This window comes from Aquimarina besae, assembly GCF_042434905.1.
In the GTDB taxonomy this organism is placed as follows: domain Bacteria; phylum Bacteroidota; class Bacteroidia; order Flavobacteriales; family Flavobacteriaceae; genus Aquimarina.
In genome coordinates this window covers 3,747,400-3,862,742 of sequence record NZ_CP170199.1, presented here as the reverse complement: position 1 = coordinate 3,862,742, position 115,343 = coordinate 3,747,400, and the positions used below count along the sequence as shown (strand labels likewise).

The following is a 115,343-nucleotide window of genomic DNA, read 5'->3' as shown; positions in this document are numbered from 1 at the left end:
GCTTAGAATTTACGAGTTTTTTCTTTTTTAATGATTTCTTTTTTAGGGTCTTCTTTATTTTCTTCTTCCAAAGCATCTGCACCAAAAAGCAATTCTGTGCTGGAAAAAGTAGTTCCGAAAGTTTTTGCAGCAAGATACACCTGAGATATGGCACTTTCAACTTGTTCACGGCTTAGTTCCTTCAATGGGTGAACATATGCAGACCAAAGAATGCCATTAGAGATCGCATATTTCACATCAAGAGCAGAATGAAAGTTAGCGGTCATTGTATCTAATAACAAATCTTTATCAAGATTACCGGATTCTGTGATAGGGGATATAATACGCATTCTATTATTAGCAGAGTCCGTAATGCAAAGCATCATAGTTTCTTTATAAACAAACTGCCAGTTTCCTGATACTCCAGCTAATGTATCCGCATTTTTGGTAATAATCTCACTTAAGATGTCGTTGTTCATGCTCTGGGCGTAAGAAAATATTCCGAAAGACAGAAATAAGAAAGTGGTCCATTGCTTTATCATTAGGCTAATTTTTAACTAGGTCGAATAAACCTTGTAAACCTAACAAAAAAAAGACCGCCTTGTCGGGCGGCCTTTCGATTAATGTTATAATTTTTTGATTATATTTCTGTAAAAGTACCTGAAAAACTTACAGTTACCATTTCGTTATTATTCAATTGGATATCAGCAACAATCGTGTAATTATTATTCTCTCCACCAGAAATGGTAACAGTTCCACCAATTGCATCAAAAGTAATTCCATCTACTCTTAATGTTACAATGTTAAAGTGAAAAGCAGGATTATCTGGAGTGGTTGCCGAGAAATTGAAAGTTCCAGGAGTAAACACTGCGTTTTCTCCAGAAACAGGAGAAAAAAGTTCAGCATAAAATTCGTAAGGAACATTGTCATTAGTTCCACTTACAGTAAAATCAAGATTATAATAACCTTGTTCAGTTGTAGTTCCAAAGTCTTCAACTTCAGCTTCTGATACATTAACTACAGTACCTGCATAAGAAATTTGATTAGTAACTTCAACAATAGCTCCATCGTCATCACTTGAACAAGAAGTTAGCACTAAAGCAGAAATGAATGCGAATAAAAAAGTAATTTTTTTCATTTTGGGTTTTTTAAAATTAAGGCGCGAATTTAAGCAAATAAAAAAAAGAGTCAAATTTTAATTTAACTCTTTTTTAACTTTAACTTTTGTTTATTATTTCCCTTAATTTTAGGAAGATTCCTCCATAGTATGATAAACATTTTGCACGTCATCATCTTCTTCTATTTTTTCAAGAAGTTTTTCTACATCGGCAGCTTGTTCCGGAGTGAGTTTTTTAGTCACTTGCGGAATTCGTTCAAAACCAGAGGATAAAATTTCAATATCTCTCTTTTCTAATTCTTTCTGGATCGCACCAAAACTTTCAAAAGGAGCATATATTAATATTCCATCCTCATCCTGGAATACTTCTTCTGCACCAAAATCAATAAATTCTAATTCCAATTCTTCAGGATCAAGATCTTCTCCATTAATTCTAAAGTTGCAGGTATGGTCGAACATAAATTCTACAGAACCAGAAGTGCCTAGATTGCCATCACACTTATTAAAGTAGGATCGTATATTGGCAACCGTTCTATTATTGTTATCGGTAGCTGTTTCAACCAGAATAGCTATTCCGTGTGGAGCATATCCCTCAAACAGTACCTCTTTATAGTCACTTTGATCTTTATCAGAAGCTTTCTTGATGGCACGTTCTACATTGTCTTTTGGCATATTTACAGCTTTGGCGTTCTGTATCACTGCTCTAAGACGTGAGTTAGAAGCTGGATCAGGACCACCTTCTTTTACAGCCATTACAATATCTTTACCTATACGAGTAAACGCTTTGGACATCGCTGACCAACGTTTCATTTTACGTGCCTTTCTGAACTCAAAAGCTCTTCCCATAATCTAAATTTAAAATCAAAATACAAACATAAGTAGAAACCAAAAGTTTCACAAGTGGAAGTTTATTTCCGATTTAAATTTTTATTCTTCTTCAACAATGCCGTCGATTGCCTTAGCCAGTTGGAAATCTTTTTCGGTAATACCATCAGCATCATGCGTAGATAAACTAATAGTAACTACATTATATACATTGGACCAATCAGGATGATGATTTAACGCTTCAGCTTCAAAAGCAATGCGAGACATGGCTGAAAATGCATCTTTAAAATTTTCAAATTCGAATGAAGTGTGTAGTGCATTGTCTTCATATTCCCAACCATCCATTTTTTCTAATCGGGATGTTATTTCGGCTTCAGTTAGTTTTGTCATAGTATGTTTATTAATAAAATTAGTGTTAATTCCTAAAGCCCTAGTTCTTGTCTAAGTACTTCGTCATTATTGTTGTTTTTATTCCAATATGTTGACTTAATTTGCTTCAGCTTGGTAGCGGTAGTAGTTAGCTTTTTGGCGTTTGCACCAAAACCACTACTAAAGGTTTCTGTCCAACTTTCTATTTCGTACGGAAAAGTATTACCAAAGGTGATACTGATGCTTCTGTCTAAAGTTGTATAATCTAAAGTATAAATACGCACTTCGTTATTTTTTTGTAAACTGGCTTTTGCAGGGTATGCTTTTATTTCTTTATGTTTTAATCGACAATATTCTAGCGAAGGAATAATCTTAATATCTCCGGTCGGAAGATCATCGGGATTGATTCTGATTTTTGTCCATATTTCGTTTTCTAGAATATCTTTAGGCAACGAAAAATTCTGATCGGCTTCTCCTTGAAAATAGGAATGTGAAACTATATCAAATTGTTCTCTATTATTTAATTGTGCGTATACATGACCGCACCATTCTTGCATAGAGCTTGAAACTTTTATTGCGTGTTGGTTGTCTGCAACAGGATAAAAAGTACTTTGCATAATCGAATATGGATAAATTCCTGTATTAAATTTTTTAGTTGCATTTAGTTTTAGAACAGGAATATTTTTATCGTTTTGGTAATCTGCTTTCACCTGTACTTTTGGTAAAAAGTCTTCGGTAACGTAGATCAAAACTGCTTTTCCTTCTCTGATTTCGCCATATCTTGCTTGATCTAGTTTATACGAAGTGATTTCTGCATTACCGGCATACCAGTATTCCTTAAATTCAGAAGAAAGCTCTTTTGCCGGTTTTGATAAGAGTTTATTATTTTCGGTGGTCGTTTTTTCTGTAGTAGTTTTCCTTTCATCTGCTTTGATATTACTACAGGCAATACATATCAGAACACCTAATATCCCGATAAGGAGGAGTAACTTTTTCATAATATTATCCTTTCAGTTGTTGAATGATTTTTGAGTGCTTGCAGAACACTCTGCTGATTTCTATAAATCAATTTTATGATGTCTAAAGTACAATAAAGCTATGATCCGGCAAGTTCTATTAACGTTTCATAAACAAGTTGAACAGGTAACCCCATCACATTAAAATAACTACCTTCTATATGAGTGATACCAATGTACCCAATCCATTCTTGTATGCCATAAGCTCCTGCTTTATCCAAAGGAGAAAATGTTTCGACATAATAGTCAACTTCTGCTGATGATAGTGTTTTGAAAGTAACTTTGGTGGTTTGGTTAATGGTTTTGGTAGTTTTTGGAGTCTTAAAACATACCGAAGTGATAACCTCGTGAGTTTGTCCTGAAAGACTAGAGATCATTTTTTTGGCATCTTCGATATTCTTTGGTTTTCCTAGTGCTTTATTCTGGTGCCAAACAATGGTGTCGCTGGTAACTAAAATATCATTTGGTTGTAATTGTGTAAATTCTTTAGCTTTTAACTCTGCCAAATAATCAGAGATTTCAGAAGCATTAAGATGATCTGGATATACTTCTTCTACTTCTTTTAGTTGAATAGAAAAGTCCAGATCCAGATCCTTGAAAAATTGTTGTCTTCTCGGCGATCCGGAAGCCAAAATAATTTGGTGATTTTGTAATAATGTTTTAAGCATACTTTATAACAGAATATATTGATACAGCAAAAATGATAAAGAGGATAAAAACAAGACTATTTTAAGAATAAGACGTAATGACTTAAAATCTTTATTATTTTCTGCATTCCAACTTTTAAACATAAAAAATAGTAAAGGAGCGACCAAAAAGCCTAACACAATTAAGACCGCCGTAGAATTCATAAAAAGATAGGTGTATATGTAATAAACAATCAATCCGATGGGTAGTGCAGACAACCCGCTAATTAGTTTTGTTGTTCGATTTTTACCCAGAGCGATGGGTAAAGTTTGAATACCAAGATTATGATCTCTGTTCATCATCAGGCAGTCTTTTACAATTTCTCTAATAGTAATAATGATTAAAGCAAAAACCGCATAGTCTATGACGATCAAAAAAATCACTTTTTGCGATGCTCTATTCTGCTCTGTTATTGCAGGGAGTAAATCAAAAATGGCCACTCCAATCAAAGCAAGAGACATCATAAGACCCGGAATGATATTTTTGACTATAAGGATTTCACGTAAATACGTAGCATAAATATAGAATACACCTGAAACTACAATAAATAGTGCGGCTAGTTTTGGGTTGCCAGTAATATTGGATAAATAAAAACCTATCGCTACACCAATTACATTGAACATTATAAATAGTCGATTGGCAGTTTTATCCGTGATCGCCCCATTTTGTAGTCCTTTTCGATTCGAATTTTCTTTATTCTGTATTTCAAGCATCACATTAGCAGCTGCTGCAAGAGAGATTGTAGAAATTACCAAAAGAGCAATACCGAAACCATTTAAAGTAATATCAATTTGAAAGGGTTGAAAAAGTCCATATTTGATACATAATTGTGCTATTGCGATCAGGATGAGATTATCAAATTTAATGAGCTTTAGATAGGCTTGCATGAAAAGAAAAGTTGATTAGTTCGCAAATGTAATAATTAATCCTTTTGATACTCTATTAACTTATCTCCTTAAACGGGTTATTTTATTACTAGGTAAATATGTATTAACGTTAACGGTGGGTTAACGGTCCTAAATGCTTCGGATTCAACACAAGTTTGCCATACTTTTGATGACATCAACAATCAAAAAGCGAATTGTAATGTTAAGAATCATCATCATTTTGTGTATAGTTTCCGGTTCTTATGGACAAACAAAGTATCAGAAAGACTTTGATTACTATTGGAATGCAGTGAATCAGTATTTTGGGTATCTCGATGTTCAAAAAACAGATTGGAACGCAGTAAAAAGGATATATCAACCTTCTGTAGATACAATACAAAATGATGGTGATTTTATTCGTTTGTTAGAAATGACTAATAATGAGCTTTATAATGGTCATATTGGTCTTAATACAAACCTGGCTTCATCCAGCAGAGTAATCCCAACAGGAACCGATATATGGGTATCTTATAAAAATGATGGTTTTATGGTATCTGCAATTAGAGAAGGATTTCCGGCAGAAAAATCCGGCTTATTACTAGGGATGGAAGTAACTGGGTACAATGGTATTCCAATTTCTGAAGCGATAAAAAGATTTTTACCTAAAAGTGTTGAGACATATACTGACAAAATGTATGAATATGCAGGAAATCTGTTATTGGCCGGAACTCACAATTCGAAAAGGAGTATCAATGTTAATGGCTCATTAACATTCAATATTGAAAATGTAAAGAATAATAGATCAGCAAAGCTCGTAGACGCAAACGTAATTGAAAATAATATTGGATATATAAAAATCAATAATTCTTTGGGAAATAAAAATACGATTCAGGTTTTTGACAAGGCTTTGGATGATGTAAAAAACACAAATGAACTTATTTTGGATCTTAGAGATACTCCTAGTGGTGGAAACACAACGGTGGCACGAGCTATTATGGGAAGGTTTATAACAAAAGAAGCTCCTTATCAACGTCATAGCTTTATTTATGAAGAAAAGTTATTCGGAGTAAAGAGAAATACTGTTGAATTGGTTTCTCCAAGAGGGAAAACATATGAAAAGCCATTGGTTGTTCTTTGTGGCAGATGGACTGGAAGTATGGGAGAAGGAATTACGATTGGATTTGATGGTATGAAAAGAGCAGAGATCGTAGGAACAGATATGGCTGGTTTACTGGGGGCAGTTTATAACTATACACTACCGGAAACTAATATCGGATTTCAAATCCCTGTAGAAAAATTATTTCATATAAATGGTACTCCCAGAGAGAAGTTTAGTCCAAAACATCATATCTTGGGTACAAAAGAACAATTGAAAAAAGCCATCAAAATCATCAAGACCAGTTTATAATGAAAAAAAAGATAAAGATACTTGTTATAACATCTGTGACAGCATTGCTAGCACTATCCGCTATTCAGGCTTACCTGATACATAATACATATCAACTAAAGAAGGATGTATTTATAAAGGAAACAAAGAGAGCTATAAATAACATTGATAATACTAAAGAGATGGATTCCTTAGCAGAGCTCTGGTATACGTATTTAAGTAAAAGTCTTGCTGAGTATAAGCAAAATAATATCCAGAAAAAAGAGGCACTAAATAAATTTAAACCTAAAGCAGATTCTTTAAATGACCTATTTATAAAATATTACAAAAAAGAAATAGCAAGCCGCAATTTAGAATATGATATACAGTACAAAAAGGATATTAAAAGTATTGTGATTTTTGAAGATGAAAAGATGGATACCATTTTTTACGCTTCGAATGGGGAAAACATATATGCGTTTGGAGAAAAATTTCCTAAGAAAGATGAAGTAGTCATGAGTAAAGCTCGCTGGTTTACGGATTTGGATTATGAAAACGAAATTAATGGAGGATCGATCAAAATGTCTTTGGATATAGAGGTGAGAACTGTAGATTATATCAATATTATAGGTTGGAAACGAATAGTGTTTAAACAGATGGCTACTTTATTTATCTTTTCTATACTGTTACTTCTTTTTGTAGTGAGTCTGATGTTCTATTCAATCAGGAATTTGATCCGTCAGAAGAAATTAGCAGATATAAAAACTGATTTCATAAATAATATTACGCACGAGCTTAAAACTCCAATGGCGACTTTAGGAATTGCATCTAAGAGTTTAAGAAAACCCGAAATACAGAATTCTCCAGACGCATTTTCAAATACACTGGATATTCTTGATCGTCAGAACAGTAGGTTGCAGAAGTTGGTTGATCAGGTAGTTACTAATAGCTTGGGTTCTGAAGAAATAGTGCTTAAAAAAGAAGAAATACTAGATGACACCTATTTTCAGAACGTTTTGAAGGATTTTGAATTATCTGTTCAGAATAAAAATGTCAGTATCACATCCAAGATTGAATTTAGAGAAGTGCATTTAAGCATTGACAAATTTATGTTTACTACGGCCTTACTAAATGTTTTGGATAATGCTGTAAAATACGGCAAAGAAAAAGTAGAAATTGTTTTTAGAACATACCTTAAAGATGATCATTATGAGATATCTATTCACGATAATGGAATTGGAATCTCAGAAAAAGAACAACGTAAGATTTTTGAGAAGTTTTATCGTGTCAGCAAAGGAGATATTCATGATGTAAAAGGTTTAGGATTAGGATTGTTTTATACCAGTCAGATTGTTAAGGCACATCAAGGAACAATTTCTTTAGAGAGTAAACCTGATTTAGGAACTACATTTACAATAATAGTACCCGTAAACGCATAAGTATGAAGCATGTATTACTAGCAGAAGATGACTTTGATTTTGGAAGTATTTTAAAACAATATTTAGAGCTTCACGGATATAAAGTGGTTTGGGCACAAGATGGTAAAGAGGCTTTGAAACTCTTTTCTGAAGAGGAATTCGATATTTGCGTTTTTGATGTGATGATGCCTAAAATGGATGGGTTTACGTTGGCCGAAAAAGTAATCGAAATCAACCCGGAAACTCCATTTGTTTTTCTTACCGCAAAAAAAATGAAAGAGGATAAAATCCGGGGATTAAAACTAGGAGCCGATGATTACATCGTAAAACCTTTTGAAGCAGATATTTTGGTTCTAAGACTTCAGAACATCCTAAAAAGATCACAAAGAACTCAGGCAGTACAAGAAGAAATTATTACCATAGGCGATTATAAGTTTGATGCAACCAATTATTGCTTAAAAATAAATGGAGAACGACAAAAACTTACAGAAAAGGAAACGATTTTAATCCAGTATCTGTACGATCACAAGAATACAATGATAAAGAGAGAGAGCCTGCTAAAGGACGTTTGGGGAAATGACGATTTCTTTTCAGGAAGGAGTATGGATGTATTTATCAGTAGATTAAGAAAGTATTTTAAACAAGATAAAAAGATAAGAATTGAAAGCGTGAGAGGAGTTGGTCTCACATTTAACTTAGAATAAACAAATTTCATCAATCATCAATCATCAATCATAAAACGAAAAATTATGAGGACATTAAGTGTTATTCTGTGTATAGCAGTGTCATTTTGTATCAACGCACAAACGTCAGTAGATCAATTACAAAAAGAAATAGATTCTATATATAGAACTAGTAAAATTACTGGTTTTGGAGTTTCTATAATGACCAGCGATAAAATACTTTATCAAAACGGTTTTGGTTATGCAGATATTGAAACAAAGAAAAAATATACCCCTCGAACAATACAAAACATAGGTTCCGTTTCTAAAACTTTTGTAGGAATAGCTTTGATGAAAGCAATTGAAGACGGTAAAATAACGATAGATACACCTATCAATGATATTTTGCCCTTTAAGATCAATCATCCTAAATATCCACAAGTTCCGATTACCGTAAAGCATCTTGCTACGCATACGTCTTCTATTTTGGATACCGATGCATATGAAAAAAGTTATGTTTTGGAAGAAGGAGTAGAACTAAAGGAAGAGAGCTTTACTAAAAAAGAATATAAAGAATTGAAGATGATGAGGACTAATAAGAAATATAGCCTTGAAAACTTTCTTAAAAATCATCTAACTCCTCAAGGCGAATGGTATGATCAGCGTAATTTTTTAAAGCATCAACCCGGAGATAGATTTGAATATTCTAATGTTGGATCCGCTTTATTGGCATATATCATAGAAATCGCAACAAATACTTCTTTTCAGAAGTATACACAACAATACATACTAGATCCTTTAGGAATGAAAAATTCAGGTTGGTCCTATACATCTGTTGATAAAGATCAATATGCTTCTATATATACAGAATCAGGAAATAAAATTCCAAGATATAAATTAATTACCTATCCCGATGGCGGATTTAGAAGCAATATAGAAGATTTATCTAAATATCTCCAAGGTTTAATGAAAGGGTATTATGGAGAAAAAAGTATTCTTCAAACATCATCTTTTCAGAATATGATGTCACCGCAGGTAACCAAAGAACAATTTAATAGTAAAAAAGAATTAAAAGATAATTACGGATTGTTTTGGGAAGTATCCTCCTCCGGAAAAATAGGACATAATGGATCTGATCCGGGTATATTAACGCTTATGTATTTCAATAAAAAAGATAAAATAGGAGCGGTATTCTTTATGAATACAGGTTTAGAAGGAGACAAAGATATCCTTAGATCTGTACAGAGTATTTGGAAATCTATAAAAAAGTACAAAAAGAATTATGTAAATGCCCTATAAAATAGTTCAATCATTAATCTTTCTGCCTGTGGCAGATCAAAAAACGAATATTATGAGAACATTAATTTTAATTACAGTCAGTCTTATTTTAGGAATATGTACAACTATAGCTCAAACAACAGAAACTAGCTCATCAAAATCTTCTTCAGAATTTGCATTGACATATGACTCTGATGCTGAGCATAAAAAATTCTATAGGTCTTTTGTCACATTAGACATGGATAATGATTATAGAATAAAAATTCGATTTATGAAGCATATGAAATCTGATGTAAAATCATATTTGATAGATCAATTTGGGAAAGAAAATATAATGGTTAAGGACGATACCTATTTCTGGAATAAAGAAGTGGATGATGAAGAAATGTATGAAGTGAGATTAAAAGGAAATAAATTAAGGATTAATCTAAATAAGAATCTTGCATCAGATAAACTCATTAAGAGATTTGTAGAAATAGGTAAAGAACTAAAATCGATCACTTCAAACGCAGAAAAGAGTTAATAATCAATACATTTAAACATCAATCAATAACCTATCCATCTTAAGTGGATAATGAATCATTCATCAAAAAACGAATATTATGAAAACAATCATTTTAGTGTTATGTATGGCGTTTACAATGCCTATAATCAACGCGCAAACAAGTTCTAATTCTAAGGTAACAGTTAACTATTCTAGTGATGATACCAGTGATAATGGGTATAAAATAAATATTTCTATTTCTAATACAGATGATATTTATACGTTAAAGGCAAGCTTTCCGTCCCATAAAACAGATGAGGTAAAAAGCTTTTTAAAAGAACACCTAAATGCAAAAATGTCTACAAGTTATGGATCGCATATCTGGAACTATAATACTAGAGGAGAAGAAGGATATAAGGTTAAATTAAGAAAAGGTAAATTATCTATCTTTTTGGATAAAGAAGCTGTGTCTATTGATCTGGTAGAAGATCTAATAGATGTTTTTAGTGAATTAAGAGAGTTGATTAAAAAATAGAAGTAAAAAAGATTTTAAGTCTTGCAAGAACATCTTACGCTTTTAGCACGATAAAATTCATTAAACTAAGTTTTTAGTTAAATAAATTTATTTTTACATTCGCTTTAAATTATATCAAAATGAAAAGAATATTTTTTTTGTTATCTCTTTGCGCTTTTTTGTTTTCTTGCTCAAAATCCGTAAATAATAAAGTTACCTATAATATCTCACAAATAGTAAAAGACGGTATTCCTTATATCAAAATAAATATGGTATTCAAACCAAATTCCAAAAAATCCACAAAACTTTGGTTTCAAAATGATGCGTGGGGAGAAAAAGATATTTACAATACTATTCATAAAATGAATCTTTTAGATCAGAAAGGTTTGATAACTAAAAATAAAGATAGTGGTTGGATAGAGATTTCGCACCCTAGCGGCACAAAACAGATTCATTTTGAATATTTTCTTAAACAAGACTTTAAAACAGATATAAATGCCCAAAATAGTTATCGTCCAATCATTAAAAAGGAGTATTTCCATATTTTCTCACATAATATGTTTATGCTGCCAGAGAATCTAACGTCAGAAAATAATAAAAAGTTTGATGTAGTATTAAATTGGAATGATTTCCCCTCGGATTTTATTATTCATAATAGTTTTGGAAGTGAACAAAGAGTACAAGAGTTAAAGGACCTAACAGAGGAGGAATTTCATTCTGCAATTTTTGTCGGGGGAGATTTTAGAATTTACTCAAACGATATAAAAAATAATCAACTAGTGTTAGCCACGAGAGGAGATTGGATACCTTTCAAAGATGCTGAAGTATTCGACTTATTATATCAAACAGTAAAAGTACAGCGTAGTTTTTGGAAAGATCATTCACAAAAATATTTTACAGTCACCATGATGCCATTTCCTCAAAACGAGGGAAGCAGCTTTGGAGGCACAGGTTTGACGAATTCATTCGCCACTTCCATCTCTAATAATGATCAATCATCCATTGAACAATTACGATATTTATTTAATCACGAATTGATGCATAATTGGATTGGACACGCAATAAAAAATGAAAACGAAGAGGAGCAATACTGGTTTAGTGAAGGATTTACCGATTACTTCACACAAAAAAATATTGCAAAAAATAAGATGTTAGGATCTGATACAGGAGATTTTATCAATCAGATGAATATCACAATTAAAAATCTATATACTTCTCCAGTAGCAGTTGTACCTAATAGTGAAATCACTTATGATAATTTCTGGTCTAATCGTGATTATGAAAAGCTTCCATATTACAGAGGTTCTGTCTTTGCTTTTATTTTAGATTTAAAAATAAAAAGAGGATCTAATAATAAATTTAGTCTTGACGATGTGATGAGAGATCTTTTGCAACAATCAAAAAATGGTATAAAACTAAATTCAGAAGTATTTATCAAATCAGTAAACCAATTTATATCTGAAAATATTGATCCCTTTTTTGAAAAACATATTGTGAAAGGAGAACTGTATGATCTTAGTACTATTTTCATTAATCACGGAATAAAATTTAGCTCAAAAGCTAAAGTTTTCGATCAAGGTTTTTCCTATGATAAACAAACCAAAATTGTGACTGACGTAGTGCCTAATTCATCTGCTTACAATGCAGGACTTAGATCAGGTGATCTATTAAAGGGATGGAGTATTTATTATGGAAATATAGAAAAAGAAATAGAACTAAAAATTCTAAAGGATGCTGTAGAAAAAATAATCATTTATTTACCGGTCAAAGACATAGATCTCCCTCAATTATTGATTAATGAAGAAAATATCAAAAAGATGAACTTATAATTACCTATGATGATAAGGCTCGTTTCTTAGGATGGTAAAACCTCTATATAGTTGTTCAATAAAAAATAACCGAATCATTTGATGAGAGAATGTCATTTTTGATAATGAAAGTTTACCGTTAGCTCTATGATATACTTCCTGGCTAAAACCATATGGACCACCAATCACAAAAATCAATTGCTTGATACCGCTATTCATATGTTTTTGTAACAATTCAGAAAAACCAACAGAATCATATTGTTTACCCTTTTCATCCAGTAATATCAAAACATCTGAAGTATTGATCTTATTTAAAATTAATTTTCCTTCCCTATCTTTTTGCTGAGCTTCACTCAGATTTTTTGAATTCTTAATATCCGGAATGATTTCAAAAGTAAATTTCACGTAAAACCCTAATCTTTTGATATATGCTGCAATAAGATTATCCAGTTGTTTATGATCTGTTTTACCGATCGCTATTAATTGTATCGTCATGGATATAGTTTCTTTAGGGTCATTGTATGTACGACTTCGTACTTCTAATTTCTTTTCCTACTTTAGCAAAAATAACCATTCGATATGATTACAAAAGCTCAATTTGATAATGAAATTGAATTAATAATTGCGAATGCCATCAGAGAAGATGTGGGAGACGGTGACCATAGTTCTTTGGCGTGTATTCCCAAATCCGCAACCGGCAAAGCGAAATTGTTAGTAAAGGATGAAGGGATATTAGCAGGCGTCGAGTTTGCGAAAAAGGTATTTCAATATGTAGATTCAGAAATGGAAGTTGAGGTAATCATAGAGGACGGATCAACAATAAAGTACGGAGATGTTGCCTTTTATGTATCGGGTAGCTCTCAATCTATTTTGAAAGCTGAAAGGTTGGTGCTTAATGCTATGCAACGAATGAGTGCGATTGCAACAAAGACTAATCAATTCGTACAATTACTGGAAGGTACAGGTACTAAAATTCTGGATACGAGAAAAACAACACCGGGAATCAGAGCATTAGAGAAATGGGCAGTAAAAATTGGTGGCGGAGTAAATCATAGATTTGCTTTATATGATATGATTATGCTAAAAGATAATCATATCGATTTTGCCGGCGGCATTACAAAAGCTATAGAAAAAACAAAAAAATATTTAAAAGATAATGATAAAGATCTAAAGATAATCGTAGAAGCGAGAGATCTGGATGAAATCAAAGAAATATTAAAAACACCGGGTGTATACCGAATATTGATTGATAATTTCAATTACGAGGATACTAGAAAAGCTGTAGAACTTATCGGAGATACCTGTTTAACAGAATCAAGTGGTGGAATCAACGAAAAAACAGTACGCAAATATGCAGAATGCGGAGTAGATTTTATTAGTAGCGGGGCCCTTACACATTCTGTTTACAATTTGGATTTAAGTTTGAAAGCAGTGTAAATTATGTCAAAAGCGGTCGAAGATAAGCTTAACAAAATACCAATCATTAATATCCTGGTTAAGATTGGTAAGAAAATTATTCTTCCCGGTTTTGAAGGACTTTCATTGTATGACTTAGTAGAAATATATACTATTGGTATCTTAAAAGGGACTTTTTCGGCAAGGGCTAGTTCTATTTCGTGGAGTTTCTTTTTATCCTTGTTTCCTTTTCTTCTATTTTTACTAAATCTTATACCGATTATCCAAATAGATGGTTTTCAAGAGAACTTTTTCGAATTTATAACCTCTGCATTACCTAATCAGTCTAAATTGTTTTTCGAGGAAATCTATAATGATATTTCTGCCAATCCGAGAACAGGACTATTATCCACAGTTTTCATATTGTCCCTTTTTTTAATGACAAACGGAATCAATGCCGTGTTTTCTGGCTTTGAGTATTCTTATCACGTTACTCTAAATCGCAATTTTGTAAAACAATACATTGTTGCATTAGGAGTTTCTCTAATTGTGGCATCGTTATTGTTAATCACGGTAATAGTAACATTATATTTTAGTTACTTATTAGAAAATTTAAAAGAAATGGGAGTAATGGATAATACTGTTTTTTGGCTGCAATTTGGAAAATACGGATTATTTGTTTTAATGATATTTTTAGTAGTAGCTACATTATTTTACTTTGGAACAACCGAAGGTAAAATGAATAGATTCTTTTCCCCCGGAGCCTTTATGACTACTATTCTCATAATGATAACCACGTATTTTTTTGGAGTATATATAGATAACTTTTCGAACTACAATAAACTGTATGGATCTATCGGTGCTTTGTTAATTTTAATGGTATATATCTGGCTCAATGCAAATTTACTTTTATTAGGTTTCGAATTAAATGCATCCCTAATAAAATTGAAGAAGAATTTTTAATATTTTAGCAGCATACAAACATTTAATTTAATTAAAATGAAAAAATTAAGCTTATTATTTATTCTTTTAGTAACGGTAGGAACAGCTCAGGCTCAAGTGAAAGTTGGAGATGCAACATTACCAGGTACGGTAACTTTTAGCGGAGAAGAGTTGACGATTAATGGTGCAGGAATGAGAGAGAAGTTCTTTTTTGATATTTACGCAGGAGGATTATATCTTAAGAAAAAAAGTGCTAGCGCCAGTTCAATTGCTGCTGCAGATGAAACTATGGCGATCAAATTACATATAGTATCGGGTATGATGTCGAGAAGTAAAATGGAATCAGCGCTAAGAGACGGTTTCAAAAAATCTACAAAAGGAAATACAGCCTCTTTAGATAAACGAATCAATACATTTGTAGGGTTTATCAAAGATGAAATCGAAGAAGGGCAGATTTACGATATAGTTTACGAAAAAGGAAAAGGAAGCGTGATTTATAAGGATGGAGTAGAAAAAGGACACGTAGAAGGATTAGACTTTAAAAAAGCATTATTTAACATATGGATTGGAGATAATCCTGCTGATAAAGGTTTAAAAAATGAATTGTTAGGCGCTTTTTAGGATAAAAAGCATTATTTTAGCGGTGAAATACACAAATTTAACGTTTTTTTTCAATTGTTACTATGCGCGCATAACAGATTTTGTTATTTTTGCAGAAAAAAATAGAAAACTAAATATTAATACACCCCAGATAAAACTTTAACAAAAATGAAAAAAATTACTTTACTAATCGTAGCACTTATTTCTATAAATACTGCTACGGCACAAATCAGAGTAGGTAAAGCTGTGTTACCTTATGAAGAAAATTTTGGTGATACAGATCTTAAGTTAAATGGAGCGGGGATGCGTGAAATGTTATGGATTGATTTATATGCAGGAGGACTTTATCTACAAAATAAAAGCAAAGATCCACGAGCAATTCTTGATGCAAATGAAACGATGGCAATAAAATTGAACATAGTTTCAGGTTTTGTTACGCAGAAGAAAATGATCAAAGCGGTTCAAGATGGTTTTAATAAAGCTACTTTTGGAAACACAAAAGCGTTAGATGAGAGAATTAACAAATTCATCAGGTTTTTTAATGAACCTATCGTTAAAAATGACATCTTTGATATTGTGTATATAAAGGATAAAGGCGTAGTTGCCTTTAAGAATGATAAAGAACTAGGCATGATCGAAGGAAGAGACTTTAAATATGCATTATTCAAAATCTGGTTAGGGGATGAACCTGCTAGTGAAGGAATTAAAAACGGAATGCTGGGAATTCAGTAATTCACACCAAAGAAAAATTTAAAAAAGTAAAAGCTATCTACGGTGTAGGTAGCTTTTTTGTTTTCATCATATTTTCTATATTGAACTTTTAATTAAAAACTACGTATGACAATGAAATTTTCAAAAATCCTTATCATAGCTTGCGTTCTTGTCACCAGCTTTATGAATGCCCAAAGTGAAATAGTTGGAAAATGGAAAACGATCGATGATAATACAGGAGAAGCTAAATCTATTGTAGAGATTTACAAAAAAGACAATAAAATATATGGTAAAATTGCTAGAATTCTGAAAGAATCTGATCGTGATAAATTGTGTAAAGAGTGTGAAGGTGCTGATTATAATAAACCCATCGAGGGAATGGTTATTCTTAAAGGGCTACAAAAAGATGGTGATGAATATGAAGATGGGACCATTATGGATCCTGAGAATGGTAAAGTCTACAAATGTAAAATATGGGTCGATGAAGACGACCCTAATACCCTAAATGTAAGAGGATATATTGCATTTTTGTTTAGAACGCAACAATGGATTAAGGTGTAAGATTCCTCGGTACATTTTTATTTAAAGAAAATTTTAACATTCTTAGTTGTTAGTTTATTTAAAAATACAGAACTAAGCTTTTGTAATTTTTAAAAAAACTAAATCATGAAAAAAATATGTACCTTATCTATTTTACTGATCTTGACTACAATTGCAACGGCTCAAATAAGAGTGGGGGATGCTGTTGTGCCTTATAAAGTAACTTTTGAAGGAGAAGAACTTACCCTTAACGGTGCAGGTGTTAGAAAAGTCTTAGGTGTTGAAACATATTCAGGTGGACTGTATACAGTAAATAAATATTCTGACGATCGAAAAGTTTTGGATGCTGATGAGAGCATGGCGATCAGATTGGTGATCAATTCTAAAAAGGTGACTAACAAAAGAATGAAGAAAGTTTTTAGAAAAGGATTCGACGATGCAATGTTCGGTAATACCCAAAGTCTAGATAAGAGAATTGATGAGTTTTTAGAGTTATTTGGTAGTAGTACACAGATCAATGATTTTTATGATTTAGTTTATATAAAAGGAAAAGGTATACGAACTTTCAAAAACGGAGAAGAAGTTGGCTATATAGAAGGAAGAGATTTTAAATACGCTTTATTTAAAATTTGGTTAGGAAATGAGCCTGCTTGTCAATTAATTAAAGGCGGAATGCTTGGACATAATGGATAGACAATAAATTCTTAAAATAAACAAAAGCCTGATCAATTGATCAGGCTTTTGTTTTAGGTAATAAGCTTAAAGGTGTATTTTTGTTGAGAATCAATAGTATCGATGGCGTATTTTATAGATGTAATTCTTCCTATTCCTCTTGATAAAGAGTTTACCTATAGTATTAATAAAAATGAAGCTTCTTTCTTGAAACCGGGAATGCGAGTTGCTGTGCAGTTTGGTAAAAGTAAAGTATATGCCGCATTGGTAACAAAAACACATCAAACACCGCCTCAGGTATACGAGGCTAAGGAGATAGAACACATTTTGGATGAAACTCCGATTGTTACTACGAATCAATTAGAACTTTGGTCCTGGATTTCCAGATACTATATGTGTTCTGTAGGAGAAGTGATGAGGGCGGCTTTGCCAGGAGCATTCTTGTTAGAAAGCGAAACTATTATCCTAAAGAATGATAAAACATCTGTAGATGAAAGTTTGTTAAAGGACGATGAGTTTTTGCTTTATGAAGCATTACAGCATCAGAGTTTGCTTCGTATACAGGAGGTAATGGATATTGTCGGAAAAAAAAGCGTACTTCCATTAATTAAACGATTAATTGAAAAACAGGTTATTACAGTACAAGAAGAGATTTATGAACAGTATAAACCTAAGCTGGTAAGATATGTAAAATTACATTCACAATATGCTGGCGAAGCAGGTTTACAAACTTTATTGGATTCATTGACACGTGCACCTAAGCAGAGAGATGTATTGATGCATCTTTTTATGCTACAAGCCAAAACAAAAAAGGCAATCAAAGTTGGTGAGCTAATTAAAGAGGCAAATAGTAGTACTGCGGTTGTCAAAACTTTGATAGATAAGAATATATTAGAAGAGTATCATAAAAAAACAGATAGAGTTCAGTATGAGCGTGCGGCTGAAAGCGTAACTAAAGACTTAAATAAATATCAGGAAGAAGCACTTGCGAGTATTAAAAATTATCTTTTAGAAAAAGACGTTTGTTTATTTCACGGAGTTACTTCTTCAGGTAAAACAGAAGTTTATGTAAAACTAATCGAGGAACAAATAGAACAAGAAAAACAAGTTTTGTATTTGTTGCCTGAAATCGCCTTAACTACCCAATTGATTACGAGATTACAGGAGTATTTTGGAGAGAGACTTACAGTGTATCATTCTAAATATTCTGTAAACGAAAGAGTAGAAGCTTGGAATAATGTGAAGGATGCAAAGCCTAAAGCCCAAATTGTGATCGGAGCAAGATCTTCCATATTTCTCCCGTTTACTAATCTTGGACTGATTATAATAGACGAGGAGCACGAAAGCTCCTTCAAACAATATGATCCGGCACCCAGATATCACGCAAGAGATACCGCTGTAGTATTAGCTAATCTTTTTAAGGCAAAAGTAGTCTTGGGTTCAGCAACTCCTGCTTTAGAATCTTTTTATAATGCAGAACAAGGAAAATATGGATTAGTAGAACTAACTAGAAGATATGGAAATGTCTTGATGCCAGATATCAATTTGGTAGATCTTAAAACCAAATATAAAAAGAAGGAAATGACAGGACATTTTAGTGATACCCTGTTGATAGCAATACAAGAAGCATTAAAAGAGAATGAACAGGTTATTTTATTTCAAAATAGAAGAGGATACTCTCCTGTAGTCGAATGCAATACCTGTGGTCACTCACCACAATGCCCTAACTGTGATGTAAGTCTGACTTTCCATAATTACCGTAATCAGTTACGATGTCATTATTGTGGATATCATATTGCAATGCTGCAAAAGTGTATGGCCTGTGATAGTCACGACCTTACTACCAAAGGTTTCGGAACAGAACAGATAGAAAATGAGCTCATAGAGTTGTTTCCGGATCATCGTATCGGTAGAATGGATCAGGACACTACAAGAGGGAAACACGGTTATGAAAAAATTATCAATAAATTTGAAGAAGGAGAAATAGATATTCTTGTAGGGACACAAATGCTTACGAAAGGGTTAGATTTTAGAAATGTAACTTTGGTAGGGATAATGAATGCTGACAACCTTCTTAATTTTCCTGATTTTAGAGCACACGAGCGAAGCTTTCAATTAATGCTGCAGGTGGCAGGTAGAGCAGGAAGAACACGTAAAAGAGGGAAAGTGTTAATCCAAACCTATAATCCTTTTCATCAAATTCTACAACAGGTGTCCATAAATGATTATAAGGGTATGTATAAAGATCAGATTGAGGAAAGATATCAATACAAATACCCACCGTTTTATAGAATCATAAAGATCACAGGAAGACATAAGGATTATAATAAGGTGAACGAAGCAACCCTTTGGTTAGCAAAATCCTTAGCGATGACTTTTAAGGAAAATGTATTGGGACCAGAGTTTCCTCCAATTTCAAGAATTAGAAATCAATATAATAAGAATATCTTAATCAAGATACCTCACGGTCAATCACTTACTAAAACTAAAGAAGTGATCAAAAAAGTTGAGAGTTCTTTTAAAAGTATTAAAGAATTTGCTGGAGTCAGGATCATCATTAATGTTGATAATTATTAATGTTATGCCCTCTGGAAAATGAAAAAATCTCACTTTGAAAAAAGTGAGATTTTTTGTGTTATCGCATAAGATTCTTTTATCCGCTCAAGGCTTCTATCAAAGAATGTTTTTTATGTCTGCTTAACGGAATTTTTTCATCAGCAATCTCAATGTTACGACTGTTGTAGCGCTCCACTTTATCAAGATTAACAATATATGATTTGTGTATTCTAAGAAAACGATCGCTCGGCAGCTCTGCTTCAAAAGATTTCATCGTTGCTAGTACTACGATAGGATCACCGTCTTCCATAATTAATTTCACGTAATCACCTAAAGCCTCAACATATTTTAGTTGACTCAAAAATATTTTACGCTTTTTCAGATTACTTTTTACAAAAATATAATCATCATCTTCAACAGATGCCTGTTCTGAGTTTAAACGAGACATACTTAATGCTTTTTCGACAGCGGCATTAAATCGATCTTTTTTCAGAGGTTTTCTTAAATAGTCGATAGCATCATAGTCAAAAGCCTTAAAAGCATATTTAGTTTTCCCTGTAACAAATATGATATGAGGTTTGTTTTCTAAATCATCCAAAAGATCAAATCCTGTTAGAATCGGCATTTCGATATCTAAAAATAATAAATCTACCGGAGTATCTAATAAACCGTTTTTTGTCTCGATCGCATTATTCCACTCAGCGACTAATTCTAGTGATGAATGTTCATCTATTAATTTAACAATAGCCAGTCTTTGCAGACGAGAATCGTCTACTACTGCACATTTTAATTGAGATTGTTCCACTTGCATAGGTTAATATTCTATACAATATTAATGAATATATATTATTTCCACAAACATTTTACGCTTTTTATCGATAAAAGATGTGTTTCGTCGAAGTGGTTTTTTGTTTGAAAATCAAAAAAATAGTGTTACTTTTGCAGCCAATTTAATTAAAAATAGATTTTTTATGAATCATTATGAAACTGTTTTCATCTTGAATCCCGTTTTATCTGAAGAGCAGATAAAGGAAACAGTTAAGAAATACGAAGACATTCTTGTTTCTAACGGTGCCAAGATGATATCTAAAGAAGACTGGGGGCTTAAGAAGCTTGCTTACGCAATCCAGCACAAGAAAAGTGGTTTTTATCACTTATTTGAGTACACTGTACCAGGAGAAGTTATCAACACTGTTGAAGTTGAGTTCAGAAGAGACGAAAGAGTAATGCGTTACCTTACTGTTCGTTTGGACAAGCACGCAATTGCTTGGGCTGAGAAGAGAAGAAATAGAAACAAACAAAAAGCTTAATTATGTCATCTATAGAACAACAAGCTAAAGGAAAAAAAGATGGAGAAATTAGATATCTTACTCCATTAAATATAGATACTTCAAAAACTAAGAAGTATTGTCGTTTCAAAAAATCAGGAATTAAGTATATTGATTATAAAGACCCTGATTTCTTAATGGCATTCGTAAACGAACAAGGAAAATTATTACCGCGTCGTCTAACCGGAACTTCTTTAAAATATCAACGTAAAGTGAGTGTTGCCGTAAAAAGAGCTAGACACCTAGCTTTAATGCCATACGTTGGAGATTTATTAAAATAAAATTCGTCATAACATTATGGAACTTATATTAAAGAAAGACGTTGAGAATCTAGGATTTGCAGACGATGTAGTAGAAGTGAAGAACGGTTATGGACGTAACTTTTTAATTCCTGGAGGATATGCAGTACTTGCGACTCCATCTGCTAAAAAAGTATTACAGGAGACGTTAAAGCAACGTGCTTTTAAAGAAAAGAAAGAAATCGAAGATGCTGAGAAAATAGCTAAGAAAATAGCTGGATTCGAAATTAAGATAGCAGCAAAAGTTGGATCCGGTGATAAATTATTCGGTTCTATATCAAATACTGATGTTGCAGAAGCTTTGGCTAAAGAAGGTGTAGAGCTAGAAAAGAAGTTTATTACTGTACCTGGTGGAACTATCAAACGTTTAGGTCAGTATGAAGCCTCTGTTCGTCTACACAGAGCGGTGATTACACCACTTACTTTTGAAGTTATTGCACAAGCAAAATAATTCGAACATCTCATAACTAGTTGATAACTGGTTTATAAGAATACACCAAACCGCTCAAATGAGCGGTTTTTTTGTTTAATTTCATTGATAACTCACACAAAAATATCAATCAATGAAAAAAACTCTTCTCACCTTCGTTATTGTATTATTGACAATCACAATTCAAGCTCAGGTAACAACCTCTAATATTTCAGGTTTGGTGTATGACAACTCCAATCAATTATTACCTGGGGCAAACATAACAGCTGTACACGGTCCAACAGGAACAACTTATGGTGGAACTACTAATTTTGATGGACGTTTCGATCTCTTAAACCTTAGAGTCGGTGGTCCGTATCGTGTTACTATAAGTTATGTTGGTTTCAAGAAAAAAGTATATGATGATATCTATCTGCAATTAGGACAAACCTATAATCTGGATGTTGTTATGATTGAAGATGACAATCAGCTGGAAGAAGTTGTGATCACCACCAGTAAAAATGCCACATTTAGCAGTGAAAGAACCGGGGCAGAAACCAGTATAGGAAATAGAGAATTAAAATCATTACCAACGATTACTCGTTCTGCAGCAGATTTTTATCGTTTAGAGCCCACAGCATCTAGTAATGGATCTTTTGGAGGAAGAAATGATCAGTTTAACAACTTTAGTTTAGACGGTTCTATTTTTAATAATCCTTTTGGGTTGGATGCAGCAACTCCCGGTGGCCAGACCAATGCACAACCGATCTCTTTGGATGCTATTGACCAAATTCAGGTATCTACAGCACCATATGACGTAACTCAGGCAGGATTTACAGGGGCATCTGTTAATGCAGTGACCAAAAGCGGAACCAATGAGTGGAAAGGGACTGTATATGGTTTTTATCGTAATCAGGATTTAACAGGTGATAAATTGGGAGATGATGATATTATTGTTCCTGATCTTACACAAGCGCAATATGGTTTGAGTGTTGGCGGTCCAATTATAAAAAATAAACTCTTTGTTTTTGGAAATTTTGAAATCGACGATCGCGAAGATCTGGGGTCTAATTTTTTAGCATCTAGACCAGGATTAACCGGGGCGAATGTATCTCGGGTTTCTGCCGAAGATTTGGATTATGTTTCACAACAATTGAGTTTACTTGGTTACGAAACCGGACCTTATGAAGGATACACACACAATACAGAATCCACCAAAGGAATATTAAAACTGGATTGGAATATCAGTAATAATCATAGGCTAGCAGTAATTTATAACTTTCTAGATGCTTCCAGAGATTTACCTGCAAACCCCGAAGCCACCGGAAGAAGAGGTCCCGATCTAACTACCTTGCAATTTAGAAATGCCGGATATACGATCAAAAATAAAATCAATTCTTTCTTAGTAGAGCTGAATTCTAACTCTGGAGGTAATATCTCGAATAAATTTCAGGCAGGATACACCTTTTTTGATGATAGTAGAGATCCTTTTTCTGCACCCGCACCACCTATTAATATAGCACAAGATGGTGTTCGGTACATTGTGGCAGGACACGAGCCGTTTTCGATTAATAATCGATTAGAACAAAAGGTATATCAGGTAACGAATAATTTAAATATTGTAACCGGTAAGCATACAATTACTTTAGGAGGTAGTTTTGAGAGATTTGAGTTTGACAATTCTTTTAATTTGGGTGTATATACTTATTTTAACGCAAACGGCGGTGTTGGAACATTTGCACCGGATTTTGACAGTGTTCGCAATACACCCGGTTCTACCAATAGTTTTGAACAAGCAATTAATAATGGCCTTATAGCGGAGGCGATAGCTAATGCCAGAACAGTTTTTGATACAAATAATGCAACCGATAATTGGGCCTTGGCAGAAACCAATGTTGGACAATTGGCATTTTATGCACAAGATAAATGGAGAGTAAGTGATAAGTTTACTTTAACATATGGTATTAGAGTAGATCAACCCCTTTTCTTTGATACCAGAGATAAAATTGCTGAGAATATTGAAAGAGCTGCAGGAGGTGAATTCCCGGATGGTAATTATCAACCCGGAATAACGTATTTTGATGAAAACGGAAATCCAACGAATCTTAATAGTTTGGATTTACCATCTAAAAAACTATTGATTTCACCAAGATTGGGGTTTAATTATGATGTAAAAGGTGATAAAACACTACAGATTAGAGGGGGTACAGGTATTTTTACAGGCCGTCTTCCTTTTGTATGGATCGGCAATCAAGTGGCAAATCCAAATTTCTTTTTTTATACAACATCTGCTCCTGATTTTCAATTTCCACAAGTATTTAGAAATAGTTTAGGTATCGATTATAAGTTTAAAAATGGACTGATAGCGTCTACGGATATTATTTATACTGAAGACATCAATGCTCAAATGGTAAGAAACTATGGATTAGCAACTCCTTCAGGAACACTTAACGGAGTAGATGATAGACCAATCTATCTGGCGTCAGATAGAGCGGTAAATGAATTTGGAGGAGTTACAAACGCTTATGTTTTTACGAATACAGATGTTGGTTATTCATTCAATTGGTCGTTTAAGCTTCAGAAAAACTTTAAAAATGGACTATTTGCCAGCGTAGCTTATAATTTTTTAGAAGCAGAGGATGCTAGTTCTTTGGATGCAGAAATTTCTAGTGATGCATATGATAGAAATCCTGCGCTTGGTAATGTAAATCAGGCGGTGAGTACCGCATCTAGATATGGAGATAGACATAGGATCGTGGGGCAAATCAATAAATCCTTCAGCTATGGAAAAAACAAACAGTGGAGAACCTCACTGGGCGCTTTTTATGAATATGCTCAAGGCGGAAGATTCTCTTATACATATTCTGGTGATATTAATAATGATGGTTCTGTACTGAATGATTTGATTTATATACCAACTGAAACTGAATTAGCAAGTTATAACTTTAGTGGTACCCCAGTAGAACAAGCTGATCAAAGAGCTGCTCTAGAAGCATACATACAACAGGATGAATATCTTAGAGAGCGACGAGGTAATTATGCCGAAAAGTATGCTATTCTTAGTCCTTGGAGAGGGCGATGGGATGTAAAGTTGCTCCAGGATTATGATTTCCAGATAGGAGATAGGACCAATACAATTCAGTTGAGTGTGGATATCCTGAATTTTGGGAATTTGTTGAACTCTGATTGGGGTGTAATCAAAATACCGGTTAATGATCAACCTATTGGTGTCTCCGTGGACGCTACCAATACCCCGGTATATTCCTTCGATACTTCGCAGACCAGCACGTTTGCAAATGATTTTAGTCTGGATTCCAGATGGCAGGCACAAGTGGGGCTTCGGTATATTTTTAACTAAAACAATAGGTAACATCCGGGATTTAAAAATCCGTTGTTAATTTATTGGGAACGGATTTTATTTTATAGAGAGTTCTGTTTCTAATAATTTCCTATAAGAAAAGGCGGTGTAATTTTAAAAACATACTTAATAGACTTGTTTTTTGGTTATTGATTTATGCTTATTTTTGCAGCCAATTTTACTAAAAGTGATGGAACAAACTTTAAGAACTTTAAAAATTACTTCATCGTATGAAACATTTAAAATTCTTAATGAGAGAACGAAGTGGTAATACACGTTCTCAATTTTATAATTAATTTACTTTTAAGTAATTATCAAAATTTAAACGTGTGAAATATCAAAGGCTTACTAAAGAACAGTTAGAAGAATTACATCAGGAATTTATTAATTTTTTAGCCACGCAATCTATTACAGCAGATGAGTGGAGTGAGATAAAAACAAATAAACCTGAAGTGGCAGAAGAGGAATTGGATGTCTTTAGTGATTTAGTTTGGGAAGGAGTGCTAAGCAACGCAAAGTTTTTAGAGCATTTTTCTAAAGATCAAATCCATCTTTTTTATCTGGGAGAAACCGAAATGCATCTAATAGCGATAAAAGTAAATGTTCCTGATATTGATGTCACTACTCAAGAAGGATATGATTGGTTGCGCAATAACCTATTAGACGATCAGGTGGCTTTTTATAATGCAAATAAGGATTATAGTGAAGACCCAAATATGGATAAGTTTAAACTTATTTTACAAGGAGCCAATATCACCAAAGGAGAACTATATCAGTATTTTGAAAAAATTATTAGTGCAAATAAATAATTTAGCACTTTTTATTTTTTAGTCTTAGTAAGTAATTGCTTTAAGCCTTTGTTAGATAGAATATTGCCATTGAAAGAGTATGAACCTTGAGCTAAGCTAAATTTTACCTGACAATTTCTGTTGTATTTTTTATTAAATAAGATATTACGGATATTACTGGGTTTATGAGTGTATTTTACCTTTCTACCTTTTATTTCTTTTGATTCTATTCTTTTTATGGTAATCCCGAAAATATTCTTAATTAAAAAGGTCTTGTGTTCTAGTTTAATGGTATGAGCTATAAATGAATTAATCAAAAGTATTAGTCCTCCACTAATAAGTTTTACATCATTTGAGAATGAAATTAATACTCCTCCTATCAAAAATAATTTTCCAACGGATACAGTTAGATAGATTATTAAAGAAATTAGAATAAATCTAGCAGTTAAAAAAAAAAGGTCTCTTTGAAAAATCATTTCTAATAAAGCCTAAAAAGTGAGGTGCTATTTTTTTAATTTTTTATAGTCGTTGTAAGTGCAATAAGCATAGTTTGTTAACTACTAATTACTCACTACTCACTACTCATACCTTAAAGACTCAATCGGATCCTGTCTTGCTGCTTTAACAGCGGGATATGAGCCAGAAACAACTGCTGTTAAAAACGAAGTAACCACAGCAGCAAAAATTGCTAGCCACGGAGTGCTAAATTCAAAACCGGAAACAGCTACTATGATTGCCCCGATGGTAATACCTAGAATAATCCCAACTACACCGCCAATCTGACCTATAATTACTGTTTCCATAAAAAATTGCCCGGATATAGTATTTCTTTTTGCCCCCAATGCCTTACGCACACCAATTTCTCGGGTTCTTTCTGTAACCGAAACTAACATAATATTCATTAAAGCAATCGATGATCCTAAAATGGTGATGATACTGATGATCCAAGCAGCCCAATATAAATACCCTGTAATACTCGAGATGCGATTAAGGAGATCATCACTACGCTCTAGACCAAAATTATTCTCTTCTACCGGATTAAGGCCTCTTATTTTTCTAAAGGTAATGATCGCTTCATCCTGAGCGCCTTCTAAAAATTGTTTATCATCCACTTTTACACTAATATTATAATTGATGTTTGGTAAGGTATATATTGAACGCGCTACCTGCAAGGGTATCAAAACTTTAAGATCCTGGTTGTCTCTAAAGGTAGCTCCTTTACTCTCTAATACACCAATAACCTTAAATTTAACCCCTCTAATGCTAATCGTTTTGTTAATTGGATCAGTGTCTTTAAATATATTTTTCTTGAAATCAGATCCAATCAGACAAACATTATTATTGTTTTCAATATCAAAGAAGGTGAAATTTCTTCCAAACTCTACTTCTGTACCGGTGTTTTCCAGATAATTTTCGTTAACTCCTATAACAGAAGCTTCTGGATCTGTTTTTTCATTTTGATACTTTACCTCAGCATTTCTTGTTCCGGTAAATGAAATAGAAGTTTTTGAAAAGGGATATTGAAACTTTTCCTTAAACTGCCTTACATTGCGATAACTAATAATTGGGTTTATCTTTTCTCTTTCTCCACTGCCACCGCGTCGTGTAGTAAATTCATATCGCTGAATATTAAACGTGTTAGAACCCATAGAAGCAAAATCACCGGTAATAGTATTTTCCAAAGCTCCTAGGAATGTTAGGATACCAACTAAGGCAGTAATACCAATTGCTATAATCAAAACAGTAAGAATGGTTCGTAAAAGTTGCCCCTTGATGGAATCAAACGCAATACGGATATTCTCTCGAAAAAGTGAAAACATAATAGGTAAATTAGTATGGTTTGAAGTATAAGACTACAAAACGAGCTTAAAGTTACTCAAAAAACTAAATTTTATGGATATTAAGAAAACTCTTTATGCATTTGGTCTAAAATTTTATAGCTTTTTAAGATATTTACACCTGTAAAGAATAGATAATGAAAAGACGTTAGAAAGCAGTAAGAAAAGCTTCTGTCTTATAAAATTTAGAAGAACTATATATACATGGCGCAAAAACCATCCATACCAAAGGGAACAAGAGACTTTTCTCCGATTGAAGTAGCTAAAAGAAGTTATATCATGAATGTGATCAAAGAACAATTTCAGTTGTTTGGTTTTCATCCTATAGAAACTCCAAGTTTTGAGAATAGTGAAACCCTGATGGGAAAGTATGGAGAAGAAGGAGATCGATTGATTTTTAAGATATTAAACAGCGGGGATTATCTAAGTAAAGTCGATGACGCTTTATATGATTCAAAGGACAGCTTGAAAATGACCTCTAAGATCAGCGAAAAAGCCCTGCGATACGATTTAACGGTTCCTTTTGCTCGATATGTAGTGCAACATCAAAACGAAATAGATTTTCCGTTTAAACGATATCAAATACAACCCGTTTGGAGAGCAGATCGTCCACAAAAAGGTAGATTTAGAGAGTTTTATCAATGTGATGCAGATGTGGTTGGCAGTAAATCTCTATGGCAAGAAGTTGATTTTATACAGTTGTATGATCAAGTGTTTAGCAACTTAGGATTAAATGGTGTTACCATTAAAATGAATAACCGTAAAATTCTTTCAGGTATTGCAGAAGTGATTGGAGCTAGTGATAAATTGATCGATTTTACCGTTGCCTTAGATAAGCTGGATAAAATCGGAGAAGAGGGGGTGAAGAAAGAAATGTTGGATAAAGGAATTTCTGAAACCGCTATTGAGAAAGTGAAGCCTCTTTTTAGTTTTACAGGAACATCTTCTGAAAAACTAGATAAACTAAAAGAATTATTGATTTCTTCTGAAGAAGGAATGAAAGGAGTAGCCGAGTTAGAGTTTATTTTAAATACACTGAAAGAAATTCCTTTAGATAAGACTGTGTTGGATCTTGATGTTACATTAGCTCGAGGATTAAATTATTATACCGGAGCTATTTTTGAAGTTTCAGCCCCAGAAGGAGTAAAGATGGGTTCTATCGGGGGTGGAGGACGATATGATGATCTCACGGGTATTTTCGGGTTAAAAGATGTTAGTGGGGTTGGTATTTCTTTTGGACTGGATAGAATATATCTGGTATTGGAAGAATTAGAATTATTTCCAGAAACGGTTGCGCCCGGTACAAAAGCATTATTTATCAATTTTGGAGAGACTGAGGCACTTTATGCGATGAAAGCTATTCGTTTACTCAGAAACCAAGGAATCATTGCTGAACTTTATCCTGATAGTGCTAAAATGAATAAGCAGATGAAGTATGCTAATAAGAGAGCGATTCCTTTTGTGATTCTTGCTGGTGCTTCAGAGATGGAAAACAATAACTTTACCATTAAAAATATGGAAACAGGTGGTCAGGACACTATCAATTTTGAAGAATTAAAAGTACTTTTGCAATAGTAAAACCATAAAACCAAACTAAAAATAATTACTATTTATCTACCCTAAAATTTAGAATTATGAAAAATATCATATTGAGTTCGCTGGTATGTCTTTTATTGATATCAGTAGTATCTTGCAAAAAAGATCCTAAAACCGATAAAAAAGAAGAGGTCATAGAAGAAGTGGTAGACTCAACAGATGTAGTAGAGGTGGTTGAAGAAAAGAAACCAGTGGTAAAGAAGAAAAAGAAAAAGAAAACCACTAAAACGAAACCAAAAACAAACGTTATAGAAGTTCCAGCGGGGGCACCTTCTTTTAAGAATACTGCGGCTAGAAAATATGTTAGAGATTATGAGGCTTATGTTACCAAATATAAAAAAGCGGTTGAATCTAAAGCAGATATGGATGCATTCTTAAAATTGAGTAAACTAAGTAGTGATTTAACCAGTCAATATAGAAAGTTAATTTCGATATTACCGGCAGATGAAATTGAAAAAATGAGCAAGTATATGCAAGAAAAAACAAAACAGATAGACGCGCTAAGCAGACAAATGTAAGTTTTTACAATACAATTTATTTTGAACCATCCAGTTTTTGTTGGATGGTTTTTTGTTTATACATTTTATATAGAAATATTGAACTGTGTATCTGGAAATATTAAAACTTATGATCTTCCACTAAGTTTATAACTCTAAATTTTATTACTTTTGTATACCAAATATCTATTTGGAGATTATGAGTCAAAAATTACTACTTAGTGCAAAAGAAATAGATATTATTCTGCACAGATTGGCTTGTCAATTAATCGAAAACCATACGCATTTTGAAGACACTGTGCTTATAGGCGTTCAACCCAGAGGAATATTTTTGGCTGATAGATTAAAAAATGTTTTGGTTAAAGATTATAATCTTAACGATGTAAAATTGGGATATCTCGATATTACTTTTTATCGTGATGATTTTAGAAGAGGAGAAAAACCATTAGAGGCAAATAAGACTCAGGTTGATTTTACCGTAGAGGACAAACGTGTTGTTTTTATTGATGATGTTTTATATACAGGTCGCAGTATTAGATCTGCATTGACAGCAATACAATCTTTTGGAAGACCAAGAGAAATTGAACTGCTAACCCTAATTGATAGGCGTTTTAGCAGACATTTGCCTATACAACCTAACTATCGGGGAAGACAGGTAGATGCTATAAACCAAGAGAAAGTAAAAGTACATTGGTTAGAGAACGAAGGAGAAGATGCTGTGTATTTGATAAATAAGTAAAGTTTAATTATTTCTGAAATATTACATAAGTGTAAATGTCTCAGAAGAATAATAAGAATAGAAACGAATGAGCGAATTAAGTGTAAATCACTTACTTGGAATTAAATATCTTACAACAGAAGATATAAACCTCATTTTTGAAACCGCGGATCACTTTAAAGAGGTAATTAACAGGCCCATTAAAAAAGTTCCATCGCTTAGGGATATCACAATTGCTAATCTCTTTTTCGAGAATAGTACAAGAACCAGATTATCTTTTGAACTTGCTGAAAAAAGATTATCTGCTGATGTGATTAATTTTTCTGCAGCATCTTCATCTGTCAAAAAAGGAGAAACGTTGATTGATACTGTAAACAATATTCTCTCTATGAAAGTAGATATGGTAGTTATGAGACATCCAAATCCAGGAGCAGGAGTTTTTCTTTCTAAGCACGTAGATGCTAGTATTGTAAACGCTGGGGATGGTGCACACGAGCATCCAACACAGGCATTGTTGGATTCATATTCTATACGAGAAAAATTAGGAGAAGTACAAGGAAAAAAAGTAGTTATTGTTGGAGATATTTTACACTCTAGGGTAGCATTGTCTAATATTTTTGCGCTCAAATTGCAAGGTGCTGAAGTCAAGGTATGCGGTCCAAAGACCTTAATTCCTAAATATATTGAGAGATTAGGAGTCACGGTAGAAACAGACCTCATTAAAGCATTGCAATGGTGTGATGTGGCTAATATGCTACGAGTCCAGAACGAACGAATGGAAATAAGTTATTTTCCTTCTACTAGAGAATATACTCAACAATTTGGAGTAAACAAAAGGCTGTTGGATAGTCTTGATAAAGAGATTGTAATTATGCATCCGGGACCTATCAATCGTGGTGTGGAAATCACGAGTGATGTAGCTGATTCTAAGCAGGCCATTATTTTAGATCAGGTTCAGAACGGAGTAGCAGTGAGAATGGCAGTTATTTATCTTTTAGCTTCAAAAATAAAACAATAAGTATATGATATTCAATAAAGAAGGTAATACAACCATAATTACACAAGAAAAAGCTACCATAGTAGATTTTGTAAAGGGAATTGAGAACAAATATGAAACTTTGAAAAATGATAACATAGTAGCTAATTTGTTTTCGTTGAAAGAATTATCGGTAGCCGATATTAATGAGTTCTTAAGAGTTTCTAATTCGCATAAAGCTAATAAACGTTCTTTTGTTATTGTAACAGATAAAGTATCTTATGATGAGGCTCCAAAAGAAATAACAATTGTGCCAACTTTAATAGAGGCACTAGATCTTATAGAAATGGAGGAAATAGAAAGAGATCTTGATTTCTAATTTTTCTAAGAATCTTCTGTAATTTTAGTTACACCGCTACGTCTTACTGCATATGAATAAATTAGCCCCATTTATTCTTGCCTTTGCCTTTGCACTTTCTGGTGTGGTTAAAGCGCAAGATTGGAAATATGATTTTGATGAAGCGATAGCTTTGGCAAAAGAGAAAGATCAAAACATTATTTTACTTTTTACAGGCTCAGACTGGTGTCCACCCTGCATCAAACTGGAAAGAAAAATATTTTCGGACCCTCAATTTATCGAGTATGCAAATAAAAACTTTGTTTGGGTAAAAGCAGACTTTCCCAAGCGAAAAAAAAATAGATTATCAGAGGCTCAGCAAAAGAAAAATAGTGTTCTTGCAGAACGGTATAATAAGAAAATGGTCTTTCCGGTTATTTTAGTTATAGATAAAGAAGGAAAGGTGTTGGGTGCTACAGGATATAGGAAAATGTCAGCCCAACGTTATATAAAACTACTTACAACTTTTGATTCTTTTGGAAATTGAAATTGATTAATAAAACAGATTAGAGTATCTTCACGCTGTTTATAAAAAAAGATGTAAAAAAATTGAAAATTACAATTTTAGGCTGTTATTCCGCTACTCCCAGAACATTTACAAATCCAACTTCTCAAGTATTAGAAATAAATAATCACGTTTTTTTAATTGATTGTGGAGAAGGTTCTCAGGTTGAGCTAAGAAGAAACAAAATTAAATTCTCGAGAATCAATCATATTTTTATTTCACACTTGCACGGAGATCATTTTTTTGGATTGGTTGGTCTGGTGTCAACGTTTAGAATGTTGAATAGAGAAAACCCACTTCATATTTATGGACCAAAGGGTATAAAAGAGGCAATTACATTGCAATTGAAGCTTTCTAATTCTTGGACAGATTATCCTTTACATTTTCACGAACTAACAAATTCTGATTCTGAGTTGATATTTGAAGACGAAAAGGTAACTATTCGCACCATTCCGTTGCAACATCGTATTTATTGTAATGGCTTTTTATTTCAAGAAAAACCAGGAGATCGAAAACTATTGATGAGTAAAGTGCTCAATTATGAAATTGATAAAGCTTATTATAAATCTATTAAGAAAGGAAAAGACGTAGTGCTTGCAAATGGATCTGTAATACCCAATGCTGAGCTTACAGAGGATCCAGCTCCTGTAAAAAGTTATGCATTTTGCAGCGACACCAGATATGATGAAGATAAACTTTCTTTAATTGAGGGAGTTACAGCATTATATCACGAGTCTACTTTTCTAGAGAGTCATAAACATTTATGTTATAGAACAGGACATAGTACGGCTATCGAAGCCGCAACTATTGCGAAGAAAGCTAATGTCAAAAATTTAATTCTAGGGCATTATTCTACCAGATATGATAACATAGAACAATTTAAAGATGAAGCTATGACGGTTTTTGATCAGGTAGAAGTTGGAGACGACGGTAAAGTTTTTGAATTTTAATTACAAAGATTAAGTACTGTAGTGTATATCTAATAAAAAAATTTAACCATTATGAATAAGGATCTTACAGATTATCGAAAGTCTTATAATAAAAAAGCACTTGAAGAAAAGGATTTACCAAAATCTCCTTTTCAGCTGTTTTCTGATTGGTTTGCAGAGGTCGAAGAAGAGGGTGGAGTAGAAGAAGCAAATGCCATGACACTTACTACTTTTGGATTAGATGGCTTTCCAAAAGCAAGGATTGTACTCCTCAAAGAGTATGATACCAATGGATTTGTATTTTACAGCAACTACGAATCTGAAAAAGGAAAAGCTATAAGCAATAATAATCACGTGTGTATTTCTTTTTTCTGGCCAAATTTAGAGCGTCAGGTTATTATTAAGGGAGAAGTCAATAGAATATCTGAAGAGAAAAGTACTGCCTATTTCCACGCTCGCCCAAGAGGAAGTCAACTTGGTGCGTGGGCATCTGATCAAAGTAGCATTATTGAATCAAGAGAGGTGTTAGAAGAGAAGCTTTTATCTTTAGAGAAAAAATTTGCAGATAAAGAAATACCAAAACCAGATTTTTGGGGCGGATTTTGTGTTACTCCTGTAGAGTTCGAGTTTTGGCAAGGAAGGCCTAATCGATTGCACGATAGAATAAGATTTAGCGATAGGAATATATCAAATAATGTTTGGGAAATAGATAGACTAGCTCCTTAGAATAGAAATGTAATTATGACTAATCCATAATAACAAAATTGGATCTTCTGTTTTTTCTATATTCGTCTTCTTCACAATCCTGACCATCCAAGCAGTTGTTTACGGGTCGTGTTTCTCCAAATCCTTGATAAGAAAGTATTCTGTTTTCTGAGATATCTTTACTAACTAAATACCTAAATATAGATTCAGCTCTTTTTTGAGATAGATCCAAATTATAATCGTGATTTCCACGACTGTCTGAATGTGTTTCTATTTTAATAATCATATCAGGATAATCTTTTTTCATTAAGGTAACTACCTTATTAAGCTCTATTTCGGCTTTTTGGGTGATATCCCATTTGTCAAACTCAAAATAAATCTCATTTAATTTAATAAGATCATTGATAGTTTTATCAGTTTCAGGATCTGTACTCGGTTGATTAGTATTGGCAACATCGTTGTCATTATCTCCGGTATTCTCTGTATTTTCTGATTTGTCTGATGTATTTAATTCCACCAGATTTTTGTCTAATTCTTTAGTTCTATTTACAAAATCAGTATTTGCATTAGGACAGTTCAATCCGGTCATGTCTACAGCCAGCTTCAACTGATAGTAGTCAGGAAGATTACATTTATTTATATGATTATAACCTTTGGAATATTTTTTAGTTTCATTTAAAGAACCCGTAAATTCTGCAATAACAGGTTGATCAACAATGCTGATTTCACCAGTTTCATTTAACAACTCACAACTCGTATTTACTTTGATAGTATAGCGAATTTCAAATGGTTCACTATCCATTTTTACTAATTTGTTAGGCACTGCAAAACTTACTGTTCTGGTAGTCTCGTCATAAGAGACTTTGATTCTCTTAGAAGGAAGAACTACAGATTCTTCAAAGAAAATGACATTTTCAGGCAGTATGTCCTTAATTACGGTATTCTTTGCGTCATCATTACCATCATTATTTATCGTTAGACTATAAATAATATCTTGATCAGGTTGTATAAGATCATTAGGAAAAACAAAACTATTATCTGTGTATCTTGATCTTTTAATGATTTGTATAGCTGGTTCATAAATTTCAACACTAAAAGCAACCGCCATAACAGAGTAGCCATCATTATCAGTCAACAATCTAAAACTGGATTCGGTCTGATTATTACCTATAATACTATTTCTTGGATTTTTGATATTAAATAAATCTGCATCATACCCTAAGGTGTTTTGACTGGCAGGAACTCTTGATGTGATATTTCTTCCGTTTTCTGTAATATTAGCATTAAAGAAATTGTTCATTGGGTTGGTGTTGTCCGTAATGCTTTTATATGTATTGGTTTCGTTAGATTTTACTTGAAAACGATCACCTCGTATACCTTTATCTCCTTCATAAGATATTACACCAATTTTAGCATGAACCGCTCCCTCTGGGATTGTTTGAAAATTATCAAAAGAAAATTCAACAGGTTTTGCCTTAGAATCGATATTTACAAAACCGTCATACACATAGAAACGTTTTCTGGGTTTTGAGTTGTCCTCGTAGATTACTACCATAGTCCACCCACCTGCTAAACCATTTCCTAGAGTAGCATCATCATTAACTTCTGAAGTTGTCGCTGGGATATTAGCAACCGTATAGGTTCCTGTAGAATTTTCCAAACCTATTACTTGTTCTGTGATGTCCTTATAACAAGAATACTGTTTAAAAAGGGATTTAGGGTCATTATAATAATCATGAATGATCTCTGCATCCTCAATTAAGGTATATGTGTCATTTCCCGGATACTTTATTTTTATGGAGGTAATATCTTTTTTTCTATCAACATCAGCATAAGATGCAGTCCAATAAAGTCCAACATGTTTAATAGAGGCACAACCGGATGTCATTTCCAAGTCTGCACTACTGCTATTAAAGGTAGAAGGATCATTATCAATATCAATAAAGCCCATTCTGAATTGATTGTTCAGTCCACCGCTATTATAACTTTTATTAGGATTAAAAACGTCTGTGCCATCGTCATTACTCACCTTACCAAGAATAGTATTAGAGACAAATTTGAAATCACCTTTAATAGTAAATTCTGTTCGCTTTTCTAAAGGCACCTCTACTTGACCATATATATTAACTGAATAAAATAATATGGTAACTGCAAGATAAGTACAGATTCTGGACAGATTTTTTATGTAGGTATTAATTTTTTCCACTTTTCCTTTTTTATTCCCTAGTATGTTTAACTTAAATTCTATTATTAAATTGTGTTTAATTATTAGGGTAATTGGCTATACAATATGGGGAAACCGTAGGTAAATTTATATTTTAACATCTTATTATGTAAGTAAAAATCATACTTTTCGATGTAAAATACACTTTTGTCGATGAAGTGCAGGTGATTATTTATCTCATTTTCATTGGTTTAAGCAAAGTGTTCCGGTCCTGTTCGTCCCGTGAGGTCTTCTGTTTTTGATGTGTTATTAAAACATTTTACTTTAACATTTTTTTATTAAAAAATCTTTTTTATCACTTTATACTTAAAATTCTAAATGCTTATTCTTAAACTTGTATGTATAAAACATATCTCGCTTAAAACCTTGCAATAAATATGAAAACTCTATATCTCATTCGGCACGCTAAATCTTCTTGGGAGTTCGATCTTGATGATCATAAAAGACCTCTAAATAAAAGAGGATTGAGAGATGCAGATTTAATCGGAAAACAATTGAAAACCCTTGTGAAATCAATCGATATGGTATTAAGTAGTGATGCTGAAAGAGCTAAGACTACGGCAAAAATTATCTTTGATCATCTTGAATTACCAGATAGTATATTTAGCTTAGAACCTACACTTTATGATTTTAGTGGTCATCAGGTTGTGGATGTGATAAAGAATTGTAATGATAATATAAAAAATCTGATGATTTTTGGACATAATCACGCTTTTACTTCTATTGCAAACCTCTATGGGGATAAAGTGATAGATAATCTACCAACTGCAGGTGTTGTGGGTATACAGTTTGATGTAAAAAGCTGGAAAGAAATTGAAGTAGGAAAAAACGTACTAACTCTTTTTCCTAAAGAATTAAGGTAGATTTAAATGGTAGAAAATCAAGTTAATACATATATACACAGGGAGTTAAGTTGGTTGCAATTTAACGCCAGAGTACTACAGGAAGCATCTGATGACAGTGTTCCATTGTTAGAAAGGTTGAGGTTTATTGGAATATTTTCAAATAATCTGGATGAATTTTTTAAAGTTAGGTATGCAACTATTAAAAGAATTGATCTTGCCGGGAGAGATGGTAAAAATGTTCTGAAGGGAAAAACTGCTGGTGAATTATTGGAACAAATAACCAAAATAGTAATAAAACAGCAATCCGAAAGCTTGAAAATAATTAAAACAATTGGAGAAAAGTTAAAGGAACACAACATTTTTATTATCGATGAGAATCAAGTGACTTCGGATCAGGATAACTTTATCAGAAGATATTTTGTGGATAAGGTAAGTCCGGCACTAGTAACATATATACTAAATGATCTTGATAAATTTCCACATCTTAAGGATAGTGTTGCTTATCTGGCAGTAAAATTAGTGCTTAAAGAGCGAATACCTAAGGAGGGAACCATCTCTAAAATATTACATCAAAAAACACAAGAAAAAATTTATGCTCTTATAGAAATTCCCAAGAACACGGAACGTTTTGTCGTATTGCCCGAAAAAGAAGGTAAAAAATATATCATTATCCTAGACGATTTGATACGATATTGTATGCAAATCAACTTTAGTATTTTTGAATATACTCGTGCTTCTGCTCATATGATTAAAATTACAAGAGATGCACAATTAGATTTTGATAATGATTTTAGTAAAAGCTTTATAGAAAAAATTTCAAGCAGTGTTAAATCCAGAAGAGATGGAGAACCTGTAAGATTCGTATATGATAAAAAAATAGATAAGGATACTCTTAATTTTTTAATGGAAAAAATGGGTATTGATAGTACTGATAGCATTATTCCGGGCGGAAGATATCATAATCGAAGGGATTATATGAATTTTCCGGACCTTGGTAAAAAAGAATTAGTATATCAGCCATTATTGCCGCTAACTATTCCGGGTTTAAGTTTACAGGGAGGATTGTTAGACATGATTGCCCAAAAGGATTATTTACAGTATACTCCGTATCATACATTTTCATATACTGTTAAATTCTTGCGAGAAGCTGCTATTGATCCTAAAGTTAAAACGATTAAAATTACAATCTATCGTTTAGCCAATATTTCTCATATCGCAAGTTCATTAATCAATGCGGCAAAAAATGGAAAGAATGTAATTGTTCAAATTGAACTTCAGGCCAGATTTGATGAAGAAGCAAATATCAAGTATGCGGAACAAATGCAGAGAGAAGGTGTAAATTTAATTTTTGGAGTTCCTGGGCTCAAAGTTCATTGCAAAATCTGTGTTATAGAAAGAGAAGAAAAAGGCAAACTGAAACGATACGGTTTTATCAGTACAGGAAATTTTAACGAATCTACTGCAAAAATATATACGGATTATACATTGTTTACAACTAATGAAGCGATTCTGAAGGAAACGAATAAAGTTTTTAAATTTTTTGAAATTAATTATAAAGTTAGTAGATATAAACACTTATTAGTGTCTCCTCATTACACCAGAAGTTCATTAATAAAACTTATTGATAATGAAATAGCCAATAGTAAAGAAGGTAGACCGGCCGGAATTAAATTGAAATTAAATAGCCTAAGTGATTATAGTATGATCGATAAATTGTATGAGGCGAGCAGGGCAGGAGTAAAAATTGATTTGATCATACGAGGAATATGTTGTTTAGTTCCGGGAATTGAAGGAATGAGTGAAAATATAAGAGCAATAAGTGTAATTGATAAGTTTTTGGAACATCCAAGATTATACATATTTGAAAATGGAGGAGATACTAAAGTCTATATTTCTTCTGCTGATTGGATGACACGAAATTTGGATAGGCGTGTAGAAATTTCTTGTCCAATTTATGATCAAGATATTAAAGAAGAGCTTATGGATACTTTTGAAATTTGCTGGAATGATAATGTCAAGGCACGAAAACTTTCAGAAAATCAAGATAATAGGTATATTCGAAACGATAAAGTAAAAGTAAGATCTCAGATTGCTACCTACGATTATTATTTAAGAAAACTAGGAAATTAAATATTTTGTTGACTATAGAAAAATATGGAGCCATTGATATAGGTTCTAATGCCGTAAGACTGTTGATCAGTAGTGTTCACGAAGAAGACGGAATGACAACCAGGTTTAAAAAAACGAGCTTAGTACGTGTTCCCATTCGATTGGGAGCAGATGTGTTTTTAACGAATAGAATTTCTGAAGAAAACACTATCAGAATGATCGATGCAATGCAGGCGTATCAACTTTTAATGAAAACCCATAAAGTTGTACGGTATAAAGCATGTGCTACATCGGCTATGAGAGAAGCTGAAAATGGAGACGAAATAGCTGGATTAATTAAAGAAAAAACGGGTATCGAAATCAATATAATCGATGGTACCGATGAAGCTGCCATCATTGCGATGACAGATTTACACGATTTGATAAATTCTGATGCTTCCTACCTATATGTAGACGTTGGTGGAGGTAGTACAGAATTTACACTCTTTCATCATGGCCAAACCATTACTTCAAGATCGTTTAAATTGGGTACTGTGCGATTACTCAATAATGTAGTTTCGGATAGTATGTGGCAAGAAGCTGAAGAGTGGATTAGAAAAACTACAAAAGGCTATTCAAGATTGTCGTTAATAGGATCCGGAGGAAACATTAATAATATTTTTAAAAATAGTGGAAAAGGAATAGGTAAACCGCTATCATATCTATATTTAAGTACGTATTATGAATTGTTGAATTCGTTATCGTATGAGGAGAGAATATGGCAACTAAATCTTAATCAGGATAGGGCAGATGTTATTTTACCGGCTACCAAAATTTATCTATCCGCTATGAAATGGAGTGGTGCTCGTAAGATATTTGTTCCAAAAATTGGGCTGTCTGATGGGATCATTAAATCGTTGTATAATGAAAAAATAAGTAATAAATAAATGGGATAACAAACCCTATTTTTAATTTAGTAATTTAATAAAATCATTTTTTTGTCTTAAATTGTCTTCATAACCAAATTTCTCATAAAAACTTATGCTATGAATAAAAATTTACTTTTGGTCTTTGTACTATTCATTGGAACAATTACAATGACCTCTCAGGAATCCAAATATGGAGTGCGTATTGGAGCTAACTTAAGCTCCATCAGCTCAGATGATATTACCGGAGATTTTGATAAAAGTAGAATTGGCGTTGTTGTCGGTTTTTTGGCAGATTTTGCGTTAACCGAAAAACTGAGATTGCAGCCGGAGTTTCAATACTCTGGTCAGGGTAATAAAGATAAAGATTTTCGCGTCAACTATTTGCAATTACCTATTTTATTGAAATATAATATTACGGATCTTTTTAACGTACAATTAGGGCCTCAGGCAGGGATTAAAATATGGGAATGGGAAGATAATCAAGAAGATATAGCTGATTTTGGCACATTTGATTTTGCCGGAGTAGCTGGAATTGGCGTTAATATCACGGATAATTTCTTTGTTGATCTGAGATATGCCTTTGGATTGACTAATGTTTTTGATGAAGATGGTTCTGCTATAAAAATAGATGGTAGTAGCAGAAATATACAGCTATCAGTTGGATATCGATTATAATTTTACTTTAAATAAAATAAACAATTAAAAAATGCTTACTTTATCAGTAAGCATTTTTTTCTTATCCGTGAATCGTTTCTTTTTTACTCAATGATTTCATTATTTCTGCTTCATAATCAAGTAAGTCCTGCCACTTTTTGTCTACTTCTTTACGTTCTCCATATTTCCTAGCAAAGTTCAAAAACATAGTATAGTGATTTGCTTCACTTACCATTAAATCTCTATAAAACTTTGCGAGCTCTTTGTCATCCAATTCTTCAGACAGTAATTTGAAACGCTCACAACTTCTTGCCTCAATAAGAGCGGCATATAGTAAACGGTGTACCAATTGCGTAGTTCTGCTTCCACCTTTAGGAAAAAAGGTTACTAATTGGATCACGTAGTCATCCTTGCGGTCTCTTCCTAATGTCCACCCTCTGGCAATTATTTTATCATGAACCATTTTAAAATGACTAATCTCTTCTTTTACCAGTTTGGTCATTTCCTGAACCAATTCTGTATACTCAGGAAAACTCACAATTAGTGATATTGCAGTAGAGGTTGCCTTTTGTTCACAGTATGCGTGATCTGTAAGTATTTCTTCAATATTCTTTTCTACAATATTAATCCACCTGGGATCTGTTGGAAGTTTAAGGCCTAACATATGTTCTTTTTTGAGATACAAAATTAATGTTTTGAAGACGGTAAAACTAATCCAATGACACGAAACCGATCTAACAAGATAAAAATTCATACCTAAGACCAACTTGTGGTTTTAGTTGATAGGTAAAAGAGATAGTGTTATGCAGTAATGGATTTTCCAGAGTAATTTCATAGGGTATAGTTAGTGAAGATTCTCCTCTGATTAATCGTAGGTGCTCATAGATATGTACTTCGGTATCAATGATCATCCTAGTATTTTCATTTGATACACCAAATTGTATCTGTGTTGACGGAAACTCGTTTGGTAATTCTTTAAATACATTGCTTATCGATTCTCTTGTGTCAAAAATGATGTGTGTTCTTACTTTTTTTGATGTACCATCAGTATGATCATTGATCACATCAATTTTTAACATAACATTGTTCGGAATGACCTTTACATCACGGGACAATTGGGGGAGCATATGAGCCAGAATTGGGACATAGGATTCTCTAAATAGTAAAGCATCTAAGGTTTCACTATAAAGAATATGAAATGTATTAGGATCAGGAATAGAAAAGGTTACCGCATCTTCTTGATAAAATACCTTTATGTAATCAGTCAATGATAATTCTCTAATGAGTTTTTTGGCACAATCGAGTGATTCTTTGTTGATTTCTAATAAAGAAAATTGAACTTCAGATATTTGAAATAGGGGGGCGACTAAGGTCACAAAAGGCGCATAAGGTCCACAACCAGCATAAAATATTTGAATAGTTTTGCTAGGGTTCTCGCTTTGCGCATCTTTTATAGCTTTTACAAGTCCCTTCAAAAACTTAAGGGTTCTTTTGTAATCCAATAAACATTGTGCGGCGTGATTAAGTGATAAAGCCATCCCGCTAGCTGTAGGGACTGCGGCTAAGTGTTTAAACTCCATATCATATCCGGATATCGAAGTTATTTCATTAAAATAGCTGTGAATTTTATTAATGATCTTTACAATTTCTTCATAAACCAAATCATCTTTAAGCAGTTGATTTACTAATTCTTTGATGTTTGGTTTTGAATTAAGCACATCCATTTTCAGTTGACCATTTATATTAGATGTCCAAATCGAATTCTGATCTCAATTTATCAATAAGTGGGTTTTTTTCCCGAAGTTTTTCGTACTTATCCTGTGGGGTAAACGCGTATTTTTTAGAAGCCTCTTCATTCACCTTTATATCAAGAGCAACGCTATAATTATTCAGTTTTTTATAGAGAAACTGAAATAGACCAGGTAATGCACTTTCCAAATCCACTTTCATGGATTGATTTGGTAGCTCCAGATGTATTTTACCATTAGTAAGTACAGGGATGTTCATTGCAAACATTGACCCTATGATTCGCTCTCCTTTTTTGTCCTGCATCTTTCCGTATTCTATCCAGGCTGCTTGCATCTGTTCTTCTGTGAAATCGTCACTAGGTAGATTTTTTGGATCTACTATAGTATCTACTTTTTTCTCTTCGTGTTCCTTTTTTTTCCTAATACTGCTTAAGGATAAACCAGAAGTTCTTCGTTCCCTTCGTTGTACGACTGTTCCTTTTTCTGTAGTTGCAGAAATTGTATTTGAAGTTTGTTCTGAAATATTTTTTTGTAAAGGGGTTAGTGAAGAAGGCTTATCTATAGAATTATACGATTCAGGTGTTTGAGAAACCGTAGTAACCGAATTAACATCAGATTTTTGATGAATCGCTTTTTCTTGAGCTTTTTCCTTTAGTTCTGGAGAAACCTTTACAGGTTGAATCCCTTTTTCCTTAAAATAACTAGGCGGAATTATGTAAGGTTGATCATTTTTTTTTTCTCCGTCTTTAGTAAGAACAGAGGCAAGTTGCATCAGACATAGTTCAACAAGTAATCGTTGATTACGACTGGTCTTATATTTTAAATCACAATCATTGGCTAATTCTATACCTTTTATCAGAAATGTGTGAGGAGCTTTTTGGGATTGTTCCAGGTATTTAGCTTTTGTCTGTTCTCCTACTTCCAGAAGGTTGATAGTAGCTTGATTTTTGCATACCAACAAATCTCTAAAGTGCGATGCCAATCCGGCAATAAAATGGTGACCATCAAATCCCTGAGCCAGAATTTCATTAAACTCTAATAATAGTTGTGGAATGTTATTATCTAATATAAGATCCGTAGTTTTAAAATACGTTTCGTAATCTAGGACATTAAGATTTTCAGTAACGGCCTGTCTGGTGAGGTTTTTTCCACTAAAGCTTACAACACGATCAAAAATTGATAAAGCATCACGCATAGCACCATCTGCTTTTTGAGCGATAATTTGTAAGGCATCTTCATCTGCCGTGATTCCTTCTTGCTCGGCTACTTGCATCAAATGATTCTTAGCGTCTGTAACCGTAATTCTTTTAAAATCAAATATTTGGCAGCGTGATAAAATCGTAGGTATGATTTTATGTTTTTCTGTAGTTGCTAGAATAAAAATGGCGTGTTTTGGAGGTTCTTCTAGTGTCTTTAGAAATGCATTAAATGCAGCTTGTGAGAGCATGTGCACCTCATCAATAATATATACCTTATAGGTACCTACCTGTGGCGGTATCCGAACTTGATCAATAAGGTTTCGGATATCATCTACAGAGTTATTCGAAGCTGCATCTAGTTCAAAAATATTAAAAGCAAAATCTTCATCTGGATTTTCGTGACCTTCCTGATTAATAGTTTTAGCTAAAATCCTTGCACAGGATGTTTTTCCAACACCTCGTGGCCCGGTAAACAATAAGGCTTGAGCAAGATGATTGTTTTCAATAGCATTAAGCAATGTGTTGGTAATAGCCTGCTGTCCCACAACATCTTTAAATGTTTGGGGTCTGTATTTACGCGCAGATACTATAAAATGCTCCATGAGTACAAAGTTAAAAATTGATTATAAATAAAGAATTTTAGGATTTGGTTTTTATACCGAGTTATTAACAGCTAAAAATAACTTTGATTTATTGAATATGGTATGGGGATTGTAGTATTTTTGCAGCAAAGCAGATCACTTTATCGCCGTGTTCCAGAATAATTTTGGGACAAGGAGGAAAGTCCGGACACCGTAGTGCAGCATAGCGGGTAACACCCGTCCGTCGTGAGGCGAGGACAAGTGCAGCAGAAAGAATGTACAGGTAATGCTGTAGTGAAATCAGGTAAACTCTATGCGGTGCAACGCCATGTATACCAGCGTTTAAGGGTTGCACGCCCAATGCTGGAGGGTAGGCGGTTTGATCCTGATAGTAATGTCAGGGCTAGATAAATGATAAAGAATCTCGAGATTTTGGGATTACAGAATCCGGCTTATGATCTGCTTTTTTATCTTTAAATAACTTTTTACAAATCCTTTAACAATAAACAATACCAATTTTCTTGTACATTGTGCAACAGAAAGAAAATTGTATTTATGAATATTGCGATTGTTTGTTACCCCACCTTTGGAGGTAGTGGAGTAGTAGCTACAGAGTTAGGAATTGCTCTTGCTAAACTAAATCATCAGGTACACTTTGTTACCTATAAACAACCGGTGAGGCTTGGATTACTCAACCCTAATATTCATTTTCACGAAGTTACCGTACCAGAATATCCGTTATTTCATTATCAACCATACGAATTAGCGTTATCAAGCAAATTAGTAAATACGGTAAAAAAATATAAAATCGAATTACTGCACGTGCATTATGCAATACCGCACGCCTATGCAGGTTATATGGCGAAAGAAATATTAGCAGAAGAAGGGATTCATATACCAATGGTGACTACTTTGCACGGCACGGATATAACACTTGTAGGGAATCATCCTTTTTATAAACCAGCAGTTACTTTTAGTATCAATAATAGTGACATTGTTACTTCTGTTTCGCAAAGCCTGAAAGATGATACTCTTAGACTGTTTGATATAAAGAAAAATATAGAAGTAGTACCTAATTTTATTGATGCCGGTTTACTTAAAGCTGATTTTACCGATTGCCAGAGAGAATTAATGGCTACTCCAGAAGAAAGAATAGTTACGCATATCAGTAATTTTAGACCGGTAAAACGGATTATGGATATCGTCGATATTTTTTACAACATCCAAAAGGAAATACCGGCTAAACTGTTGATGGTTGGTGATGGTCCTGAGCGTGAGAGAGCTGAGAAAAAGTGTAAAGAGTTGGGTATTAAAGAAAAGGTTATATTTTTAGGTAACAGTAATGAGATTGATAAGATTTTATGTTTTTCTGATTTATTCCTGCTACCTTCAGAAAGGGAAAGTTTTGGATTAGCGGCATTAGAAGCTATGGTCAACAAAGTTCCGGTGATATCCAGTAATGCGGGTGGAATTCCTGAGGTTAACGTAGAAGGTGTCTCAGGATATCTTAGTAAGGTTGGTGATATCAAAGAAATGTCTAAAAATGCGATTAGAATTCTTAAAGATGATCAAACTTTAGAAAAGTTCAAAAAAGGAGCATTCAATCAGGCATTGAAGTTTGATATTGCCAATATAGTTCCTTTGTATGTCGAGTTATACGAAAATGCACTGGAAACAGTACAATAAAGAAAGCACTATTAAATTAATAACAGTGCTCTCCAACTCTAAACATAAATCAAATTAATCGATTTCTAAGGGATTTAGAAGGTATATCTAGCTGCAATGCCAATATTAACGCCAAAATTATCTACATCTTCAAATCCAGAGGCGTTTTCAATATTGTGTATATCATAAGTTGGACGAATACTAAAGGCTACCTGTAGTGGAAACTCAAAACGATAATCTACTCCAAAATCTGCACCAACATAAGGAAAGAACTCGCTATCCCTGTCGCTTGAAACACCAAACCCGAAAAAGCTTGTTTTAAAATCCAAATAACCCGCACCAACCCCAGGACCTGCAAACCAATTTAGTTTATCCCAAATATTATAACTCCAGTGAAAAAATACGCCACCGCGATAAGTGTTGATAAATGCATTGGTTTTCCAGCTTAGATTAACATCTAGTCGGTTATGTTCTCCAAACATTTGTCGTTGATAGGTAATTTCAGGACCAAATCCTTCATCACCAACAACGCCTTCTGATAATCTGATGCCAACAGCATTTTTAGGAATTTCTTGGGCGTGTAACTGAATGCTGGTAACTACTAATAATACAACAAATAATAAATTTTTCATCTTAAAGGTTTTTTTATAAAATTTACCTTTTGTGTGTTATTTCATTTTAAGGTTAACATCTAACTAGAAAAAAATTAAAAGAAAACCCTAGACAAGAATTGCCCAGGGTTTCATTTTTCATATTGTAGTAAATGTAATTAGAATCTATACCGGGCACTAAGACCTAGATTAAAGATGATGTCGTCATTGTTGTAATCATCAAAATAAATTTCTGGTCTGAAATCTAAGGAAATTAATAACGGAAAATCAAAGTTGTATTCAATACCAACATCTCCGGTTACAAACCCAAAGGTTTCTAAATCGTCCCTGTCATCAATATCATTATCAAAATCAACCAGTCCACCACCGATTCCTGGACCTACATACCAGTTAAGCCCACCATCGATATTGAAAACCCATTGATACATTCCTGTAAGTTTTAGGGCATTATATCGGTTTCTTCCCTGAACTCCAAGATCCAATTCGATTCTGGTATCAGAGCTCAATCTTGCTTGATAACTAGCCTCTGCCCAAAAGCCATCACTTTCACTAAGACGCAAACCAATTGCGTGTTCCGGAATTTCCTGTGCTTGCGATGTAAAGATAGAAGCTGATAATAGTGTGATAAAGATAAAAATACGCTTCGTCATTGTGATTTTGTTTTTTATTGTTATCCCAGTATAACGTTAGATCCTACTTTTTAATGTAACATCCTTACTTAAGATTTTGTTAATATAATACTGACCTTGGTTATCACGTTATAAATTTTGAAGTTTCATATCAGTGCTCTCAAAAATCTTATCTGCAGAGTTGGCAATAAAACCTGTAAATAATTCACCATTTTGCTGTTGATATCTGTATGCAAACTCGTAGTAACAAGAAGTCACCTCTTTAACACCTTCTTTAAATTCCATTTTAATTTTATCAGCCAGAATACTTGACTGTTCCAATAGTTGAGATGGACTTCCTTTAATTTCGCCACCTGATGAATTGAGGAAAAAACCATTCTTCTTTAAAAATACATTAAGTTCAGCCAAATTTTTAAAGCTTTCAAGTTTATTGACATCTACTGTAAAATGATTAGAACAAAATCCATTTACATACATCCACGCCGCATATTCGGATTCTTCTTGTAACTTTTGGTATATCTCATAAGAAGGTGTTTCCCAAACTCTTCCTTTTAAAATCAGATCTTGCTGTAAAAAAGTATCAGGGCTACAATTGTCAAGTGTTTCTTTTACAGTATGTTGTAGCTGATCAGAAAAATGATGCGTAAGTAATTGACTTATAAAAATTTTCGGTGCGTTTGGGTTACCTATACATTCGTAGTGCTTAGCATACAATTTTTTGGCTTCAAAATGATATTCGCCCATTTCTGTATAGCCCATAGCTATAAAAGGCTTCGCAATGACCTCAATGTTTGTTCTGGGATCATCAAAAGTCCTTATGGCAATGTGATCATTAAAAACCTTTTCTCCTTCTCCTTCCAAAAGTGATTTCACTTTAAACGCAGATGGGGTTTTCTCTGCATATTGTTTCCATAGCTCTTCAAATAAAAGTGTAAAATTCATTTTATATCTGTTTGTTTTTTATACAAAAATATTACATTTGACTAATTCTAATGATTAAAAAATTTAATTTAGTCATTTATGTTGTTTTTTTATGTCAAATTGATTTTTACTTTAAAATAAGATTTCCTATTTGGGTATAGATCTTTCAAAATTTCATTGATTATGAACCATTTTGATTATATAGACCAGCAAATATTATTACAGATTCGCGAAGATGCAAGAAAACCTTTCTCTCAAATAGCAGAGGAGCTAAAGGTTTCTAATTCTTTGGTACATCAAAGAATTCGTAAGCTTAAGGAAAACGGTGTTATTAACAAGGCAGAATTTGTGATCGATGAAAAACAAATCGGTTATAAAACCAAATCGTATGTAGGTATACGATTGAAAGAAGCCCGATACGCTAAATCAGTGGTTGATAATTTGGCTAAAATACCTGAAATTTTGGAATGTAATTATGTATCTGGCCATTATGCGCTTTTTATCTTGATATTTGCATACGATAATCATCATTTACGTAATATTCTGTATGAACAGGTGCATCAGGTAGATGGTGTTGCCGGAACAGATAGCTTTATATGTTTTGATACAAATTTCAGAAGACAGATTACGTTAGATTCATTGGCAAAAGGAAAAGGGAAATGATAAAAGAAACCGACCTGATCGCTTTAAGAGATTCTTTAGAAGGCGAATTAGAATTTGATTTACTTACCAAGTCATTGTATGCTACAGATGCTTCAGTGTATCGTAGAATACCAACTGCGGTTACTTTTCCGAAGAATACATCGGATATCAAAAAAATAATAGCTTTTGCAAATAGACATCGGTGTGGTTTAATTCCCAGAACTGCAGGAACATCATTAGCCGGTCAATGTGTCGGAGAAGGTATTGTGGTAGATGTTTCTAAACATTTTACCAAAATAGTTTCATTCGATGAGAAAAGAAAAACTGTAACTGTCCAACCGGGTGTGGTCAGGGATGATCTAAATCGTTATCTCAAATCATATGGATTGTTTTTTGGGCCAAACACCTCTACATCTAATCGATGTATGATAGGAGGGATGGTAGGTAACAATAGTAGCGGTACCACCTCCATACAATATGGTGTTACCAGGGATAAAGTATTTGAATTACAAACTGTTTTGTCTGATGGCAGTGAGGCGATTTTTTCTAATGTTTTTAAAAAAGATTTTGAGGATAAGATGACTCAGAATAATTTAGAAGGAAAAATATATAAAACTATTTATCAAGAGCTATCATCAAAAGAGGTACAAAAACGAGTACGTATAAACTTTCCGAAACCGGAGATACATAGAAGGAATACAGGTTATGCTATTGATGAATTAATAGCGTGTGATGTTTTCTCAGATGATAATGAACCATTTAATATGTGTAATTTGTTGTCAGGTAGCGAAGGGACCCTGGCTTTTACAACGCAGATTACATTACAACTAGACGAATTGCCTCCTCAGGAATCATTGATGATCGCCGCTCATTTCCATTCTATAGAAGCGTGTCTAAATGCAGTAGCTCCAGTTATGAAGCACAAATTGTTCACTTGTGAAATGATGGACAAGACCATACTGGACTGTACTAAAAATAACACAGAACAGCTCAAGAACCGTTTTTTTATTAAAGACGATCCTGAAGCAATTCTGATGCTCGAACTAAGAGCTGATAATAGCAAAAGTTTGGAGCAACAAAAGCGAGCACTTTTAACAACTTTAGAAACTTCAAATTTCTCTTATTCAAATCCTATTCTGTTAAGAAATGAAATAAATCAAGCCTTAGAACTTAGAAAAGCCGGATTGGGATTATTAGGTAATATCGTAGGAGATAAAAAAGCAGTGGCCTGTATCGAAGATACCGCAGTAGCTTTGCCGGATCTGTCGAGCTACATATCCGAGTTTTCTGATTTAATGAGAAAGTATAATCAAAATGCGGTTTATTATGCGCACGCGGGAGCGGGTGAGTTGCACCTTAGACCTATTTTGGATCTTAAAAAGAAAGAAGATGTTGTGCTTTTTAAGAAGATTACCGATGATGTGGCGGCTTTGGTAAAAAAATATAATGGTTCTATGAGTGGAGAGCACGGCGATGGTATTGTTCGTGCCGGATATATTCCTTTTATGATTGGAGAGGAAAACTATGCATTATTGAAACGAATTAAAGATGTTTTTGATCCTAAAGGCATTTTTAATCCAGGCAAGATCGTTGATGCATATCCCATGGATGAACATTTACGATATGAAATAGATAGAAATGAACCTGAAATTGAAACCTTACTGGATTTTACCGATTCCTTAGGAATATTGCGTGCGGCAGAAAAATGCAATGGTAGTGGTGATTGTAGAAAATCTGTTGAAGCAGGAGGGACTATGTGTCCGAGTTACAGAGCCACCAAAAATGAAAAAGATACTACCAGAGGACGAGCAAACGCATTACGAGAAGTACTTACCAACAACACCAATCCAAACAGGTTCAATAAAAAGGAATTAAAAGAAGTCTTTGATTTATGTCTTAGCTGTAAAGGCTGTTCCAGCGAATGTCCTTCTAATGTTGATGTCGCAACCTTAAAAGCAGAGTTTGAATATCAGTATCAAAAAGAAAACGGAGTTTCTCTAAGAACTAAATTATTTGCCTATAATAATTACTTAAATAATCTTGGTAGTATTGCTCCCGGATTAACAAATTTCTTCTTTAGTAATAAGGTCACTTCTACTTTATTGAAGAGCTCTTTAGGGATTGCAAAAGAAAGAGATTTGCCATTGCTTAGCACCCAATCACTGAGAAAATGGTGTCATGAAAATTTAACTGCAATACAACCAAAAAAACCAATAAAAACAGTTTATTTTTTTATCGATGAGTTTACTGATCACTTAGATACTAATATAGGAATTGATGCCTTAGTACTTTTAACTGGTCTAGGATACCAAGTACTCATAGCTGATCATAAAGAAAGTGGAAGAACTTTTATTTCAAAAGGTTTACTCAAGCAGGCGAAAGCTTTGGCAAATCAAAATGTGAATATTTTTAAGGATTTAGTCTCACAAGAAATACCATTACTAGGATTAGAACCTTCTGCCATATTGACTTTTAGAGATGAATACTTACGACTGTGCGATACAAAGGAAGATGCTAAAACCTTGGCTAAAAACGTTTTTCTCATTGACGAATTTTTAAAATCTGAAATCGAAGTGGGTAATATTACTTCTGATCGATTTACTACTGATGAGAAAGTAATAAAGCTTCACGGACATTGTCATCAGAAAGCATTATCGACTATTCAAACAACGTTTGTATATCTTAATTTACCAGAAAACTTTAAAGTGACGATTATTCCATCTGGTTGCTGTGGTATGGCAGGATCTTTTGGATATGAAAAAGAACATTATGATATCAGTATGCAGATAGGAGAGCAAACGCTTTTTCCAGCAGTTAGGAAAGCTCCAGAAACCACCGTTATTGCCGCTATAGGAACCAGTTGTAGGCATCAGATAAAAGATGGAACACAAAGAAAGGCACTACACCCAGTAAGTGTATTGCGAGATGCTCTGTTGTAATATTTTATTTTAAAACCTAATAACCAGTTCATTATAAAATTGTGAATATCTAATATCAAAATTCATTTTGAGAACTTTTTTTAAGATCTATATTTGGCATCCTAAAAAAATAAATATATGAGTGCTACTTGGTATGAATGCAAAGTAAAATATAGAAAAATGAATGATTCTGGAGTGCAAAAGGTAACTACAGAACCGTATTTGGTGGATGCGGTATCTTATACCGAAGCAGAGACCAGGATTAACGAAGAAATGGCTGCCTACGTTAGTGAAGAATTTATCATTACAAACATTAAAGTTGCAAATTTTGCTGAGATACATCCTTTTGAAAATTCTGATCGATGGTTTAAATCAAAAGTATCTTTGATTGCTTATGATGAAGAAAGTGGTAAAGAGCGAAAAACAAATATGTATCTTTTAGTGCAAGCAAACGATGTAAAAGAAGCCTTTGATAATACCAATACTGTCATGAAAGGGACTATGGGCGATTATACAATTCCTATGATTTCAGAATCACCTATTATGGATGTTTTTCCTTATTTTACGGGAGAAGAAGAACAATTAGAAAGATTTAAAGCTCTCAGAGATTCCATTCAGGAAGTAGAAGAAGTAGAAATCGATGAAACGGTGCCTGCCGCTCCTGGCTTTATCGGAGAAGAAGAGTAAATAGCTTTCTTTTATAAAAATATAAGCGCCTGTATAAAGGTGTTTCTATATTAAAAAAGTTTTTGTATTTATCCATAGGCTATAATTACAAAAACTTTTTTTTAATGATTCCTTCGGATTTTGTCTAGTTTTATATAAGTTTTGGTAACTTATTCTGCAATTGATCGTCATACATATAATAATGGTAAGCAATAAAACTTATATCATTCAAAATCATTCCTCACATGAAATCATCACAAAGAATTAAAACTATATTACTTTTTTATATCTGTGCAGTAAATTTTTTGACTCTAAAAGCTCAAAACTTAGAACAAGAAATTGATGATATTGTTACTTCTATGTATAATACAGAAGAACCTGGTATTTCAATTTTGGTTGCTAAAGATGGTAAACCCTTATATCGCAAGGCATTCGGAAAAGCAAGTTTAGAATTAGATGTTCCCTTAAAACCTGAAAATGTATTCGAAATAGGATCCATAACAAAGCAGTTTACGGCTGTAGCCATTCTTATGTTAGAAGAACAGGGAAAATTAAGAGTTGAGGATGAAATCACAAAATACATCCCTGATTATCCGACTAATGGAAAGAAAATAACCATTCACCACTTATTAAATCACACTTCAGGTATAAAAAGTTATACCGGGATGGATTCTTTTATAACATTAGCAAGAACTGATATGACCCCAGAAGAATTAATCGATGTCTTCAAAAATGAACCTATGGATTTTGATCCGGGAGAAGAGTTTCGTTACAATAATTCAGGGTACATTTTATTAGGATATATCATAGAGGTGATTACAGGTGATACTTATGAGAATTTTATAGAGAAGAATATCTTTAAAAAAATCGGTATGAATGCTTCGTATTATGGGAGTATGAGTGAAATTATCAAAAATAGAGCATTGGGATATAAACAAGATGGAGATGATTACTTAAATGCAGATTATCTTAGTTTAACGTTGCCTTATGCCGCAGGTTCACTGATGTCTACAGTAGATGATCTGTTAAAGTGGCAAAATGCCATTAGCGCAAATTCATTTATAAAAAGGACAAGCCTTGAAAAAGCGATCAATGGTTCTAAATTAAACAACGGAGAAGAGATTAACTACGGATATGGGTGGGGAAAGGTAGACATACAAGGAGCAAAAGGATATGCGCATAGTGGAGGGATCTTTGGATATACTACCAACGGAATTTTTCTCGAGGATGAGAATGTATACGTTATCGGATTAACCAATTGCAGTTGTAAAAATGTTGGCGAAATAACCAAGAAAGTTGCAGCTACGGTTATCGGTAAACCAATTCCTGATAAAAAGGATGCAATAGCATTGTCAATAGACGAGGCAAAGAAGTGGGTCGGAGCTTATGAGTTTAAAGACAACGTGATTAGACATGTGATGCTAAAAGACGGTAAACTATTTAGCTTAAGAGAAGATGAAAGTTCAAGAGAATTCCAGATTTATCCAATGAAAGACGGTTCTTATATTTTTGATGATGGTACTATTTCCTATAATTTCTCGATGAGCGATGATGGCAAACGACAAACGATATTTAAGACTGCAGACGAAAGTTTTGTGGGTAAAGAAATTGACAAAGCTCCTCCCGCAGAACGAAAGACTATTTCGGTTGCTCCTGATATTTTAAAACAATATGTGGGGAAGTATGAATTACAACCTAATTTTATCATAGATGTCACTGTAGAAGGAAATTCGATATATGCGAAAGCAACGGGTCAGCCTAAATTTGAAATTTTTGCTGAAACCGAAACATTATTTTTTTTAAAGGTAGTGCCAGCAGAGATTACTTTCAATAAAAAGGAGGATGGAGCAGTTGATAGCTTAACCTTGAATCAAGGAGGAAGACAAATGCCCGCAAAAAGAATAGAGTAATTAGCAAAATAAAATTAAGGAAAAAAGAGCCTATTAGTTTTGAAACCCTAGTAGGCTTTTTATATGATAGTATATAATTGCATTTGCTCATTTTTACCTCTTAAGGAAGCATAACCAAGGCTTTTATATGTAAAATTAGAGTTGTTCTTTAGTTTTTGAAAAAGGGTTTCAGATATTAAAATAGGAACATCATAAGAATTACATAACCCTTGTATTCTGGAGGTTGTATTGAGGACATCTCCGGTAAATACTATATCTTTCTTAATCTTACCAATTTCGCCGGCAGTAATCATCCCATAATGAAATCCAGCTTTGAAAGTAGGTAAAACGCCAAATTCTTTTAGGTATTTTTCAGATTGCTTTTTCAATGTCAGTTTCATCGTATAAAAACATCGTATGCAGTTATCGTTTTTCAGCCCTTTTGCTAAATTCCAGGAAACGACAATTTCGTCACCCACATACTGATACACTGCGCCTGCGTGTTGTATAATAGCATTAGATAAGTCAGCATAATAGGTTGCTAACATCTCAAAATATTTCACGTGTCCTAACTTTTCGGCTATAGGAGTTGATGATTTCATGTCTAAAAACATAAAGATTCGCTCTTCTTCTATTGGTTTGTGGTATTTTCCTGTAAAAAAATTAAATAAAACTTCCTGACCTATGTTATCACTTACTTCAAGATAAAAAAGAGAGATTCCTATGATAGTTATAATATAGAGTATCACGCTAACAAAAGCTAAATTAGTGACAAAGTTTTGCAAGTTTAGCCATACGTTTTTATCAAAGATACCTGAGTTAAATTCAACCATAAAAGAGACGCTGGCTGTGCAGATCAGAAAAAAAATGACAATGGATAAATAAAATGATATTTTATAAATGATTTTCTTTAAAAAACTTTTAGAAGCAAAAAACTTGTTAAAATAAAGTACCTCAAAAGTTCCTATCAATAATCCGAAAAGAGTTGCAGAAATCAGGGTAATGATTATACTATTATATAGGTTATATGGATTCTTGGTAGATGGATAAAATTTAGAATCCCCTAGAATCCCTTTTTCTATTAGTAAATATATCACACCGGCAATGATAAAAAATACTCCAAAAGGAATGATTCTGTAGATTGACCTTTTAACTAAAGGAGAAATCTTGCCCATGGGTTAAGTAGATAAAATTTGTGATCAAAATAAAACTTGTCAAAAGTACTAATAAAATATATTCTTTGGTTTAACTGTGCTATATGGTAAAATCAAAGCTAACCATATAGATACTCGTGATCTTACTGTATAAAAAAAGGACAATCTGTACTAGATCCTTTTTGTGAATTAGCAAATTGAAATTGGTTCTAGTTTTACCAATTTGGTCTCTATACACTTTCTTAACTAACTTATGATTTACGAGTTTCATTTTTTTGATACAATTGTTATGATTAATTTCATAGCAAAAGACAGCACTGTATTTTAAATGAATTCTAGCATCGTATATATCGTTTATGGGGTTTCGGGAAGTGGAAAAACTACTATAGGAAAAAAGCTAGCCGAGAAATTAAATATTCCTTTTTATGATGCCGATGATTTTCATCCTGAAAATAATATTAAAAAGATGTCTGATGGTTTTCCTTTAAATGATGATGACAGAGATCCCTGGTTACAGAGATTGGCTACGTTGGTTAAAGATAGTCATCGCGATCAAGGAGCTGTTTTAGCTTGTTCAGCTTTAAAGAAAAAATACAGAAGGATACTTCAGTCCACAAATTCAGAATATATACAATGGATATTTTTAGATGGTGATTTTGAATTGATCGAAAAGCGCATGAAATTCCGGGAAAATCATTTCTTTAAAAAGGAAATGCTGGTTTCTCAATTCGAAGTTTTAGAAAAACCGGACAATGGAATAATCGTAGATATCAATAACATCACTGATGATATCCTAGGTGAAATTATTACCAAATTAAATATGAATAAATCACAGCTCGGGTTAATAGGTTTGGGCGTCATGGGTAAAAGTTTAGCAAAAAATTTAATATCCAAAAATTTTACGCTTTCCGTTTATAATAGACACGTGGATAATTATGAAGTTGATATAGCTAAAAACTTCGTATCAGAACAGTCTAAAAATGATACAATTTTAGGGTTTGATAATTTAAATTCCTTCGTACAATCATTGCAGCAACCGCGCATTATTATGCTAATGGTAAATGCAGGTAAACCTGTAGACGAGGTGATAACAGATTTAATGCCGCTGTTGTCGGAGAATGATTGTATTATTGATGGCGGAAATTCTCATTATAAATTTACTGAAGACAGGAGTCAAAGTCTTGCCAAAGCAGGTATTCATTTTTTAGGAGTCGGAATATCAGGAGGAGAAGAAGGTGCCTTAAATGGTCCTTCCATAATGCCGGGCGGATCCAGAGATGCGTATGAAAGATCCGGAAAAATTTTGGAAGCAATAGCAGCAAAAGATAAAGAAAACAAACCTTGTTGCGCATTGATTGGACCAGAAGGATCCGGGCACTATGTAAAAATGGTGCACAATGGAATCGAATATGCAGAAATGCAATTATTAGCAGAAACCTACCATAGCTTACGGTTTTATGCAAAAAAGTCTCCAGACCAAATAGCCAACATTCTTCATAACTGGAAAAGTAATGGTCTAGACAGTTATCTTTTAGAGATTACGATAGATATACTTCGTAAAAAAGAAGGAGAGGATTTTTTGGTTGACAAAATACTAGATAAGGCAGGGCAGAAGGGAACAGGTGGATGGTCTACGGTAGCTTCTCTAGAACTAGGAATGCCCTTATCTACGATTTCAGAATCTGTGATGGCTCGCAATTTATCCGGTATGAAATCAAAACGAGTGATCGCTTCAGAAATGTATCAGCTAGCAGGTTCTCAAATTTCTGAAGATGATCCTACATTCATCGAAAATTTAAAAAAAGCATTTTATGCGGCCAGGATTATTAATCATCATATAGGTTTTGAATTATTAAAAGAGGCCTCTGACGAATATGGGTGGGGTCTTAACTTATCAGAAATTTCTAGAATATGGACTAATGGTTGTATTATTAAAAGTAATTTGATGGAAAATATTTGGAATTTGTTTGCAGTGGATCATACTGTTTCATTATTGTTATTTCCAGAAATCGTTACAATATTAAAATCAGATATCGAAGCATTAACTGATACAGTTGCAACTGTACTTAAAGCAGGATATGCCTTACCGGTATTTTCTGCCGCAGCTTATTATTTTTTGATGTACACTTCTTCTCAATCATCTGCAAATATAATACAAGCGCAAAGAGATTATTTTGGTGCTCATACGTATCAAAGAGTTGATAAACCTATAGATGAATACTTTCATACAAACTGGAAATACTAATATATGGATTATCAACTATTAATAGCTGTAGGATTAGGGATAACTGCCTTGCTTTTTATGATCCTGAAATTAAGAATGCAGGCATTTATTGCATTGCTTATTGTTTGCATATTAGTAGGCATTGTTGCCGGATTACCAGCTGAAGATATTTTGAATAGTATTAAAAACGGAATGGGAGGTACGCTGGGATTCGTTGCAACAGTTGTAGGATTAGGAGCCTTGTTTGGTGGATTATTGGAGAATTCTGGTGGAGCACAAGGGTTGGCAAATTACATTTTAAAATTGGCCGGAGAAAAAAATGCATCTTGGGCCTTAATGATTACAGGTTTTATTATTGCAATTCCTGTTTTTTTTGACGTGGCTTTTATCATTTTGGTGCCGATTGTATATGCGATCGCTAGAAAAACCAATAAATCTATATTGTTATACGCTATTCCTTTGTTAGCTGGATTAGCGATTACTCATAGTTTTATTCCGCCCACTCCTGGCCCGGTAGCTGTAGCAGATATTTTAGGAGCGAATCTTGGTTGGGTAATCGTGTTTGGGTTCTTAGCCGGAGTTCCAGCTGCTATCATAAGTGGACCATTATTAGGAAAATATCTTGCAAAAAATATAGATTTAGTGATTCCTGAAACTAAGGAATCCAATGTAACCATAAATAATCCACCAAACCCAATTGGCATTATAGTTATTATAGCATTACCCATTTTGCTAATTGTGCTAAAGACGGTTTTGTTAGGTGATTGGTTAGAGAAAGATACGTTGCCCAAATCTTTAGTATATATCATTACACTTTTAGGACATCCTTTTACTGCATTAATAATTGCCAATTTAATCGCTTGGTATTTTTTAGGAATAAAAAGAGGTGTAAGCAAAGATGATTTATTAAAATTATCAATGAAATCTTTTAGACCAGCAGGCGCTATCATTTTATTGACAGGTGCAGGCGGTGCTTTTAAACAAATATTGGTAGATACCAAAGCAGGTGAGTTATTGGCTTCTTCGCTACAGAGCTCATATATTCATCCATTGCTATTCGCATTTATTGTGGCTGCTCTAATCCGAGTTTTACAAGGTTCGGCTACGACTGCTATGATTGCAGCAGCAGGGATTATATCACCAATTATTTTGGCTGGAGATTTTGGTGCAGCTCGGATAGCACTTTTTGTTATTTCTATCGCTTCTGGGGCAACGATTTTATCTCATGTGAATGATAGTGGATTTTGGTTAGTAGGACAATATTTGGGAATGACAGAAAAGCAAACCTTTCGTTCTTGGACAGTAATGACAACACTAATTGCAATTACTGGAGTTTTAATGTCTCTATTATTGTGGTATGTGTTTTAACCCGTATTATGCATAAGAAAATTTATTATATCTTGAAATCACCATAAAAAATGACATTTTTAAATGTAACCGTAGCGATGCTATGCTAAAACTTAGAAAATGGCATTTTTTATGGTGCTTTCAATTCTCCTTACAAAGTTCTAATGCATAATGTGAGTTTAATTAAAATGGAGTATTATTCAGAGAGAATAGATTGCTAATTTTGGTTAAAAACCAGTAAACTGTATATGAGTATATAGGATATCCCGATTTTGATTATTTGTTTGATACTATTTTTCTAATCTCAATCAGAACTTTTTCAGTTTTATCTTTTAATGTTTTTCCTCCATCAATTCTTAACACTGTACACTGTAATAATTGGATCCAATCGGTGTGAATTTTTAATGATCTACCCTCAAAATTTGGATTTTCGTATTGATTGGCCCATGCTAAGAATGCTTTAGAATTCTGTCGAATTATTTTATCAGTCAGAAGTTTATCACCATATCGTTGTTGCTCTCTTTGATATAAACGATTCATTCTTTCTGCATTATCGAGATGGATAAATATGGCAAGATCAAATGCTTTTTGCCATTCTTTTCCCCAACTTACCATCGAACCGCTTACTATTACATTTTCAAACTTTTGGTAATCAGCTTTAAGATGTTGATTACGTTGAATTAAAGAAATTTTTTCCTGGAAAGGAGGCTCGGTCCTTTTCCAGTAATAATCATCCACATCCAAATGAACAAAATCAGTGTTTTTTTCAATTTCCTTTGCTAACGTAGTAGTGCCAGAACCAGATGCGCCAAAGATTAGAATTTTCATTCGGTTAAAATACTAATAAAACACAATTGCTAACTTCAAAAATGAATTCTAACAGATAATTTGTACGTTTGTTTTGATTCACCACTTGGAATACATCTGATTATAGGTGTAATAGCGTAATTATGAAAAAGGAACAATATCAGATTAAAAAAATAAAGAAACCCTGGCCAACCAAAGATGCCATGGAGCAGATATATGAGAAGAAACTATGGGGTGGAGATCACTATAATTTTTACTCTGGTGAAGGATCACACGATCCTGAGATTATACATCCTTATGTTCAGGTTTTAGCAACCTTTCTAACATCCTTTGAAGAGCCAATTACTGTATGTGATTTAGGTTGTGGTGATTTTAATGTGGGAAAAGAGCTAGTAAAACATACTAAGAACTATATCGCTGTTGATATTGTACCCGCTCTTATTGCACATAACAAAGAAAAGTTTACAGAAGAAAATTTAGAATTTGAGTGCTTAGATATTGCCGTTGATGATTTACCTATTGCGGATTGTGCAATTTTGAGGCAAGTGTTACAACACCTCTCTAATGAGGAAGTGCAAAAAATTATTGGGAAATTAACTGATTTTAAATATGTGATTATAACAGAGCACTTGCCTGTTGGAGATTTTCTTGCTAATAAGGATATTATTTCAGGTCAAGGAATTAGAATTAAAAAACAAAGTGGAGTAGATGTAATAGCACCACCTTTTAACTTTAAAGTAAAAGAGGAAAAGCAATTATTATCTTTAGTTTTACCTAATCAAAAAGGTGTTATAGTAACTACAATGTATGAGACTTATTAGAAAATTCTTATTGATATAGGTATGAAATTTATTCTCATGATTCAGCTAATATTTCAATCAGTTTGTTACAACCACCATTTTTTATAAATTCTGTATGATCATCTATTGTTTCAAAATGCTTTCCTGTAATTTCGGAACATATTATTTTTGAATCAGTGTTATGATAAAAAATATCCAATAATTTTTTGGAATATGGGTTTTTTAATGATGATTTTTTGGCTTCCTCTTGGCACCAGATAAGAGATTTCATCCATATAGCGGCTGCTAGTGCACCACAACCTTCCCCACTTAAGCCAAGTCCTCCTGCAAAACCAGCTACCATGATCATTTCTTCATCACTGGCTCCCATTTTTTTAGCAACTTCGGTAGCACAACTTACACAAGCTTTAGAAGGTTCATTGTTTTTATTGGATAAACCTTTCAGGGCAGCTTGTACCGCCTCAGGTGCCCATTGACCTGCAAGCTTAAAACAGTGCAGAAACCTACCTGTGAGCATATATTTTGTCATACTTAATTTACTTGAAAAATCACAATGAGTAATATCCCTGCAGTTTATTGTGCTTTCTCTTTTCGAAAAAGATGTAATTAAATGTTGTGTAGCATTGATAGCAACTTGAATCGCTTGATTCTGATCTTTACATGTTCGATAGGCTTCTGCACCTACTGCCAGAGATGCTCCCCAAAGTATCCCACATTGATGCCCTTTTTGCATTATCCCTCCTGCAAGTGAATCTGAAGCTCGTTCCTCAATTTCTCTCTGGTGTCCGAACTCTCTATTGAGAATGTAGAAAAACGTTCTGGAGCAAGTTCCTAATTTTATAAATACTTTTGTCCCATCTTTTGGCCCATCAGTAACATATTTTATATCTGATTCCATATCAAAGTTTCATAAGTTATCCGTGAAGTTACAAATGAATAAGGGTAATTATATGATATTCATCAGATTAGAATAGGATTTGATTTTATGACCAACTATTGAAAATCCTTTATTTTCTTATTGTTTCTGAAGTTTTTATCCTAATGAGCTGTGTGTAAAAAAGAGGAGTAGTAAGTTTTGACATTTTTTGAAGGTTCTTATACAGCCTAATAGAAACTATTCAGTTTGATTTATTGGTTTGTTAGGTTTATTTATTGAAGTTTTTAATGTAATCTAACCATTCCTGCTCTAAATCAGTAATTTTCTTTTTGTATATTCCTTCTGTGTCGCTAGGATCAATAATATATTGTTTTAACTTGTCGATCCCATAAGATGTTATTAAAAAATCAATGATGGTAGCAGAAATCCCGTATCCTCCTAGATCTCCAAACTCTGAAGTATTAGCATCACTCAATTCCTGCCAGGACGGAATTTCTGTTTTTAGCATTTTTGATTTGACATTTTGCACTTCATTTTCAGTAAGCTGTCCGGCCTCATAGTATGCATACCCTTCATTTAACCAATTAGGTAAACCAACCAATCCATTATCTCTAAAGTTTAATACAATGGTATGTGTTAATTCATGTACGATGGCTTTCATAAGTGATTCTTGAGAATGAACGCTTCCAGGATTTTGTGGGCTAACCATTTTAAGTTCGTTTTTACTGGCAGCACCTACCACCCAATCTGGTGCATCAGGATAATTTATTGCTTTATGAAATGTTTTTATATCAGGGTAAATAAGTACGTCAATCTCAGTGTCAAAACGAGTACTCAATTTTTTAGTGAGACGAGCATAATTATTTTCAAGTACATTAGAAAGTTCCTCTAGAACTTCTTTTTTTGTTTTTTCTGAATAATACTTAAAATTTTCGCTGGTAAACTCTAAGCTTAAAGATGTTGTGCTTGCTTTTTTGGAAGTAGTGTAATCAATTTCTTGATCTAATGGTGACAGTACAAGGGAAAATGTGTTTTCACCCTCTTTCCACGTACCGGTAATTCTCTTTTTACTTTTATTAAGAATTCCGTGATAACTTGCCTGAGCAGCAGAGATATTGAGCTTAATTGAATCTTCAATAATTAAGGGAGGATCAAACAGTATTTTTTCTATGCTTTTACTTGGAATTCCTAAGTGTCCAGCCGTTTGTCCTAAGCTGTCTTCATAAAGATAAAATACCAATTCGGGATTTGCATCTCCCATTTTGATAGTTCCAATCCACGAACTTGGTAAAGATATTTTATCGTTCTTTTTTTGACATCCAGCTATGGATATCAATAGCATACATAAAATTAGAATCTTAAGTTTCATGATGGCAGTGTTTTTTTAAGCATGACGATTCTAAACATAAAATGTTACCTGATCTCTCTATTTACAATAAACCACTCAACCTTTTGGTAATGAGATCGTGTGATTCTTTCATAATACGGTCGATGAGTTCTTTACAAGTTGGTATATCGTGAATCAATCCTACAACCATTCCGCAAGACCAGGCTCCAACCTCCATGTCACCTTCCATCATAATTTTTGGATAAACACCTGCCACTTCTTCGATAATATCTTCAAATCGAATATCTTTTCCCAGTTTTTTTTCCTTCTCTAGCAAACGCTGCACTGCAGCATTATTCATCACACGCTCTGTATTTCTTAACGGTCGCATAACCAAACGAGTGTCTAATTCTGTAGCATCCAGAATAGCCTGTTTTACATTATCGTGAATAGGAGCTTCTTTGGTTGCCATAAAACGGGTTCCCATATTGATGCCTTCTGCTCCCATTGCTAGTGATGCAACCAAGGAACGGGCATCTGCCATTCCACCCGACGCTAAAAAAGGAATTTCCAATTCGTCGTGTGCACGTGGTAGCAATATCATATTAGGAATATCATCTTCTCCCGGATGACCCCCGCATTCGAAACCGTCTACAGAAACCGCATCACAACCAATAGATTGTGCTTTTAACGCGTGTCTTACCGAGGTGCATTTATGAATTATCTTAATTCCTGCATCTTTTAGATATGGCAAAACAGCTTCGGGATTGCGTCCTGCAGTTTCGACAACTTTTACACCTCCTTCAATAATCGCTTTGACATACCCCGGGTAGTCTGGTGCGTTAACTGTGGGCAGGAAAGTAATATTTACAGCAAAAGGTTTTTCTGTTAAGTCTTTACATCTGGCGATTTCATTAGCCAAATCGGCTGGTGTTTTTTGAGTTAAGCCTGTAATTGTTCCTATACCACCCGCATTAGAAACAGCAGCGGCCAATTCTGCAAAACCCACATAATGCATTCCGCCTTGCATGATAGGGTGCTCTATACCAAACAGTTCAGTTATCTTAGTTTTCATTATTTATTTTTAATGTTATGATTTACCAAATTATTTCTTTTTAAAGAAACGCATAATTACCTAATCAAAAAAAAAAGAATATTATTTATTGTTTTAAATACAAGATCAAATGGTCATAGTATTTAGACGTTATCACCTTTGAGAATATTATAAACCAATTCCTTTGACATAGGCTTTCCTGAAGCTTTCCTTCTCACCATTTCGAAAGGAAACCTAAAGTCACAACCATTTTTAAATTCACTGCACCCATAAGCTGTCTTTCCCTTTAGAATATTTCCTTTTTTACATTTAGGACAAGGCATTTTCTCAGAAGTACTTTCTGGTTTTACGTTTCCTTTTTGTTTTTTTTCTTCCAGAACCAATGAATAACGTTCATCAAAACGTAATAAGCCTTCTACAGTGCCATTTTCTGATGTAAAGCCTTTTAGATTTACAGTACAGCCTTTTTTTAATAATCGCATATATTGCTTTTCGGATATTTTTTTACCTAGATAGCTAAAAGGTAAATTAAAATCACAACCTTCTTTATACGCACTACATCCAAAAGCAGATTTTCCTTTCAATAGCATTCCTTGACCACATTTAGGACATTTTTCTGAAGTAATTGAAGCAGTATTCTTTACTTTTTTTTGGCTAGTTTTTTTTGTTTTTTGATCTATTGTATGAGAGATATTTGCTCTTACTTTTTCAGTTCTTACCTCATATACCAATTGATCTACCATTTTTTTCATGTTCTTTATGAATGCACTCGCATGAAAAGTACCTTTTTCTATTTCTTTAAGCTGCTTTTCCCACCTTCCGGTTAATTCGGCAGAAATAAGAAGTTTGTTCTGGATCGTATCAATGAGTTGTATTCCTGTATCGGTTGGTAGAATTTGTTTTTTGTTACGCTCAATATATTTTCGTTTAAACAAGGTTTCAATAATATTAGCTCGAGTAGAAGGTCTCCCAATACCATTTTCTTTCATCAATTCACGCATCTCGTCATCATCTACTTGTTTGCCAGCAGTTTCCATGGCTCTTAGCAAAGTTGCTTCGGTAAATTGTTTGGGTGGTTTGGTTTCTTTTTCCAAGAAAGAAGGTTCGTGTGGGCCTTTTTCACCTTTTACAAAATCAGGTAGAATACCAGTTTCTTTTTTAGTGGGAGTATCCGGATTTTCGAAAACAACCCGCCACCCTTTTTCCAGAATGACTTTACCAGTGGTCTTGAATGGAACTTTTGCTGCTTCACCGATAACTGTAGTATTGGCTACTTTACAATCGTTATAAAATACGGCTATAAAACGTTTTACGATAATATCATAGACCTGCTTTTGATTGTATTGTAGATTTATCTGTTCACCGGTTGGAATAATGGCGTGGTGATCCGTAACTTTTTTATCATTAAATACTTTAACTGATTTTTTGATTTTTTTACCTAATAGTGGTTTGGTTAATGTATTGTAATCAGTTAGCTTTTCTAAAATACCTGGAACTTTTGGGTACACATCATTTGGTAGAAAAGTAGTGTCGACCCTAGGATACGTGACTACTTTTTGTTCGTAAAGCTTTTGTACAATTTTTAAGGTTTCATCTGCAGAAAATCCAAATTTGTTGTTACAGTATACTTGTAGCCCGGTAAGATCAAATAATTTTGGGGCATATTCTTTACCATTTTTTTTGGTAATAGAAACAATCTCAAAATCACTTTCTTTTACCTTATTGGCTAACAATTCTCCATCTTCTTTTTTATAAAAACGTCCATCTTCATAGCTAAAAAGAGTCTCTCGATATAATGTTTGTAATTCCCAATAAGGTTGTGGAGTAAAATTTTGAATTTCTTTATACCGCTGTACAACCATAGCCAGTGTTGGTGTTTGTACTCTGCCTATAGACAAAACTTGTTTATAACCACCGTGTTTCACAGTATAAAGTCTAGTAGCATTCATACCTAATAACCAATCACCAATTGCTCTGGAGAACCCTGCGTAATAGAGATTATCATATTGTTCTGAAGATTTTAGGTTGTTAAAACCTTCTTTGATGGCCTCTGTGGTCAATGAAGAAATCCACAAACGTTGTACTTCTCCTTTGTATCCCGCCTGATTAATTACCCATCGTTGTATCAGTTCTCCTTCTTGTCCCGCATCTCCGCAGTTAATAACCAAGCTAGCTTTGTCAAAAAGCGATTTCACAACGTTAAATTGTTTCTGAATCCCTTGATTGTCCACAACCTTAGTCATGAATTTTTCCGGAAGCATTGGTAAGTTATTCAGATCCCAACTTTTCCAGTATGGTTTGTAATCATTGGGTTCATATAAAGTACAGAGATGTCCAAAGGTGTAGGTAACGGCGTATCCATTTCCTTCATAATAACCATCACGTTTTGTATTCGCTCCCAAAACGGAAGCAATTTCTCTTGCTACACTTGGTTTTTCAGCTATACAAACCTTCATCAATACCAATTCTTGTTTACAGTCGAAAAGTAAGGATTTTTAGTAAACAAATACAAAATTAGGATGAAGCTGATATGTTTTTACTAAAGAATCTTGTCAAATTATAAGTTTTACTGTTTTTAAGATGCTGATAAAAAGAATTTAGTGATTAGTACTATCATCGTGATAGGTTTTCTTTCTAAATCATACTAAAATTAGTATTGTGTAAAAAAAGAGTTTGAAATCTGAAAGAGTTGTAATTTTCTCGAAATAAACAGAGGTTTTTCTGTCAAATTACTATCGGGATTTTAAAGATTAACAAGTACATTTGTTAAAAATTGATTTTTAATGGCAGGAAATACATTTGGAAACCTTTTTAAGGTAACCACTTTTGGAGAATCACACGGAGTTGCAATTGGAGGAATTATAGATGGTTGTCCATCGGGAGTAACATTAGATTTAGAAGCAATACAAGCAGAATTGGATCGAAGAAAACCAGGACAATCTGCTATCGTAACACAACGTAAAGAACCAGATACAGTAGAGTTTTATTCAGGAATTTTTGAAGGTGTAACCACCGGAACTCCTATTGGATTTGTTATTAAAAATGCCAATCAGAAATCAAAAGATTATTCGCATATAAAAGATTCGTACCGGCCTTCTCACGCAGATTATACATATGATCAAAAGTATGGAGTAAGAGATTATCGTGGTGGTGGTCGTTCTTCTGCCAGAGAAACAGCCAGTAGAGTAGTGGCAGGCGCTATTGCAAAACAAGTACTTAAAGGTATTACCTTTAATGCTTATGTTAGCGGAGTAGGAACTATAAAGTTAGATAAATCTCATACAGAACTCGATTTTTCGTTGACCGAAAGTAATATTGTTCGATGTCCGGATCCTGAGAAAGCTGAAGAAATGGAGCAGTATATCAAGCAAATCCGAAAAGAAGGAGATACCGTAGGAGGTCTTGTAAGCTGTGCGATTTCTGGCGTTCCTGTGGGATTAGGAGAACCGGTTTTTGATAAGTTACACGCAGAATTAGGAAAAGCGATGCTATCGATTAACGCAGTAAAAGGTTTTGAATACGGAAGTGGTTTTGCCGGTGCTGAATTAAAGGGAAGTAAGCATAATGATTTATTCAATGCTGACGGAACAACTAAAACCAATTTATCCGGAGGGATACAAGGTGGGATTTCTAACGGAATGGACATTTATTTTAATGTAGCTTTCAAACCAGTAGCTACGATTATGCAAGATCAGGAAACCATTGACAAAGAAGGGAACATTGTTAATATGCAAGGAAAAGGTAGGCATGATCCTTGTGTAGTGCCAAGAGCAGTACCCATTGTAGAAGCAATGGCAGCTTTGGTTTTAGTTGATTATTGGTTAATGAATCGTACGATCAAGAAGTAGCTTATTTTGTTAATCTCTGAGTCTGAGTATTTAAGTGTTTTGGTCATTCTAGTGTGTGCTCATATCCGAAAATAAGGAATTTTAATAGATTAATTTATTTTATTCATTTTTAAGGCATTGTATCATCATAATTGCAGAAAGTTTTTAAAATGAAAATAGATTCCAGCATAGGCTGGAATGACATTCTGTTAACGCGTATATGTAATATGTAAAAAAAACTGTAATTCATACTTCTAAGCTGGTAAATCGTAATTTATAAGGCGTTTTTTTGTTTTTAATTTATATCTTCGACTTTTTGTATTCAAAAAAATAGCTAATTCACATGAAGAAACTTGCATTGCATTGGCAAATCCTAATTGGGATGGTTGTCGGAGTATTATTTGGATTTTTAATGACTCAGTTTTCTTGGGGTAACAAGTTTACCGCAGACTGGATAAAACCATTTGGAACCATATTTATCAACTGTCTTAAACTAATAGCAGTTCCATTAATTTTAGCCTCTCTTATAAAGGGAGTTTCTGATTTAAAAGACATTTCCAAGCTTTCAAAAATGGGTGGGCGAACTATAGTTACCTATATTATCACAACAGTTATAGCAGTGAGTATTGGACTGGTGGTGGTTAATATAGTAAAACCGGGTGCTGCTATTACAGAGGAAACTCGTACAGAATTAATAGAAAGTTATAAGGGGGACGCCGAAGGTAAAATTGCAGATGCAGAAAAACAAAAGAATGCTGGACCACTGCAAGCACTGGTAGATCTAGTTCCAAGTAATATTTTTAGTGCAGCAAGCAACAATAGAAATATGTTACAGGTGATATTTTTTGCAATATTTTTTGGTATTGGATTGATATTGATTCCTGAAGAAAAAGCAAGACCTGTAAAAGGATTCTTTGATGGCTTTAACGATGTGATTTTAAAATTGATTGATCTCATTATGTTAGCTGCGCCATATGGAGTATTTGCCTTGCTCGCGGCTTTAGTGGTAGAATCTCCAAGTGCAGATTTATTTGCGGCATTAGGCATGTACGGAATTTCAGTTCTTATTGGTTTAGCGTTGATGATCGGAGTGTATATTTTGATTGTTTGGATCTTTACTAAAAAAACTCCTGCTTTCTTTATCAATGGTATTTCACCTGCTCAGTTACTGGCGTTCTCTACGAGCTCTAGTGCAGCAACCTTACCTGTTACTATGGAAAGGGTAGAAGAGCACTTGGGAGTGGAAAAAGAAGTTAGCAGTTTTGTGTTGCCAATTGGCGCAACTATTAATATGGATGGAACAAGTTTATACCAAGCTGTTGCTGCAGTTTTTATAGCTCAGGCTTTTGGAATGGATTTAACCTTGGGAGCTCAATTAGGTATCGTTGCTACAGCTACATTAGCTTCTATTGGTTCGGCAGCGGTCCCCGGAGCAGGAATGGTGATGTTGGTTATAGTACTGGCACAAGCAGGTATTCCTGAAGCAGGACTAGCATTAATTTTTGCGGTAGATAGGCCTCTCGACATGTGCAGAACTACAGTAAATGTAACCGGAGATGCCGCAGTATCTATGATGGTAGCCAAATCTGTTGATAAGCTAGGTGATCCAAAAGTAAAAGATTGGGATGATCACTATCAACAACAGTAATATGATTTTGTTATTGTTTTTCTAAAATTCAATACTTTTTGCGTAAGAAACAAATAGGGTTTTTACCTTTAGAGCGAATTGGTTAATCAAGTTCGTAATGAAGGAAGATACAGCAAATACACACGTAAACGAATCACTGCAAAGGTTATATAACTCATCAGATTTTAGGCAAATCGGGCATCAGTTGGTTGATATGTTGGCAGATCATTTGGATCGAGTGCAATCACAAAAAGAGCTCCCGGTTATCGCCTATGAAGATCCCGAGGACGAACTAACATATTGGAAAGATGATTTGACATCTGATACCAATATATTGGATTTTTATGAAAGAATCCTGAAAAGGTCCATTCACGTGCATCATCCAAGATATATGGGGCACCAAGTGGCAGTACCCTCCGTGATTAGTACTCTTTCTGGTTTGGTAACCGATTTATTAAGCAACGGTACCGGAGTCTACGAAATGGGAATGGCCTCTAATGCCTTAGAGCGGATTGTAACAGATTTTGTAGCAAAAAAAATAGGATACGATTCCAAGGCTGCCGGTTTTTTGACTTCGGGGGGGACACTTGCCAATTTAACAGCATTATTAGCCGCCAGACAGGCAAAAGCTCCCAGTTCAGTTTGGGAAAAAGGACATAAGGAAAAATTAGCAGTACTAGTTTCTGAAGAAGCACATTACTGTATAGATCGCGCAGCAAGAATATTAGGGTTTGGATCCGAAGGAATTGTTAAGGTTGCTACAAATCAAGCGTATCAGATAAACACCGCTTTACTCGATCAATCCTTAAGAGAAGCTAAGAGTAAAGGATTGACTGTGATTGCCATTGTTGGTTGTGCGTCTTCAACAGCTACAGGTTCTTATGATGATTTAGACGCTTTGGCGGCTTTTGCTATACAGCATAACCTCTGGTTTCATGTAGATGGAGCGCACGGTGCAGGGGTAGTTTTTTCTGAAAAGTACAAACATCTGGCAAAAGGAATTGAAAAAGCTGATTCTGTAGTGTTGGATTTTCACAAGATGTTATTAACTCCTTCCTTAAACACAGCGCTGATTTTTAAAGATAGTAAAGATTCTTATCAAACTTTTGAGCAGAAAGCACAATACTTATGGGACTCCCAGCAATCCAAAGAATGGTACAATACCGGAAAGAGAACTTTTGAATGTACTAAGTTAATGATGTCGCTTAAGGCATATGCCAATCTGAAAATGTATGGAACCGATATTTTTGAGAAGAATATAGATCGGTTGTATGACCTAGGAAAAGAATTTGCCGAATTAATCAAGAACCGAGAAAAGTTTGAGTTATTGATAGAACCAGAAGCAAATATTGTGAATTTTAGATATAAAGAAGTGGTATCAGACAACCTCAATTTATTTAATTCTACCATTAGGGAAAGATTACTACGATCCGGAAAGTTTTACATCGTACAAACAATGATTGGAGATCGTAGATATTTACGTACTGCTATTATGAATCCTCTTACCAAAGAAGAGGACTTTATAGCCTTATTAAATGAGATTGAACATATTGCGAACACCTTAAAATAAGAGATGTGAAATAATTTAAGCAGGATTATAAAATCTTTTAATCATATATTACGTTTAAGAAAGTAACAGATGCTTAACAAATTCATCTACTCATTTATTTAAAAGTAAATCATTAGTTATGAAACGTTTATATATATTACTGCTTTCAGTTATGATCTTGAGTTGTAGTACTGATGATGATACTAACAACCGTTCTTTGGGTTTACAAGGTGAATGGAATTTAGTAAATATTATTGGTGGATTTGAAGGTGTAGATCAGGATTTTGAAAAGGGAACTATTATTTGGGATTTCAATGAAACTGATGGAACGATAACGGTTACCAACAACAGCACAATAACTGATGTTTATAACGGTTTGCCTTCTGGTACTTATGTCTATTCGGTGATGGATTCTGGTGGCTCAGATGAACTTATTGTCAATGATATCAATCTAGGTACCTTTACTGTTACTTCTATATACCTGACTATCATTCCACAATTTAGAGATGGATTCGAAATTAGATTTGATCGATAGGAGACCGCAATGTTATTTCTTTTTTAATACGCAACCAAAAGAAAAATATATCAACTATTAAGTAAATTAACTAAAACACGGTGATTTATGAAACGTCTTTGTTTTCTATTACTTTCCATCATATTGATTAGCTGTAGTAATGATGATGATGACAATGCAACACCCACGCTTCAGGGAGAATGGAATCTAGTGAATGCGTCAGGTGGATTTACAGGGTTGGATGCGGATATTGCCAAAGGAGTGATAGTTTGGGATTTTAATACAACTTCAGGGACGGTTACAATTATCAATAATAACACAGAAACTTCTATCAATACCTTACTATCTTCCGGAACATATACATATCAGGTTTCCGCTCCTGCAGATGCAGATGTACTTATCATTAATGAAGTGAATTATGGCCGAATAAATTTAGAAAGTGCTGCTTTTACAATAACCGAAAGCGCGGTTGATGGGTTTATCTTTCGTTTTGAGCGATAAAAACTCATCCAGATATTTGTAGATACATTTACAACATCCGGATGATCTTAACTATAACCTGAGTTAGAGATTCACTCTTTTGTTTTTCGGATATTTTAATTGATAAGAAAATTGTTTTTTCAGCTGTGATTCTGGTTTTACGTTTAATTTCCATTTCATAATACCGGTTTTAGTATCGTAATCAGCATCATTTGTTTCGATATTGTCCACTTTTATTTCTTTGTTTTGGGAAACGGGGATTCGATCTTCGAGAATCAACTGAATTTCATTTTGTTTATTATTTTTTAACTCAATAGAATATCCGAGATCTATAATTCTGTTACTGCCGTAAAAAGATTTTCTTTTGAAATTTTTTAACGGTTTTCTTTTTATTACAATGTTTGGATCTGTTCCCAATGAGATGGTAAGGCTATCTGTAGTAGACAGTGGGTCAATATTTGTTTTCCCGGCAAAACTTCCTTCAAAGTAGATATTGGCTTCACCGGCTAATAGATCAAATTGTTCCCAGTTTCCCAATTTAGCTGTTAAAAACACATTTTCATTAAGTTCTGGAGCTGCATAATAACTATACGTTGCAGGCATGTTAAATTTATCAATTTCTATCGTAGTTATATCAGAATCAGAATTTATGCTATATTTCTTTTTTATTAAAAATCGAGTATTTGTCAGCCCTTCAATTTTGGATTCCACTACTTGATTATAAGTTTCTTTTTTTCTTTTTGTATTTACGCCCGAAGCCATTCCTCTTAATGCTGATGTAGTTCCATACCCGGCCACTACAACTTCTTCCAGTTCAGAGTTATCGGGTTCTAAACTTATATTAACTATAGAGCTTCCTATAGTGATATCTTCCGTAGTAAAGCCTAGATATGAGAAGGATAGTTGTTTTCCTTGCTTTATTTGGATAGTATATTTACCATCAAAATCTGTGATAGCACCATTATTTGTGCCTCTTTCTATAACATTAACCCCAGGGAGAGGTAATCCCTCATCATCAGTAACAATTCCGCTTACAGTTTTAATGTTAGGATTGTATATGGATGAATATCTGCTGGTAGCATTTTTTCTGGTATAACTCCCATAATTAAAGTTAAGATACCTGGTGGTAAGATTTGGCTTTATATTATTTGTATTTGGGTCACCTGTAGATAATATTACTTTTGTATTAAGCCAATCGGTTCCGGTTTTTTGATAAACGTTTGCCTTGTATACTATGTTTAAAGGATCATTAGTGCTTTTTGATTTAATATCATATAGAGGAAACCATCCGGCATCGGTTACATTATAGGTTAGTTTTAGAGAGAGATTAGTAGCAGAAGGAACATCCAGTTTTACTTTTATTTCTCCTCGTTCTTCTTTAGTATGGTCACTAAGTCGATCAATTTGATGAGTAATATCACTAATTTCTTCTTGTAGTTCATTTTTTTCTTGGTTTATACGGTATGTTTCATTTTGTATCACTACCGATCTTTCTCTGTAATACGTTGATATTTGCTTTATTTTATCCAGTGAAAGAGAACTTTGATCATTACCGATTTTTTGATTAACATCTAGAATGTTACTTTCCTTATGAAGTCCTGTCAATAGATTTTCTAGATTGTTTTTTTGTAATAATAGTCTTTCTAGTTTATTTACTAATAATTCTAGCTCTTTAGAATTTTTTTTCTTTTCTAAATAATTAATTCCATAAGTAATAGATAAGATAGAAGTGTTTTTAAGTCCAGAAATCTGAATGCTATTTTCATCAATTTTATTAGAAAGGTCGTAGAATATAATTTCGTGGACCCCAGGAGTTAGATCGGTTATTGCTGTTCTTTCTATACCTGCTCCAGAAATATAAACAGTTACTTCTTGTATGGTAGATGTTATTCGTTTCTCATGATTACCAAAAATTATAGTTGGCGCGAGCAATATTAGTAGTATCAAGGTTTTCATAGTTGTTTATTTTCATATTTATACCAAAAGTATGACTGTATCATTTATGAGCAAACCTGCAATGAGTGAAGTAGTCATCTGACTGAGGAAATCCCTTTAGTGCATTATTTTAAAGCAATTAATCTTTTTAAAAATCCTAAAAACAGAGAAAAAGGGGGAAAACCCCTGTAGGATTCTTAGCTAAAGTCCCCTTATTTTGTTGACTATATAAGTATACTTTTGAACCACACTTATTAATAAACCTTAATTAACTCATTATGAAACGGCTTTTTCTACCCATAGCTTTAATCTCTTTTGCAGTAATATGTCTAAGTATTGTGCATATAGACAATGTAAACAAGCTAGATAAAGAATACAATGATCTTAGAGAGAAGCATCAATTCGAAAACACAACCGATGCCAAAATCACTACAGTCGAAAATTTCGAAACAAAGTGAAGAGCAGACCAAGATACGTTACAAGACAATGAACAAGAGAAATTGATCTCTTCTGATTTGGAAAAATAAAGGGAAAACAAAAAAAGTAACGGGTCACTCCAAGACTGTCTTACCAATCATATGGTAAGGCAGTTTTTTTATGAGCGCAATTCAATATTGAAAGGATCAAACAAAGACTCAAAATGGGACGTAAATAAACAACCGCTATACAGGCTTCAGAACTTCCAAAAAATCTTTTGCGTGAATGCCTTGTGGGCAATGTATTTGGATATCTGGACTACGTTTCAGAATACATCTTAATAATTAAAATTTTAAAGAACCTCTTACAAATTTAAAGCTACAAAATACGATCTCAACGAATTCTAATTGAATCTCTACGAATTCTAAAATACCCTATACCTAAGAGTACAAACATGATTACTTTTAAACCGTAATTAAAGGATGGTCTTTTTTTGCTCACCAAATCATTGAAACCCAAAATAAGGATGAAAAGGCTTTTAATACCATTTATACTAATTTGCTTTGCAGTAGCATGCTTGAGTTTTGTACATATAGATAATATGAATAAAGCTGAATTGAATAGGGTAACATCAAAGGGGGGAAGTTTTGATTACAATTCATAGTGCTATTGCAAAAGTAAATGGTATGTTATTGGTCGATAAAGAGGGCTTTTAGCTTTGGAGTTGGTATCATACAACTCTCTTTTTTACCAAACCATTTATATCTGTTTTTCGAAATAATATCGTAAACACAATCTCTTAAGAATTTTGGGAGGATCAGAAAAACAGAAAGTAACGGATAACCACCAGACAGCTGTTTTGCTATACGCAGAGCAGCTGTTGATTTATGATAATACTTCATCGAAGGTTCTATCAGTAAAATAGTGTCTAGCTTAGAAGCATCAATACCTCTTTCTTGAGCCAATTTTTTACCTATTTCACTTTGTAAAGAAGCATATCTAAACACATCGTTTTTATCACGCTTTATAATAAAATTAATAGCTCCGTTACACAGATTGCAAACTCCGTCAAATAGTATAACTTTTTTCCCTTCAAGATTCATACAGCAAAGATAAGTACGAATTACGAATTCTGCATATGGATTATCATTTCGTTAAGAATCAAATTATTTGACAATAATAGAATCAATAACTTGTTTGGTGGTGATCTGTAGATTTTTTGGTAATAAATTGTCTTTTGGTAATACAGCCAGGTATCTATCATTATTAGAATCGAAAACTTGTTTGAAGGCAGGATCTTTTAATTGTAACATATCACATATTTCGGTAATAAGATCCAAATGATAAATAAGATCAGTACTGCCTAGATGAAAAATACCTTTTTTTCCTCTATTGATGATATAATGCAATTGCTGAGTAAGCTTAGAAATAGAAGTAGCATTGATAATCACGTTTGGAAAAACCTCTATAGGAGCATTTAGATCGTGCAAGGTTTTAAGCTCTTCGATCCTTGGTGTACTGGCTCCAAACACCATAGGGATTCGAGCAATTACATATTTATGCGTTGGTAAACGCATAAGTGCATTTTCAATCTTGATTTTCAATCTGCCAAAAACGCTATCACTTAATGTTTTATCGTATTCATATGATGGATAATTGCTAAAAGTGTCAAATACGTTGGCACTTGAAAGAAATATTAATTTGGATGTGTTCTTTTTTAACCAACTGATCATACGTTGGTGCGCGTCTAATTGAGAATTGAAATTACCTCTGATTGCAGAAATAATGATGGTAGGTTTAAGATTGTCCAATAATATCGAGATATCTTCCAACTCCATATCGTATTGAAAAAATTTCTGATTTTTTTCATAAAAAGCATTATCGGTACGATATGTACCATAAGTGTCAAAATAGGAGTTAAGCTCTTTATAAAGAGCGTTTCCTATAAAACCACTGGCTCCTATGATCAGAATTTTTTTCACTTTATTTATATGCTAAAAAAGTTAAGTTTCTAAGACTACCCAACTTTGTAATCTTTGAAACTTAACTTATCCTTTATTATTGTTATAAAAAAATTATCCTTTATAAAAAGGTAATTTTACTACCGTTGCCGGAATTGCTTTTTTACGTACTTGTATATTGATCTTACTACCTGGAGAGGCAAAAACTTTAGGCACGTAACCTAGACCGATTCCTTTGCCCAGAGAAGGTGACATTGTCCCCGAAGTTACAATTCCGATTTTCTGACCATTACCGTCTACGATGTCATAGTCGTGTCTTGGTATTCCTCGCTCGTCCAATTCAAACCCTATTAGCTTTCTTTCTGCTCCATGTTCCTTTTCTTTGGCCAGTGCTTCAGAATTGATAAAATCCTTTGAAAACTTAGTAATCCAACCTAATCCTGCTTCCATAGGGGAGGTTTCATCATTAATATCATTTCCATAAAGACAATATCCCATTTCTAATCGCAGTGTATCTCTGGCTGCCAGACCAATTGGTTTGATTCCAAATTCGGCGCCTGCCTCTAAAACTTTATTCCATACCTGTTGTACTTCAGAATTTTTGCAATAAATTTCAAAACCACCACTACCGGTATAACCTGTTGCAGAAATAATGACATGTTCGATACCTGCAAAATCTGCTACTTCAAACGTATAAAATTTCATAGCTTCCAGATCTACAGAAGTCAAAGACTGCATTGCGGCAGCTGCTTTTGGTCCCTGAATCGCCAATAACGAATAGTCATCAGACAGATCGCGCATATCAGCATTCATCGTATTATGACTTTTTATCCAATCCCAATCTTTCTGAATATTGGAAGCATTGACTACTAGTAAATATTTTTCATCAGCCATCTTGTATACGATAAGATCATCCACAATACCTCCCTTATCATTTGGCAGGCAACTGTATTGAGCCTTGCCATCCACAAGCTTGGATGCATCGTTAGAAGTCACTTTTTGAATCAAATCTAAAGCGTTAGGTCCCGTAATTAAGAACTCTCCCATATGCGAAACGTCAAAAACACCCACACCATTTCGAACCGTCTCGTGTTCTATGTTTACCCCTTCGTATGATACCGGCATATTGTACCCGGCAAACGGAACAATCTTAGCGCCCAAGGCAATATGAGTTTCTGTTAATGCAGTGTTTTTCATAATCGTTCGATTTGTAGAATTAAGAATCAAATGGAGGCCGAAAGTAAAAAACTTTGCGCTGGGAAACAATGCTTTTATCTCATAAAATGTTAACTTTTTCCTAATCAAGAAGCCTTTTATTATGAATATGATAATAAGTACTTAGGTTTCGGTGCTTTTTTATAACTTTATAAGATATCGTAATTATTAAAACTATGCCGGCGGGATACTCTGGAACTCCACTTGCTAAAAAATTAGGACTCAAAGACGGGACAACGGCATTGTTTTATAATCTTCCTGATTACTATTGGGATCTTTTTATAGAGATACCAAAGAATATCATCACCTTAACTAGGGTTAATGAAGGAGTAAAGGTAGACTTTATACATATTTTTTGTACCAGTATCAAGGATCTTCTTACAGTGGTTCCGGTATACAAGGCAGCACTTAAAAAAAATGGAATGTTATGGGTAAGCTGGCCTAAAGGAAGTTCTGGTATACTTACAGATTTGAAAAGGGATTTTATCCGATCCTATGTGATAGAATTAGGACTAGTGGATGTAAAGGTTGCTGCCGTAGATGAAAATTGGAGTGGTTTGAAATTTGTTTACCGAGTATCGGAGAGGAAATATCTCTAAGTATTTAGAACTCTTTTTGCAAGCAACCTTATGAGTTATTTTGCATCTATAGCATAAACTATCTTGATATGAAAAAGTTAGCCATACTTCTTTTGATTTCATTATTATGTTTGCCTTCTTGCAGCAATGACGATGATACAATAAGCAATCCTGAATTAACTGGCAGGTGGAGATTAGTTGCCCAATTGGTAGATCCCGGTGATGGTAGCGGAACCTTTCAGCCGGTTAATAGTGATTTAGAACTAGAGTTTCTTGCAGCTGGTGTTCTTAGGGTCTCTAATGGAAATTTATGTTCGTTAGCATTAGACACAGAAGGAAACAGTACAGAAAGTTATTCTATAGATGAAAATACAATAACGGTATCTTGCGATAGCTGGGCATCTCTTAGTTTTGAGATTAACGAAGAAGGAAGCTTGTTTATATATTATCCTTGTATAGAAGGATGTGCACAACGTTATCAAAAACAGCCTTAATTTTTATGAACGGTGCAGCATAAGATATTTAAGTATCATTATGATGATCACTGAAATTATGGAAAATATTGAAATTACAGATCCTGCTTTTTTCCATTTTTTAAGTTTTTCAGGATCTCCGAGACCTAAAGGCCTCTGAATGTATAAACCATTTGGTATATCTAGTGAGCTTATCATTTCGAACAATGCATCAATAGAGATTTTACCTCTTAAGAATTCAATAAAAATCGGATTTTTACGAATAAGGTCGTGGCTCCCTTTTTGCCAAATCACCACATATTCATCAGATTTAAATATCTTGGTATTTAAACTGTGTAGATGCGTTAATTTTATATGTTGATTAGGAATTTCTTTTTCAGTGTATAACGTAAAGTTTCCTAATTTTTTCTGAACCCTAAGTTCTTCTTTATTATCAAAAGGGTTTTCTGATAATGCTTTTTGTATATTTCCTTGTATCACCAGTAATTCTCCAATAGCCAAGCGTCCAGAACCTCCCAAATGTTCTATGTATGCTTTGAGCTGCAGATATTTCTCGTGATTACTCGCAATAAGAGCGTTCTCTTCTGATTTGTCAAATTTCAAACCAATAGAAATAACCTGTTGTTCAAAAATGGATTTAAATTTTTTGGTGAGTAACATAATTTACAATTTGTGTGGTATAGTATGAGCCTTTAAATAACAAATCCTGTCCTTTATTGCAGGACAGGATTTGTACAATAACCCTCATCAATTAAGATAACTAAACTTAAAGGTTTCTAAATGACTACTGCATTAACTTTTTAGAAAGCTCTTGCAATTCAGCCGACTTAGCCATCATATAGTCATTTAGCTTTTGTACATCATCTCCAGAAAGGTTCCCCATCACTTCTTGTGCTTTAGTTCCTAATTCTTGCCCTTTTTGACCTAAAGAAGCAAAAGCAGTCATATCTTTACTTTCTACAACTTTCTTATACTCTTCGATGTAAGCTTCATAAGAATTTACATATTCTTGTACTTTTTCATCGCTGAAACTAGGTACACCGTCTGATGCAGCAGTTTCAGTTTTTTCTTCGCTTTTTTCCTCTGCTTTTTCTGTTTCTGCTACTTCTTCTGTAGTATCAGCATTATCAGTTGATTCAGATTTGGCTTCGTTTTTACAAGAAGTTGCAAAAAGAACAGCAATAATTAATGCGAAATTTAAAATGGTTTTTTTCATGGTTTTTATATAAATGTTAATGAATTGGTTTGTTTTATTAACGATACAAATATACGCGAGTTTATTACTTAGCCAAACACTTTTTTCAGTGAAAAAAACACCCTGTTTTCAGGGTGTTCATAGATTTTTAATATATTTACGATATATTCAATCAGACATTTTGGTTTATGTCATAGTACTTGGGGGCTTTTTATGATGAGTTTATTCCGTCTGTTACTGCAACGGTTATTAATTTATAATAAAATAATGTAGTCAATATAATCTTAGTATTTTTGCCCCATGCAATACGTAAAAAGTTCAAATTTCTATCAAGAAGCCATTCACGAATTAAATTACCCATTTGGTAATTTTTATTTATACGACGGTTTTGTGATTGGAGAATTTAATGAAGATGTTGTTGTCACCTGGGATGATCACGCTAAATTGCTTGTTGAAGACCTTACGTATTATTATGATCATAATGGTAAAAACGTGGTGTATATTACAAATCGGGTACATTCATATTCTGTAAAGCCTAGCGACTGGATAAAGTTTTATAAGAGCGATTATAAAATGAAAGGTTATGCCATCGTGAGTTATAGCCGTAAAGGTTTGTTAAATTCATTAATCGAAAAATTATTTATCAAAAGTAATTTTAAAAGCTTTGAATCTCTGGAAGAAGCAGTCCATTGGGCAAAAAGCTTAGCCACATCTTCTGTTGCAAAATAAACACTACATATTTGTTTTACTTACATTGGTAATATTGGTGTAACCTCGTTTACCCAATATGATCTTTAGGATGAATTCTTCAGAATTCTCATTGGGAGTTTTTTGATATGTAAAGATTTCTAAAAATAATACGTTGATTCTTATCAGCTACAACATTTTAATAGATTAGGTGCCCTAATTTTATTGTGTAGATAGGACAAACCTTGTAATTCTGCCATTCAAACGGTGGTTTACAGGGGTGATTTTTATTCAGAATAGTAGTTATTTTGAAATCATTGAAATTGATAAACACGTATTATGCCTATCCTAGCCATCGGTGAACATTTAGAACATTATAAAACCCTAAAAAGCCAGTTTGTTTCTCCGTATAATCATATGGAAGTTCTTATGGAGGCTCGTTTATATAAAAAGATCATCAGTACAGGGTTAGTTGAAAACGTTAAGAAAAAACCGGTAGTTACATTTTATACCATATCCAACCAGACAGAAGTGCCAAAAAAAGATTGGACACAGCAGATGAAAAAAGCTGCTGTTGACTATGCTGACGAATATCCCGTTCCAGATGCCGGAAAAACATATTCTCTCTTTGGGAAAATCCTATTTTCTACTACGATTATTGGGGTTGTGGGAGCTTGTGCACTGATTTTTTATTTAATTTATTTCAGTACACCACAATTTAAAATGAACCTAGAAGAATTCGTGTCTTTGCCCCAAAAAGGAGATCGCTATTATGGATTTATTCATCAAACTATAGATGATGAACAAAAGCCTTTTTTGGCTCACGGTTGGATTAAAATAATAGATGTGAATGCAGATAGTACATGTATATACGTTTTGAGTACCGATCCTGGAGCTCTCACTTTTGATACTTTAGAGGCAGAGCATACTAGTTTTTCTGATACGGCTATTCAAGGAAAATTTAATGCAGATGAACGTGCACAGAAAGTAACGATTATTTCGCAAGACAAGCGTTGCAGATTTGATGCACAGGTGATGAGCAATAAGATTAACAATTATAAAATTAGTGTAGAGTAGATCAACTATGGAATTATTACAGAATACACCACTAAGTCGTGAAAATCCACCTAAACACGATACTTTTTTACAAGCATACCAAAATTTAGAACAGAATACCAAAGTAGGATTGTCGATATTAGGTACAGCGACTTTATTTTTTGTTCTGGTAATATGGATGGGTTTTTATGAAGTTTTCGGAAAACCTTCGGTAGGAGATGGTATGCCTGCTAGTAGTTTGTTAGCACCTGATTTTATCGGAATTGTTATCGGGGTTGCTGCATCCATATCTTTTATCATGTTTTTTCTAAACACACAGAGAAAACAGGCTATTAAGGAACAGCGTACTTATTACAAATTAGGAAATGTTGTTCCGCTTACTATGGATCAAAAGAAAGCAATCCGACTTAATTTAGTGCACATGTTTTATGGTGGAGCCTGGTCAGAGACTTTAGAAGTTTTCCCGTGTACCATCCGATTAGGAGATCAGAAATTTAAACCTAAAACCTTTGATATACAATATGATAAATTATACCAACAGTATCTAAACGAAGATTGGGGTATTTTAAACAAAGCTCAGTATCTTGATATGGTAGCTAGATTGTTTGAAGGAATGCATTCTAAGTGGTTTGCCCAGGATATTGAGTCAGATGCAGCAGAGGATATGGTCAATCAACTATCCGGTCTCACTAAAATCGACCAAAAGTATATCAGAGATTGTGGACAAAGCTCTGATGATAAACCTAAGAAACTAATCTGGGGATTTGACTTATTCAGGGTGATTCCAATGAGCAGATGGGCTTATATGGCCGGATATATTAGCGAGGATCAAGCCTGGAAAAACGTGCTGAAAGCATCAGAGCTTATCTATTTTTTATTTGATAGTCACGAAGATTTTTATGATAACTATCGTGTTGGACATGCTTTTTGGAGCAATGATTTTGAAGCGTGTACAGATCGATTGGAGAAATGGACATACTTTAAAGAACATTGTAATTGGCCTGCAAGGAGTTTAGATTGGTCACAACCTTCTGCTGTAGAAATGCACGAAAACATGAAAACGAATTTTGCAGAGCATCTTTTATCCATACAAAAAGAAAAGCAAAAAACAACGATCGGTTTCCGCAAAACGGAAGAAAATGAATGATTACACCAATTAGAATCATAAAATAAGGAAACACCAGAAGTAAATAGGTAAAACTACAAGATCTTCAATCTTTATTGCACGTCTGAAGTATAAGTTGCCATATGGAGTTTCATTCAGAACTGGAGAAACGTAAAATTCTTGCGAACCCTGAGCTTATTTAAGGTTTACATTATGAATGAACAACTAAAAAAATATCATTTTTAGCAGTCAGTTTGTTACGTGCAAATTCTTTCTTTACTCAAGAAAAAATTTGCTTTACAATTATTTGAAAAACCAAATAAGTGCCAAGGCATACTTATGAATCCCGCTAAATGTAGATACTCTGTTGATCAAATATTTAGTCCACAGTAAATGTTTGTATAAACATCCCTTTAAGCTGGTCTCCATCATCTGTACTAGCATTAATGATCATTTTATAAGTATTTTCTGATAAAAGGGTAACTATGATTGTTCCGTTACTTAAAATACCACTTTTAGTACCACAGGTTTCTCCTTCAATACCATCATTAGTGCACGGTAATGTATAAGAAAAAAAGCTATCTGAATCAAAAGTGTTAACCTCTAAGGTGTTATTGGCTAAAAAAGTCGTTTCGTTAGGAGGATTGTCCTGGTCGATATACATTTCCAGTCTTAGCGAGAATGGATTTGAGCTACCCGACAAAAAGCCTTGTAGACTAAAATCTCGTTTATTTCCTGATCTAATGCTTATAAAAGATTCTTCTAATGCTATTATTTGAGGGGTTCCAAATATCTCAAATTCTGCAATAGGAGCATTTTCGTTAGATACATCATCATCATCTGATGAACATCCTGTAATCGTAAAGATTGAAACCAATAATAGTACGTAAAAAGTATTTTTCATAAGTAAGTAGTTTAGATTTTGGGTAAATGTTTAATTTATGTCAATTATCAAATATAAACAGAATTATTTCACCTGTAAATATCCTAGAGTTAAAAAGCTCTGATTTAGGTGCCATCATCTGATTACCCTTAACACTATTTTTGGGATATTTCTAATTATTTAACCCGCTACAAAATTTCTGGATATCAAGGAATGGAATCTGTAACAGACTGTGCATAAACTGAAAAGTTTAAGAAAGCAAGGATGAACATTATATATTTTGTAAGCATGGGGTATGTAGGTTCTAAAAGAAAATAAGGTGTAAGTCCATTCAGGGGTTGAAGATATAATTTTTGAGGTGCTAATGAAAAGAAAGAGGATGTTTTATAATTAGTATCCTTACCGTACACCCTTATCACTTAATATTGACAAAGATCAAGGGACGAAGAACGACTTTGTATCGAGTGCCTCAACCCTCGGGCGAAATATCGAACCCTGAGGCTCTCGAAGGGTGAGCTGTCACACTGAGCTGTCACACTGAGCTTGTCGAAGTGCCTGTCGAAGTACAGCCCTCGGGAAACGATATTTTTGAACACCATATATTCCAGAACCCTGAGTTCCCCAAAACAAAAACCAATCATTTTAAAACCTTACAGGTAACAAATGGATCATTTTAGACACATGACTAGAGAAGCAGTGCTATTGCTGCAATAACCAGTAAATAAAAACAATTTGTCTAAAGAAAATTATGACGCAAAAGTAGCCGTATTAGAAGCGCTACCACAGGAACATGTAATCAGACCTAAAAATCCCTGCCTTCGACTACGTAGATGCTGAGCTGTGCCGGGTTTCGAGTACGCGAATGCTGAGCTGTGCCGGGCTTCGAGTGCCTCAGCCCTCGGGAAACGATATTTTTGAACACCGTGTATTCCCGAACCCTGAGTTCCCCAAAACAAAAACCAATCATTTTAAAACCTTACAAGTAACAAATGGATCATTTTAGACACATGACTAGAGAAGCAGTGCTATTGCTGCAATAACCAGTAAATAAAAATAATATGTCTAAAGAAAATTATGACGCAAAAGTAGCCCAATTACAAGCGCTACCACAAGAACAGGTAGAAAGACCTAAAAACCCAATCAACATCTATCTACAAGAAGCCGAGGATCAATATGTATGGTTGCAAGAAGATTTACCAGAGTTAACTGCCAAAGGCTTAGATCAGGCAACCTTTGTGGACGATCTACCGATTAGAACCGGTGCCGCACGCCACGCACAGTCGGTTTGGATGAAAGAACGCTATGGTAGGGAAGAAGCCGCCAAGAAATGGAAAGAAGAATCCCCGAAGGCTTATGAATTCAGGGATGATTTGTTAGCTGACTTTCGGTTTGCTTATAGAAAAAGAGCTGATTTGTTAGGTAGGGTTAAGGCCATCTCAGAAGGAACCGGCGATGCCGATATGATTCAGGATTTGAGTGATATCAGTGTACTGGGAAAAGCCAATACCGAAGAATTAACCGCCATTAATTTTGATCTGACACAGCTAGACGAAGCCGAACGAAAGTCGAATGATTTTGCCGATTTATTAGCAGAGGTAAACGGTTCGCGTTTGGATAACTCTAAAGCCCGCGAAATGCGTGACAGGGCGTATACCCATTTAAAAGAAGCCATGGATGAGATCCGCGAAACCGGTAAATACGTATTCAGAAAAAATCCCGAGCGATACAAAGGATATGTAAGCAGGTATAAACGATAATTGTCGGTCTTCTGCTTCGCGGATGCAATTGTCGGTCTTCGGCTTCGCTCAGACCTCGGACCTCGTTCGAACCCTGAGGTGACTCGAAGGGTGAGGAACCTCAGTCTCCGTCAACGTACCGAAGGGTCGAAGGGTCGAACCCCAATCATCCCAGCACCTCTATGGTTATACAAAGCGCGTAGCGCGCACTACCATATCCACAGCGCGCAGGGTATAAGACACCCCGCGCTTAGGTAAAAGTACCACGCGCTCAGTGGTTGTATCAAAGCGCTGGGATACATACACACCGCGCTTGGACTCAATGGCTCCGCGCTTTAGGAATTATAAACCCGCATATCGTTTTTGGTATGCGGGTTTTTAGTTTTTGATATGTGGGAAATATTAGTATCTTCACTCCAACGTAAACTTACCCTTTTATCAAGTTAATAATTATAATCCTTTTTAAGTAAAGAAGATAATCAATAAACTCTGGTTTTTAGCACATGGCATTATACCAATCATCTGTTTTAAAAAAGTTTTTAAAACAACTGGATCAAGAAGCTGTTAGTAAAGCTTATAAGAAATTTTCTAAGTATTTTCATAATCCTACAATACAAGAAAATATCCGTAGCTCCAAAGAAGAGCAATTTCAAGCAACGTTTTTAAACGAACTGTTTGTCAATATATTTGGGTATAGTTTGAATCCCAATCCTAATTTTAATCTAACCACAGAGTTTAAGAACGAAAAGAATAATCGCAAAGCCGATGGTGCAATTCTTAAGGATGCGCAAGCTATTGGAGTTATAGAATTAAAAGGTACAAATACAAAGGATCTGGAGAGCATCCGTAGACAAGCTTTTGATTATAAAGCCAATCAAAAAGGATGCGTGTATGTAATCACTTCTAATTTTGAAAAGCTACGCTTTTATATCAATGATGCCACGGAATTCGTGGAGTTTGATTTGTTCCTGTTAACAAACGAACAGTTTGAACTGCTATATCTGTGTTTGTATAAAGATCATATCCTAAGCAATCTGCCTTTACAGATTAAAGAAGCCTCAGTAGTAGAGGAAGAACAGATTACAAAAGATTTTTATAAGGACTATTCCATATTTAAACGAGAGTTATATCGTGATCTGGTAAAACGAAATGCCAAACGTCTTAAAACCTTATTCCAAACAGAATTTGAAAGTCAGGCTGACCTTGCCGAAGCCCAAAAAGATGAGTTAGTACAGTTAGAAAAAAACGTAAAGCTTACGCTATTTAAAAAATCTCAAAAACTCATAGATCGTTTTCTATTTATCTTTTTTGCAGAAGATCGAGGATTATTGCAACCTAATACAACCTTGCAAATATTAGAAAATTGGCAGACGGTAAAGAATCTGGATGTTGACCAACCTTTATATGAGCGTTTTAAAGGTTATTTTGGTTATTTGGATCAGGGGCGTAAGGGTACGGCAGGTAAAGCAGAAATCTATGCCTATAACGGAGGCCTGTTTAAGCCGGATGCCATACTGGATGCATTGGAGATTGATGATGAATTGCTCTATAAACATACACATAAGCTCGCCAATTATGATTTTGAAAGTCAGGTAGATGTTAATATCCTGGGGCACATCTTTGAAAACTCCCTTAATGAGATCGAAAGTGTTAATGCAGATATCGAAGGTGCTAATTTTGACAAACAAAAGAGTAAGCGAAAAAAAGACGGGGTCTTTTATACCCCAAAGTACATTACCAAATACATTGTAGAAAACACGGTAGGTAAGCTTTGTGAAGAAAAGAAAGAAGAGCTTGGCTTTGCGGAAGAAGAATATTTTAAAAGCCGTAAAGGTCGTCAAAAAGCTACGCTGGAGAAGCTGATCAAGATATTAGATGATTACCGAGAGTGGTTATTAGGGATTACCATTTGTGACCCTGCGTGTGGCTCAGGAGCGTTTTTAAATCAGGCTTTAGACTTTTTGATCAAAGAGCATCGCTATATCGATGAATTAAAAGCGAAGCTTTTAGGTGGTGGATTAGTATTTAGCGATATTGAAAATACCATTCTGGAAAATAATATTTACGGAGTAGACCTTAATGAAGAGTCTGTAGAAATCGCTAAACTATCACTATGGTTACGAACTGCCCAACCCCGCAGGAAACTAAATGACCTAAGTAGCAATATCAAATGTGGAAATAGCCTAATTGACAGTAAAGCAGTAGCCGGTACAAAAGCTTTTCATTGGGAAACTCAATTCCCACAAGTGTTTGCAAAGGGTGGGTTTGATGTGATTATCGGGAATCCGCCTTATGTTAGACAAGAGCTAGTAAAAGAATATAGTGAGTATTTAAAGAAGTTTAAAGTTTTCTCAGGAAAAGGAGATCTTTATACATACTTCTACGAGAAAGGCTATGAATTATTAAAGCAAGAAGGATATCTGTCTTATATTTCATCTGGAAAGTTTTTTGAAGCAGGCTACGGGCTACCTCTGGTAAAATTTTTAGTTGAAAAATTTATTTTTATTGAAGTAATCAATTTTGATGATTTGGATGTTTTTTCTGGGATATCAGCTTACCCTCTAATTTATACAGGTAGAAAGAAAAATCCTAAAACAGATTATATTTTTAATTACTGCTTTGTACCTGAACACAAATTTGAAACAATAAGTGAAATTGTAGCAAATCTTCCTTTTTCAGAAATCTCAATTTTGGATTTTAAAAATTTTAATTTTAATTTTTATAGCAAGGCGGTTTCGAAGGTTTTTAAAACCATTAATGCCAATAGCTTCTATCTAAAAGACATGGATTGTCTACCTCTTGTAGGAATTAAAACAGGTTTTAATGAGGGCTTTACAATAAGTGAAAATAAAAGCCTCACCAAACCCTATATTTTTGGTAAAAATATTAAAAGATATTTAAGCCCAGTTAGTGATGTTAATATAATTTTTCCATACAAAAAGGATGCTATTCAATATCAATTGATAAATGAATCTGATTTGGGTGAATGTTACGAGATATTGAATAATAATCGTAATAAACTTGAGAAAAGAGCTATCATAAAAGAGGGTATTAAGAATGGAACTAAAAAGTGGTATGAGTACCAACAAATTAACAGAAAATTAGATTTCGGAAATGAATATATAGTTTATCCCAATGTATCATTAGGTGCTAACTTTACTTTATCAAAAGGTAATGTTATTGATATGACTGGTTTTATAATCCCATCCAATGATAAATTTTTACTTGTTCTATTGAACTCTAAGATATCCGAATTTGTTATGAAGAAAACAGCAATAACCAGAAGAGGTGGCTACCAAGAGTTCAAAGTCCAATACCTAAGTAAAATTCCTTTGAAATCTGTGGGAGAGATAGTAAAGAAAGAATATCTGATAAAAGCAGACCTATTAATTGAAATGAACAATAATAAAATTTCAATTATCCTTAAAATGATTAAATATTTAATCTCTAATTTCAAACTTGAAAAACTCTCCAAAAAACTTGAATCTTGGCACGAACTTACTTTTGGGGAATTTATTAAAGAGCTAAATAAAGCGATTAAAGTCAATAACAAACTCCGTCAAAAAGAAACAGAAGCAACGGGTGGTCAGGCTGGTTTTGTAGAAACACCAACATTGACTAAAAAAGATGAGTTTGAGTGGATGGAGCTTTTTGAAGAAAACAAGAAAAAAGCTCAAGAACTCCAATCTCAAATTGATGCTACAGAAAAAGAAATCGACCAAATGGTATATGAATTATATGGATTGACAGAGGAGGAAATTGCTATTGTGGAGGGGGCTTAATATAAATTTTAATTATAAAGTTTTGTTTGAAAATGGATAAAAGTAAAAGTTTAAAACACAGATTACCTCCTATATCCAAGAAAAACGTGGATAATCCTTTCGAGTATTGTAAGCTAGATAGGGAACAATATGCTGAAGTTTTAACTTCAATTGTACATAATTATAGTGATGGTTTTGTATTAGCTATAAATAATAAATGGGGTACTGGTAAAACTACATTTATCAAAATGTGGAGACAGTATTTAATAAAAAAAGAATTTAGAACATTATATTTTAATGCTTGGGAGAATGATTTTCAAAACGAAGTTTTAATTGCTTTAATATCTGAATTAAAAGAGCTTAAAAATAATGACGAAGAGACATTTAAGAAGATATTAAGTAAAACAGTTCCTTTGGTTAAAAAGATGGCTCCTGCAATGCTTAAGCATTTTGCAGAGAAAGCTGTAGGTGAAGGTACTATAGCTGAAATAATAAAAGCAGCAGGAGACTACGGAGTTAATGAACTGGAAGCAGAGATTCTTTCCTTTAATAAAAAGAAAAATAGTATTCGGGATTTTAGAGAAATACTTGAAAATTTCGTTAAAGAAGTTGATCCTACTAGGCCAGTTATATTTATAATCGATGAATTAGACCGCTGTAAACCATCTTATGCTGTTGAAGTATTAGAACAAATCAAACATTTATTTGCAGTACCGGGAATTGTATTTGTTCTATCTATTGATAAAGAACAACTAGGTCATGCTATAAGGGGTTATTATGGAAGTGATAAAATAGATGCTGATGAATATCTAAGAAGATTCATCGATATTGAATATTCTATTCCTAACCCCAATGTACAGAAGTATATTGAATATTTATATTCTTATTATGATTACAATTCAATTTTTCCAGGCATAAATCACGATGTTGAAACCTTTAAAACACTTGCCAGATTAATTTTTAAACGCGCCAATTATAGCCTTCGAGAAATAGAAAAAGTATTTATAAAAGTAAAATTGATTATAAGTTCTTTTAGAAATGAAACCTATGTGTTTCCAGAAGTTATTCTCTTCCTATATCATTTGAGGGAGAAATATCCCGACAAATACAAGTTGCTGAAAAATGGGGTATACTCCTATCAGGCTTTTCACGATACAATTGAGGATGTACTTAATGAACTTAGTAATCCCAGCGAGATAAGGAGAGTACAGTCTTTATTAGCCTCACTTTTATATCATTATAGTTATGATTATGAACGATTATACCGCGTAAATAAGGATACTAAAATCATAGAAAGGGATATAAAAACCTTAGAAAATGAGTTAAAGTTAACTATAATTACGGATACCGAAGATGATTCAAATTCTGTAGCAAATCTAATTTCTTCTTTACATAAAAAAGACTTTTTACACGAAACTAAGTTTTCTGACATTGTAAAAAAATTTGAGCTAATTGATAAAGTTGGAATTAATTAGTAGTTACGTTTAAGTAAGAGTAGATAAATGCAAAAAGATTACAAAATATGGCTGGTTAGAACAGGAGGAGTAAGCTATCTAATAGACGAAGTTCTTGATGGGGAGGTCTAGCTAATGAAGTATTTTAAATGATAAGTTCAATAAATGTGATTCTAGAGAGTGTTTATACTTTGTGAATCTTTTTAAATATAGTTTTTACGAATATGAGTAAAGCGGATATACCAGATTTTCAGACCTTAATGCTACCAGTATTAAATATTCTTTCTGATGGTTCAATTAAGACAAAGAATGAGTTAATCAAAATACTGGCTGATCAATATAAACTTAGCGAAGAAGACTTAAAAATTAAAATTCCTACTGGCACTATGGGATTGTTTCGTAATAGGTTAGGGTGGACTAAGAGCTATTTGAAGAATGCAGGCTTGATTCACTATCCCAGTCGTGGGTCTTATCAAATTACCGATGAGGGAAGAATATTTTTACAATCTAACCCTAAAGATTTACGCTTAAAACAATTAAAGAAAATGCCTAAATATAAAGAATGGGCAGGAACTTTTAATACGGATACTGAGAATAAAAATACCATTGTATACTCAAAAGAAAGAACAGAACAAACCCCTGACGAGATTTTAAAAGAAACAGTTGAGGAGCTCAATAGGCAGTTGGCAATTGATCTACTTGATAAATTAAAGGAAAATTCTGCTAGTTATTTTGAGGGTTTTGTAGTTGAACTATTACAGAAAATGGGGTATGGAGAACTTAGAGAAGAAGCCATTCAGGTTACAGGCCAATCAGGTGATAATGGTATTGATGGTATAATTCATCAGGATCGATTGGGTTTAGAAAGCGTTTATGTCCAGGCAAAACGTTTTACTACTGGTACAGTAGGTTCGCCTGACATTAGAAATTTTATTGGATCCTTGGCATTACAGGGAGTGACCAAAGGTGTTTTTTTGACTACTTCAAGATTTTCAAGCAGTGCAATTCAAACAGCAAACGATAGTAAACAGCAAAAAATAAAACTCATTGATGGTAAGGAATTGGCTCAATTAGCAATTGAACATAACCTAGGAGTGCAAATCGCAGATACAATCTTAATTAAAAAAATCGATCAGGATTATTTGGATGAGCTTAGTTAAACTTTATAAACTATTTCTGAATTAAATACTTATGCTTAATGAAACTTATATTTCCAACAGCAATAATTCTTTGAGGATAAAACCAAAAATCAAATTAAAGGATTTAGTGAGTGGTGCCTACCAAAATAGTTTTACAGAACTTAATAAAAAAGCTGGTGTCTACATATTCTGGTGGACTGGAGATCAAAATTTTCTAAAAAGTGAGCTTTTAAAAGCTCAATACAAATTGAAAGGTCCACACATTAAGAATTCAGAAAATAATCATATAGATATAAATTTTACCAGAGAATGGATAAATTCTGCCACTCATAATGATAATCTTTGTTTGTATGTAGGTAAGAGTACTAATATAAGGCAAAGAGTTTTAGGGCATATAAAATATACTAACAAAAACATTTGGGGAGATAATAATGGGCCAAATTTTGGTAGAAAACCTAATACTGTCAGTCAACTTAGAATTGGAATCGAGAGAGTATTTGGAAGAACGATGATAGAAGAAATATTAAAAAGTGTCTCTTTATCTTGGATCGAGTTAGAAGGAATAGAGAATGTTATCAACCGATTTTATTTAGAAAATAAATTAATAGGCGATTTATATCCCTTATTTAATATTGACGCTGAAAGATAAACTATTTAAAATTATGTCTAGACTATTAACATATTGTATTCCCGTAGACGATGGTGCAGCACCCAATCCTTTTTTTGGGATATGTACCCTGGCAATTTGTAAACCAAGAATTCGATCTGTTGCTCAGATAGGGGATTGGGTCGTAGGCTTAGGATCGAAAAAGGTGAAAGATAGCAAAGGAGAAAGCTACGAGGGTAAAATAGTGTATGCTATGAAAGTTACAGACATAAAAACCTTAGAAGAATACGATGAATATTGTAAAACCTATCTACCCGAAAAGATACCTAACATAACACATTCGGATTTTAGAAGAAGATTAGGGGATTGTATTTACGATTATAGTAATGGAGGGTTTTTGCAAAGAGCAGGAGTTCATAATAAGAATAATATCCAAACAGATTTGGGAGGTAAAAATGTTTTGTTATCTACGCATTTCTATTATTTTGGAAACCAGGCGATACCTCTTCATCCAGATTTAGAAAAGATAATTCATCAAGGACCAGGGCATAAATCTAATGCTAATAATCCATATGTAAAGGGTTTTATTGATTGGATTGAAACTGTTGATAAATCTGCAATGTTAAATGCAAACCCACAGTTAGAAATAGATTTCCGTGATCATAATTGTGTTTCTAAATGTGCAGTAACCCGAGAAGAAGAGGGTAAGGCGGATAAAGAATGTAAACCTATTTGCTAACCATGCTTAACCTTTACCCATTATGTAAAAATCCAGCGATATCTAAATAAGTAATATAGTTACAGACCCCGATCATACAATTATGAATGGAACGATTATAATAATTTTAGTCTCGTTAATAGTAGGTTATGTTATTTTTGATGTGATCAAATTTTATATAGATCAAAGAGTTTGTCCTAAATGCCGAGAAAATTTCTAATGAAAGTTGTGTAATCCGATGTGTGGCAAACCAAGAAGAAAAGGGTAAAGTTAATACAAACTGTGAGGTTTTATTAAATTCATTACAGCTAATCTGATTTCAAATTAGCTGTAACTAACATAACATTCAATCCTCTAAAAAAACAACTTTTGTAATGACCATTTCGTGATCTTCGTATTTGTTAAGATGTTTCCGTTTTGCATCACGCGCATCATCTTTACTTGTGAAGTACGCGCTGTAATCACCTTCTAAACAAGTCAGTTTAAAGGGCTTGCTTCGTGCTCTTTCTATTCTTTGTTTTACATTCATAAGTGAAAAATTTGATAATTAATTTTTAAATGATATTGGCAGTACTAAACGTAGTCCAATTGTGTTTCTTTCTGTAAAATTAGAGTCTGCTTCGATGCTATTTCCTATATCGTTAAAAGCATAAAATAGTTCCGCACTGACCAAAGTATTGGGTTTGTCTTTGTCCTTATATGAAAGAACCAGTCCTAGCTCTGTATTAAATACAGGTTTTTGATCCTCTAATAACTGAACATTAGGGTAAAGATGTATAGCAGCATAATTTCCTGAAAACAAAAAGTAATAAGCATCAGTATAAATTCGCATTCCAGAGATATCATCTTTATAATCCCCGATAAACACATTGGTTTCGTTTCGAGTGGTTCTAGTTATGTTGCCTTGTGACTCGATGGTATTCGTATCTTCCAAAACACGCGGTGACAATCTCTGTAAGTTATCGCCATAAGTAATGGAAGTTCCTAAATTAATTAAGTAAGATCGCCAACGATCTAATTCATTACGTTTGTGCCAGGAATGCTGTAAGGTAAGTTCGTAGTTTGCTCCTTCCTGTTCATCCAGCTGTTCTATAAATGGTAGACTTGCATCATAAAGAATAAAACTATTAAAAGTTGCACGCGCGCCAATTGAGAACCAATTAAAAACAGCTCCATATGTATCAAACCCCTTTCTATAATGTTCCTTTAAGTCTTTTGCTTTCTTAGATTGTCTTAGTGAGATTAATAAGCTCTTTTGTTCTTTTAGATCATTGATTTCTTTATCAATCTCGGCGATTGATTTTTTCAATTTTTCTATTTCCGATTGATAGACGTTGATGGTAGATTCTAAAGTAATGGATTTACTTTCTTCCTTTAATTCTTGTTTTTTCTTTTCCAAGAATTCTTTTTTCATTAATGTTTGTTTCACTTCCCTATCATTTGTAAGATAGATATATTGCTGTTTACAGGTTTCAGTGAAACAATTTTCGAGAGCCGCTAGGGCTTTCATTTTTTTGTTCGTGTAAGTTGCCTTTCCCTTCAGATAATCATTTGCATCCTGTAGTCTTCTATCAATTACTTCTATTTGATCCTCTATAGCTTCTTTTTTCAAAAGGGTAGCGGGATTCTTCATAAGAAAAGTTTGCTTTATTTCGATTTCAGCTTTTTTTTCTTTCAATTTGTTTCTTTTACTGATTAAGGGTTTTAAGTTTTCTTCTTTTTCAATGGCTGTTATCTCTTTATTAGCTTCATCTTTGATTTTTTTTGTTTGGAGTCGGTAGGATTCCCACTGATCAACATCTACGATCAGTTTTACTTTTTTTGAGGGATCAATAAAATGATATTGAGCACCAACAGTAATGTTATAATTGAGCTTGTTGTTATTTACAAAACGTAAAGTCCCATCACTCGTACCTCCACTTACATTAAAACCAAAAGCACTTTTTTCTCTTATAAATGAAGTAGCAAACGATGCTTTACTAGAAGTTATGTCAACGCTAGCATAATTTCCTATATAATTATTGGGGATATCAGACAAAGCAGAGGTGAATTCTTTGTTAAAAAGAATTCTACGCTCAATATTAGTCAACGTTTCGCTTACTGTGGATCCCTTTTCTTTATTATTTTGGCTATAACCAAATTGAGGATTAAAAAGGATGATAATAATGATAGATGCTACAGCGTTATGTGATATTTTAAAAGGAATCATTTTCAGAGTGTTTTAATACACTTCGAAATAACTAAATTGTATCACTCTAAAACATACCCAACACCGGGTATTTTCAGAATATACATTGATAAAAGAAATCAAAATTTAGGGTTTTATTCCCTCACCCACCAAGCCCACCAAATCAACACGGGATGAATGATGATGAGTCTTAACCAAGCTACCCAAGTGGGGACGCATAAACCGTCTTGTACACAACTACCTATGGTGATAAAATATACGTGAGAAGGTATAAAGGCGATTAATAATAGGATGCTGAGGTATGCAGATACTTTTCTGGTGGTCGTAAAGAGAAGTCCGATACTCAAAAGGATTTCTGCTAATCCGCTGATCACATTAATAACTTCAGGAAACCCCAAATACGTTGGTATCAGTGGGAGATAGAAGTCTGGATGTACAAAATGATTAATCCCGGCAACCAAAAAGAAAGCAGAAAGCAAGTATAACAAAAGTCGTTTTAGATCCATTGTATCTTTTTCTCTTGATACGCTTTTTTCAGAATTAAAAAGAAAGGAATCCACCAAATAAAGTCATTGGTAATCAGGGTGTAGATAAACTCGAAAGGGACTTTTTCTTGTAGATAGTTCATAAAAAAACCTAAGGGCCCAAAGATTTTACCTAAAAACCCCACCATAACAATGGGCCAATGGGTAGTTGGGTCTTGCGCTGCCCACCAATATCCTAAGCCATACACACCAATAACCATCCCCATACCTTGCCAAATCATCGTATGTGTAGGAAGTTCCATACCTACTAATTCAAAAAAGTGATTCGGGAATATCACTACCCAGGCGCCCCAGATCAAGTTGTAAATAGCGGCTAGCCGTAATACTGTAGACATTTGTTTATGGTTCATATATCATTATTATAAAATGTGTAAAAACAAGGTATGCAAAATCCATTGGCTGTGGCATTGATCAAATTATAAATTTTATATAAAATAGTTGCGAGCATTTTAAAACGATATGTTCTATTGGTTTGCTTATAGGTGTTTAAGAAGTCTGATGTAGTGTAATTTTGTATTTTTGAAGCACGTATAAACAATCCCTATCCTTAAAAAAGTATATAGGAATGAGATACTAAACGTATGATTAGCCCCAATATATATGAAACAAAAACTTCTGATTATTCCTTTTCTATTCCTTTTCATTACAGGTACACCTTATGCCCAAATCAATCCCTACCAATTTGATCAAGTGCTGGCATCTATAGAAACTGTAGAAGACATTCCGCCATTTTTATCCATTGGTGATTTATGGTTGTTACGAAATTATATGTTCGCTGTAAAGAAATATAAGTTTAAAAACGATGGTTTGGCGGAGTTTTATGCAATGCATTATGATGTCGTTGGGGTATATGATAACGTGTCTGATCGTTTTACCGATAGAGAAATCAAGATTATTAATGAACTGAGAAGGCGAGAACAGGTTTTACGAAAAGAGAAAACCTATGATGTTATTGTAGATCAGAAATTTGTTTTGGTAGACGGGAAACTGATAACCAATGATACTATAGCGCACGATATCAATAATAAAAGAGCACGTTATCTAGATACAAGGCAATTAGATTCTGATCTATACAGTATACAAATCGAATCTGATTATAGAATTGACACCAGCGGTTGCTGCGGAGAAATCGGAGTTACTAATGAAGTAATCAAACAATTCTTTTTTCATACATCTTCTAGTAAATTGATAGAAGTTCCGAATCATATCACTATGGGTAAAACCATTGATAAAATTATAAATCAGCAATATATTTTTGTGTTAAATGATATTTTTTCGGGAGCACATGATTTGGAGATTTATGATTATAAAACTTTTACGTTATTAAAAAGTCTGAAACAAATCGAAAGTATAACTTATATAGATTCAGAATATGTAGAAATCTGGTGTTTTACGGACCAAGAGGTTGCATATCCTTATAAGTATAGAAGACAATATGAGTTTAGAGATGGAACTTTAAAAGATACCGGGATCGAAGAAAAAGTAGATGCCCAATGGTATTTTGCGGGATAGTTAACTATAAATTTTTATGATCGGAACCAGTCTGGTATTTATTGTTTTAGTAGTATTAGTCATTTATGCCATATTTGATTGGCAGCGTCTATCCAGAGATCTTTACAGTTGTCCCAAATGCAAGGCCAATGGGCAGGATATTCAAAAAATAGGCGATGAAGGAGCAGGCGAGAATATTCGAAATCGTCATATTTTTTATTCAAGAAAGTTATATAGCTGTAAAAAATGTAAATATACCTGGACATTAAGTACCTCTTTTCACAAGAAAAGAAATAATTGAATAAATAAGTTTTCTAAACAAACGAAACATCGAAGTACTCTCGAACCCTGAGCAGCCTGAGGCTCTCGAAGGGTGAATATTTCGGTCTTCGGCTACGCTGAGACCTCGGCAACTGAGTGTGCCGAAGTACAGACCTCGGATGATGATCGAACCCAGAGCATTCTAAGACAAAAGCAAATTTTTATGCTACCAATTTTACAAAAGGCTCATTTCTTTTGGCTACTGCAAAAATTCTAAGTACTAATTTGTTTGCTACTGCATTTTTCACACTCATATGATGTTTGCCTTCAGCAATCTTTCTTTTGTAATATGCTTTGATCTGTGGATCGTGTTGTATTGCACTAATGGCTCCTTTAGTCAACATTGCTTTTAATGATTTATCTCTTAAAAAATGGGTTTTGGTTTTCCCTCTTATACTGCTTCCTGACTTATAAGGAAAAGGCGCAAGACCACAGTGACAGCTGAACTTTCTAGCGTTTTGAAACTTGATAAAGTTTTCTGTTTCCACGATACACTTCATAGCAATTATCGGACCCACACCAGTTATCCTTGTAATCTTTCTATAGCTATCCTTTAGGCTTTTATCCTGATTGATCAATTTCAGCATCTCAGCTTCAATCTTTTTGATACTTTTCTCAATAGACTTATACTGCTTTTTCTCTTCCCTGATTAGCATTCTTACATCAACCGACTCGTTCAATATCGTATTGGCCTTCAGACTGTTTTGAATCTGTACGGATATCTTTACATAACGCTCTCTAGCTGTCATAAGGGCTTTTAGTTTGCTTAGGTTTTCGGTAGGTAGATTAAAAGGAGTCAACTTGTGTTTGTTGGTGACAGCATATTCAGCAATACGATAGGCATCCTTTGAATCACTTTTGCCTCTTTGAATACCTAATGATTTTTTCAATTCCAAGGGATTGATCAAATAAAAAGTAAACCCTAGCTCGCTTAAACAATGGACTAAGATCGAACCATAATGCCCTGTATGTTCCAGAGTAAAAATGACTTGATGTTTTTCAAATTGACTGAGCCACTTTATAATACTTTTCCGTTCATTGCTTAAAACACCTTTGTCTTTGATCTGCACATCACAAGCCACTAGTATACAAAAATCTAAAGTATCTTTAGAGATATCGATCCCTACAATAAGTTTTTTCATAACTTTGATTTAGCTATTAAAAACCTGAAAAGCCAAAAGGTCTGTGTACTAACGCTATTAATAAGTCTTAAGCTTAACATTCTAAATGGTACCAAAACCTAAGAAGGGAAAGGACTAATGCTCAGGATAGATCTCGAAGTCTAAGAGTCGAAATAGTTCACCTTTTCCTTCTGGTTTTTCAGAAATTTAATACGATTAAACTTCCTATAAATATAGAATACTAAACTAATAGCGAAGTCGAAGGGTGAGACTTCGAGAGCCTCAGTCTCCCCAATAGTATTAACCCTAAGTAATAAAATGCTAGCGGTCGTTGAGGCTCTCGAAACGAAAGCGGACTTCAGACTTCGAGAGCCTCAGTCTCCAAATTAGTTCCGAAGGGTGAGGTTCTCGAACCCTAATTAACCAAATGCTAGCGGTCGTTGAGGTACTCGAAACGAAAGCGACTCCTATGCCTTTGGCTTGATTCAATATGAACCAGGCTGAGCGGTAATACAACCGTTAATTCCCCGTTAAACAGCTGTATTTTCTTGGTTTTTTTACAAAGGAAGGCTATTTTAAAATATGGAAAAAATATTAGTAGTCGGTGCAACAGGCACCACAGGAAATAAAGTCATTAATGAGTTACAAAACAATAAAAATTACGAGCCTATCGCGATGGTACGCAAACCGGATCAGCAAGCTCAGTTCGAGCAAAAAGGTGTAAAAACCATTCTGGGAGATCTAACGCAAGACGTTACGCACGTTACGGAAGGAGTGAATAAAGTAATTTTTGCAGCAGGTTCTAAAGGGAAAGCTTTGGACGCCGTAGATCGTAAAGGAGCTATGAAAATTGTAGATGCTTCTAAACGTCATAAGGTACAAAAGTTTGTGATGCTAAGTTCTATAGGAGCAGATCAACCCCAGCAATCTAATGAGCTACAGGAGTATTTACAAGCAAAAAAAGATGCTGATGAATATTTGGGAAATAGCGGATTGGATTTTACCATTGTAAGACCAGGTGCATTGAACAATGATACTCCCACCGGAAAAATCACCATAAGCAAAAGCTTAACTCAAAAAGAGGGATCGATTCCGAGAGGAGATGTTGCCAAAGTATTGGTGCATAGCCTTAAAGATAGTGTCGCCAATAGAGAGGTTTTTGAAATTTTAAATGGCGAGCAGCAAATAGAAGAAGCTGTGATGACCATACCTGGTGTCAGCTAAATTTTTAACCCTACATAACTAATTGAAAAAAAATCGAATCCTGTGAGTTTATCTTACAGGATTTGTTATTTACCTATTTCGGTACTGACAACAGAGATACGCTTTTTGTCGAGTGCTATCCCACAAAAGAAAATAGCGCCTAGAAAATATAAAAATACATCCATCCAATCGGCAGTATATCTGATCGTATGTTTAGGCAAATACCACTCAAAATAGAGAGCGTATCCAAGGGTTACGATCATGATTAGTGGAAAAGGCAAGGTGATACAAGGATCACTTTTTAGTTTCCTTACTGTAAATTGACAAATATGTAATATGATTGGCATACATAAAAAATCGTTGACATAATTTTCAATGATTGCAGGCAAGTGTATTTCTAATTGCTGAAGCGTATAAATGGTAATCGCTACCAGGCTAATGATAGGGAAATAATAAGTGTATAAAAAGGCAGTTGGTTTCATTTGTTAATTTTTATGCAGCTACATATCCGATCACAAATGCCAGAAAAGATCCAATTGCCAGAACAACAATCCATATAGAGTAAAAAAATTGAGCCGTATAACGAATAACCACATTTTCGTGTTCTTTGGCATTTTCAAAAAACAGTGTAATCTTATTCGGTTTTTTAGCTTTGGCTGCATTTTGTTTTTTAGCTAACCGTTGAGCTCTTTCTTGCGTTCGTCGTAAGGAGGTGTTAATTAATGTTCCGCATTCTTTGCAATAATCCTGATTTAAATTTAACGTTCCGCAGTTTGGACATTTTCTGTAAATATCACTCATAGTTGATGTTTCTTTCATAGCTACTTAAAGAAACCAAATTTCGATTACATATAGCGTTATATTAACTTCTTTTAAAGAATTACTTAATATTTTTTCTTAAAATTTCGGTGGTTTTTATCAGTAATCGAACCCTGAGCATTCTAAGACAAAAGCAAATTTTTATGCTACCAATTTTACAAAAGGCTCATTTCTTTTGGCTACTGCAAAAATTCTAAGTACTAATTTGTTTGCTACTGCATTTTTCACACTCATATGATGTTTGCCTTCAGCAATCTTTCTTTTGTAATATGCTTTGATCTGTGGATCGTGTTGTATTGCACTAATGGCTCCTTTAGTCAACATTGCTTTTAATGATTTATCTCTTAAAAAATGGGTTTTGGTTTTCCCTCTTATACTGCTTCCTGACTTATAAGGAAAAGGCGCAAGACCACAGTGACAGCTGAACTTTCTAGCGTTTTGAAACTTGATAAAGTTTTCTGTTTCCACGATACACTTCATAGCAATTATCGGACCCACACCAGTTATCCTTGTAATCTTTCTATAGCTATCCTTTAGGCTTTTATCCTGATTGATCAATTTCAGCATCTCAGCTTCAATCTTTTTGATACTTTTCTCAATAGACTTATACTGCTTTTTCTCTTCCCTGATTAGCATTCTTACATCAACCGACTCGTTCAATATCGTATTGGCCTTCAGACTGTTTTGAATCTGTACGGATATCTTTACATAACGCTCTCTAGCTGTCATAAGGGCTTTTAGTTTGCTTAGGTTTTCGGTAGGTAGATTAAAAGGAGTCAACTTGTGTTTGTTGGTGACAGCATATTCAGCAATACGATAGGCATCCTTTGAATCACTTTTGCCTCTTTGAATACCTAATGATTTTTTCAATTCCAAGGGATTGATCAAATAAAAAGTAAACCCTAGCTCGCTTAAACAATGGACTAAGATCGAACCATAATGCCCTGTATGTTCCAGAGTAAAAATGACTTGATGTTTTTCAAATTGACTGAGCCACTTTATAATACTTTTCCGTTCATTGCTTAAAACACCTTTGTCTTTGATCTGCACATCACAAGCCACTAGTATACAAAAATCTAAAGTATCTTTAGAGATATCGATCCCTACAATAAGTTTTTTCATAACTTTGATTTAGCTATTAAAAACCTGAAAAGCCAAAAGGTCTGTGTACTAACGCTATTAATAAGTCTTAAGCTTAACATTCTAAATGGTACCAAAACCTAAGAAGGGAAAGGACTAATGCTCAGGATAGATCTCGAAGTCTAAGAGTCGAAATAGTTCACCTTTTCCTTCTGGTTTTTCAGAAATTTAATACGATTAAACTTCCTATAAATATAGAATACTAAACTAATAGCCTGGTCGAAGTACAGACCTCGAATGATGATCGAACCCTGAGGTGAGACTTCGAGAACCTCAGTCTCCAGATCTAAACCGAAGGGTAAATACATCGCTCTTCAGTAAACTTAGAATATCAACCAACGCTTCAAAACCATTCTCATAGTTCCACATTGGCAATTCCTAATTCCTAATTCATAACTCGTAATTCATCATTAGCTACCACGATTCTAAAACGAGCGAATCATTCAACCGAAAGTATTCCTTTTGACCCCGTATTTTTTCCTCTTCACGCACATTACTTTGATATAAGCGCCTGTATTGACGGTACTTTGTCTCAGAAATCAAACACAAAACGAATTATGAAAAAGTCAATTGGAATTATATTCGGATGTTGCTTACTAATGGCTTGCGAAACTAATGTGGAGGAAGAAACTCAACCGGTTGTTGCCATCTGTGATACGACCATCTCATTTGCCCAACAGGTACAGCCAATCATCAATACAAACTGTATCAGTTGTCACGGCGGAAGTCAGTTTCCGGATTTAAGAACCTATGAAGGAGTTAGCAACAATGCTGCCCGTGTTTCTGGTCAGGTTGTAAGCAGAAGGATGCCTCTGGGTGGATCGCTTACCGAAAATGAAATTGAAACAATCCGATGCTGGATCGAAAGCGGTGCACTCAATAATTAATTCGATAGCCATGAATACAAAAAGTAAGAAAATAGGGGTCCTGTTACTTGTGCTAATCGCAGTAATCATCGTAGGTTTTACAATGTATAACAAACCGCATCTGGATGTAGCAGCTTCAAAAGCTGATGTGGTGATCACAGCGGGAGAATTGGTAAAACATTTTGAAGAGGATGAAACGGCAGCTAATAAGAAGTTTCTGGATCAACTGATCCAAATAAAAGGAAAAGTGAAAAACCTTTCTTATGAAAAGGGAAAACCTGTAATCACGTTAGAAGCTAAGGGGAATATGGGTGATGTAATGTGTCATTTACCGCCACAAGAACCCTTAGACTTAACCATCAAAATAGGAAGCTCAATAACTGTAAAAGGTATTTGCACCGGATATCTATTGGACGTGGTGATGGTAAAATGCGTAATAACAAATCAATAAATAATAACTATGAAAACTTTAAGAAACACGCTATTTCTATTACTGATAAGCTCTGCAATGATGGCGCAGGAAAAATTTATTACAAAATCGGGATATACCTCTTTTTATTCCAAAGCACCGCTAGAAGATATTCAGGCCGATAACAATCAGGTACTTAGTATTATGGATACATCTACCGGAGCCATTGCTATTTCCATACTTATGAAATCCTTTTTGTTTGAGAAGTCATTGATGCAGGAGCATTTTAACGAAAACTATGTGGAGTCAGACAAATATCCAAAAGCAACTTTTAAAGGAAATGTTTTGGGATTCGAAAATGTGGGGACTGAAAAAAGTAAGGTTTCGGTCATCGGAAATATTACCATCCACGGAGTGACAAAACCACTTACTATGGAAGCTACTATGCAGCAAAAAGACAGCGCTATTTTGTTAGAAGGAAGTTTCCCGCTCACTATCGCTGATTTTAATATAGAAATTCCCGATTTGGTCATTAATAATATCGCCAAAGAGGTGAAGGTTTCTTTTGAATACAATCACCAACCTTATAATAAATAATATGAAGAATATCGTAACCATATGTTGCTTACTCTTAACGGGTGCTTTTTGTAATGCACAGGATGATCTGATGGATATTCTGGATGCGGAAACCGAACAAAAGAAAGAATATGTAACATCCACTTTTAAAGGTACCCGAATCTTAAATGGGCATTCCATCGAAAACCGTAAAAAAGGAACCTTAGAGTTTCTGATATCACATCGTTTTGGAAGGATCAATTCTGGTTTAGAAGAATTATACGGATTAGATCAGTCCAATATTCGTATCGCGCTTGAATATGGGATCACTGATAATTTAATGACAGGGTTCGGACGTAGCAGTTTTGATAAAACCTATGATGGTTTTATTAAATACAAAATGTTGAAACAAGCACAAGGTAGTGGTGCTTTTCCGGTGTCGGTATCCTTGTTTGGAAGTGTGGCATACAGAACTTTAGAAGATTTTGCACCGGATAACGAACCAACATTTAGCCAAAAGCTGACCTATACAACACAGGTTTTGATTGCCCGAAAGTTTAGCCCATCGTTTTCACTGCAATTGACTCCGACGTATGTGCACCGCAATTCTGTAAAAATTGATTCAGATCCACACGGTATTTTTGCAATGGGTGTAGGAGGCAGGCTTAAACTCAATAAGCGATTCGCGGTTAATGGGGAGTATTATTACACAATAAACCCGCTGCAATCTCTGGATACAACCAATTCTCTTGCGTTAGGATTGGAAATAGAGACAGGAGGACACGTGTTTCAGATCATACTCTCTAATGCGATCACGATGATCGAGAAAAGTTTTATAACAGAAAGTACTGATCAGTTCTTTGAAGGAGATATTCACCTTGGATTTAATATCTCCAGAGCGTTTCAAATCGGAAATAAAAAGAAAAGAAAACACAAAGAGTTAAAAGAATAATAATTGGTGGTTAGTTTGGGCTGCTGTGGAGCTAAGATGATGTATTGTATGTTAATTAGAGATAGTTATACACAGCAGCCTTTTTTGTACCTCTTATTTTGAATAGCCATACTAGTGAAATTTGTAAGGTCTACTGCACCTGCTTATGTCCTCAGGCTTAAGGATCCCACTACAGCAGTGGGGTCTAGAGGCCTGTAATTTTTAAAATTTCAGAAAATGCATATCAAACAATTTAAAGTTAGCGGATCAATGGTAGATGATCATATGGTTTTACGAGAGGATGCCTACTATGAATATCTGAATTCAACATTATTGTCTTTATTATTTCATAAAGGATATACTCATAAAAGATTGGAGACCATAGGTGCCGACCTCACCCAACATAATCGATCTATAGATACTTATAAACCGTTGTGGTTTACTAATGAGTTTATGAGCTATTTAGAAATCAACCCTTCTTTGGACTACGAAAACTTCGTTCAGTTAAAATGTCGTTTTTTTACATGCGACAATGAGTTGTGTGCTGTAGTTACTTGTATGATGCAAAGTAATCCGGAAATAAACATGGATTACCTCATGTTACACCAATCTGTTCGACCGGTTTCCTACATTACGGTATAGATGGATCTGCTATAGATTCATATTTAATAATTGGATTCATGAAAAAGTGTTAATTAGAGTTTTCTTCGTGATTTTAAATACTAAATTCAAGATTCTAAACCTATTCTTGATGCTCTTCTCACAATGTAGGAGTACTTGAATTAGAATAACTGAATATACAACAGGTTAAACAATATAACTAGTTAAATTCCAAAATATATGAAAAGTTATAGATGGAACTATGGATTTTGATTTATAATACAATATTCCAGATACTATTCCTCCAAACAGGGCAATATAAGATTTATGGAAGCTAAAATTCATAAAATTATAAAATAAAGAAATGAAAGGAATATGAATAAAAGCAAATAACAGCGAAGCGAAGATTATTGATTTGTAGGGTTTGTAATTTTCAGATAATCCTCCTTGAATATATTTTCGAAAAAAAAGTTCTTCTATGATAGGTACAACCAGAATAGAAGCTATTGCAGTAAAAGAAGCCAAGTTGTCAAGCGTTAATTTACAATTAAAAAAAGTAGTTGAAATTTTGCCATAATAAAGTAAATTCAGCGGACGCTGAAAAAAAACAAATCCGATTCCCAACAAAATTGAAAAAATGTAGCATTTATTTTCGGTTTTATTGAAAATTAGTACATCGGAACGTTTAGTAAATTTAAAAAATAGTATTATAACTATTAATGCTATAATTGTATTGACCAGGTGTGAAGCTTCGAAAACATTAAGATATTGTTCTTCTTCCGGGATTAAGAAAATCCATAAACCAATTACTTCCGTACAAATAAGATAAATGATGGTAAGTAATATTGATTTAGGTAATTTCATTTTTGATGCAACAACTTACAAATTCAACCACTGCTTAAATTCTGCTGCTCTGTTTTTACTGATAATAATATCTACTTCAGAATTTGGGTTTACCAGGATTTTAAGCTGATTATTCCCGTATTTGATAATTTTTTCGATGGCAGAAACTGCTATAATAAACTGTCTGTTCGCCCTATAAAAATAAGTACTGTCCAAGGTAGAGAACAGTTCATCCAAGCTGCTATTTGAAGTAGAACGCTTTCCGTCAATACAAACCACATAGGTAATCGTGTTCTCAGTATAGATATAGGCAATATCATCAATATTTATGGGTAATAGCTCATCCCGTTTATAGGTAAGGATTCGCTTTTTACTCTTATCGTCCTTATCATCTTTTGGCTCCTTGTCGTTTTTGTCATCTGCTACCGTTTCTTCCTTTTGTGGACGTTCTTCATTAACTTTTTGCTGGTACATATTTACAGCACGGTTTAATTTGGAGAGATTCACGACTTCTTCTTCCAGTTTTTGGTTTTGCAATTCCAATTTCTTTTCATACAACCCTCCGATCAGACGAACACAAAGGATAAAAGAAAGGATAATGATAAATCCCATAATTGTAAAAAGAATAAAAAACCGCTTGCGTAGCTGTTCTACCTGAGATGATATTTTACTCATGTTGGCGTGTGCCGCCACAATCCAATCCGAATTTTTAACGGGGTGTAGGTATAATATTTCTGAGGCCTGATCCGAATTTTCGAAATCACGAACTCCGCCAATTTCTTTTTTACTTTGTAACAGATCGTAAAAATCTTCAGAAGTCAACTCGTCGTTTACGCTACTAATAAAGGATTGATTTGGGGATACCTGTTGCCCTATACGTTTTTTATCAGGATGACAAATTTCTTTACCCGACCAATCAAATACACTAATAAACCCAGTCTCTACATTTGTATTCTCAATACTATTCTGAATATTTTGAATCACCACATTTTTGTCAATTCCGCCTTCTAATTGATAATTTACCAGGTTGGCAATTTCTTTGGCTTCGCGTTTACTGGATTCTAGTTGGGTTTCTAAAAGTTGATTTGCACTTACCTCAATAAAATACTGCACCGCAATACTGGCTATTAAAACAAAAATTCCTGTGATGGCCAGGAATGTAAAAAAATACAATCGATCCTTTCTCATAGCGTGATGAAATCTGTGTGATGCTACAGTAAAATTTTTGCCTAAGATAAGAATTGAAAATAGATTAAGAATAAAAGTGAGACAAATGCTGCGAAGAAAGGTATTATTAAAAAAAGTCACCAGCATCCGAAACTTTTTATTTTCTGCTGATTCTTTGTCATACTGAGCTTGTCGAACTTTATAAACTCTTTATTTTAAAAGGATTTCGACAGGCTCAATCTGACAATAGGGATCATTTTCAGAAAATAAATATTTAGCTATTTCAAATAGTATAGCTCATGAAATTAAAAACTTATGATCAATATTTCTATACCTGAATCAAGCTTTCGGATAGTTCTGAAAAAAAGTATATGGTATCGTATGCTTTATAAAAGATCCGGATATAGGATCAAAAGGTTTATGCCTTACTACAGTAATTCTTTCAATTTTTTAACCGAATGATATTCCCTTTTAAACGCTGGATTTCCCTTTGACATACATTTTGTACGCGGAAAGCCTTGGTATGCTGTTAGTTTGTGGCATTATTAACAATTTAAAATTAAAACGATGAAAAAGTTCCTATTTCTATTTGCAGCAGTATTGACATTTATAAGCTGTAGTGATGATGACAGTGTTGATCCTGTAATTCCTGATCCGGATCCTCAAAACAATTTAGTACAATTAAGAAACGATGCTACTTTTGGTAGTGTAATTACCGATGAAGATGGTAATACCTTATATTTCTTTTCAAGAGACACACAATTTTCTTCTAATTGTAATGACGGTTGTGCTAGCGCTTGGCCTGCTTTCTACGTAGAGAATGTAACAGCAGATGCCGGATTAAACCTTGCAGGATTCGGAACGATTACCAGAGAGGATGGATCAAAACAAACGACGTATAAAGGATGGCCTTTATATTATTTCTCCAATGATACCGCTCCCGGGCAAATCAATGGTGATGGTAATGGTAATATCTGGTTTGTGGCAAAACCTGATTACTCCTTAATGTTTGTTCAGGCACAATTGGTGGGAAGAGATAGTAACGGTAATGAGACTGAACTGACTTCTGCTTACGAGGCAGGACAAGAAATGACGTTTTATATCACCGACGATAGAGGAAATACTTTATATAGTTTTAGCCCGGATTCAAAAGATACCAACACATTTACGGCGTCAGATTTTTCGAACAATGGGGTATGGCCTATTTATCATACCGAGATTGGTCGTTTACCAAGTGCTTTAAATGCAAATGATTTTGGTACGATCACCGTATTTGGCCGTAGCCAACTTACCTACAAAGGTTGGCCATTATACAAATTTGGTCAGGATACCGAAAGAGGAGATAATTTTGGAGTAGGGTTTCCGAGTGCAGGAGTTTGGCCAATTCTTAATCCTGATATAGAACCAGCTCCTGAAGCTGAACCTACAGAGATTTCTTTTACAGTGACCAATAGCGGTGCTTCAGCTTATATTTTTAACGGAGAAAACCTTTCTGATGCTTCTAATCCTGATATGACCTTAGAAAGAGGTAAAACCTATGAGTTTACTGTAAATACACCTGGACATCCGTTTTTGATTAAATCTGTTCAGAGTACAGGAACCGGAGATTTGTATAATGACGGAGTTACCAATAATGGAGCTTCCAGCGGTACGATCACTTTTACAGTGCCTAATGATGCACCCGATACATTGTTTTATATCTGTGAATTTCATTCACCGATGACCGGGACATTTACTATTGTAGATTAGTCTTTTTCATAAGAGTTTGATATTGGGGAGACACTCTAGAGGAAAGTATGTCGTATATTTATCCGACAGAGTGTCTTTCAAACTCTTTTAGAAATGACGGATTTGTTATATAGTCTATGAACCTGTTTTATTAATTTAGCCGCTCAAACAACATGAAAAGGAAAAATAAAATAGGTTTTTTCTTATTTGTACTAGTAGTATTTGGTGTTTCGTATTTCTTTGTACGATATATGGAAGAAGATCCGAATACCTCAATGTTTGAAGCAGAGATGCACATAAGTGCAAAGGTCTTATTAGATGTTTATAAATCTGATAAGGATTTAGCTAATTCTACTTTTATCGAAAAAATCATAGAAGTTGAAGGAGTAGTGCATAAAGTAACTAATGTAAATAATAGATATACTGTTTTTTTAGAAGGAGAAGAAGATCAAATCACTTATATCATGTGTGATATGCAATCGGATCAAAACAAAAAAATCGGTACTATAAAATCAGGGGAAACAATTAAGTTGAAAGGTATTTTTAAAGGATTTTTGAAAGATGCCATTTTATTGAATTGTGTTTTGCTTAACGATGACCATCAATGAAAAAGTTAGTAACTGTATTACTTTTTATGATTGCACAGCTATTGTGCTCTCAAGAAAGTGATCAACTCATTACCAGACAGGGAACGGTTTCTTTTTTCTCTTATACAACCGTAGAGAATATTGAAGCAAATAATAATCAGGTACTAAGTATTATTGATATAGATAAAAAAGAAATAGCTGTCAGTATGCTTATGCGAACCTTTGTTTTCAAAAAGAAATTAATGCGGGAGCATTTTAATGAAAGTTATATAGAATCTGACCGATATCCTAAGGCAACCTTTGAAGGAACTATAGAAGATTTTGTAACCGACATGCAAGGTGCTCAAACCAAAATCATCCGTGGTGCTTTGACGTTACACGGGGTTACAAAAGACACAGAGATAAAGTCAAAAATTGAAAAAACGGAAACCGGATACGTTTTATCAGGCGAGTTTAAAGCAGTCGTTAAAGACTTTGAAATCAAAATACCTCCTGTATTAGCAGGTAATATAGCCGAAATTATTACCATAACATTTAGATTTGAATACGAGCCTTATGAGAAATAAGAATATAATATTATTTGTATATCTGTTGCTAGCAGGATATTGTGTTCAAGCGCAAGGACTTTTGGATACTTTAGATAAAGAATACAAAGATAGTGTTCAGTATACATCGGCAACTTTTAAAAGTTCAAGAATTCTGTTAGGTCATTCTGTAGAAACCAGGAAAAGTGGGGTGCTCGAAATTTCTGCATTCAACAGATTCTGGAACATTCCGCAAACCGATAGTCGAAGCCAAAGTTTTATCGCAGATAAGATGAGTACGAGATTTGGGCTGGATTATGCAATCTCGGATCGCTTAACCTTGGGCGTTGGAGGAACTACTTTTGATGATATTTTTGATGGTTATTTAAAATATAGAGTGATTCGCCAGGCCAATAAAAATGGATTACCTTTTAGTATGACATTGTTTCAAAATGTTTCATATCTGAGTACATCAAGAGTTCGTTTTGGTTCCTTGTTTCTTGAAGAAAATAAGGATCGATTTTCATATACCACTCAAATGATTCTGGCCAGCAAAATTACTACGAATCTTTCTTTACAAATAAGTCCCACATTTGTTCACAGAGGATATAGTCCATCAGAGGATGATCCCAGAAATCATTTCGTACTAGGTTTTGGAGGTAGATACAAGGTAGGGAATCATATTTCTGTTGCCTCCGAATATTTTTATGTTACAAATCCGATTGAATCCATAGATACTTACGGAGCTTTTTCGCTGGGTGTTAACTGGGAAGTAGGAGGTTTGATCTTGCAGTTTTATATGACCAATGCCAGAAACATTGCCGAGGATGCATTTTTAATCAGTACGCCTAACAATTTTAATTTTAACGATAGTAATTTCAATTTTGGATTTAATGCTACCTATAATATTCAATTGGCAAAAAAGAAAAGTGAATAATTTGGGCTAAACCAGTCAAAGTACTAACGAACCCTGAGCCTGCCGAAATACCCTAGAAGTGAATAACACATTACACCCTTACAATAGTATGAATATCAACTTCTTCTTGTTTTCCTTTTAGTAAAACACTCCCTAGAAATTGACACGTCAGGTTTGCACTTATTTTTAAATCCCTAATCAGTTTATCTGAAATCAATAAAGGAACTTGATAATGATTACACTGTCCTTGTATACGCGCAGAAGTATTGATCACGTCTCCGTGGTATGCTATTTCTTTCTTAACAATACCTACCTCGGTAACAATTAACTTACCACCGTGCAATCCAGCTTTAAATTCCGGGATCATTCCGTATTTATCTAGATAATACTGAGATTTACTTTGCTTTCTTTGTTGAAATGCGAAGAATAGATTCACACAATTATTGTCTGCTAACCCTTTTTTATAAGGCCAGCTTAACACCACTTCGTCGCCAACATATTGATAGATTTCAGCGTGATGTTTAGGAACCACTTTATTGAGGTCATAGAAACAATCTTGTATCAGTTGACTGTATCGAAAATGACCTAATTTTTCGGCAATCGATGTAGAGTCTTTAAGATCCAAGAACATAAAGATACGCTTCTCTTCTTGTGGACTTTTGTATTTACCCAAAAGCATTTTTAAGAAAACGCCTTTTCCAAAATTTTCATTAGCAATTTTTATGAATGAAAATCCTATAGATGCTAAAAGAATGTATAAAATTACAGCCCAAAAGGATTTACTGATAGGAAACCAACCAGTATGTTCTGTGATTGAAGTTTGAGTAAACACGGTAAAAACCTTCGTAATTGTTGTAAATGTAGCCAAGCTAATAATGAAATGGAATAGTAATCGAATTACAATATGATTGGTCCATAGAACCTTTTGTTTGGTAACAATGTCAAAAAGATAATCTATAGTTGCATACAATATTCCTGTCAAAACACCTATGTTGATTAATTTTATAAAATTGTAAAATATCCCAAGTGTGCTGTTATAATTTTTTGCAACAGCAAGACCTTCTTCTGCATCGATTCCATAATATCTAAATATTGAGAATAGAATCATAGCAGGCGTCCAGAAAAGTACGGACTGTTTTAAGAGTCTTAAATATGGTTTAAATGTGTGAGTCATAACGGTGTTAACTTATTAAACTACAGAAATCCGAATTCAACATAATTTTTCATTTACGACACCTAAAACACATCTAGGAGGATACACCCTACTTTTTTTATATCAAATGAGGGAAAAAGATTAAAAAGAGTGGAAAATTTGTGGTAAAAATACACAGCTGTAGAAATAATACCCACTTTTGTTTTTTGGTGTTTTTCTTAAAACGTTGGCATTCAATAGTCTTGATAAATGGTATCAATTTTGGTTCTTGACAGAGGTAATAAAAACACACTATGGAGATATCAAAATCTTTTGAAATCACAGAAAATCAGGTAATCGAAAATTCGTTTGCTGATCGTATAAAGAGTAGTATAGCTAATGCGTCCTATTCTTTGATATTATTAGGAACATTTTTGTTATTATTTGGTGCAGCTTCTTTGTTTTATTTTTTACAACCGTATTTTGAAGAAATCCATTTACAAAGAATGGATACTGTGTGGGGCATTAGTGTAATGATCACAGGAATTTCTTTACTATTGATCAAACTAAGTTTTTTAGTATTTATTCTAAGTCTATATCTTAAGTATAAAGTTATTGATAAGGTGTCTGATCAGGAATTACCATTGTGTACAGTAATCGTGCCTGCCTATAATGAAGGTGAATTGGTATATAAAACATTATACAGCTTAGCAGAAAGTGATTATCCTATTGAAAAACTGCAGATTATTTCTATCGATGATGGCAGTCAGGATGATACCTGGGAGTGGATGCAAAAAGCGAAAAATGAACTAGGAAATCGCGTATCGATTTACCAACAACCCCAAAATAAAGGAAAAAGACACGCACTTTACAGAGGATTTAATCTAGGGATGGGAGATGTTTTTATTACGGTAGATAGTGATTCAATTGTAAAAAAGGACACCCTGAGAGTGATGGCTTCTCCTTTTGTAAAGAATGAAAATTGCGGAGCTGTTGCCGGAAATGTACGAGTATTAAACAGAGAAAAAGCATTGATTCCACGTATGTTGAATGTGAGTTTTGCTTTTAGTTTTGAGTTTATTCGTTCTGCACAAAGTGCCATCGGTTCTGTTTTATGTACGCCGGGTGCTTTAGCTGCCTATCGAAGAGAAGCGGTGATGAATTGTCGTGAAGCCTGGATTACTCAAACGTTTATGGGTCAAGTCTCTAAAATAGGAGAGGATCGTGCTATGACTAATATGATCCTGAAACAAGGGTATAATGTGTTATTTCAGCGTAAAGCATATGTATACACCAACACTCCGGAGCGCTACAAGAACTTATATAAAATGTTTATTCGCTGGGAGCGTAGTAACATCCGAGAAAACATAGCAATGAGTAAATTTGCTTTTAGTGATTTTAGAGAAGGAGCAAAAAGTGGAACAAGGATATTATTATTTAATCAGTGGTTAAAAATGATTGTGGCATATCCTGCTACTTTATTAATGCTATTTTTGATGTGTACCTATCCGGTATTGTTTTTTAGCTCTACCTTACTTAGTATTTTAGTTTTTTCTAGTATACAAGCCATATTCTATGCCAAAAAACATAGCATTTCAGAATCACTTTGGGCATATCCCTATAGCATTTTTTATGCATTCACATTATTTTGGATTACCCCTTATGCAATAGCGACTGCCGGCAGAAGCGGTTGGCTTACACGTGATCTCTCTAAAAAAGAATTAGAAGAGCAGGAGCAACTAGTTTCTGTAACCTGAACCTATAAATTACCCTTGTAATCAATTAACCAACCAGTTTATTTCCTCTTTCAGGGTCTTATATGCTTTTCCCAATTAACATAAAGACCCTGAGGAGATATACTAAACCAACGAAGAAGACAACATAAAGATAAAAACCAAACTCAACTACACTTTTTTTGCTTATCAATGTAACTATGATAACTAACCTACAAAAACTCCTCCTTTTCCTCAAATGGGAGGAGTTTTGCTTTTTTATTCAAAAACGATAGTATGTATTAATTTGATTTTTTAATAATAAAAAGAGATAAAGTATGCGCAATACTGATAAATATCATTAATAGATAGGTGTTATTTATTGTATCTTTAATAGGTATTCACGTCTTAAAACAACATCATTATGGAATTTATGGAAATTAAAGACAAGGATGGTAAGCAGCACTATATCAATCCTGATCATATCTCAGCGATTACTGAGGTAAATGGGCGTTGCAAAATTAATTTAATGGGACACGATTATATATTAACTTTTGAGAATTTGGAAGATGTAAAACTTCACTTAATGTCTTTTAAACATTATTAATAGTATCGTTTTGTAATCCTTTTTGAATTTAATAGTGTTGTCAAAGTTTCAAAAACTCCTCTTTTATTTAATTGAGGAGTTTTTTGGGTAATGTAGATTTTTCTTTTTTCCAAGGTTTTAAATACCCTTGTTTTCAGGGATAAATATAAAGCGCTTAATGGATACCTTTACATATATAACAAGTACACTATTGTCTGTATGAGAATCCCTTTATTGAAGAAAATATTTTTACCTGTTTTTATATTAATAAATTGCATATCGTATCAGATCATTGGACAAAAAGATACAATTTGGTATAATCAAAGTGGTAAAGTTGTAAATAAAGAAAATGCCTTTGTTTATAGGCCTCCAGTTTCTAAAAAAGGAAACTTGTATTCATTAAAATATTATTATAATAATGATACTCCCTATATTCATGGTGCGTCTTCCAGAATAGACAAGGTTGTTTGGGAAGGTACTATAAAATGGTTTACTAAAGACGGGAATTTAATACAATCACTAGATTACAAAAACAATAGTTTACACGGTACGGTCATAACATTTAACGAAAATCAGAAACTCCAAGCAATCTATGAAAATGGACTTCTTATTTCTGGTTCGGCCAACTTTGATCAAAAAAATCCTAAACAATTCTTAGAAAGAAAGGATAGTATTATTAGAGAAGTTACTTACGAAAAAGATCTCTTAGGTATCCGATTAGAAAAAATATATGTAGTAAATGGTTATTCCATAAAAGAGAAAGAAATACAATATTATGGAAATGATGGTGTTTATCTTGGAACTTCTACCCGGGGTAAAGATATTTTTGGAAGAAGAGGTACAGAGGTAACATATTTCAAAAATCCACTACGAGTCAAGCAAATTAAAATATTAGATGATAAAGGCAAGCAAGTTATAGCAACCTATTATCCTAGCGGTGCTGTAAGAGAACAAGTAAAAGAAGGCTCTATTCGGGAGATATCTTATTTAGACCCTAAAGGAAATATACTAGGAACTGCCGGAGTGAACGGATATGATTTTGATGGTTGGATGTATTCATATGGAAAGCAAATTCGGTTTTACTCTGACGATAAT

The 115,343-nt window shown here is 33.9% G+C and carries 112 protein-coding genes and 1 other RNA gene (2 of these 113 only partly in view); 73 read left to right on the top strand and 40 right to left on the bottom strand.

The window, feature by feature from the left end; translation table 11 throughout:
• Positions 1 to 6, top strand: partial view of a 1-acyl-sn-glycerol-3-phosphate acyltransferase gene (locus ACE94K_RS17180; RefSeq protein ID WP_378175150.1) — the end only. Its footprint begins 552 nt before the window's first position; the window shows 6 of its 558 coding nt (coding positions 553–558); the start codon falls outside the window, past its left edge; the stop codon is at positions 4 to 6.
• Here ACE94K_RS17180 and ACE94K_RS17175 read toward each other — a convergent pair.
• The 7 genes from ACE94K_RS17175 to ACE94K_RS17145 all read right to left on the bottom strand — a co-directional run bounded on the left by ACE94K_RS17175 (position 3) and on the right by ACE94K_RS17145 (position 4,880).
• Complete coding sequence (locus ACE94K_RS17175) at positions 3 to 521, bottom strand: hypothetical protein (protein WP_378175147.1); 519 nt, start codon at positions 519 to 521, stop codon at positions 3 to 5. The two genes, ACE94K_RS17180 and ACE94K_RS17175, sit on opposite strands and share 4 nt — an antisense overlap.
• A gap of 98 nt (positions 522 to 619) precedes the next feature.
• Entirely contained in the window at positions 620 to 1,117 is a 498-nt protein-coding gene (locus ACE94K_RS17170; protein ID WP_378175144.1) for a hypothetical protein, read from the bottom strand.
• A 108-nt stretch (positions 1,118 to 1,225) separates the two neighbouring features.
• A complete protein-coding gene (locus tag ACE94K_RS17165; RefSeq protein ID WP_378175142.1) occupies positions 1,226 to 1,942 on the bottom strand; it encodes a YebC/PmpR family DNA-binding transcriptional regulator in 717 nt (238 codons plus the stop codon).
• Positions 1,943 to 2,023: 81 nt separating this feature from the next.
• The gene (locus ACE94K_RS17160) at positions 2,024 to 2,311 is read right to left on the bottom strand and encodes a 4a-hydroxytetrahydrobiopterin dehydratase (RefSeq protein ID WP_378175139.1); all 288 of its coding nucleotides are present in this window, start codon (positions 2,309 to 2,311) and stop codon (positions 2,024 to 2,026) included.
• 32 nt (positions 2,312 to 2,343) lie between these two features.
• Complete coding sequence (locus ACE94K_RS17155; protein ID WP_378175136.1) at positions 2,344 to 3,288, bottom strand: septum formation inhibitor Maf; 945 nt, start codon at positions 3,286 to 3,288, stop codon at positions 2,344 to 2,346.
• 98 nt (positions 3,289 to 3,386) lie between these two features.
• Entirely contained in the window at positions 3,387 to 3,974 is a 588-nt protein-coding gene (locus ACE94K_RS17150; RefSeq protein WP_378175133.1) for a Maf-like protein, read from the bottom strand.
• 3 nt (positions 3,975 to 3,977) lie between these two features.
• A complete protein-coding gene (locus tag ACE94K_RS17145) occupies positions 3,978 to 4,880 on the bottom strand; it encodes a geranylgeranylglycerol-phosphate geranylgeranyltransferase (protein WP_378175131.1) in 903 nt (300 codons plus the stop codon).
• 199 nt (positions 4,881 to 5,079) lie between these two features.
• On the opposite strand from ACE94K_RS17145, the gene ACE94K_RS17140 reads away from it, so the two are divergent.
• The 7 genes from ACE94K_RS17140 (at position 5,080) to ACE94K_RS17110 (ending at position 12,410) form a co-directional block, all read left to right on the top strand.
• Positions 5,080 to 6,267, top strand: a complete 1,188-nt coding sequence (locus ACE94K_RS17140) for a S41 family peptidase (protein ID WP_378175128.1) — start codon at positions 5,080 to 5,082, stop codon at positions 6,265 to 6,267.
• Positions 6,267 to 7,664 carry a sensor histidine kinase gene (locus ACE94K_RS17135; RefSeq protein ID WP_378175125.1) on the top strand — a complete coding sequence of 466 codons (1,398 nt, stop codon included), beginning with the start codon at positions 6,267 to 6,269 and terminating at the stop codon, positions 7,662 to 7,664. Before ACE94K_RS17140 ends, ACE94K_RS17135 begins: the two co-directional genes overlap by 1 nt.
• Before the next feature lie 2 nt (positions 7,665 to 7,666).
• Positions 7,667 to 8,347 carry a response regulator transcription factor gene (locus ACE94K_RS17130; RefSeq protein WP_378175122.1) on the top strand — a complete coding sequence of 227 codons (681 nt, stop codon included), beginning with the start codon at positions 7,667 to 7,669 and terminating at the stop codon, positions 8,345 to 8,347.
• A gap of 45 nt (positions 8,348 to 8,392) precedes the next feature.
• Positions 8,393 to 9,604, top strand: coding sequence for a serine hydrolase domain-containing protein (locus ACE94K_RS17125; RefSeq protein WP_378175119.1), 1,212 nt, complete (start codon positions 8,393 to 8,395; stop codon positions 9,602 to 9,604).
• 52 nt (positions 9,605 to 9,656) lie between these two features.
• Positions 9,657 to 10,106, top strand: a complete 450-nt coding sequence (locus ACE94K_RS17120) for a hypothetical protein (RefSeq protein WP_378175116.1) — start codon at positions 9,657 to 9,659, stop codon at positions 10,104 to 10,106.
• A gap of 79 nt (positions 10,107 to 10,185) precedes the next feature.
• Complete coding sequence (locus ACE94K_RS17115; protein ID WP_378175114.1) at positions 10,186 to 10,602, top strand: hypothetical protein; 417 nt, start codon at positions 10,186 to 10,188, stop codon at positions 10,600 to 10,602.
• 119 nt (positions 10,603 to 10,721) lie between these two features.
• The gene (locus ACE94K_RS17110) at positions 10,722 to 12,410 is read left to right on the top strand and encodes a M1 family aminopeptidase (protein WP_378175111.1); all 1,689 of its coding nucleotides are present in this window, start codon (positions 10,722 to 10,724) and stop codon (positions 12,408 to 12,410) included.
• Here ACE94K_RS17110 and rlmH read toward each other — a convergent pair whose 3' ends face one another.
• Positions 12,411 to 12,884 (bottom strand): 23S rRNA (pseudouridine(1915)-N(3))-methyltransferase RlmH, encoded by a 474-nt coding sequence (gene rlmH / locus ACE94K_RS17105; protein ID WP_378175108.1) that lies wholly within the window; start codon positions 12,882 to 12,884, stop codon positions 12,411 to 12,413.
• A gap of 84 nt (positions 12,885 to 12,968) precedes the next feature.
• Here rlmH and nadC point away from each other — a divergent pair, with 84 nt between their 5' ends.
• The 7 genes from nadC (at position 12,969) to priA (ending at position 19,826) form a co-directional block, all read left to right on the top strand.
• Entirely contained in the window at positions 12,969 to 13,826 is an 858-nt protein-coding gene (gene nadC / locus ACE94K_RS17100) for a carboxylating nicotinate-nucleotide diphosphorylase (protein WP_378175105.1), read from the top strand.
• A 3-nt stretch (positions 13,827 to 13,829) separates the two neighbouring features.
• Entirely contained in the window at positions 13,830 to 14,747 is a 918-nt protein-coding gene (locus ACE94K_RS17095) for a YihY/virulence factor BrkB family protein (protein WP_378175102.1), read from the top strand.
• 36 nt (positions 14,748 to 14,783) lie between these two features.
• Positions 14,784 to 15,347, top strand: coding sequence for a chalcone isomerase family protein (locus ACE94K_RS17090; protein ID WP_378175099.1), 564 nt, complete (start codon positions 14,784 to 14,786; stop codon positions 15,345 to 15,347).
• 147 nt (positions 15,348 to 15,494) lie between these two features.
• Positions 15,495 to 16,058, top strand: a complete 564-nt coding sequence (locus tag ACE94K_RS17085; RefSeq protein ID WP_378175096.1) for a chalcone isomerase family protein — start codon at positions 15,495 to 15,497, stop codon at positions 16,056 to 16,058.
• A gap of 111 nt (positions 16,059 to 16,169) precedes the next feature.
• Positions 16,170 to 16,598, top strand: coding sequence for a DUF2147 domain-containing protein (locus ACE94K_RS17080; RefSeq protein ID WP_378175093.1), 429 nt, complete (start codon positions 16,170 to 16,172; stop codon positions 16,596 to 16,598).
• Positions 16,599 to 16,703: 105 nt separating this feature from the next.
• A complete protein-coding gene (locus ACE94K_RS17075) occupies positions 16,704 to 17,270 on the top strand; it encodes a chalcone isomerase family protein (RefSeq protein ID WP_378175090.1) in 567 nt (188 codons plus the stop codon).
• 102 nt (positions 17,271 to 17,372) lie between these two features.
• Positions 17,373 to 19,826 (top strand): primosomal protein N', encoded by a 2,454-nt coding sequence (gene priA / locus ACE94K_RS17070; RefSeq protein WP_378175088.1) that lies wholly within the window; start codon positions 17,373 to 17,375, stop codon positions 19,824 to 19,826.
• 76 nt (positions 19,827 to 19,902) lie between these two features.
• On the opposite strand, the gene ACE94K_RS17065 is transcribed toward priA, so the two are convergent.
• On the bottom strand, positions 19,903 to 20,616 hold the full coding sequence (locus ACE94K_RS17065) for a LytR/AlgR family response regulator transcription factor (RefSeq protein ID WP_378175085.1): 714 nt from the start codon (positions 20,614 to 20,616) through the stop codon (positions 19,903 to 19,905).
• A gap of 160 nt (positions 20,617 to 20,776) precedes the next feature.
• Between ACE94K_RS17065 and rpsF the strand changes: the two genes are divergently transcribed.
• The 5 genes from rpsF (at position 20,777) to ACE94K_RS17040 (ending at position 26,008) form a co-directional block, all read left to right on the top strand.
• Positions 20,777 to 21,115, top strand: a complete 339-nt coding sequence (gene rpsF, locus ACE94K_RS17060) for a 30S ribosomal protein S6 (protein WP_378184300.1) — start codon at positions 20,777 to 20,779, stop codon at positions 21,113 to 21,115.
• Complete coding sequence (rpsR, locus tag ACE94K_RS17055) at positions 21,115 to 21,414, top strand: 30S ribosomal protein S18 (protein ID WP_174412104.1); 300 nt, start codon at positions 21,115 to 21,117, stop codon at positions 21,412 to 21,414. The genes rpsF and rpsR overlap by 1 nt, the downstream gene beginning before the upstream one ends.
• A 16-nt stretch (positions 21,415 to 21,430) precedes the next feature.
• Entirely contained in the window at positions 21,431 to 21,883 is a 453-nt protein-coding gene (gene rplI, locus ACE94K_RS17050; protein WP_378175082.1) for a 50S ribosomal protein L9, read from the top strand.
• Positions 21,884 to 21,995: 112 nt separating this feature from the next.
• The gene (locus ACE94K_RS17045; protein ID WP_378175079.1) at positions 21,996 to 25,199 is read left to right on the top strand and encodes a carboxypeptidase regulatory-like domain-containing protein; all 3,204 of its coding nucleotides are present in this window, start codon (positions 21,996 to 21,998) and stop codon (positions 25,197 to 25,199) included.
• A 329-nt stretch (positions 25,200 to 25,528) separates the two neighbouring features.
• On the top strand, positions 25,529 to 26,008 hold the full coding sequence (locus tag ACE94K_RS17040) for a DUF6495 family protein (protein ID WP_378175077.1): 480 nt from the start codon (positions 25,529 to 25,531) through the stop codon (positions 26,006 to 26,008).
• Positions 26,009 to 26,565: 557 nt separating this feature from the next.
• Here the strand turns inward: ACE94K_RS17040 and ACE94K_RS17035 are convergent.
• Positions 26,566 to 27,807, bottom strand: coding sequence for an ABC transporter permease (locus tag ACE94K_RS17035; protein WP_378175074.1), 1,242 nt, complete (start codon positions 27,805 to 27,807; stop codon positions 26,566 to 26,568).
• 222 nt (positions 27,808 to 28,029) lie between these two features.
• On the opposite strand from ACE94K_RS17035, the gene hisS reads away from it, so the two are divergent.
• The 8 genes from hisS to pdxH all read left to right on the top strand — a co-directional run bounded on the left by hisS (position 28,030) and on the right by pdxH (position 34,169).
• A complete protein-coding gene (hisS, locus tag ACE94K_RS17030; protein WP_378175071.1) occupies positions 28,030 to 29,400 on the top strand; it encodes a histidine--tRNA ligase in 1,371 nt (456 codons plus the stop codon).
• Positions 29,401 to 29,459: 59 nt separating this feature from the next.
• Complete coding sequence (locus tag ACE94K_RS17025; RefSeq protein WP_378175068.1) at positions 29,460 to 29,939, top strand: hypothetical protein; 480 nt, start codon at positions 29,460 to 29,462, stop codon at positions 29,937 to 29,939.
• A gap of 178 nt (positions 29,940 to 30,117) precedes the next feature.
• A complete protein-coding gene (gene pyrR, locus ACE94K_RS17020) occupies positions 30,118 to 30,657 on the top strand; it encodes a bifunctional pyr operon transcriptional regulator/uracil phosphoribosyltransferase PyrR (protein ID WP_378175065.1) in 540 nt (179 codons plus the stop codon).
• A 67-nt stretch (positions 30,658 to 30,724) separates the two neighbouring features.
• On the top strand, positions 30,725 to 31,654 hold the full coding sequence (locus ACE94K_RS17015) for an aspartate carbamoyltransferase catalytic subunit (protein WP_378175062.1): 930 nt from the start codon (positions 30,725 to 30,727) through the stop codon (positions 31,652 to 31,654).
• A gap of 4 nt (positions 31,655 to 31,658) precedes the next feature.
• Positions 31,659 to 31,991: a ribonuclease Z gene (locus tag ACE94K_RS17010; RefSeq protein WP_378175059.1), complete on the top strand. Its 333-nt coding sequence runs from the start codon at positions 31,659 to 31,661 to the stop codon at positions 31,989 to 31,991.
• A 52-nt stretch (positions 31,992 to 32,043) separates the two neighbouring features.
• A complete protein-coding gene (locus ACE94K_RS17005) occupies positions 32,044 to 32,496 on the top strand; it encodes a thioredoxin family protein (RefSeq protein ID WP_378175056.1) in 453 nt (150 codons plus the stop codon).
• A 62-nt stretch (positions 32,497 to 32,558) separates the two neighbouring features.
• Positions 32,559 to 33,464: a ribonuclease Z gene (locus ACE94K_RS17000; protein WP_378175053.1), complete on the top strand. Its 906-nt coding sequence runs from the start codon at positions 32,559 to 32,561 to the stop codon at positions 33,462 to 33,464.
• 51 nt (positions 33,465 to 33,515) lie between these two features.
• Positions 33,516 to 34,169, top strand: a complete 654-nt coding sequence (gene pdxH / locus ACE94K_RS16995; RefSeq protein WP_378175050.1) for a pyridoxamine 5'-phosphate oxidase — start codon at positions 33,516 to 33,518, stop codon at positions 34,167 to 34,169.
• Positions 34,170 to 34,188: 19 nt separating this feature from the next.
• Here the strand turns inward: pdxH and ACE94K_RS16990 are convergent, their stop codons facing one another.
• A complete protein-coding gene (locus ACE94K_RS16990) occupies positions 34,189 to 36,354 on the bottom strand; it encodes an OmpA family protein (RefSeq protein ID WP_378175047.1) in 2,166 nt (721 codons plus the stop codon).
• A 395-nt stretch (positions 36,355 to 36,749) separates the two neighbouring features.
• On the opposite strand from ACE94K_RS16990, the gene ACE94K_RS16985 reads away from it, so the two are divergent.
• The 4 genes from ACE94K_RS16985 (at position 36,750) to ACE94K_RS16970 (ending at position 40,909) form a co-directional block, all read left to right on the top strand.
• Entirely contained in the window at positions 36,750 to 37,235 is a 486-nt protein-coding gene (locus ACE94K_RS16985) for a histidine phosphatase family protein (RefSeq protein WP_378175044.1), read from the top strand.
• A 6-nt stretch (positions 37,236 to 37,241) separates the two neighbouring features.
• The gene (gene ppk1, locus ACE94K_RS16980) at positions 37,242 to 39,347 is read left to right on the top strand and encodes a polyphosphate kinase 1 (RefSeq protein ID WP_378175042.1); all 2,106 of its coding nucleotides are present in this window, start codon (positions 37,242 to 37,244) and stop codon (positions 39,345 to 39,347) included.
• A 5-nt stretch (positions 39,348 to 39,352) separates the two neighbouring features.
• Entirely contained in the window at positions 39,353 to 40,252 is a 900-nt protein-coding gene (locus ACE94K_RS16975; protein WP_378175038.1) for a Ppx/GppA phosphatase family protein, read from the top strand.
• Positions 40,253 to 40,351: 99 nt separating this feature from the next.
• Positions 40,352 to 40,909, top strand: a complete 558-nt coding sequence (locus ACE94K_RS16970) for a porin family protein (RefSeq protein ID WP_378175035.1) — start codon at positions 40,352 to 40,354, stop codon at positions 40,907 to 40,909.
• Between the two features lie 61 nt (positions 40,910 to 40,970).
• Here ACE94K_RS16970 and ACE94K_RS16965 read toward each other — a convergent pair whose 3' ends face one another.
• The 3 genes from ACE94K_RS16965 to ACE94K_RS16955 all read right to left on the bottom strand — a co-directional run bounded on the left by ACE94K_RS16965 (position 40,971) and on the right by ACE94K_RS16955 (position 44,437).
• A complete protein-coding gene (locus ACE94K_RS16965; protein ID WP_378175032.1) occupies positions 40,971 to 41,552 on the bottom strand; it encodes a tRNA-(ms[2]io[6]A)-hydroxylase in 582 nt (193 codons plus the stop codon).
• 70 nt (positions 41,553 to 41,622) lie between these two features.
• Positions 41,623 to 42,606 (bottom strand): phytanoyl-CoA dioxygenase, encoded by a 984-nt coding sequence (locus ACE94K_RS16960; RefSeq protein ID WP_378175029.1) that lies wholly within the window; start codon positions 42,604 to 42,606, stop codon positions 41,623 to 41,625.
• Positions 42,607 to 42,631: 25 nt separating this feature from the next.
• Entirely contained in the window at positions 42,632 to 44,437 is a 1,806-nt protein-coding gene (locus tag ACE94K_RS16955; RefSeq protein ID WP_378175026.1) for a DNA polymerase III subunit gamma/tau, read from the bottom strand.
• 127 nt (positions 44,438 to 44,564) lie between these two features.
• Here ACE94K_RS16955 and rnpB point away from each other — a divergent pair.
• Together rnpB and bshA are read left to right on the top strand one after the other, a co-directional pair.
• An RNA gene (gene rnpB, locus ACE94K_RS16950) (RNase P RNA component class A) lies at positions 44,565 to 44,886 on the top strand.
• Between the two features lie 85 nt (positions 44,887 to 44,971).
• Positions 44,972 to 46,102 carry an N-acetyl-alpha-D-glucosaminyl L-malate synthase BshA gene (gene bshA / locus ACE94K_RS16945; protein ID WP_378175023.1) on the top strand — a complete coding sequence of 377 codons (1,131 nt, stop codon included), beginning with the start codon at positions 44,972 to 44,974 and terminating at the stop codon, positions 46,100 to 46,102.
• Positions 46,103 to 46,176: 74 nt separating this feature from the next.
• Here bshA and ACE94K_RS16940 read toward each other — a convergent pair whose 3' ends face one another.
• From ACE94K_RS16940 to ACE94K_RS16930, 3 genes are all read right to left on the bottom strand, one after another.
• Positions 46,177 to 46,713: a hypothetical protein gene (locus tag ACE94K_RS16940; protein ID WP_378175020.1), complete on the bottom strand. Its 537-nt coding sequence runs from the start codon at positions 46,711 to 46,713 to the stop codon at positions 46,177 to 46,179.
• Positions 46,714 to 46,850: 137 nt separating this feature from the next.
• On the bottom strand, positions 46,851 to 47,342 hold the full coding sequence (locus ACE94K_RS16935; RefSeq protein WP_378175017.1) for a hypothetical protein: 492 nt from the start codon (positions 47,340 to 47,342) through the stop codon (positions 46,851 to 46,853).
• 108 nt (positions 47,343 to 47,450) lie between these two features.
• Complete coding sequence (locus ACE94K_RS16930) at positions 47,451 to 48,263, bottom strand: DUF1338 domain-containing protein (protein ID WP_378175014.1); 813 nt, start codon at positions 48,261 to 48,263, stop codon at positions 47,451 to 47,453.
• Between the two features lie 162 nt (positions 48,264 to 48,425).
• On the opposite strand from ACE94K_RS16930, the gene ACE94K_RS16925 reads away from it, so the two are divergent.
• The 4 genes from ACE94K_RS16925 (at position 48,426) to ACE94K_RS16910 (ending at position 54,378) form a co-directional block, all read left to right on the top strand.
• Entirely contained in the window at positions 48,426 to 48,905 is a 480-nt protein-coding gene (locus ACE94K_RS16925; protein ID WP_378175011.1) for an Lrp/AsnC family transcriptional regulator, read from the top strand.
• The gene (locus ACE94K_RS16920; protein WP_378175008.1) at positions 48,902 to 51,823 is read left to right on the top strand and encodes an FAD-binding and (Fe-S)-binding domain-containing protein; all 2,922 of its coding nucleotides are present in this window, start codon (positions 48,902 to 48,904) and stop codon (positions 51,821 to 51,823) included. The genes ACE94K_RS16925 and ACE94K_RS16920 overlap by 4 nt, the downstream gene beginning before the upstream one ends.
• A 117-nt stretch (positions 51,824 to 51,940) precedes the next feature.
• On the top strand, positions 51,941 to 52,489 hold the full coding sequence (locus tag ACE94K_RS16915; protein WP_378175005.1) for a DUF4494 domain-containing protein: 549 nt from the start codon (positions 51,941 to 51,943) through the stop codon (positions 52,487 to 52,489).
• A gap of 224 nt (positions 52,490 to 52,713) precedes the next feature.
• Positions 52,714 to 54,378, top strand: a complete 1,665-nt coding sequence (locus tag ACE94K_RS16910; protein ID WP_378175002.1) for a serine hydrolase — start codon at positions 52,714 to 52,716, stop codon at positions 54,376 to 54,378.
• 59 nt (positions 54,379 to 54,437) lie between these two features.
• Here the strand turns inward: ACE94K_RS16910 and ACE94K_RS16905 are convergent, their stop codons facing one another.
• Positions 54,438 to 55,532: an adenylate/guanylate cyclase domain-containing protein gene (locus ACE94K_RS16905; protein WP_378174999.1), complete on the bottom strand. Its 1,095-nt coding sequence runs from the start codon at positions 55,530 to 55,532 to the stop codon at positions 54,438 to 54,440.
• 307 nt (positions 55,533 to 55,839) lie between these two features.
• Here ACE94K_RS16905 and gnd point away from each other — a divergent pair, with 307 nt between their 5' ends.
• Complete coding sequence (gnd, locus tag ACE94K_RS16900; protein WP_378174996.1) at positions 55,840 to 57,756, top strand: decarboxylating NADP(+)-dependent phosphogluconate dehydrogenase; 1,917 nt, start codon at positions 55,840 to 55,842, stop codon at positions 57,754 to 57,756.
• 3 nt (positions 57,757 to 57,759) lie between these two features.
• Positions 57,760 to 59,103, top strand: coding sequence for a GntP family permease (locus ACE94K_RS16895; RefSeq protein WP_378174993.1), 1,344 nt, complete (start codon positions 57,760 to 57,762; stop codon positions 59,101 to 59,103).
• Positions 59,104 to 59,358: 255 nt separating this feature from the next.
• On the opposite strand, the gene ACE94K_RS16890 is transcribed toward ACE94K_RS16895, so the two are convergent.
• Positions 59,359 to 59,910 carry an AAA family ATPase gene (locus tag ACE94K_RS16890; protein ID WP_378174990.1) on the bottom strand — a complete coding sequence of 184 codons (552 nt, stop codon included), beginning with the start codon at positions 59,908 to 59,910 and terminating at the stop codon, positions 59,359 to 59,361.
• 122 nt (positions 59,911 to 60,032) lie between these two features.
• Between ACE94K_RS16890 and ACE94K_RS16885 the strand changes: the two genes are divergently transcribed.
• Positions 60,033 to 60,710 (top strand): class I SAM-dependent methyltransferase, encoded by a 678-nt coding sequence (locus ACE94K_RS16885; protein WP_378174987.1) that lies wholly within the window; start codon positions 60,033 to 60,035, stop codon positions 60,708 to 60,710.
• A 34-nt stretch (positions 60,711 to 60,744) separates the two neighbouring features.
• Here the strand turns inward: ACE94K_RS16885 and ACE94K_RS16880 are convergent, their stop codons facing one another.
• The 4 genes from ACE94K_RS16880 to ACE94K_RS16865 all read right to left on the bottom strand — a co-directional run bounded on the left by ACE94K_RS16880 (position 60,745) and on the right by ACE94K_RS16865 (position 66,403).
• Positions 60,745 to 61,587 carry a C-GCAxxG-C-C family (seleno)protein gene (locus ACE94K_RS16880; RefSeq protein WP_378174984.1) on the bottom strand — a complete coding sequence of 281 codons (843 nt, stop codon included), beginning with the start codon at positions 61,585 to 61,587 and terminating at the stop codon, positions 60,745 to 60,747.
• Between the two features lie 247 nt (positions 61,588 to 61,834).
• A complete protein-coding gene (locus tag ACE94K_RS16875; RefSeq protein WP_378174981.1) occupies positions 61,835 to 62,935 on the bottom strand; it encodes a peptidase MA family metallohydrolase in 1,101 nt (366 codons plus the stop codon).
• Positions 62,936 to 62,996: 61 nt separating this feature from the next.
• Positions 62,997 to 63,968 carry an NAD(P)H-dependent flavin oxidoreductase gene (locus ACE94K_RS16870; protein WP_378174978.1) on the bottom strand — a complete coding sequence of 324 codons (972 nt, stop codon included), beginning with the start codon at positions 63,966 to 63,968 and terminating at the stop codon, positions 62,997 to 62,999.
• Positions 63,969 to 64,090: 122 nt separating this feature from the next.
• Entirely contained in the window at positions 64,091 to 66,403 is a 2,313-nt protein-coding gene (locus ACE94K_RS16865; RefSeq protein WP_378174975.1) for a DNA topoisomerase 3, read from the bottom strand.
• A 327-nt stretch (positions 66,404 to 66,730) separates the two neighbouring features.
• On the opposite strand from ACE94K_RS16865, the gene aroC reads away from it, so the two are divergent.
• The 5 genes from aroC (at position 66,731) to ACE94K_RS16840 (ending at position 71,965) form a co-directional block, all read left to right on the top strand.
• Positions 66,731 to 67,795, top strand: coding sequence for a chorismate synthase (gene aroC / locus ACE94K_RS16860; RefSeq protein WP_378174972.1), 1,065 nt, complete (start codon positions 66,731 to 66,733; stop codon positions 67,793 to 67,795).
• A 322-nt stretch (positions 67,796 to 68,117) separates the two neighbouring features.
• Positions 68,118 to 69,422 (top strand): dicarboxylate/amino acid:cation symporter, encoded by a 1,305-nt coding sequence (locus ACE94K_RS16855; protein WP_378174969.1) that lies wholly within the window; start codon positions 68,118 to 68,120, stop codon positions 69,420 to 69,422.
• Between the two features lie 97 nt (positions 69,423 to 69,519).
• Positions 69,520 to 70,971: a pyridoxal phosphate-dependent decarboxylase family protein gene (locus tag ACE94K_RS16850; protein ID WP_378174966.1), complete on the top strand. Its 1,452-nt coding sequence runs from the start codon at positions 69,520 to 69,522 to the stop codon at positions 70,969 to 70,971.
• Between the two features lie 118 nt (positions 70,972 to 71,089).
• Positions 71,090 to 71,485 carry a hypothetical protein gene (locus tag ACE94K_RS16845; RefSeq protein WP_378174963.1) on the top strand — a complete coding sequence of 132 codons (396 nt, stop codon included), beginning with the start codon at positions 71,090 to 71,092 and terminating at the stop codon, positions 71,483 to 71,485.
• Between the two features lie 87 nt (positions 71,486 to 71,572).
• Entirely contained in the window at positions 71,573 to 71,965 is a 393-nt protein-coding gene (locus ACE94K_RS16840) for a hypothetical protein (protein WP_378174960.1), read from the top strand.
• Between the two features lie 63 nt (positions 71,966 to 72,028).
• Here the strand turns inward: ACE94K_RS16840 and ACE94K_RS16835 are convergent, their stop codons facing one another.
• On the bottom strand, positions 72,029 to 73,900 hold the full coding sequence (locus ACE94K_RS16835; RefSeq protein ID WP_378174957.1) for a mucoidy inhibitor MuiA family protein: 1,872 nt from the start codon (positions 73,898 to 73,900) through the stop codon (positions 72,029 to 72,031).
• 257 nt (positions 73,901 to 74,157) lie between these two features.
• Between ACE94K_RS16835 and ACE94K_RS16830 the strand changes: the two genes are divergently transcribed.
• Positions 74,158 to 74,337, top strand: a complete 180-nt coding sequence (locus ACE94K_RS16830) for a hypothetical protein (protein ID WP_378174954.1) — start codon at positions 74,158 to 74,160, stop codon at positions 74,335 to 74,337.
• Positions 74,338 to 74,985: 648 nt separating this feature from the next.
• Here ACE94K_RS16830 and ACE94K_RS16825 read toward each other — a convergent pair.
• From ACE94K_RS16825 to gcvT, 3 genes are all read right to left on the bottom strand, one after another.
• Positions 74,986 to 75,399, bottom strand: a complete 414-nt coding sequence (locus tag ACE94K_RS16825) for a thiol-disulfide oxidoreductase DCC family protein (protein ID WP_378174951.1) — start codon at positions 75,397 to 75,399, stop codon at positions 74,986 to 74,988.
• A gap of 63 nt (positions 75,400 to 75,462) precedes the next feature.
• The gene (locus ACE94K_RS16820) at positions 75,463 to 76,278 is read right to left on the bottom strand and encodes a sugar nucleotide-binding protein (protein WP_378174948.1); all 816 of its coding nucleotides are present in this window, start codon (positions 76,276 to 76,278) and stop codon (positions 75,463 to 75,465) included.
• A gap of 93 nt (positions 76,279 to 76,371) precedes the next feature.
• Positions 76,372 to 77,454: a glycine cleavage system aminomethyltransferase GcvT gene (gene gcvT / locus ACE94K_RS16815; protein WP_378174945.1), complete on the bottom strand. Its 1,083-nt coding sequence runs from the start codon at positions 77,452 to 77,454 to the stop codon at positions 76,372 to 76,374.
• A 194-nt stretch (positions 77,455 to 77,648) separates the two neighbouring features.
• Here gcvT and ACE94K_RS16810 point away from each other — a divergent pair, with 194 nt between their 5' ends.
• Together ACE94K_RS16810 and ACE94K_RS16805 are read left to right on the top strand one after the other, a co-directional pair.
• Positions 77,649 to 78,071: a DUF3052 domain-containing protein gene (locus ACE94K_RS16810; protein WP_378174942.1), complete on the top strand. Its 423-nt coding sequence runs from the start codon at positions 77,649 to 77,651 to the stop codon at positions 78,069 to 78,071.
• 68 nt (positions 78,072 to 78,139) lie between these two features.
• Entirely contained in the window at positions 78,140 to 78,544 is a 405-nt protein-coding gene (locus ACE94K_RS16805; RefSeq protein WP_378174939.1) for a hypothetical protein, read from the top strand.
• A gap of 3 nt (positions 78,545 to 78,547) precedes the next feature.
• Here the strand turns inward: ACE94K_RS16805 and ACE94K_RS16800 are convergent, their stop codons facing one another.
• Positions 78,548 to 79,183 carry a hypothetical protein gene (locus tag ACE94K_RS16800; protein WP_378174936.1) on the bottom strand — a complete coding sequence of 212 codons (636 nt, stop codon included), beginning with the start codon at positions 79,181 to 79,183 and terminating at the stop codon, positions 78,548 to 78,550.
• Between the two features lie 124 nt (positions 79,184 to 79,307).
• Positions 79,308 to 79,739, bottom strand: a complete 432-nt coding sequence (locus tag ACE94K_RS16795) for a hypothetical protein (RefSeq protein WP_378174933.1) — start codon at positions 79,737 to 79,739, stop codon at positions 79,308 to 79,310.
• Between the two features lie 279 nt (positions 79,740 to 80,018).
• Between ACE94K_RS16795 and ACE94K_RS16790 the strand changes: the two genes are divergently transcribed.
• The 3 genes from ACE94K_RS16790 to ACE94K_RS16780 all read left to right on the top strand — a co-directional run bounded on the left by ACE94K_RS16790 (position 80,019) and on the right by ACE94K_RS16780 (position 82,608).
• Positions 80,019 to 80,447: a hypothetical protein gene (locus tag ACE94K_RS16790; protein WP_378174930.1), complete on the top strand. Its 429-nt coding sequence runs from the start codon at positions 80,019 to 80,021 to the stop codon at positions 80,445 to 80,447.
• Between the two features lie 297 nt (positions 80,448 to 80,744).
• Positions 80,745 to 81,482: a hypothetical protein gene (locus ACE94K_RS16785; protein WP_378174928.1), complete on the top strand. Its 738-nt coding sequence runs from the start codon at positions 80,745 to 80,747 to the stop codon at positions 81,480 to 81,482.
• A gap of 7 nt (positions 81,483 to 81,489) precedes the next feature.
• Positions 81,490 to 82,608: a DUF1266 domain-containing protein gene (locus ACE94K_RS16780; RefSeq protein ID WP_378174925.1), complete on the top strand. Its 1,119-nt coding sequence runs from the start codon at positions 81,490 to 81,492 to the stop codon at positions 82,606 to 82,608.
• A 337-nt stretch (positions 82,609 to 82,945) separates the two neighbouring features.
• On the opposite strand, the gene ACE94K_RS16775 is transcribed toward ACE94K_RS16780, so the two are convergent.
• Positions 82,946 to 83,470: a hypothetical protein gene (locus tag ACE94K_RS16775; protein ID WP_378174923.1), complete on the bottom strand. Its 525-nt coding sequence runs from the start codon at positions 83,468 to 83,470 to the stop codon at positions 82,946 to 82,948.
• 1,037 nt (positions 83,471 to 84,507) lie between these two features.
• Here ACE94K_RS16775 and ACE94K_RS16770 point away from each other — a divergent pair.
• The 6 genes from ACE94K_RS16770 (at position 84,508) to ACE94K_RS16745 (ending at position 92,885) form a co-directional block, all read left to right on the top strand.
• Positions 84,508 to 85,206: a hypothetical protein gene (locus tag ACE94K_RS16770; protein WP_378174920.1), complete on the top strand. Its 699-nt coding sequence runs from the start codon at positions 84,508 to 84,510 to the stop codon at positions 85,204 to 85,206.
• Positions 85,207 to 85,688: 482 nt separating this feature from the next.
• On the top strand, positions 85,689 to 88,967 hold the full coding sequence (locus ACE94K_RS16765) for an Eco57I restriction-modification methylase domain-containing protein (RefSeq protein WP_378174917.1): 3,279 nt from the start codon (positions 85,689 to 85,691) through the stop codon (positions 88,965 to 88,967).
• A gap of 32 nt (positions 88,968 to 88,999) precedes the next feature.
• Positions 89,000 to 90,421 carry a P-loop NTPase fold protein gene (locus ACE94K_RS16760; RefSeq protein ID WP_378184298.1) on the top strand — a complete coding sequence of 474 codons (1,422 nt, stop codon included), beginning with the start codon at positions 89,000 to 89,002 and terminating at the stop codon, positions 90,419 to 90,421.
• 203 nt (positions 90,422 to 90,624) lie between these two features.
• The gene (locus ACE94K_RS16755) at positions 90,625 to 91,560 is read left to right on the top strand and encodes a restriction endonuclease (protein WP_378174914.1); all 936 of its coding nucleotides are present in this window, start codon (positions 90,625 to 90,627) and stop codon (positions 91,558 to 91,560) included.
• A 31-nt stretch (positions 91,561 to 91,591) separates the two neighbouring features.
• Positions 91,592 to 92,188 (top strand): hypothetical protein, encoded by a 597-nt coding sequence (locus ACE94K_RS16750; protein ID WP_378174911.1) that lies wholly within the window; start codon positions 91,592 to 91,594, stop codon positions 92,186 to 92,188.
• 13 nt (positions 92,189 to 92,201) lie between these two features.
• On the top strand, positions 92,202 to 92,885 hold the full coding sequence (locus tag ACE94K_RS16745) for a hypothetical protein (protein WP_378174909.1): 684 nt from the start codon (positions 92,202 to 92,204) through the stop codon (positions 92,883 to 92,885).
• A 526-nt stretch (positions 92,886 to 93,411) separates the two neighbouring features.
• Here the strand turns inward: ACE94K_RS16745 and ACE94K_RS16740 are convergent.
• From ACE94K_RS16740 to ACE94K_RS16730, 3 genes are all read right to left on the bottom strand, one after another.
• Positions 93,412 to 95,073, bottom strand: coding sequence for a hypothetical protein (locus ACE94K_RS16740; protein WP_378174906.1), 1,662 nt, complete (start codon positions 95,071 to 95,073; stop codon positions 93,412 to 93,414).
• Between the two features lie 113 nt (positions 95,074 to 95,186).
• On the bottom strand, positions 95,187 to 95,558 hold the full coding sequence (locus ACE94K_RS16735; RefSeq protein WP_378174903.1) for a hypothetical protein: 372 nt from the start codon (positions 95,556 to 95,558) through the stop codon (positions 95,187 to 95,189).
• Entirely contained in the window at positions 95,549 to 95,932 is a 384-nt protein-coding gene (locus ACE94K_RS16730) for an alkyl hydroperoxide reductase (protein WP_378174900.1), read from the bottom strand. The genes ACE94K_RS16735 and ACE94K_RS16730 overlap by 10 nt, the downstream gene beginning before the upstream one ends.
• A 265-nt stretch (positions 95,933 to 96,197) precedes the next feature.
• On the opposite strand from ACE94K_RS16730, the gene ACE94K_RS16725 reads away from it, so the two are divergent.
• The gene (locus ACE94K_RS16725; RefSeq protein WP_378174897.1) at positions 96,198 to 97,109 is read left to right on the top strand and encodes a hypothetical protein; all 912 of its coding nucleotides are present in this window, start codon (positions 96,198 to 96,200) and stop codon (positions 97,107 to 97,109) included.
• A 16-nt stretch (positions 97,110 to 97,125) separates the two neighbouring features.
• On the top strand, positions 97,126 to 97,389 hold the full coding sequence (locus ACE94K_RS16720) for a hypothetical protein (RefSeq protein WP_378174894.1): 264 nt from the start codon (positions 97,126 to 97,128) through the stop codon (positions 97,387 to 97,389).
• Positions 97,390 to 97,570: 181 nt separating this feature from the next.
• Here ACE94K_RS16720 and ACE94K_RS16715 read toward each other — a convergent pair whose 3' ends face one another.
• Positions 97,571 to 98,551 carry an IS110 family transposase gene (locus tag ACE94K_RS16715; protein ID WP_378174882.1) on the bottom strand — a complete coding sequence of 327 codons (981 nt, stop codon included), beginning with the start codon at positions 98,549 to 98,551 and terminating at the stop codon, positions 97,571 to 97,573.
• Positions 98,552 to 99,112: 561 nt separating this feature from the next.
• Between ACE94K_RS16715 and ACE94K_RS16710 the strand changes: the two genes are divergently transcribed.
• Entirely contained in the window at positions 99,113 to 99,754 is a 642-nt protein-coding gene (locus ACE94K_RS16710; protein WP_378174891.1) for an SDR family oxidoreductase, read from the top strand.
• Positions 99,755 to 99,819: 65 nt separating this feature from the next.
• On the opposite strand, the gene ACE94K_RS16705 is transcribed toward ACE94K_RS16710, so the two are convergent.
• The 3 genes from ACE94K_RS16705 to ACE94K_RS16695 all read right to left on the bottom strand — a co-directional run bounded on the left by ACE94K_RS16705 (position 99,820) and on the right by ACE94K_RS16695 (position 101,674).
• Positions 99,820 to 100,215, bottom strand: coding sequence for a hypothetical protein (locus ACE94K_RS16705; protein ID WP_378174888.1), 396 nt, complete (start codon positions 100,213 to 100,215; stop codon positions 99,820 to 99,822).
• 10 nt (positions 100,216 to 100,225) lie between these two features.
• Entirely contained in the window at positions 100,226 to 100,552 is a 327-nt protein-coding gene (locus ACE94K_RS16700; RefSeq protein WP_378174885.1) for a hypothetical protein, read from the bottom strand.
• A gap of 141 nt (positions 100,553 to 100,693) precedes the next feature.
• On the bottom strand, positions 100,694 to 101,674 hold the full coding sequence (locus tag ACE94K_RS16695) for an IS110 family transposase (RefSeq protein ID WP_378174882.1): 981 nt from the start codon (positions 101,672 to 101,674) through the stop codon (positions 100,694 to 100,696).
• Between the two features lie 575 nt (positions 101,675 to 102,249).
• On the opposite strand from ACE94K_RS16695, the gene ACE94K_RS16690 reads away from it, so the two are divergent.
• From ACE94K_RS16690 to ACE94K_RS16670, 5 genes are all read left to right on the top strand, one after another.
• Positions 102,250 to 102,579 carry a cytochrome c gene (locus ACE94K_RS16690; protein WP_378174879.1) on the top strand — a complete coding sequence of 110 codons (330 nt, stop codon included), beginning with the start codon at positions 102,250 to 102,252 and terminating at the stop codon, positions 102,577 to 102,579.
• A 10-nt stretch (positions 102,580 to 102,589) separates the two neighbouring features.
• Positions 102,590 to 103,009 carry a hypothetical protein gene (locus ACE94K_RS16685; protein WP_378174876.1) on the top strand — a complete coding sequence of 140 codons (420 nt, stop codon included), beginning with the start codon at positions 102,590 to 102,592 and terminating at the stop codon, positions 103,007 to 103,009.
• A gap of 9 nt (positions 103,010 to 103,018) precedes the next feature.
• A complete protein-coding gene (locus ACE94K_RS16680) occupies positions 103,019 to 103,564 on the top strand; it encodes a YceI family protein (protein ID WP_378174873.1) in 546 nt (181 codons plus the stop codon).
• A gap of 1 nt (position 103,565) precedes the next feature.
• On the top strand, positions 103,566 to 104,474 hold the full coding sequence (locus tag ACE94K_RS16675) for a DUF5777 family beta-barrel protein (protein ID WP_378174870.1): 909 nt from the start codon (positions 103,566 to 103,568) through the stop codon (positions 104,472 to 104,474).
• Between the two features lie 216 nt (positions 104,475 to 104,690).
• Positions 104,691 to 105,095, top strand: coding sequence for a hypothetical protein (locus ACE94K_RS16670; protein ID WP_378174867.1), 405 nt, complete (start codon positions 104,691 to 104,693; stop codon positions 105,093 to 105,095).
• A gap of 165 nt (positions 105,096 to 105,260) precedes the next feature.
• Here ACE94K_RS16670 and ACE94K_RS16665 read toward each other — a convergent pair whose 3' ends face one another.
• Both ACE94K_RS16665 and ACE94K_RS16660 read right to left on the bottom strand, forming a co-directional pair.
• A complete protein-coding gene (locus ACE94K_RS16665) occupies positions 105,261 to 105,917 on the bottom strand; it encodes a lysostaphin resistance A-like protein (RefSeq protein WP_378174864.1) in 657 nt (218 codons plus the stop codon).
• Between the two features lie 15 nt (positions 105,918 to 105,932).
• Complete coding sequence (locus ACE94K_RS16660) at positions 105,933 to 107,084, bottom strand: LytTR family transcriptional regulator DNA-binding domain-containing protein (protein WP_378174861.1); 1,152 nt, start codon at positions 107,082 to 107,084, stop codon at positions 105,933 to 105,935.
• A gap of 546 nt (positions 107,085 to 107,630) precedes the next feature.
• On the opposite strand from ACE94K_RS16660, the gene ACE94K_RS16655 reads away from it, so the two are divergent.
• The 4 genes from ACE94K_RS16655 to ACE94K_RS16640 all read left to right on the top strand — a co-directional run bounded on the left by ACE94K_RS16655 (position 107,631) and on the right by ACE94K_RS16640 (position 110,839).
• Complete coding sequence (locus ACE94K_RS16655) at positions 107,631 to 108,812, top strand: hypothetical protein (RefSeq protein ID WP_378174858.1); 1,182 nt, start codon at positions 107,631 to 107,633, stop codon at positions 108,810 to 108,812.
• 152 nt (positions 108,813 to 108,964) lie between these two features.
• Complete coding sequence (locus tag ACE94K_RS16650; RefSeq protein WP_378174855.1) at positions 108,965 to 109,399, top strand: hypothetical protein; 435 nt, start codon at positions 108,965 to 108,967, stop codon at positions 109,397 to 109,399.
• Positions 109,396 to 109,944 carry a YceI family protein gene (locus ACE94K_RS16645; protein WP_378174852.1) on the top strand — a complete coding sequence of 183 codons (549 nt, stop codon included), beginning with the start codon at positions 109,396 to 109,398 and terminating at the stop codon, positions 109,942 to 109,944. The genes ACE94K_RS16650 and ACE94K_RS16645 overlap by 4 nt, the downstream gene beginning before the upstream one ends.
• Positions 109,934 to 110,839, top strand: coding sequence for a DUF5777 family beta-barrel protein (locus ACE94K_RS16640; RefSeq protein ID WP_378174849.1), 906 nt, complete (start codon positions 109,934 to 109,936; stop codon positions 110,837 to 110,839). Before ACE94K_RS16645 ends, ACE94K_RS16640 begins: the two co-directional genes overlap by 11 nt.
• Before the next feature lie 70 nt (positions 110,840 to 110,909).
• On the opposite strand, the gene ACE94K_RS16635 is transcribed toward ACE94K_RS16640, so the two are convergent.
• Positions 110,910 to 111,992 (bottom strand): adenylate/guanylate cyclase domain-containing protein, encoded by a 1,083-nt coding sequence (locus ACE94K_RS16635; protein ID WP_378174847.1) that lies wholly within the window; start codon positions 111,990 to 111,992, stop codon positions 110,910 to 110,912.
• Between the two features lie 272 nt (positions 111,993 to 112,264).
• Between ACE94K_RS16635 and ACE94K_RS16630 the strand changes: the two genes are divergently transcribed.
• The 3 genes from ACE94K_RS16630 to ACE94K_RS16620 form a co-directional block, all read left to right on the top strand.
• Complete coding sequence (locus ACE94K_RS16630; protein ID WP_378174844.1) at positions 112,265 to 113,707, top strand: glycosyltransferase; 1,443 nt, start codon at positions 112,265 to 112,267, stop codon at positions 113,705 to 113,707.
• A gap of 379 nt (positions 113,708 to 114,086) precedes the next feature.
• Positions 114,087 to 114,269, top strand: a complete 183-nt coding sequence (locus ACE94K_RS16625) for a hypothetical protein (protein WP_378174841.1) — start codon at positions 114,087 to 114,089, stop codon at positions 114,267 to 114,269.
• 198 nt (positions 114,270 to 114,467) lie between these two features.
• Positions 114,468 to 115,343, top strand: the 5' portion of a protein-coding gene (locus tag ACE94K_RS16620; protein ID WP_378174838.1) for a hypothetical protein. It continues 777 nt past the right edge of the window; only the first 876 of its 1,653 coding nucleotides appear in the window; the start codon lies at positions 114,468 to 114,470; its stop codon lies beyond the right edge, outside the window.

What these genes read in the sequence shown, in the direction of transcription:
- ACE94K_RS16845 (WP_378174963.1), top strand. Translation starts at nt 71,090, where the DNA reads ATGAAACGTTTATATATATTACTGCTTTCAGTTATGATCTTGAGTTGT.
- ACE94K_RS16655 (WP_378174858.1), top strand. Translation starts at nt 107,631, where the DNA reads ATGAAAAAGTTCCTATTTCTATTTGCAGCAGTATTGACATTTATAAGC.
- ACE94K_RS16635 (WP_378174847.1), bottom strand. Translation starts at nt 111,992, where the DNA reads ATGACTCACACATTTAAACCATATTTAAGACTCTTAAAACAGTCCGTA.
- ACE94K_RS16755 (WP_378174914.1), top strand. Translation starts at nt 90,625, where the DNA reads ATGAGTAAAGCGGATATACCAGATTTTCAGACCTTAATGCTACCAGTA.
- ACE94K_RS16770 (WP_378174920.1), top strand. Translation starts at nt 84,508, where the DNA reads ATGTCTAAAGAAAATTATGACGCAAAAGTAGCCCAATTACAAGCGCTA.
- ACE94K_RS16675 (WP_378174870.1), top strand. Translation starts at nt 103,566, where the DNA reads ATGAAGAATATCGTAACCATATGTTGCTTACTCTTAACGGGTGCTTTT.
- ACE94K_RS16645 (WP_378174852.1), top strand. Translation starts at nt 109,396, where the DNA reads ATGAAAAAGTTAGTAACTGTATTACTTTTTATGATTGCACAGCTATTG.
- ACE94K_RS17090 (WP_378175099.1), top strand. Translation starts at nt 14,784, where the DNA reads ATGAAAAAATTAAGCTTATTATTTATTCTTTTAGTAACGGTAGGAACA.
- ACE94K_RS16895 (WP_378174993.1), top strand. Translation starts at nt 57,760, where the DNA reads ATGGATTATCAACTATTAATAGCTGTAGGATTAGGGATAACTGCCTTG.
- ACE94K_RS17170 (WP_378175144.1), bottom strand. Translation starts at nt 1,117, where the DNA reads ATGAAAAAAATTACTTTTTTATTCGCATTCATTTCTGCTTTAGTGCTA.
- ACE94K_RS16905 (WP_378174999.1), bottom strand. Translation starts at nt 55,532, where the DNA reads ATGGGCAAGATTTCTCCTTTAGTTAAAAGGTCAATCTACAGAATCATT.
- ACE94K_RS16870 (WP_378174978.1), bottom strand. Translation starts at nt 63,968, where the DNA reads ATGAAAACTAAGATAACTGAACTGTTTGGTATAGAGCACCCTATCATG.
- ACE94K_RS16835 (WP_378174957.1), bottom strand. Translation starts at nt 73,900, where the DNA reads ATGAAAACCTTGATACTACTAATATTGCTCGCGCCAACTATAATTTTT.
- rpsF (WP_378184300.1), top strand. Translation starts at nt 20,777, where the DNA reads ATGAATCATTATGAAACTGTTTTCATCTTGAATCCCGTTTTATCTGAA.
- ACE94K_RS16745 (WP_378174909.1), top strand. Translation starts at nt 92,202, where the DNA reads ATGTCTAGACTATTAACATATTGTATTCCCGTAGACGATGGTGCAGCA.
- ACE94K_RS16865 (WP_378174975.1), bottom strand. Translation starts at nt 66,403, where the DNA reads ATGAAGGTTTGTATAGCTGAAAAACCAAGTGTAGCAAGAGAAATTGCT.
- ACE94K_RS16885 (WP_378174987.1), top strand. Translation starts at nt 60,033, where the DNA reads ATGAAAAAGGAACAATATCAGATTAAAAAAATAAAGAAACCCTGGCCA.
- ACE94K_RS17120 (WP_378175116.1), top strand. Translation starts at nt 9,657, where the DNA reads ATGAGAACATTAATTTTAATTACAGTCAGTCTTATTTTAGGAATATGT.
- ACE94K_RS17045 (WP_378175079.1), top strand. Translation starts at nt 21,996, where the DNA reads ATGAAAAAAACTCTTCTCACCTTCGTTATTGTATTATTGACAATCACA.
- ACE94K_RS16935 (WP_378175017.1), bottom strand. Translation starts at nt 47,342, where the DNA reads ATGACGAAGCGTATTTTTATCTTTATCACACTATTATCAGCTTCTATC.
- ACE94K_RS16660 (WP_378174861.1), bottom strand. Translation starts at nt 107,084, where the DNA reads ATGAGAAAGGATCGATTGTATTTTTTTACATTCCTGGCCATCACAGGA.
- ACE94K_RS16785 (WP_378174928.1), top strand. Translation starts at nt 80,745, where the DNA reads ATGCCTATCCTAGCCATCGGTGAACATTTAGAACATTATAAAACCCTA.
- ACE94K_RS17095 (WP_378175102.1), top strand. Translation starts at nt 13,830, where the DNA reads ATGTCAAAAGCGGTCGAAGATAAGCTTAACAAAATACCAATCATTAAT.
- ACE94K_RS16710 (WP_378174891.1), top strand. Translation starts at nt 99,113, where the DNA reads ATGGAAAAAATATTAGTAGTCGGTGCAACAGGCACCACAGGAAATAAA.
- ACE94K_RS17080 (WP_378175093.1), top strand. Translation starts at nt 16,170, where the DNA reads ATGAAATTTTCAAAAATCCTTATCATAGCTTGCGTTCTTGTCACCAGC.
- gcvT (WP_378174945.1), bottom strand. Translation starts at nt 77,454, where the DNA reads ATGAAAAACACTGCATTAACAGAAACTCATATTGCCTTGGGCGCTAAG.
- ACE94K_RS16750 (WP_378174911.1), top strand. Translation starts at nt 91,592, where the DNA reads ATGCTTAATGAAACTTATATTTCCAACAGCAATAATTCTTTGAGGATA.
- ACE94K_RS16650 (WP_378174855.1), top strand. Translation starts at nt 108,965, where the DNA reads ATGAAAAGGAAAAATAAAATAGGTTTTTTCTTATTTGTACTAGTAGTA.
- ACE94K_RS16955 (WP_378175026.1), bottom strand. Translation starts at nt 44,437, where the DNA reads ATGGAGCATTTTATAGTATCTGCGCGTAAATACAGACCCCAAACATTT.
- rplI (WP_378175082.1), top strand. Translation starts at nt 21,431, where the DNA reads ATGGAACTTATATTAAAGAAAGACGTTGAGAATCTAGGATTTGCAGAC.
- ACE94K_RS16720 (WP_378174894.1), top strand. Translation starts at nt 97,126, where the DNA reads ATGATCGGAACCAGTCTGGTATTTATTGTTTTAGTAGTATTAGTCATT.
- ACE94K_RS17150 (WP_378175133.1), bottom strand. Translation starts at nt 3,974, where the DNA reads ATGCTTAAAACATTATTACAAAATCACCAAATTATTTTGGCTTCCGGA.
- ACE94K_RS16680 (WP_378174873.1), top strand. Translation starts at nt 103,019, where the DNA reads ATGAAAACTTTAAGAAACACGCTATTTCTATTACTGATAAGCTCTGCA.
- ACE94K_RS16925 (WP_378175011.1), top strand. Translation starts at nt 48,426, where the DNA reads ATGAACCATTTTGATTATATAGACCAGCAAATATTATTACAGATTCGC.
- ACE94K_RS16965 (WP_378175032.1), bottom strand. Translation starts at nt 41,552, where the DNA reads ATGTTAGGCCTTAAACTTCCAACAGATCCCAGGTGGATTAATATTGTA.
- ACE94K_RS16875 (WP_378174981.1), bottom strand. Translation starts at nt 62,935, where the DNA reads ATGAAACTTAAGATTCTAATTTTATGTATGCTATTGATATCCATAGCT.
- ACE94K_RS17125 (WP_378175119.1), top strand. Translation starts at nt 8,393, where the DNA reads ATGAGGACATTAAGTGTTATTCTGTGTATAGCAGTGTCATTTTGTATC.
- ACE94K_RS17110 (WP_378175111.1), top strand. Translation starts at nt 10,722, where the DNA reads ATGAAAAGAATATTTTTTTTGTTATCTCTTTGCGCTTTTTTGTTTTCT.
- ACE94K_RS16715 (WP_378174882.1), bottom strand. Translation starts at nt 98,551, where the DNA reads ATGAAAAAACTTATTGTAGGGATCGATATCTCTAAAGATACTTTAGAT.
- ACE94K_RS16640 (WP_378174849.1), top strand. Translation starts at nt 109,934, where the DNA reads ATGAGAAATAAGAATATAATATTATTTGTATATCTGTTGCTAGCAGGA.
- ACE94K_RS16735 (WP_378174903.1), bottom strand. Translation starts at nt 95,558, where the DNA reads ATGGATCTAAAACGACTTTTGTTATACTTGCTTTCTGCTTTCTTTTTG.
- ACE94K_RS16665 (WP_378174864.1), bottom strand. Translation starts at nt 105,917, where the DNA reads ATGAAATTACCTAAATCAATATTACTTACCATCATTTATCTTATTTGT.
- ACE94K_RS16810 (WP_378174942.1), top strand. Translation starts at nt 77,649, where the DNA reads ATGCCGGCGGGATACTCTGGAACTCCACTTGCTAAAAAATTAGGACTC.
- ACE94K_RS17005 (WP_378175056.1), top strand. Translation starts at nt 32,044, where the DNA reads ATGAATAAATTAGCCCCATTTATTCTTGCCTTTGCCTTTGCACTTTCT.
- ACE94K_RS16890 (WP_378174990.1), bottom strand. Translation starts at nt 59,910, where the DNA reads ATGAAAATTCTAATCTTTGGCGCATCTGGTTCTGGCACTACTACGTTA.
- rlmH (WP_378175108.1), bottom strand. Translation starts at nt 12,884, where the DNA reads ATGACGATACAATTAATAGCGATCGGTAAAACAGATCATAAACAACTG.
- aroC (WP_378174972.1), top strand. Translation starts at nt 66,731, where the DNA reads ATGGCAGGAAATACATTTGGAAACCTTTTTAAGGTAACCACTTTTGGA.
- ACE94K_RS16940 (WP_378175020.1), bottom strand. Translation starts at nt 46,713, where the DNA reads ATGAAAAATTTATTATTTGTTGTATTATTAGTAGTTACCAGCATTCAG.
- ppk1 (WP_378175042.1), top strand. Translation starts at nt 37,242, where the DNA reads ATGGTAGAAAATCAAGTTAATACATATATACACAGGGAGTTAAGTTGG.
- ACE94K_RS16780 (WP_378174925.1), top strand. Translation starts at nt 81,490, where the DNA reads ATGGAATTATTACAGAATACACCACTAAGTCGTGAAAATCCACCTAAA.
- ACE94K_RS16805 (WP_378174939.1), top strand. Translation starts at nt 78,140, where the DNA reads ATGAAAAAGTTAGCCATACTTCTTTTGATTTCATTATTATGTTTGCCT.
- ACE94K_RS16700 (WP_378174885.1), bottom strand. Translation starts at nt 100,552, where the DNA reads ATGAAAGAAACATCAACTATGAGTGATATTTACAGAAAATGTCCAAAC.
- pdxH (WP_378175050.1), top strand. Translation starts at nt 33,516, where the DNA reads ATGAATAAGGATCTTACAGATTATCGAAAGTCTTATAATAAAAAAGCA.
- ACE94K_RS16910 (WP_378175002.1), top strand. Translation starts at nt 52,714, where the DNA reads ATGAAATCATCACAAAGAATTAAAACTATATTACTTTTTTATATCTGT.
- ACE94K_RS17160 (WP_378175139.1), bottom strand. Translation starts at nt 2,311, where the DNA reads ATGACAAAACTAACTGAAGCCGAAATAACATCCCGATTAGAAAAAATG.
- ACE94K_RS16760 (WP_378184298.1), top strand. Translation starts at nt 89,000, where the DNA reads ATGGATAAAAGTAAAAGTTTAAAACACAGATTACCTCCTATATCCAAG.
- gnd (WP_378174996.1), top strand. Translation starts at nt 55,840, where the DNA reads ATGAATTCTAGCATCGTATATATCGTTTATGGGGTTTCGGGAAGTGGA.
- ACE94K_RS17025 (WP_378175068.1), top strand. Translation starts at nt 29,460, where the DNA reads ATGAAAAATATCATATTGAGTTCGCTGGTATGTCTTTTATTGATATCA.
- ACE94K_RS16670 (WP_378174867.1), top strand. Translation starts at nt 104,691, where the DNA reads ATGCATATCAAACAATTTAAAGTTAGCGGATCAATGGTAGATGATCAT.
- ACE94K_RS16775 (WP_378174923.1), bottom strand. Translation starts at nt 83,470, where the DNA reads ATGAAAAATACTTTTTACGTACTATTATTGGTTTCAATCTTTACGATT.
- ACE94K_RS16830 (WP_378174954.1), top strand. Translation starts at nt 74,158, where the DNA reads ATGAAACGGCTTTTTCTACCCATAGCTTTAATCTCTTTTGCAGTAATA.
- ACE94K_RS17065 (WP_378175085.1), bottom strand. Translation starts at nt 20,616, where the DNA reads ATGCAAGTGGAACAATCTCAATTAAAATGTGCAGTAGTAGACGATTCT.
- ACE94K_RS16840 (WP_378174960.1), top strand. Translation starts at nt 71,573, where the DNA reads ATGAAACGTCTTTGTTTTCTATTACTTTCCATCATATTGATTAGCTGT.
- ACE94K_RS17035 (WP_378175074.1), bottom strand. Translation starts at nt 27,807, where the DNA reads ATGTTTTCACTTTTTCGAGAGAATATCCGTATTGCGTTTGATTCCATC.
- ACE94K_RS17015 (WP_378175062.1), top strand. Translation starts at nt 30,725, where the DNA reads ATGAGCGAATTAAGTGTAAATCACTTACTTGGAATTAAATATCTTACA.
- ACE94K_RS16880 (WP_378174984.1), bottom strand. Translation starts at nt 61,587, where the DNA reads ATGGAATCAGATATAAAATATGTTACTGATGGGCCAAAAGATGGGACA.
- ACE94K_RS16685 (WP_378174876.1), top strand. Translation starts at nt 102,590, where the DNA reads ATGAATACAAAAAGTAAGAAAATAGGGGTCCTGTTACTTGTGCTAATC.
- ACE94K_RS17130 (WP_378175122.1), top strand. Translation starts at nt 7,667, where the DNA reads ATGAAGCATGTATTACTAGCAGAAGATGACTTTGATTTTGGAAGTATT.
- ACE94K_RS16690 (WP_378174879.1), top strand. Translation starts at nt 102,250, where the DNA reads ATGAAAAAGTCAATTGGAATTATATTCGGATGTTGCTTACTAATGGCT.
- ACE94K_RS16740 (WP_378174906.1), bottom strand. Translation starts at nt 95,073, where the DNA reads ATGATTCCTTTTAAAATATCACATAACGCTGTAGCATCTATCATTATT.
- priA (WP_378175088.1), top strand. Translation starts at nt 17,373, where the DNA reads ATGGCGTATTTTATAGATGTAATTCTTCCTATTCCTCTTGATAAAGAG.
- ACE94K_RS16985 (WP_378175044.1), top strand. Translation starts at nt 36,750, where the DNA reads ATGAAAACTCTATATCTCATTCGGCACGCTAAATCTTCTTGGGAGTTC.
- ACE94K_RS16915 (WP_378175005.1), top strand. Translation starts at nt 51,941, where the DNA reads ATGAGTGCTACTTGGTATGAATGCAAAGTAAAATATAGAAAAATGAAT.
- nadC (WP_378175105.1), top strand. Translation starts at nt 12,969, where the DNA reads ATGATTACAAAAGCTCAATTTGATAATGAAATTGAATTAATAATTGCG.
- ACE94K_RS16855 (WP_378174969.1), top strand. Translation starts at nt 68,118, where the DNA reads ATGAAGAAACTTGCATTGCATTGGCAAATCCTAATTGGGATGGTTGTC.
- ACE94K_RS17155 (WP_378175136.1), bottom strand. Translation starts at nt 3,288, where the DNA reads ATGAAAAAGTTACTCCTCCTTATCGGGATATTAGGTGTTCTGATATGT.
- ACE94K_RS17175 (WP_378175147.1), bottom strand. Translation starts at nt 521, where the DNA reads ATGATAAAGCAATGGACCACTTTCTTATTTCTGTCTTTCGGAATATTT.
- ACE94K_RS16825 (WP_378174951.1), bottom strand. Translation starts at nt 75,399, where the DNA reads ATGAATCTTGAAGGGAAAAAAGTTATACTATTTGACGGAGTTTGCAAT.
- ACE94K_RS16695 (WP_378174882.1), bottom strand. Translation starts at nt 101,674, where the DNA reads ATGAAAAAACTTATTGTAGGGATCGATATCTCTAAAGATACTTTAGAT.
- ACE94K_RS16970 (WP_378175035.1), top strand. Translation starts at nt 40,352, where the DNA reads ATGAATAAAAATTTACTTTTGGTCTTTGTACTATTCATTGGAACAATT.
- ACE94K_RS16930 (WP_378175014.1), bottom strand. Translation starts at nt 48,263, where the DNA reads ATGAATTTTACACTTTTATTTGAAGAGCTATGGAAACAATATGCAGAG.
- ACE94K_RS17075 (WP_378175090.1), top strand. Translation starts at nt 16,704, where the DNA reads ATGAAAAAAATATGTACCTTATCTATTTTACTGATCTTGACTACAATT.
- ACE94K_RS17145 (WP_378175131.1), bottom strand. Translation starts at nt 4,880, where the DNA reads ATGCAAGCCTATCTAAAGCTCATTAAATTTGATAATCTCATCCTGATC.
- ACE94K_RS16765 (WP_378174917.1), top strand. Translation starts at nt 85,689, where the DNA reads ATGGCATTATACCAATCATCTGTTTTAAAAAAGTTTTTAAAACAACTG.
- ACE94K_RS16630 (WP_378174844.1), top strand. Translation starts at nt 112,265, where the DNA reads ATGGAGATATCAAAATCTTTTGAAATCACAGAAAATCAGGTAATCGAA.
- ACE94K_RS17135 (WP_378175125.1), top strand. Translation starts at nt 6,267, where the DNA reads ATGAAAAAAAAGATAAAGATACTTGTTATAACATCTGTGACAGCATTG.
- hisS (WP_378175071.1), top strand. Translation starts at nt 28,030, where the DNA reads ATGGCGCAAAAACCATCCATACCAAAGGGAACAAGAGACTTTTCTCCG.
- ACE94K_RS16795 (WP_378174933.1), bottom strand. Translation starts at nt 79,739, where the DNA reads ATGAAAAAAACCATTTTAAATTTCGCATTAATTATTGCTGTTCTTTTT.
- ACE94K_RS16625 (WP_378174841.1), top strand. Translation starts at nt 114,087, where the DNA reads ATGGAATTTATGGAAATTAAAGACAAGGATGGTAAGCAGCACTATATC.
- ACE94K_RS17115 (WP_378175114.1), top strand. Translation starts at nt 10,186, where the DNA reads ATGAAAACAATCATTTTAGTGTTATGTATGGCGTTTACAATGCCTATA.
- ACE94K_RS17140 (WP_378175128.1), top strand. Translation starts at nt 5,080, where the DNA reads ATGTTAAGAATCATCATCATTTTGTGTATAGTTTCCGGTTCTTATGGA.
- ACE94K_RS16790 (WP_378174930.1), top strand. Translation starts at nt 80,019, where the DNA reads ATGCAATACGTAAAAAGTTCAAATTTCTATCAAGAAGCCATTCACGAA.
- ACE94K_RS16705 (WP_378174888.1), bottom strand. Translation starts at nt 100,215, where the DNA reads ATGAAACCAACTGCCTTTTTATACACTTATTATTTCCCTATCATTAGC.
- bshA (WP_378175023.1), top strand. Translation starts at nt 44,972, where the DNA reads ATGAATATTGCGATTGTTTGTTACCCCACCTTTGGAGGTAGTGGAGTA.
- ACE94K_RS16725 (WP_378174897.1), top strand. Translation starts at nt 96,198, where the DNA reads ATGAAACAAAAACTTCTGATTATTCCTTTTCTATTCCTTTTCATTACA.
- ACE94K_RS16800 (WP_378174936.1), bottom strand. Translation starts at nt 79,183, where the DNA reads ATGTTACTCACCAAAAAATTTAAATCCATTTTTGAACAACAGGTTATT.
- ACE94K_RS17010 (WP_378175059.1), top strand. Translation starts at nt 31,659, where the DNA reads ATGATATTCAATAAAGAAGGTAATACAACCATAATTACACAAGAAAAA.
- ACE94K_RS16850 (WP_378174966.1), top strand. Translation starts at nt 69,520, where the DNA reads ATGAAGGAAGATACAGCAAATACACACGTAAACGAATCACTGCAAAGG.
- pyrR (WP_378175065.1), top strand. Translation starts at nt 30,118, where the DNA reads ATGAGTCAAAAATTACTACTTAGTGCAAAAGAAATAGATATTATTCTG.
- ACE94K_RS17165 (WP_378175142.1), bottom strand. Translation starts at nt 1,942, where the DNA reads ATGGGAAGAGCTTTTGAGTTCAGAAAGGCACGTAAAATGAAACGTTGG.
- ACE94K_RS17085 (WP_378175096.1), top strand. Translation starts at nt 15,495, where the DNA reads ATGAAAAAAATTACTTTACTAATCGTAGCACTTATTTCTATAAATACT.
- ACE94K_RS16920 (WP_378175008.1), top strand. Translation starts at nt 48,902, where the DNA reads ATGATAAAAGAAACCGACCTGATCGCTTTAAGAGATTCTTTAGAAGGC.
- ACE94K_RS16730 (WP_378174900.1), bottom strand. Translation starts at nt 95,932, where the DNA reads ATGTCTACAGTATTACGGCTAGCCGCTATTTACAACTTGATCTGGGGC.